This window comes from Pseudomonas sp. LBUM1671 (genome assembly GCF_059695685.1).
In genome coordinates, this window is sequence record NZ_CP166782.1 from 3,884,905 (window position 1) to 4,000,247 (window position 115,343).

The following is a 115,343-nucleotide window of genomic DNA, read 5'->3' on the forward strand; positions in this document are numbered from 1 at the left end:
CACCCTCGGGCACCTGCTGGCGCCGCTGTGCGATCCGCAAGTCGGTGCCTGCGCCGGGCACATGGTGATCCCGGTCACCGGCGGTGGCCTGAGCATCGGCGACAGCCTCTATCGGCATTACGAAGGCTGGCTGCGCCGAGTCGAAAATCGCACCGGCTGCATGGTCTCCGCCGACGGCGCCCTGCTCGCCCTGCGCCGGGAGTTGTTCCAGGACGTGCCGGCCGAGGTCAACGATGACTTCTTCATCAGCACCTGCGCGCCAGTGGCGTTCAAGCGCATTGTCTATGTGCCCGAGGCACAGGTGATCGACCACGGCGTCGATGAAGCGGATAAACAATTCCGTCGTCGTCAGCGGGTCACCGTCGGGGGTCTGCAAAGCCTGGCCCAGCGCAGCGAGCTGCTCAATCCGCTGAAGCATGGCCTGTATTCGATTGCCTTGATCAGCCACAAGTTGATTCGCCGACTGGCGCCGATCCTGTTGCTGCCGCTGCTGCTGAGCAATTTCTGGCTGTGGGAAGAACACGGTTTCTATCGCCTGAGCCTGGTCGCGCAGCTGCTCGGTTACGCCGTGGCCATCGCCGGCCTGCTGGATTCGCAACACCGGTTGCCCAAACCCTTCCGCCTCGCCGCGTTCCTTCTGGTGACCCTGGCCGGGATGAGTATCGGTCTGTGGCAGTTCCTGCGGGGGCAGCGGTACGCCCAGTGGAACCCTGAGCAAAACCGTTGAAAGGACTGAGCCATGGCGATCAAACAACTATTAAAACGTACCAGTGGCTGGCTTTATCTCAACTCGCCGGTGGGCCGCAATCAACTGCAAGGCGCCGGTGTGATCCTGATGCTGCACCGGGTGCTGGCCAGCGACCACGCCGCCGAACTGCCCCATCGCAATGAGCTGTGTGTCGGGCCGAAAGCCTTCGAACACTTGCTGGTGTGGCTGAAAAAACACTTCGACTGCGTGTCGTTGATGGACATTTTGCAACCCGGCAAGGTGAGATCGGATCGCCCGAAAATCACCCTGACCTTCGACGACGGCTGGCGCGACAATGCGCTGAATGCCTTCCCGCTGCTGCAAAAATACCAGGTGCCGGCGAGTATTTTTCTCTCCACCGATTTCATTGGTAGTCGTCAGCGGTTCTGGTGGGAAAGCATCGGCGAAACACTTTGGGGCAGCTACGGTGAACGGGCCCGGATGCAATTGATCGACTGCCTGAAAGAGCTCGGTCGGCCATTGCCGGTGCCCTTTGATGAACTGGATATGGAGCGTCGCAGCCTGGCCTTGCTGCACTTTCTGCAAAGCCTGAAAACCCTCAGCCCTGCTGACCTGAATCGCCTGACCGATGAGTGCCCGGACGAGTCATTGCCCCAGGCGCTGGACTGGCATCAGGTGCGCATGCTGGAAGCCTCGGGACTGGTGCGGTTCGGCCCGCACGGCGCCAGCCATTCGATTCTCACCGGCCTCGACGATCAGCGTTTGCATGAAGAACTGAGCCGTAGCCGAGATGCCTTGCACAACGGCTGCAACCGGCCTCTGCCGGTTTACTGCTACCCCAACGGCGACAACGATGCGCGGGTGCGTGAACACGTGGCCGACCACGACTTCCCGTTTGCCCTGGGCACGGGCACCGGCATTTATCGGGGCAGCGACGATCCCTTGAACTTGCCACGCTTCGGCGTCAGTCAACGGGTGGCGCGTAATCCGCAGCTGCTTTCGTGGCGCCTGTACCGAGGGGCACGCGCATGAGCCGCAGCCATTACCTCAAGCATCTGGCCCTGAGCATGGGCACCAAACTGGCAATGATCGGTTTGCGGCTGATGCGCAACGTGTTGCTCGCACGAATCCTCGGGCCGAGCGAACGGGGCTTGTTTGCCCTGCTCAGCACCCTGCCCGACCTGATCAGCGCCGCCACCAGCGGCGGGCTGAATTCGGCGGTGGGTTTTCAGGCGGCCAAGCAACGGCCCATGGGGTTGCTGCTGAGTCAGGTGTTGGTGTTCGGTTGTTTGCTGGCCGGTCTTTTGACCTTGCTGGTGGTCGCTCTGGTGCGCGAGTTCGGCACTGAACTCGACATCACCACGCAACTGGGCCTGCTCGCCTGGCTGTTGCTGCTGGCGGTGCCGCTGACGGTGCTCAAGAGCGGACTGCTGACGTTGCACAACGCCTCCGGCGGCGTGGTGGCATTCAACGTGTTGCGCCTGGTGGAATCCCTGGCGCCGCTGCTGCTGTTTCTCGCCTTGTTCTGGATGTGGAAAGACTCGGCGCTGGAAGCGGCGCTGATCAGTTGGCTGGCAGGCATCAGCCTGGTGGTACTGGCGGGCTGGTTCTGGCTCAAACGCGCTCAGCCCCTGAAACTGCAATGGGACCGCGCCAGTCAGAATGAACTGCTGCGCTACAGCGCCCGCAGCCATCCGGACCTGCTGTTCCAGCAAGTGATCCTGCGTTCCGATTACCTGTTCATCGGCGCCTTGCTCGGCAGCACCGCGCTCGGTCATTACGCCATGGCCAGCGCCGCTGCCGAATTGCTGCTGATCGTCCCGGAAGCGGTGACCACACCGTTGATGAAACGCCTGCTGCAACAGGAAGAAGGCATCGACAAAGTGACGCCGCTGGCCCTGCGCCTGACTGCCACGGTGATGCTCGGCGCCTGCGTGACCATGGCCGTGATCGGCGAATGGCTGATTGTGACGCTGTTCGGCGTGGCCTATCAGCCTGCCTACCCCGCCTTGTTGGCGCTGCTGCCGGGCCTGCTGGGACTGTGCTACGCGAGCATCCTGCGCCTGGACCTGCTGGGCAAAAACCGTCCCGGCACGATCTCGCTGTTGATGGGCCTCGGTGCGCTGCTGAACCTGGCGCTGAACCTGGTGTTGATTCCGGCCTACGGGATCGTCGGCGCGGCGGCGGCATCGTCCATCGCCTACGTCGCAGTGACCCTCGCGCTGCTGGTGATGTACTGCCGGTTGAGCGGCGTGCCGGTCTGGCAAACCCTGATCATCCTGCCCAGCGATGTAGCGCCGATGCTGCAGATGCTGCAACGGAAGTCGGCATGAAACGCCTGGCGCTGCTGTTGAGTCTGGGCCTCACGCTGAGCGCCCAGGCGGCGCCCATGCGTTGGGCCGACATTCGCGACGGCAGCCTGTACCTGCAACCGGATCGCCCCGACACCCTGACCATTCGCTGGGCGCCGGCGTGGCAGGCGGATGCCAACGAAGAACGCCTGTACCTGCTTGATGGCCAGGGCAAATTGCAGGGCGAGCGTCTGATCGCCGCCAGTGAATCGCGCGGCAGTCAGAGCTGGCCGTTGACGCCGAGTGCGTCCAGCTATCAACTGGAAATCCCGGGCTACAGTTTCCGTCGCTACCGTGTTGAACACGACGAACACACGGTAGCGTTGTTCGCCCCGGCCAAGGTGCATTTCAGCGCCGAAACCCACAATGGTGATGAGCTGTACTTCAAAGTGGCGCCGGGCGAACACGCGGTGCTCGCCGGCAAGTTCCACGGCGGCGTCAGCGCCTTGCAAGCGCAACGCGTGGGCGACGGCAAACAAGTGGCGCTGGCGCTGAAACCGTATCGAGGCTATTGGCAGTTCGACAAGGTCGAGTTGCCCGTCACCACCGAGCCACAGGTCTGGCGCCTGCGCCTGCAAGGCAGCGGCAAAGTGGCGTTCTGGCTCGACGGCACCGCCAACCTGTTCGCCCAGAACCCGCAGCAGCTCAAGCCCCTGCGCGAGGACGATGGCCAGGTCCGGTTGACGTTGCACAACAAAGTACTGGGGCCGACCCCGAACCTCGGCATCGCTCTGCCCTACGTCAAAGTGCCGGAATCGAGTTATGCAATGCTCGATGCACTCAAGCCACAGGCAGGGACTTACTACAGCTTCGTCGACATCACGGCGAAGAACCCGCATTACGAAGATGATTTCCGCCGGCTGTATCAGGACCGCTTCGGCATCACCCAGGACATCACGCTGTTAGCCGGGAGCCAACGCCAGGCGGACCTGCGTGCCGACACCATGAGCAACGCCGGGCTCGACGCCTGGCTTGCATCGACCCGGGCCCTTGGCGGCAAAGGCACGCACTACATCGGTTTTGCCGATGAGCCGAACCTCAACTACCCGGATTACGCCAACTACCAAAGCATCTTCAACAGCATGGCCCGGCAGGTGCGCAGCAACCCCGCCAATGCCAAGGCCGGCGTGCGCATTGCCATGCCCGCCAGTTCGCGGCTGGTCAACGGCCCGTTTGCCGACAACGCCGCCGACAAGCGCGGCATCGATTGGGCCAAACGCTTGCTGGCCGAGTCCGGCGACAACATCGATGCCCTGGCCTGGCACGAATGGATGATTCGCGACCTGCTGGCGACACGGGTCTACCGTGACAGCGTGCGCCGCGCTGCCGAGCTGGTCGGCCTTGACGCCCAGGGTCGGCCGCGCAAAGCCTTGCTGCTGGACCAGACCAACATGTCCAGCGGTTCCAGCCTCAGTCCTTACGATCAGGAAACACACTTCGCGTCGATGTGGTGGGCGTCGGTCGTCATCAACTCGTCCCAGGACGGTTTGCTGGAAATGCTGAGCTGGTTCCAGGCCGCTGACGAGCCGAACTACCCCAAAGGCATGTTGCGCGTGCTCGGCGCCGATCGCTTTGAGCTCAAGCCTGTGGGCCTGGCTCAGCAGTTCATCCGCGAGCATTGGCTGCACGACGTGATGCTCCTCGATAACGACGCCTTCGAGGTCGACGTGCTGGCCATGGCCGAGGAAAAGAAGCGCAGCCTTCTGGGTGTCAATAAAGCCACGCGCTTGCAGCGTGTGTCCCTGACCGGAGTCCAGTGTCCGCTGGCGAACGGTTCATTACGTTACTTCGGCGCCGACAACCGAGCTCGCGACGCGCCATTCAACTGTCAGGACGGTCGCGTCAGCTTCGAGCTGCCAGGACGGACCCTGTTCAATCTAAGCTGGAGCGCCTCATGAATTGCCAAGTATTGCATTGCGACCCCGGCCATTGGCCGCACCTCGCATCACTCCACTCACGGCACAGACCGTCAGGAGTCAATAACATGAGCGTATTGCAGAAACTCAGCCAACACATCAGACAAAAAGGCTGGCGTGCCACCCTCATTAAAATCTGGAAGCACTACGTGTTTTCCCACCAGGAACTGTTGTGGATGGAGCGCGATCTGGTCAGCCCGGTGCCGCCTTACAAACTCAGGCCCTACCCGCCGCTGCAAGTCGTCGCCATCACCCCGGAGAACGCCGTGGCCTTCACCCGTTACTTCGGTGACCGCGTGGACACCATGGCCGAGCTGGCCCGCGAAGGTTATACCGGGCAGATGCACCTGGATGATAAGGGCGACGCAGTGGCCTTCATCTGGGGCGCGGCACGCAACTATCACGACAAGCACTATTACGGTTGCTGGTTCCCGGTGAAAGAAGGTGAATTCTTCGAATTCGGCGGCGAGCTGACCCGCGCGTATTGGGGCACCGCGCTGTCGATGGACCTGCAAACGGAGTTGTGGAAAGCCATGTTGGCCCAGGGTTGCCACACGGTGGTGGATGTCTGTGAGTTCCACAATACCCCTGCCCTCAAACTGCACATACGTACCGGATACCAGGAACAAGGGCGGATCATGAACGTCTACGAGCTGTTTGGCCGTTGGCGCTTCTACCGCGAAACCCATTACAGCGGCTCACGCCTGGATGCCTTGCGCAAACCGGCGCGTGAACCCGCCACAGCAGCGGTGACCTGACCCTATGGCAGCACGATTCGAATGGCGCACTTCGCTGTGCGCCGCTGACTTCCCGGAAACGGCTTATGAAGCGTTGCGTCTGCGCGTGACGGACCACACGCCGTTCAACACCCTGGCCTGGATGCGCGCGTCCGAACAGGCACTGACCACCGGGCAACGCTTGCACGTGTTGCTCGGCTGGCAGGGTCATGAGCTGGTCTTGTGTTTGCCGTTGGTGGCCTCTGTCGAACGTTTCGCCAGGCTGCCGTTTCGCGTGCTGCATCACCTTGGCTACCCCCTCGCCGACCGTCTCGCGCTTCTTGCGAAAACGGACTCGGAAAATATCCGCAAGGCACTGATCGAGATCCGTCGACAACTGCCTCATGCGCTGCTGCAACTCAACGAATTGACGGAACCGGTCGGCGAAGAAAGCGCGCTGACCGAGTGGATGAGCCACAGTTCGACCGGTGAACGACGCCTCAGCTGCCGGGTGCCGGTGCACGTGATCAGCGACGCGGACCACCAGGAAGTCTCGGGTGACCCGCGCTACAAACTGCGCCGCGCACGCAAACGCATTGCGGCGTGTGGCGCTGTCGTTCGGCGGATCACCCCCGATGCGTCGACCATGGGCCCGTTGTTGCAGGCCATCAGTGAAGTCGAAGCGGTCAGTTGGAAAGGCGATGAAGGCGTCGGGATTTTCGCCGACGAACGCCACCGACAATGGATGGACCGAGCCTTCACTGCCCTCGCCGAACAGGGGCTGGTGCGGGTCGTTGTGCTGGAACTGGACGGGCGCTGCATCAGTTACCGCCTCGGGTTGCTGGAACAGGGCCGGCTGTACGATTACAACCTGGCGTTCCTGCCGCAATATGCCGATCTGGGCAGCGGCCGGGTGCTGCTCGAAGAGTGGATTCGCTGGGGACTGGACGAGCACTGGCGCTGGATCGACGCCTCGCGGGTGAGCCTCGACAACTCCAGTCATCAACTGCACGAACGCATGACCGGGCAACTGGAACACTGGCGCTGGAGTTTCTATTCCTGGCGCCCCAGCGGCCTGGCGTTGGGCCTGGCCTTGAGACTCTGGCAGCGGCTCAAACCCTTGTTGCAGAAACGGCGAGCCAAACGTGAGGCAGCGGCTATTGCCGCCAAACCGAACCCCGTCGCCCCGGTGGTCAAAGCGGCTGCACCAACCGACACAAACAGGGAGATCGACCATGCCTCGCCAAGTCATAGTCAACGCTGACGATTTCGGTCTCAGCCCGTGCGAAAACGCGGTGATCCTCGGTGCTTTCCAGGCCGGGGTGATCAGCTCCGCCACGGCCATGGCTAATATGCCGGCCTTCGAAGCGGCGTGCGTCATGGCCCAGCATCCGTTGCTCAAGGACCGGATCGGCCTGCATTTCAACCTCACGTACGGGCGTCCGTTGAGCCAGTCGATCCTGGGTCGAACGAACTTCTGCGACAGCAACGGGGTATTCGATCTCAACCTGCCCCGCCACCGCTTCTGGCTAAGCCGCCGGGACCGCGATGCGGTGTTGGAGGAGCTCAAGGCGCAATGGCAACGCTGCGTGGACAACGGCGTACGGCCGAGCCACATCGACTCTCATCAGCATGTCCACAACATCTGGCCCATCGGTGAAATCGTCGCCCGCTTCGCCGCCAGCCAAGGTGTGCCCGTGCGCGTTGCGCGCAATCTGGGGCATAACTTGAGCTTGCCCAAGCGTGTGTTCAAGACCTTGCTGAATAATCGTTTGCAGAGCCTGGCGGGTGCGACCGCGGATTATATGTGTAATCCGATGGACCTGCGCAATGAGGTCATGCCGACCGACGGTCTGCTGGAAATCATGGCTCATCCGACTCAATTGGGCGCGGATTTCGGTGATGCCTACTTGCCCGCGGAAGAGTCGCTAACCCTTGTTCTAGAGCGGCACCTGCACGGTGTACCGCGGGTTTCCTACGGCGCTGCAAACCGCCATCTGGTGACGGGTGAAGCCGCCCTCGAATGAGTTACATAAGTTGCAACATATTCCGAGCTGGCGCTTTGATATGAACTTTCAAGCTTGATCTATACACAACAAAAGCGTTTCCACCCACACCCTGGCTTAGGCTAAGGAGAGCGTCATGAGCATCATCGAAAAGCTTCGCGAACGCATAAAACAAAAGGGCTTGAGCCGTACGTTCAACACGCTGTGGAAACGCTACGTGTTCTTCCACTGGGAGCTTTTATGGATGGAACGCGACCTGGTCAGCCCGGTACAGCCGCACAAACTGCGTCCCTATTCGGGCCTGCGCATGGTGACCATCACCCCGGAAAACGCCAGCGCTTTCGGCAAGCATTTTGGTGACCGCGTCGAGACCATGGCCGAACTCGCCACCGAGGGTCACACCGGGCACATGTATCTGGACGAAGAAGGCCACGCGGTTGCGTTCATCTGGGGCAGCATTCGCGACTACCACGACCGTCACTATTACGGCTGCTGGTTCCCGGTCAAACCGGGTGAGTTCTTCGAGTTCGGCGGCGAAATGTCCCGCCCCTACTTCGGCACCAGCCTGTCGGTGGATGCTCAGGTAGACCTCTGGGCGGCAATGGCGGCCAAGGGCTGCAACAAGGTGGTGGACGTCTGCGAAACCCACAACATCCCAGCCCTCAAGCTGCACATCCGCATGGGCTATCACGAACAGGGTCGCGTCACCCACGTCTACGGCCTGTTCGGCCGCTGGCGCTTCTACCGCGAAACCCGCTACACCGGCTCACGGCTTGATCCGCTGCGCAAACCGGGACGGCCAGTGGTGACGGGGGCGGCCAGCGCCTGATTTCTGATAGACAGACCGCGTTGCGGCCTTCGCGGGCAAGCCTCGCTCCTACAGGAGATTTCCGGTGCACACAGAGTTTGTGTACGGCGGGATTCAAAGGTGGGAGCTAGCCTGCTAGCGATGGCGGTGGGTCATTCAGCATTGATGTGCCTGACAGATAGCTATCGCGAGCAGGCTCGCTCCCACAGTAGGTCTTCAGCGCACACGGCATTTGTGTACGGCGGGATTCAAAGGTGGGAGCTAGCCTGCTAGCGATGGCGGTGGGTCATTCAGCATTGATGTGCCTGACAGATAGCTATCGCGAGCAGGCTCGCTTGTATGTTTAGACTTGAAGGGGTGGGTGGGACTACAGACTCGATTCTGACTCTGACCAGTACAGACTGTGGGAGACTTCTCGTCCCGCCCCTTCTACCCAAAGCGCCGATAAGGAATTCATCGGTAAACCGACGATAGAGACAAGCCAGCGCAACGGTAGACCCCAACAAGCACTTAAACCCTAGCTCCGAGGATTCGTCATGACAATCCTTACTTCGCAGACGGTTGTTGGTATCGATATCGCCAAGGCCCAAATTGCTGTCTATCGCACCGACCTGCAAATCATTCAAGACATCAAGAACGATCGAACCGCCCTCAAGCGTTGGCTTAAAACCCTGCCTGCCCAAAGCGCTATCGCCGTTGAAGCCACCAACATCTACCACTTGGACACGGTAGAGCTGGCCCATGAGATGGGTCATCAGGTCTACGTGGTGGATGCTTATCGCGTGAGTCATTACCGCCGTGGCGTTGGCCAACGAGCCAAGAACGATCCCTGCGATGCGCGTTTGCTGGCGCGTTACCTGGAGAATGAACAAAGCAAACTGCGGGTCTGGAGCCCGCCACCCAAGGCCTACAGCTCGCTGAAAAGCCTGCTTCACAGACGTGCAACGCTGATCCAGAACCATGCTGGGCTGATGTTGAGTTGGGCCAATGAACCCTTGTTGAAGAAAGTGCAGGTCGCTCAGCAGAAGGCGTTCAAGCAAGCGGATCAGGCGATTCAGAAACTGCTGCGCAAGGTCAGCAAAGAGGCGGGAATTGAGGCGAATATTGATCGCTGCAAAGCCATCGAAGGCGTTGGGGAACTGACCGCAACCGGGTTGGCGACGACCTTTATGCGGGGCGATTTTGCGAACAGCGATGCGTTCATCGCATTCCTGGGAATGGACTTGGCAGTCGAAGACTCCGGCAAGAAGAATGGGCAGCGGTACCTGACCAAAAAAGGAGATCCGGAGGTTCGTCGTTTGGCGTACAACGCCGCAATGGCGGCGTGTCGCTCGCCTAAATGGAGGCCGTTTTACGAGGCATACCTGGCTAGAGGCTTCTCGAAAACCCAGGCCTTGGTTGCCTTGGCCCGAAAGCTCTGTCGAGTGGCATTTGCCCTGATGAAAAATCAGAGCGAATACCTGTCAGCCTGAGAATTCAGGGTTGCCGGGCAACATAGAATCTCCCACAGTGGATCTCCAGCGCACACGGCATTTGTGTACGGCGGGATTCAAAGGTGGGAGCTAGCCTGCTCGCGATGGCGGTGGGTCATTCAGCATTGATGTGACTGACAGATAGCTATCGCGAGCAGGCTCGCTCCCACAGTGGATCTTCAGCGCACGCAGATTTTGTGTTCGACGACGTTCCGATGTGGGAGCTAGCCTGCTAGCGATGGCCGCGACTCGGTCTCAGCGCTTCACCCCCACCCACGTAAAACACAACGGCAACTGCGCCGTCTGCTTTTCATACCGGTCATAGACTTCCTCACGGTTGGAATGTGGGTATTCCTTGAAGTGGCTGATCTGCAGCCCCGCCTGAATGGCGCCGGTAAAGATGGCTCCCAGGGTGTGGACGAACCAGTAGGACGACGCGGCTTGCTGGTCGACTTTGCCTTCGTAGACGATCGGCTGGTCCTGCACGAATGGCTCGCTGCGAAAGTACGAGCTGTCCAGGCGATAGGGATCGGCGGCCTCGGGGTCGACCATTTCCAGGAACGGATGGGTTTCGTACACCACCAACGCACCGCCGGGCTTGAGGGTCTGCGCGACATGGCGGAAGAATTCGCCGATGTCGGGCATCCAGTTCAAGACGCCGATGGTGATCAGCGCCACGTCGAAGCGGTCATGAAGTTCAGTCGGCAGATGATGAATGTCGGCCTCGATGAACTCGGGCTCGTGCGGTGAGAGGCCAGCCAGTTCTCTCGCCTGATCGAGAAACGCCCCGGACTGATCGACGCCCACCACGCTGCGAGCCCCCAGCGCAAACAGCGAAAGACTTTCCCGCCCGTTGTTGCAGCCCAGTTGCACCACGTCTTTGCCATCGACGCCGACCTGCTCCAGCACACCGCGGAGCGTGTCATCGATGCAGGAAAAATCGCGATGACTGACCGCTTTCACGAGGGCCTGCCAATCGGGGGAATCTTTGTGGTGTCGGGCGGAATCGTTCCAGGCATCGCGGTTGCTGGCGATGGCGTTTTCTTTGGTCGGCATTTCCATTGCACACTCCAGGCGTCGGGGCTTTGTTGACCGGCACGAGTCTAGATCAGGGTTCTGAAAAACCCCATTGAGCGTTTGTTGGAATGTTGTAATCCGGGCATCACGAACGCGTGCCCGTACGGCAGCTATAGTTAATGGCCTTGGGGAAGTGCGGGAAAACCGATTTCGCAGGTGCTGCCATGAAAACAACTGATCTGACCCTGGTATTCGCCCTCAGTCTGACCGCCATTACCGGCGCCCATGCGGACGACTCCCTGACGCCCACCACCGACTACAGCAGTGATTTCAATTATTACGGGGCCGACCAGCCCTTCGCCCACCCGGTGCCGCCCTCCCTGAGCACCGTACCGCCTGGGTCATACATCCCGACAGCCCCTCAGGATTTCATCCCGATCGCCAGCCAGCATGAGTTCCACGACTCTGTATTACCGACCATCGCGGATGCCTCAGTCCGGGTATTCATCCGCTCCTACGATCCGGTACGTGGCGTCTACGTCAACCAGGAAGTCCTCGACCCCACCTGCGTGCTCGAATGCCTGATCCGCCAGGGGGCGACGTTGCAATAAGCCTCACCACTGACGTTTGTCCGGGCGCGCGAGGCCAAGTTTCTCGATCCGGTAACGCAGCATGTCGCGGCTCAGGCCCAGCAACCGTGCGGATTTGGTGACGTTCCAGTCGGTCTTGTCGAGCATCTTGCGCACCATGTCGCGCTCGACTTCCGGCAGGTTCATCGACTCGGTGCCGTTGTAGGCCGGTCGCGGTTCGTGGTGCAGGGGTTCTTGCAGCACGATCGGATCGTCCACCAGGCTCAGGCACACGTTGAGTTGATGGACGGCAATCGTATCGCTCTGCGCCAATAGCACGGTTTGCTCGAGCATGTTACGCAGTTCGCGCACGTTGCCCGGCCAGCTGTAGCTGAGCAGCAAGTCTTCAGCCTGATCGCTGAAATGCAGGTTCGGTTTGCCATAGCGTTTGCCATGGATCGCCAGGAAGTGCCGGGCCAGCAGCAGGATGTCGGCGCCGCGGGCATACAGGCGCGGAACCTTGATTGAGATAATCCTCAAGCGAAAGAACAGGTCTCGACGAAACTTACCCTGTTGCACCATTTGTTCGAGGTTGCAGTTGGTCGCGCTGATCACCCGCAAATCGACTTTGCGCTCCTTCACCGAGCCGACCCGGCGAATGGTCCGGTCTTCCAGCAGCTTCAGCAGTTTGGCTTGCAGCAGCAGGTCCATTTCCCCGACTTCATCGAGAAACAGCGTGCCGCCATCAGCCGCTTCCACCAGGCCGACACGACGGTCCTTGGCGTCGGTGAAGGCGCCCTTCTCGTGGCCGAACAGTTCCGACTCCACCAGATTGGACGGGATCGATGCGCAGTTGAATTCAATGAACGGGCCTTTGGCGCGCGGACCGTCGAAGTGCAGGGCCCGGGCCACCAGTTCCTTGCCGGTCCCGGTCTCGCCTTCCACCAGCACCGGCGGCAGGTCGGTGTTGGCCATGCGCCGCTCGGCGTCGAGCAACTGGGCGATGGTGTTTTTCAAGTATTGCATCGGAGCCGATTCGCCAATCAACGCCTGTACGCCTGACTTCTGCGCCTCGCGTTCCTGATAAAACGACAGCGTGCGCTCCATTCGATCAGTGGCCAGGGCCTTGTCCAGCAACAGCTTGAGCTCCGGCAAAGCCACCGGTTTGGTGACGTAATGGAAAGCGCCCTCTTTCATCGCCACCACGGCATCTTCGACATTGCCGTAGCCGGTCATCATGATCACTTTCAGATCCGGCGCGCTGATGCGCAGCTTCTGGATCAAGTCGTGGCCGCTCATGCCCGGCAGCGAGTTGTCGGTCAATACCACATCAGGGGTGAACGTACCCAGTTTATCCAACGCCTCTTCAGCCGAGTGGCAGACCGTCACCTCGAAGTCTTTGCGCTCCAGGTAGGTCTGAATATTCTCGGCCAGGAGTTCATCATCCTCGACCAGCAGTATGCTGTGCTCCATATTCCCCTCCCGTTGCCACTTTGAAATTGAGACAGACGCGGGTTCCTTCCTGCTCCTGGCTGGTCAGTTCGACCGAGCCTTCAAAACGCTCCATTATTCGTTTGACGAGGGCCAGGCCAACGCCCAGCCCTCCCTGTTTGGTGGTGAAAAACGGCTTGAAGACCATCTGTTGCTGCTGCTGGGTCATGCCTTTGCCGGTATCGCTCAGGGTCATCCGCACCTGACCGGACCTGGGGTGCTCAATATCGATACTGAGCAAGCCGCCCTTGGGCATGGCCTCAAGGGCATTGGCAAACAGGCTATTAAGAATCTGGGTGAGCAGCACTTGTTGGCTGACGACCGGTGGACAGGTCTGCGGCGTGAAGCGCACCTCCACGTTCGAACGTTTGATCAGCGCATCGAAAGCGTTGAGCGTGTCATCGATGGCCAGTACCAGGTCCACGGTTTCGAAGTCGTCATTCATCGGCCGCAACGACACCAGCAACTCCCGGACCCAGCGCGACATGCGATCGACCTGGTTGATGATGTCGCCGATGTTTTTCTGCGCATTCTGGCTGGCGATGTCCTGGGCCAGTTCGGCGCTGGAGCGAATGTTCGCCAGCGGATTGCGCAAGCTGTGGGCGACCGCAGAGGACATTTCCCCCAAAGCGACAAAGGTCTCGTTAGTGATCAGCTGTTTCTGCTGGCTCTGCAGCAACTTGGACGCACGCTGCACGATCCAGAACAGCCCGAGGTAGATCACCAGACCGCCGAGGAAGGTCGCCAGCCAGATTGCCCTGAAGCCGCGCTGTATGCGCGCCACCAGATCCGTCGGTTCCTTGTAGATCTCGACCATGGCGATGACTTTGCTTTTGTCGGCATTGAACATCGGGATGTAGTTCTCGATGAACAGATACTCAGGCTCACGCAGCAGTATCTGTTCAGGACGCTCGTCGTCAACCTCGTGGTAGCTGGTGGACACCAGTTCCTTCATTTCAAAAGATTCGTCCAGTTCTTCATCCCCGTCGATGCGCATGCCGATCATCTGTGGATTGGTCGACCAGACCACCGTGCGATCCAGTGCGTACACCACCGCCAACAGCGTGTCCGGCAAGTGCTCGACATGATCGAGAAACTCTATGCGGGCCGCGGCACGGGAGTCGGGATTTACGTCGGGATAGGCGTTGTCATCGCGCGGATCGAGCATCTCGCCCATGGTTCTTTTGCGGGTGATGCCGGCATGGCGAATTTCCGCATCACCAATGGCCTGAATGAACTGCGCCGTCAGCATCGAATCGCGCTCGATGCTCTCATCGACGACAAAACGCGTGGACACATAACCCAACCCCAGCGCCACGGCGGCGATGATGAGAAAACTGCCCAAGGAAAACCAGCGCAGCAGATTGAACTGTCCGCGCCGGCTTTGTCCCCCTGTTGCCGGCGTGTCCGGCGCAGGAATCTTTTGTTGTTCCAGCGTCTGCATGGGAGTGTCCTGGCTAAGTGCATCAAGCCTTTTCAGCCGTGTCTCGGATCAGTGTAGGTCGCATTGATCGTGGTCGACGGCTTCACTGATAGTATTTCGCCGCTATTGCGACTGCGCCGCTTGCAGCGGTTGTTGGCGATCGGTTTCTTCCTGCAAAAACCCCATAATTGACTGCGCAGCGTTCTCATCCAGACGCAGATTGGGCATCGGGATCTTGTCAAAACGTTCAAACAGCTCCATCGCGATCGGGTCCTTTTCCGCGAGCATGCGGTCCGGTTCACGAATCCAGCGGCTGAGCCAGGCCGGGTCGCGCTGGCGAGTCACGCCAATCAGGTCCGGGCCGATGCTGCGCAAGCCGATGCCCTGCCCGTCCTGCGGCCCCAGGCTGTGGCACGACGCGCAGCGAGTGCGAAACAGTTCTTCGCCAGTGCTTGGCGGGCGAATCTCGGGCGCATTGGCGTAACTTTCGCCAACACTGGCTTTCTTCCAGTTCTGCAAGGTGTTGGCCAACTGATCGGCGAGGATCCACGGGTTCTCGAACGGCGAGGCTTTCATCCAGCGACCGGTGCTCTGGTTGCCGACGATCAGGCTCAGGTTGTGGTCCTTGTTGCGTCCGTTGTCGACGCCTTCGATGAACAGGCCGAGTTTTTTTCGCAGATCGGTGACCGCTTCGAATTCACCGGTCAGGAACTTCCAGCCCGGCCCGACCTTGAAGCGTTGTGCGTAAGCCTTCAGCACCTCGGGCGTGTCGCTGAGCGGGTCGATGCTGATGGAGTAAAAGAAGACGTCCTGGCCGACCCGGTCGCCGAGCAATTTTTGCACCTGACGCAGGCGCGCGGTTTCCAGCGGGCAGGAGTCGCTGCACGTAGTAAATATGAAATTGATCACCACCACCTTGTCCTTGATCAAGTCATCGAAGAACCGCACCTGCCGACCGTCCTGATCGGTCAGCAGGGTGTTTGGGAAGTAATCGCTGCCCCAGGGCGTCGCCGATTCCGTCGGCGACAGCTTCCCTTCGTGAGCGAGCAGCACCTGAAGGGCCAACAGACAGGTGACCACGACCAGAATCAGGTGCATGCCCAAGGCGCGGGAACGCGGCGTATGCACGGGTGTGTCGGCTCTGCTGCGCTTCATTTTTTCACCGCCACTTGTGGGCCGAAGCCATCGCCGTTGCGGAAGGTTGGCAGCGCGGCGGAGTTGACGTAGCTCATGCCATCCCGGCTTGGCGGATCCTGGGCGTCGGTGTTGATGCTGTCGTAACCGGCTAGCTGGATCGGCCAGCGATAGTCGTAATACTGCCCGTGGAAGAAAAAGGCGTTGGCATGGCTGGGGAACGGTTGAGCGCCAAACAGCGGGCTCGGCTTGCCATTGGTGGGGTAGTTGAAACGGGTCTGCACGGCAGGCGGCAGGATGTGGACGGAAGGTTCTGGCTGTCGCTCGTCATCGATCAGGCTTGCACGTAGCGTCGCGGGGCCGAGCGTCATTGTCAGGAGATCGCTCAAAGGTGTCGGGGGATCGAACCACTTGAAGGGACGCCGCGCGATTATGTCCATCACCAGCCGCCTCGAAGATTTGAAGGGGGTAGTGATGGATCTGCAAGGACCTCGCCATACCTGCAACAGCTTTATACAAAATCATTAATGCGTTAAAAAATAACCGCTTATCAAAAAAATTTGCCATGACTGGTAAAAACGATTGGGTCCTGACACCCGCTAGCGGGGAAACTTCGCACCCATTTTCAGGGAATCCGCTTGAACGACAGACGGACACTCGTGCCCTCACCTTCACGACTGCCCAGGCTCACCGCGCCGCCAAAACGCTCCATGATCCGCTTCACCAACACCAGCCCGACACCCAGCCCGCCTTGCTTGGTGGTGAAGAATGGGCGGAACACCATCCGGCGTTGTTCTTCGTTCATGCCTTTGCCGGTGTCGTTCACGACCACGCAAATCCCCCGGGTATCGGTCGGCTCCAGGGTGATGGTCAGCGTGCCGCCCCGGTCCATCGCTTCCACGGCATTGGCCAGCAGACTGTTGAGGATCTGCGTGAGCTGCACCTGTTGGCTCAGCACCATCGGCGTCTCCTGTGGATCGAACACCACCGTCACCCCGGCCTTGGCAATCTGATGCTCGAAAGCCATGAGGCTGTCATGCAGGGCCGCCACCAGGTTCACCGGCTCGGCTTCGTCGTTGAGCGGGCGTAACGACTGCAACAATTCCCTGACCCACTTCGACATGCGGTCCACCTGACCAATGATGTCGTTGATGTTCTTGTGGGCCGGGCCAGTGTCGAACTCCAAGGCCAGTTCGGCACTGGAGCGGATGGTCGCCAACGGGTTGCGCAGGCTGTGGGCAACAGCCGATGACATCTCCCCGAGCGCCACGAACGTTTCGTTGGTGATCAGTTGTTTTTGCTGGGTCGCCAGCAAATTCGCTGCCCGTCGCACGATCCAGTACAGCCCCAGATAAATCAGTCCGCCGCCCAGGGCCGTGGCCAGCCAGATCAGCACCAGGCCACGCTCCATGCGGTCGATCAGGTCCCTGGGCTCCTTGTAGATCTCGACCATCGCCGTCACGGTATTGCCGTCGGCATCGAACAAAGGAATGTAGTTCTCGATAAAGATGTAGTCCGGCGGCGTGACGAACTTTTGCTCCATGCGGCTTTTGTCGACGCTGTGATAACTGGCCGACACCGGGGTCTTGGAAGAGAAGGCCTGGTCGAGGTCTTCGTCAGCATGGATCGTGGTGCCCATCAGCGCCGGGTTGGTGGACCAGATCACCATGCGGTCCGGGGCATAAATGTTGGCCAGGATCACGTCGGGCAAATGCTCGATATGGTCGAGGAATTCCCCACGGGCACTGGCACGGGCCATGGGGTCTACGTCGGGAAAGTCCTTGTCTTTACGCGGGTCAAGCAGCTCGCCCATGGTCCGCACGTTGGGGATCGAGACATGGCGCACCTCGGCCGAGGCAATCGCCTGAATGAACTGGGACGTGAGCAACGCATCGCGCTGCACGCTTTCGGTAATCACGAAGCGCGTCGACACCGCACCCAGCGCCACGGCCACCGTGCCGATCACCGCCATGCTGATAAGCGAGAACCAGCGCAGCAGATTGAACGGCTGTTTGCGCGAGCTCAAGTGGACATCGCCCTCTTCTTTCTGGAGGGCTGTGGTCTGACTGGTCATGGACGTTGTTCCCCGAAAGTCCCTATAGGGTTATAGCCCACTGTCTGGTCTTTGCCCGACATCGGGTTTTGTCCCCCCCACCGATTCCCCGCACACCCCACTGCCCCCACCTACCCCCAATGCTGGGGACAATCGCCCGCTCGCGCCCTCGGCGACGCGAAACCGTTTGCGCGCTACACGCCCTCGCTGCGGGCCTCTCCCGGCCGTTTTCAAAGATTGGTATGGAAGTTGCCGAAGCCCTCTCAACTGACCCATCCCTACGGGGCAGGTACTTCGATAGAGGGAATACTCATGCACCCTTTACTGTCCAAAACGGCGGCCGCTCTGGTCGTCAGCGCTCTCGCCCAAGGTGTTGCCCAGGCAGCGCTGTTTGCCGTAGACCCCGGCCCCTATGTGCCCGCCAACGGCTCGTTCGCCGCCTGGTATCAGGACTCCCATGGTCGAACCCTCGACCTGTGCCTGTCCAAGGCGCTCAGTTCGCGAGTCCCGAGTGCTCCCGGCGCTCCTTCGTACATGTGCTTGTTGGGTGCGACCCCCGGCGTTTTCGACGACACGCAGCCGATCGTTTTCCCGAGCAACTTTCCCGATGAGGCGTTCTGGTTCACCGGCGACGGCTCCATCGTCGATGCCGCACGGGGCATCGACCTGACCTATGTCAGCGCCGTGGAAGCCGCCTTCGCCGCTGAAGAACCGAAAGAAGGTGACCAAGTCAGTTTTGGCCGCATCCGCATTCGGGTGGATGTGCCCACCGCCGGCGTCTACACCATCACCCACCCCTACGGCGTCGATATCTTTGACGTTCCCGCCGGTGGAACTCGTGCCATCAACATGACCCGCGACATCGGCATCGGCACGCCGAAAACCTACGACGGCGCCCTCAAGAGTGACATCGGCCCGTTCCTGCGCAGCGTCAATGGCCCCTACACCGAGACCAACCCGGTCACCGGGTCGGCCGAGCAATTCGTAGGCGATCCGAACCTGGAAGAAGCCTTCACCGGCAGCCCTTTCAATACCAACTACATCCGCATCGAAGGGCCTAACGGTCTGGACTTGCGCACGACGGTCATGGCCATTTCCGGCAAGTTGTCGACGGTGGTTCGCCCCACCCCGATCATTGCCGAGCGCAGCACTTACTCGCGCAAGGCCGGTGAAAGCGCTCCGGTAGCGCAGCAGGACGTATTCGTCATGGCCCCGCCGCCACCGGCCACCGTGACCCTGGACAGCAACAGTCCGGTGCTGAACCTGACCGAAGCCGACACAACCGGCCACTGGTACGCCCAGTCCGCCACCAACCCGACATTGCCGAGCACCTTGCAGGTGACCGCCGACAACCACTTGGCCATCCCCACCAGCACGCCGACCACGATACCCATGGCGCTGACTGACCTGGTGGTGATCTCGCAGGCCCAGTACAGCCTGAGCACCGGACAGATCACGATCGTGGCTTCGACCAGCGATGAGACATCGCCGCCGGTCCTCACGGCCACCTCCGGAACGGGTGTTGCCATCGGCTCTCTCAGCGGCGACGGCGCAGTGAAATCCCTGGCGACCGGCATCTCGCCGATTCCACCGGCCAAGGTTCGAGTGACGTCATCCAATGGCGGCAGCGACACCGAAGAAGTGGTCATCGTGCAATGAACGCACTCATGCCCAGATCCTCATCAGGAGGCATCATGAACAAATTGCCACGCCTGGCGCTCAACGCCCTGGGACTGACTCTATCGCTGTCCGGCAGCGCTTTCGCGCAGCTCAACGCCGTCGACCCCGGCCCCTACACCTTCGCCACCGGGAAATTCCCGATGTGGTATCAGGACAACAATCTGCTGTCGCTGGAACTGTGCCAGTCGCGGGCGACCAGCTCGCGGTCGCCTGGCGCACCGGGCGCGCCTGCCTACATGTGCATCCTCAATCCGGAACCCGGGGTTTTCGACGACACCCTGCCGATGGTGTTTCCGGATAACTGGCCACCGGAAACGTTCTGGTTCCTCGCCGAGACCAGCATCAATGATGTCGGAGGTTATGGCGTGGATGCCTACGTGGCCGGGATTGAAGCGGCATTCGCTGCGGAAAACCCTGTCGACGGCGACCAGGCAAGCTTCGCGCGGATTCGTCTGCGGGTGAACGTGCCTGTCGCCGGGACCTACACCATCACCCACCCGTACGGGGTGGAAACGGTCAACGTCACCACGCCGGGCCGTCGGGCGATCAACATCACCCGCGACATCGGCATTGGCGCACCGGGCAATTTCTCGGGAGCCCTCAACGGGGACGTCGGGCCCTTCCTGCGCAGCGTCAACGGCCCCTACACCGAAGTGAACCCGGACACCGGTGCCATCGAGACGTTCGTCGGCGATCCGAACCTTACCGAAGCGGTCACCGGAAGTCCGTTCAATAACAACTTCCTGCGTGTGCAGGGCCCTGCCGGGACCATCCAGACCACCCTCTTTACCGTGTCCGGTAAAGTCCTCGACAACCGTGCGCAAACCCCGGTGGAAATCGGCCGCGCCACTTACCGCCGCACTTCGTCAGGCCCGGGCACCAGCAGTACCCGGGTAGAAGTGTTTGGCAAATCGACCAACGGCTCGAGCCTGTGCTTCCGCGAAACCGTGGCCCTGGTGGTCGGACCACCGCAGTCGCCCTGCCTGATCAACATGCTCGGCGACAACAATGGCCAGTTCTTCGGCCAGCGGCTGACGGGCTCCACCGTGCCTTCGGTGGTGGTGGTCACCGCCACCAACCCGGCTGGCACTACCCGGCCGACGGCGGTATCGAGCAAGGTCACCGACGTAGTGAAAGTCCAGACCGCTCGCTACAACTGGAGCACTAACAGCCTGCTGATCGAGGCCTCCTCGTCCGACGAAGTGGCGGTGCCAGACATGGTCGTGCAGGGTTACGGACGTCTGTCGAAATCCGGCACCCTGCAACAACTGACCATTGCCGACCTGACTCAGCCACCGGCTACCGTCACGGTCAAATCCGCCTCGGGCGGCAGCGATACCGAGCCTGTCGTGGTGGTCGGGACTGCTCCGGAAAGCGGTGAGAACCAGGCGCCGCTCTCGGTCGCCGACACCGGCAGCACCAGCTTCGGCGTGCCGCTGACCCTCAACCTGCTGGCCAACGACAGTGACCCCGACGGCGACACGCCGCTGAGCATCACTGCGCTGACCCAGCCGGCTGCCGGGCAAGGCACCGTGGCATTGAGCGGCACGACGTCGGTGGTCTACACCCCACCAGCCGTGGTCACTGCACCGCTGACAACGACCTTCACCTACAAGGCTCAAGACGTCAAAGGCCTGGCCTCGACCGCTCCGGCGACCGTGACCATCACCGTGGCGCCTAACCAGTCTCCGGTGGCCGTCGCCGACAGCATCGCGACCCTGGGCGTGGCGATACCGATCAACGTGCTGGCCAACGACACCGATCCGGAAGGCAACGTGCCGCTCGCCGTCGCCAGCCTGACCCAACCGGCAACCAATCGCGGCAGCGTCAGCACCAACGGCACCGTCATCACCTACACCCCACCGGCCACGGTCACTACGGCCTTCACCACGACCTTCACCTACATCGCCCGGGACAGCTTCGGCGCCCTGTCGACTCCGGCGACGGTCACGGTGCAAGTCTCGCCACGGCCTGCTGCGGAAACCTTCACGGTGACCACGGCAGCGGTGTCGGCCCGCTCCAATAACCGCTTCACCTGGGACTTTGCGGGCACCTCATCGGTGATTACCGGCAACACCATCACCGTGCAGGTCACCACCCCGACCGGGCTGGTCACGCTGGGCAGCACCACGGTGCCGGTGACCGGTCGCTGGAGGCTGACGGTGAACAACAGCACCACGGTGATCCCGTCCGCTAATCCGACGGCGACCATCCGCTCATCCCAAGGCACCGTGCGTACCGTGACGGTTATCTCCAACTGAGCCCTCGCCCCACCCGCCGATGTCGGCGGGTGGGGCCAGCCTCTTCCCACAGGACAACGCCATGAAAACGCCGATCGCCGCCCTGCTCTGCCTGCTTCTGCTTTGCAGCAGCGCAGGCGTGCGCGCCGACGATTTGATGGAAAACGACGACCTGGCACCCTCCGCCGACCTCGGCGAGTTGCCTCCACCGGTGGGCCAGCACGCGCTGATCGACCAGAACGGCCAGGCCAACGTGGCGCTGATTCAACAGAACGGCCAATCGTTGCTCGGCACCATCGTCCAGTCGGGCAGTAACCAGGAAGCGTACATCCTGCAACAAGGCAGCGACCTCATGGCAATGATCACCCAGCAAGGTTCCGGCAACGCCGCCTCAATCACACAGAACGGCAGCCATAACCGCGCGCAGATTTCCCAGAACGGTAATAACAACGACGCCAGCATCAACCAGGCCGGTACGGGGCTTTCAAGCGCCGTGACCCAGTCAGGAAACGGCATGAGCGTTTCGGTCAAACAGTATCGCTAAAGCACTGCACCCCTTGGAGGTTTCATCATGTTCAAACTGACGCCCCTCACCGCCGCCATCCTGGTCATGGTCAGTGCCCAGGCGATGGCCGACGACAGCGTTTCCACCCAGTCCCAGGTCGGCACCGCCAACATTGCCGAAGTGAAACAGACCGCGGCCCCTTTCAGTACCGCAGCCCAACAGCAACTGGGTGAGGGTAACGATGCCATGGCGGTACAAGACACCGCCACCGGCACCATCACCCAGGATCAGGTCGGCGACTTCAACGCCGGTTACGGTGAGCAACTGTTCGAGAACGGCAGCACCATCGTCCAGCAACAGGTCGGCAGCCTCAACACCAGCCATGCCAGCCAGTCGATCGGCATGGGCGAAAACCAGGCACTGCAACAACAGACGGGCAGCGGCAACTTCTCGTTCCTCTATCAGGACAGCCAGGAAGCCACCAAAGGCCAGACCTTCCAGTTCGGTGACGCCAACGAGGCCAATATCGAGCAGATCCAACTGGGCATCGCCAACAACGCGACGATCATCCAGTACGGCACCGCCAACTACGGCACCGCCGAACAGATCGCGCACATGGGCGGCGAGATCGGCATCAACCAGGCCGGCGAAGGCAACTATGCCTATGGCGACCAGCGCGACGGCAACGGCGGCGTCATCACCATCAACCAGTTCGGTGATTTCAACGGCAGTGAGGTCTGGCAAGGCGCACAAACCGCGAGCGAGGCCACCGTCAACCAGTACGGGCAAACCAACGAAGCTGTGGTCGACCAGAGCTTCGGCCAAAACAACAACGCCCAGGTCCTGCAAGTCGGCGACGTCAACGCCATCTATGCTGACCAGTTCGACTCCGTCGGCTCGGTGCTCGCGCTGTACCAGCAAGGCACCGGCAACGTGCACTTCACCTATCAGAGCGGCGACAGCCATGTGCTGACCGCCACCTCCGTGGGCACCGAAAACAAGGTCTACGCCAGCAACTGGAAAGGCCCGCAACTGGGCGGCCAATTCGGCAGCAACCAGCGTGCGACCGTCACCCAGGCGGGCAACGGCAACATCGCCAGCTTTAACCAGGATGGCGTCGGCCACATCATGACCACCAACCAGACCGGTAGCGGCAACAAAACCACGGTCAGCCAGGCTGAAAACTACAACGAGCTGTACTTCGACCAGAACGGCAGCGACAACATCCTGATCGCCGACCAGCGCGGCACCACCAACCTGGCCCAAGGCACCACCAACGGCACCGGCAACACCACCGAGTTCGACCAGTCCGGTACCGGCAACCAGGCGTTCACCACACAGCTGTATGGCAGCGACAACATGATCACCGTCAAACAGGCTGACAGCATGAACGTCGCGTACGTGACCCAGGGCGGTACCGGCAACACTGCCAGTGTTGATCAGAGTGGCATGACCCAGATGGCGACGGTTCAACAGATGGGTGCTGACAACCGGGCGACCGTGCTGCAGCAATAATCGCAAGGCATAAAAAACCGCGGCCCTTGGGGGAGGGTCGCGGTTTTTTTTCGGTGAGTCTGTGGCGAACTGGATGCCTGACAAGCCCGCATTCACCGGTTTTACGACGGCTTCGCCGCCGAGCGGGAGCAAGCTCCCTCGCCACAGAAACCCTCCCGCTCCAGACTCAGCGTTTACGCCTGCGGAACGACGTTATCCAGCGCCCGATTCACCGCCAGCTCGCCCAGCATGATGATTTGCTGGAGGGCCAGCATCGTGTTGCGTTGCGGGCCTTCGAGAAACGCGGCGAAGTCGCTGGCCATGACACTGGCTGAAGCCAGGGATTCGCAGGCGTTGACCAACAGGGTTTCGGTGTCGACATCCGGGGCGATGAGGTAAATCGTGCTGGGCTTGCGTGCTGGGATCGCGCTTTTCAGCGGATTGAGATAGTGATCCAGCGCACGGTCGGCGGCTTCGTTCAGCTTTTTTGGATCGAGGGGATCGTAGGGGGAAACGTCGTCGGAGTGCGGGGGATTGGGTGTGGTTTTGAACATGGTGGATCTCCATTTATACCTGTTGGAACCACCAGCACCTGTCGCTAAACAAGTAAGGGTGGCAGCTGTACGCAGGTTAGCGAACCGAGAGGTATAAGACCCGGCAGACCCGAGGGTCTCCCGCGCACAGCCACCATATCGAAACTGCAGACATGCGCCTGCAATAAAGACGGAGCGTTGTTGCGCTTATACCTGATCAGGTCGCTAAACCCGATCGCTGATTGGCAGCGATGCGGAAACGATAAAGATCAGGCACAAAGCGCACAAGCCGGCGGATTCTGGCGCAGTCGTAGGCAACGGCGCAAGGATCTGTAGCTTTCAGGAAGTAACGCTAAACACTTTTAAACATAGCCCTCCAAATCAACACACATTCCCCCTGTGGGAGCGAGCCTGCTCGCGATGGCATTGGGTCAGCCAACATCAAAATTGAATGACACACCCCCATCGCGAGCAGGCTCGCTCCCACAGTGGATGGGTGTATGACTTGAGGATAATGGTCGGCTATCAGGCCGCCATCGCTGGCAAGCCAGCTCCCACAGGGTTCGGTGTACACCTGCAAGAGATTGGTCGGCCGTCAGGCCGCCATCGCTGGCAGGCCAGCTCCCACAGGGGGTCGGGGTGCATCAGCAAGAGATTGGTCGGCTGTCAGGCCGTCTTCGCGGGCAAGCCTCGCTCCTACAAAAACGGATTGGCGTACACCGTTTGCTTCTCACCACTCATCAGGCCGAGCGTTAGCTCGCCTGCAGCTTTTGATCTTGATCTGCCCGCCCCGTCGGGAGGCTGAGTGGAGGTGTTCATCCGGGGAGTGGCGCGTAGCGCCGTTCGACGCAGTCGAACACGCTGCATGTAGGTCGTCGCGAAGCAGACCGGAGGGCAGTGTCCCCGGATGGATACCGGAGCGAAGGAACGCCGAGCCTAAGCGAGGGGCCGGACGTTGGGGCGAAGCCTTTTGGTTCCTTTTTGGCGTTTGAAAAAGGGACTCGCCGTAAGGGCGAAACCATAAGTAGCCGTTACCGCAGCAATGGATATGTACTCAGTCAACAAGAACCAGGTCGGCCCGAAGGCCGCCTAGGCTCACTCTTCCTCACCCTCACCCTCAGGCACAACCTTGGCCTGAGTCAGATAACGATCCAGCGTCGCATTGTTATCAGGCGAAGAGTTATCCCCCGCCACCTGCCACAAACGCCGCTCAATCCCCTGGGCCAAAAGATGCCCGACGGCCGCCTCGATCGCCGACAACACACACAACTGCGCCGGCTCGTTCGTGGTGTACCCGACCTCAGCCTCAAGCAACTTCTTGAACTCGATAAACTTGAACACCCCGGCACTGCGACCCACCGAGTAAATCGTCTTGCTGGTCATCACATTCGCCAGCACCTGCCCACTGCGCACATCCACCGCCCGCAGGTTGACCGTGACCTGATCTATCCGATACTCCCGGGAAATATCGATCCCCAGGTAGCGCGCCCCTTCCCCGCCACTGCGCACATTGGTGTCGTAGGCGATGATCCCGCCTTCGAGCATCATGTTCGCCGCCTGCAGCGGAGGCAGTTCACCCTGGATGTTCACCGGCGTATTGGGCTTCTTCTGCGAGGCGCGGATAATCTTGCGCTCGGTCAGCAGGTTCTGCAGCCCCTCACGTTCCAGCACCACAAACCAGCCACTGGCCTGCAACGCATCCATCAACATGCTCGCCGCGCCCTGGGTCACGCTGGTCGAAAACGAACTGGCCGGGGTCGGTTTGTACTGCCCGGTCTGGTCCCGGAAGCCGTACACCACCGCCATCAACCGGCCCTTGGGTCGTGGCATGTTGATCAAGTCGTAATAGGTCGACGCCCGGGGTGTCAGGGTCGGTGATTCGGTGTCCTGCTCGGCACCCACGTTCTCGCGCAAACTGCACCCTTGCAATGCCGCCAGCATCAGCCCCAGCGCTATTATTTTTTTCATGTCCGTCTCTCCCCATCCGACCCGAATCCCCGTCAAGGGGCGAGGCCATTCACCTGGATTTCCGAAATTTCACCGGTCGCTCGGTCGGTCACTTCAATGGTCAGTGCACCGGAGTCGTCGACGACGTTGACGATAAAAGCGTCGGTGGACAGGCTCCCGGTATTGCCCGTGGAGATGTTGTCCAGCAACTGCCCCAGCAGCCGCGATTGCAACTGGCTGGTGAAGCGTTCGAGGGCCGAAGTCCCGGCCACCGACGTGCGGTTTTTCAGGTCTGGATCGTCGTAATCGTTTTGCGCCTGAGCGTTGTTCAGCAACCAGGTGCCGTTCAACGGGTTACCGCCGAACGAGGGGTTGATGGGCGTGTAAACCAGCTCCGTGGCGTGCACCAGGCTGCAACTGCCCAGCCCGATCAACCAGAGCCCGAGGTTCCGTGAGACAGTTTTCGTTTTCATAATTCGTCCCTCTCAAGGTCCGTAGTGTCTTGCAACAAGGCTTCCAGCTTGCGCTGGACAATCTGTCCGCGAACCCAGTCGGCGGCTTCATAGGCCTCGTCCTTGAGTTCCACGGTGTTCGGCGGCAGGAAGCGCCGATAAACCAGTCGCTGCTGATATTCCACGGTCACCAGGCTGCCCCAGCGTGCCGAAGGTCGTTCGCGAACCACCAGGTTGAAATCCATCGGGCTGGTGGCACGCAGGCGTTCACTGAACGAGTAGTAAAAGTCGTGGCCGATGTGCGAGATCGTGTCATCGACGATAAAACCCTTCATTTCGTCCTCCTCGCTGGCGCTGGCGAACATCGCCACACCGGCAAGGATCAAGGCCGACAGCCACTGGCGGTTCATGGCGTCACCGTCTGCGGCGATCCGGCCTGGTTTTTCACCGGGCCCGAGGCGCCATCGAGGAAGGCTTTCTCGGCCACGAACTGCCAGTCCTTGTAGCTCGCCATGCCGGTGAAGTCCGACCACTGGCTGGGAAAATCCGACTGCTTGAGCGGCAGGTCGGTGGAAGGACTGCTGAGGCCGGTGATGCGCCCGTCGAAGCCGCGCATCAAGGTCCATTCACCGCCGCCAATCGGGTCCGGGTACAGCTGGCGAATGTGATGTTTGGGCGTTGGAAAACGCTCGTCCTGCAACAGGTCCTCAAGCTCTTTGGGGTACTGCGCCAGACCCGGCGAACTGCGGTAATAACTGCGCAATGCCTGGGCATATTGAGTGCCGACCCACAGCAACTGACGTTCGCGATCACGCCGTGAGGCGGTGGACCACAACTCGCCGGCACTGGCCAGGCCCATGCCCATCACCATGATCAGAAACAGCACGCCCAGGTAAGTGAACCCGGCCTCGTCGGCGGGCTTACCACTCGGAATAAAGGCTGCCATCACGCGCCCTCCCTGTGGCACCGCTTTTGATATCGGCCACCCCGCCCGGTACGCCGTCAGGCGGCGCGACCAGCACCCAGAGGTCCTTGCGTTCGGAAATCGGGTCCATCGGCGGGTTGCGCAAGTAACGCTGCTCCACCAGTTGTTCCAGGGAATCGGGATAGCGTCCGGTGTCGCCGTAGTAGTGGTCCAGGGCTTCGCGCATGGCCGACAGGCTCTGGCGCAGCGTGGTTTCTTTAGAGGCCTCAAGGCTGTTGAAATAGCGTGGCAAGGCGATGGTCATCAGGGTTGCGATGATTGCCATGACCACCATCAGTTCCAGCAGGGTAAAACCCTTTTCCCGACGCATGATTCACCACTCCTTGTACGCGATGCCGTTGAGCCCCTTGCCGCGTGCATGGGAGTAAACGTCGAAGACGTCTTCGCCCTCCCGCGGGTTCTGAGCCGTACTGTCGTAAGAGCGCAAGCCCCAGCCACCTTCGTCGTCACGCTTGACCGGCGTCAGCGGGTCATGGGGCACGCGCCGCAGGAAGTAGAACTTGGCCCCCTTGGCGCTGCGCACATCACGCACCCCTTCCACCAGCACTTGCAGGCTCGGTGGATAGCCGCTGCTGTTCAGCGACTTCTCGATGTAACCGGCGTCAAAGGCGCGTTTGTAGGCGTCTATGGCGTCGCGGATCTGGTACAGCGCCGTGCGTAATTCCTGCTCTTTGCCCCGGCGCACCACGGTCTCGGTCAGTGGCGCGGCCATGCCGGCCAGCAGGCCGATCAGGGCCAGCGTCACCACGACTTCGATCAAGGTAAAACCACGTTGCGAGGCGTTCATGATCAAGGCTTCTCGACGACGACAGTGGTGGTATTGGACGCAACCGGCCGGTCGATGTGTTCGTTCTGAATCGGCGCCGGCATCCGACGGTCAGGCGCCTGGATGTGCATGCTGGTTTCGGTGCCGGTGGGGAACTCCATGTCCGACGGGCTCTGGTACGGCAGGTTGCGCACGATGCGCGGAGTGATGGAGAGCACCAGTTCCGACTTGCCGACGGTGTCCTTGTTGCTGCCGAACAACCGGCCAAGACCTGGGATGTCGCCAAGGCCCGGAATCTTGTTGCCCGTGGCGCCATGGTCATCGCGCATCAGGCCGGCCAGCACCTGGGTTTCGCCGTCATGCAGGCGCAGGGTGGTCTGGGCGTTGCGGGTGTCGACCTGCACCGGAATCGTGCCCTGGCGGGTCGGCTCCAGCGGCGTGGCGTTACTGACTTCCAGGGCGATCTTGATCGCCACTTCGTTGTTCAGGTGCACGGTTGGCTGCACTTCGAGCTTCAGACCGACGTCCAGGTAGGTGACGCTTTCGGTGATGACCGGGCCTTGGGTCGACGGCACCGAAGTGGCGCTGATGATCGGCACGCGCTGACCGATGTGGATGCGCGCCTGTTCACGGTTGCTGACGCGGATCACCGGGCTGGCCAGGGTGTTGATGTCGTTGTCCTGGGCGTTGATCTTGGCCTGCGGCGACGGCGAAATGCTGATCCGGCTGGAGTTGATGCCTTTGAGTTGATCGAGCAGGGTCACCGCCGAGCCATCGCTGTTGACCACGCCGAAGGTGTTCGGCCATTGCAGGCCAAGGTCGAGGATGCGTTGGGTGGCGACTTCCATCACTTCCACTTCCAGCACCACTTCCGGGTTGGACTGGTCTTGCGATTGCAGGAGTTTCTCGGCCATGCGCACAGCATCTTCGCTGTCGCGCATGGTCAGGGTGTTGAGGCGTTCATCGACGAACACGTCACGGGTCTTGAGCATGGTCTTGATCATGTTCAGCGCGGTGTTGGCATCGATGCTGGTCAGGTAGAAGGTGCGCATCACCAGCTCTTGATAATCCTTGAGTTTCTGCGGCGAGTCCGGGTAGATCAGCAAGGTGTTTTCGTTCACCACTTTCTGGTGCAGCTGGTTCTGTTGCAGCAGCAGTTCCACGGCGTCTTCGATGCGCACGTCACGCACGAAGATGGTGGCTTTCATGTCGGGGCGCAGGTCTTTGTCGAAGATGAAGTTCAAACCGGCGACCTGGGACAGCACCTCGAAGATGGTTTTCAGGTTGGCGTCGCGAAATTCCAGGGTCACCGGCCGGTCGAGACGGGTGCGCAATTGTGGGTAAGGAATGACGTTGCGGCTTTGCACCAGACGGATATTGCTTTGCAGCTCCAGGGCGCCTTCATTTTTGGGGTCCAGTTCGAGGATCTGTTTGACCTGGCGATCGGCACCGTAGATGTCGCCGCGACGCAGGTCGCCCCGGGCCAGTTCGAGTTTGTCATCGAGGCTGCGCATGTGTTCGAGTTGGCGCAGGGAATCCTGGGCACGGCGGTTGTTCGGTTCGAGGGTCAACACCCGGCTATACGCCATGCGTGCCGACGCGAAATCACGCTGGGCGCGATCCATGTCGCCCTGGGCCAACAACGCCGTCACCGCACGAGCGCGGCCGCTGGTCAGGGCGATGTGCAACTCAGTGTCGCGAGGGTTTTCCTTGAGCCCTTCCTCGATACGGGCCAGGCCTGCTTCGTACTGCCCCGACTCCATCAGGTCGGTCCCCTCCTCTTTGGCAACCTGCGCCGAGCTGCACGCGGCCAGCCCAACGCAAACGCAAAGGCTCATCATCAAACGGGATCTGTTCATTGCGTGCTCCCCACAGACAAGGTCTGGGACAAATGCAGAGGCAGGTAGACAAAGCTGAGTTCCACATCGGAAATCCCCTCGATCCGCCAGGTGTCGTCGATCACATCCCCTTTGCGTACGACGTATATTTTTTCGCCGTTCTGCAAAAACACTTGCAGGTCGGAACGGTCATGGAGCTTGCCGACGAACTGGAAAGGCATCGGCGGTACGCTGGGGACTGGCACCACCGGGGTCTGGTTGACGGGTTGTTCGGTGACGCTGGCCAGCGTGGGTGCAGCCTTCCAGCTGCGGGCGGCGAACAGGTCGCCGGACGGGCTCAGGTCCTTGATCACCGCTGGTTTGCCGCTGACTGAAGCAGCCGGCAGCGTGCCGCGGGTTTTGCTTTTGATCGGTTTAGTCGTGGTCGCAACCGACGCCTCGCCTTCGTCCGACGGCATGAAGTAATCAGGCCCCCAGGTCAGCGCCGCGGCCACACCGAAGAACGCCACCCAACCCACTACGCGTTTGGTATTCATCATGACCTCGACAGGTAAAGGGTCATGCGGATCCGCCCGGTCAGGTCGGTGTCGGCGATCTTTTTACGCTGGAACTCCACGTCCTCCACCACCACGGCCGGCAACTGGCCAAGCAACGCGTGCAGGAAGCGCCGCAGTTGCGGGTAGCTGCCACGCACCGGCAACAGAATCTGATAACGCGCCAGATGGGTCTTGGGGTCGATGCCCAGTGAATATTCGCCGCGGGCCAGGGTGATGTGCTCCTGAGCCGCCAGCGCGTAAATCTTGTCGATGGCCACGGTGGCTTGGGGCTGCGACGGCAACTTGCTGCGGAAGTCGTCGAGCTGACGTTGCGGGATCACCGGGGCGGCGACACTGCCGTCCTCGACCTTGGCCAGGTACTCGCCGGCTTCGCGGGTCTGCTGGCTGAGGGTTTGCAGCGAGTTCCAGTCCGGCATCAAGCCACCCAGGGCCCAGACCAGCGCCAGCAGCAACATCGCCAGCCCTGCCAGCCCCGGCACGCCCAGGCCTTGCAGGTATTCGTGGACGATCAATCTAGAGATTCGCATCGCCGATCTCCCAGCTAGCCGACAGGTTGAATTGCACCGGTTGTTCCGGCGATTTCACGACGATTTCGTGGCTGAGCAGCGACACATCGGAGAGCTCGTCGCTGGCTTCGAGGCGGCGGTGGAAGTCGAGCATAGCTTCCAGGTCCCGTGCCTCGGCGCTGATGCGCACCTGGCCTTTGCGGGCATCCGGGGTCAGGGTCAGCAAGGCGACGTTGTCGCGCGGCATGGCTTCGAGCATGGCGAACAAGCGTTCCCAGGGCCGGCGCAGTTGCTGCGAGACCTTGCGCATTTCCGCCAGGTTCTGCGCCTGCTCGCGGGTTTCGGCCGGGCTCAGGGTGACTTTGCTGCCGGTGTCGCCGGTGAGTTCGCGCTGAGCGTTTTGCAGATGGCCTTGCTGTTGCGAGGCCTGTTCGGCGACGTGCTGCTGGGCGACAAAACAGGTCACCACCAGCACCACGCCGCCCGCCAACAGGCTCCAGCCCAATGGGCCGGAGCGGCGGCGTGGCTGGAAGTCGAGCGTCAGGGCGCGCATGTCAGGCCACCGCCCGGGACATCACGTACAAACAATCGCGTACGCCAGTCCGGTCCTCTTCGAGGGTGCGCAACTGCACACCGGGTAAGTCGGGTTGCACATCGATGCGAGCTGGTGCGTGCAGGTAAACGTTCAGCGGCCGGTCGCTGGTGGAAGCCTGCAACTGGTTTTCCCGGCCGATCAGCGCGGTCAGTGCGGCATCGCTGTCGCTGCTGCCTACCGAACGCACCGAGGTCCAGCGCCCTTCCCTCGCCAGCAGCAAGACACTGCGCACAGGCTCGGCGACCACGAACAGGAAGTCGCCGCCATCAAGACTTTTATCGAAGTGATTGAACGCCGCCATCAGGTACGGCTGCACCGAACGCAGGCGCAGGCCACGACCGCTGACCAGGCTGCGCAGACGCGCCAGCAAGTCTTGCGGCAGCGCAGTGGCGATCCGGTCGTAACCTGCAGGTTCGGCCGACAGCACCATGTTCCAGGGTTGGGTCGGTACGCCGTAGAGGTCTTCGAAACACAGTTGGGCATACCCGAGCAATTCGTCAGGGCTGGTGATTTGTTCGCTCCAGGGCACCAGGCAGAAGCGGCTGAAGTGACCGGAAACCACCACGCTCAATTCCGCACCGGCGGGGGCGTGTTCGCCCAGCAAACGGTCGAGGGTTTCAAGGGCGACGGCCCAGGCGTGGAAGCCTTCGTCGATAAAACCGACGCTGCCCAGCCACAGGGTGTCGCCACCCTTGCGCTGGCCCAGGCCGACACCACTGGCGCCGAGCACGGCGATATAACGATCACGAGACAAAAGTGACACGATTGATCTCCTCGAGCGTGGTCCGCCCCTCAGCAACCAGTTCCAGGGCTGACTCGCGCAACAAGCGCAAGCCACGTTTGCAAGCGTGTGCCTTGATCTTCGAAACCGGTTGGCGCTCGACGATCATTTGCCGCAGTTCGTCGTCCAGGTGCAGCAGCTCGGCAATCGCAGTCCGCCCGCGATAACCGGTGCCGCGGCAATGGCCGCAGCCTTTGCCATGGACGAAGTGGTAGTGATCGACCTTTTGCGGATCGAGCCCGGAGAGGCGCAGTTCTTCATCGGTCGGGTTGCTCGGCGCGCTGCAACTGGCGCACACCAGGCGGATCAGCCGCTGGGCGAGCACGGCGTTGAGGGCGGATACGAGGCTGTAGGGGTCGATTTCCATCTGGGTGAAGCGGCCGATCACGTCGAACACGTTGTTGGCGTGAATGGTGGTGAACACCAGGTGCCCGGTGAGGGCCGATTGCACGGCGATCTGGGCGGTGTCGGGGTCGCGGATTTCACCGACCATGATTTTGTCCGGATCATGGCGCAGGATCGAGCGCAGGCCACGGGCAAAGGTCAGGCCTTTCTTTTCATTGACCGGGATCTGCAGCACGCCCGGCAGTTGGTATTCCACCGGGTCTTCAATGGTGATGATCTTGTCCACGCCGTGGTTGATCTCGGTGATCATCGCGTAGAGGGTGGTGGTCTTGCCGCTGCCGGTCGGGCCGGTCACCAGCACCATGCCGTAAGGTTCGGCGGCCAGCCGGCGCAACTGGCGCAGGGTGTCTTCTTCAAAGCCCAGGGCCTGCAATTGCACGCCGCTGACCTTGTCCGCCAGGTCTTGTTTATCAAGCACCCGCAGCACCGCGTCTTCGCCAAAAATGCTCGGCATGATCGACACCCGGAAGTCGATCTGGCGGCCGCTGATGCCGATCTTGAAGCGACCGTCCTGGGGCACGCGTTTTTCGCCGATGTCCAGTTCGGCCATGACTTTGACCCGCGAGATCACCTGCTCGGCGAACTCGCTGCCCTGGATTTTGCTGATGTTGTTCAGCACGCCGTCGATCCGGTACTTGATCACCAGGCCGCTGCCGGTGGTGCCCAGGTGGATGTCGCTGGCGTGCATTTTCAGCGCATCGTAGAGGGTCGAGTTGACCAGTTTGACGACGACGCTGGCGTCTTCGCTGATGCTGGTCAGGGACAGGCTTTGCAGGGTATCGATTTCGACATTGGCGTCGGCCTGGGCGTTGAGCGATTCCACCGCGTGGAAGCTCTCTTCGTGACGCGCCAGATAGGCTTTCAGGTCGTCGGCATGCACCAGGTACAGCGGCGCGCCGTGCAGGCAGTCATCGATCCAGGCCAGGCGCGAGGTGTCGAACGGGTCGGCAAACACGCCGATGACCGCATCGTCGTGACGCAGCAGGATGAATTCGCGCTTGAGGCATTGGGCCAGGGTGACCCGGTCGAACACCGGGGTGGCTTGAAACAGGGTGTCGGTGTCGAGCACCGGATAATGCAAGGTAGCGCCGAGGCTCTGGATGAAGGGCATGGGGGCCAGTTCGCACAACACCCCGAGGGCCTCCAGAACCCGCTCGCCGGAACTGGTTGCCCGGGCCCGGGCCTGGGCCAGTTGTTCACTGGAAAAGCGAGACGGTACACCTTCCAACTGCGCCGGTTCTACGGCAAGGGATAGACGGTCCATGGCATGCTCTCCAACGCCGGGGGCTTTGAGCCCTGTCGACGCGGCGAGCAATTACGGCATGTACCGGAACGGCTTGTCGCGCCACTACTCCCCGGTGAGCAATTGTTCGTCGTCTGGTGCCTTGGAGGTCGATGAACTTCGTCGACGATCTGCCAGCACCCAACTACCGTCGTACAGCTGCAGCGGGAAGCTTTCGGTCCTGCTCTGGCGTCGTTCGACGAATCCTTCGGATGGGCTCGCGCCTGTTCGGTTTTCCCGCTCCATCCCTAAAAGGTCACAGACTGCACGGGCCAATTCCGCCAACGGAAACGGTTTGAACAGGATATGGCTGACTCCCAGTTGCCGGGCCCGCTCACAGACTTCAGCGGTTGGGTGCCCGGTAATCAGCACAAAATGGCAATTCCTGTTCTGGCGGACGGCATCGAGCACCTGAAAGCCTTCCATATCGGGCAAGCGGTAATCGAACACCATCACATCGGGTGCAAAACTCTTGGCTACGCCAATCGCTGCTTCACCGTTGTGAGCTATCCGGACTTCCAGCGCTTGCGCCTGCAGGTAACCCTGGAGGTTTTCCGCCAGCAGCTGTTCGTCTTCAACAACCAGTACTTTGTTTAACAAGGTGGACTCCTTGAAACCGCAGGTCCGATATTCGTGCCTGGGAGTACGCGCCTTAATTAGGCTAACGCACACTTCATGCCAGACTGAGCGCCGGTTTTCGACCGCTTCATCTCTATGATTTTCATGAAAAAATCTTTTCGTTCAGGAACCCCGTCCCCCAAAGGCGGGGAAGCGCTCGGAATTGCCCCTGAAGCTTTCCCCACATTTGGGGGGGACGCTTCAATCATCGTCAATCCGTTCGATACGATTGCTTGATCGCAGCTGCGCCAGAACCTGAAGACGCGCCTGATCCTTTTGCTGTCGGGCAAGGTAAGCCCGAACCATTTCAAGCCCCTGAGATTCTGAGACATCGGCGGCCTCCTGGTGGTTCTGCACGTCAATCAAATGCCAGCCCAACGGCGTGCGCACCGGTGCGCTGACCGCCCCCGGTGCCAAGGCAAACGCCGCCGCTTCGAACTCCGGCATCATGCGCCCACGAGGAAAATAGCCCAGATCCCCGCCTTCGGTAGCGGAAGCATCTTCGGAGCCGGCCCGGGCCACGCTGGCAAAGTCCTCGCCCTGGCTGATTTTCACCCGCATCTCTTCTAAGCGTAGCCGGGCTGCTTCAACTGTAGCGGCCTCGGCGCCCTGCGGCACTTTGACCAGGATGTGCCGCGCCTGGATTTGCTCCGGTGTGCTCATTTCGGCGCGATGTTCCTCGTAGAACGCACGGACCTGTTTTTCGTCCGGCTCAGCCGCCTGGACCAGCTCGGCAAACACCTTTTGTGCCGCGAGCTCACGGCGCGTGTACTCGATATAAGTGGCTTCGTCGAAACCGGCGTCTTCGAGCCGGCGGGCGAACACCTCGGCACCACCGATCGCTTGCCGCGTCTGCTCGACCTGGCTTTGCACCACTTCATCGCTGATCACCACCCCGCGCTTGCGCGACTCCTGCCACAACAACTCCTTGTCGATCAGGGCATCCAGCGCTTTCTGGCGCAATTGTTTGTAGGCCTTGGGGTTGCGAATGCTGCCCACGGCGCGACCCTGGTCCTCCAGGAATTCGGCGAAATAACGCTCCAGGCGGAACTCCGAAATTTCCTCGCCGTTGACGCGCGCGGCGGCCGGGCCATTGCTGGCGAACGCCATGTGGCCCCACAGCGTCAGCAGGATCAGCAGCGTCTTGAATTTCATCATGAGGCCTCCCGTCAGGGTGTCGCAGCAATGGGTTTGTACGGTGCGACCAGATAAAAGCGCTGGTCCTGCAAATCTACGGTGACAATGTGGGCACCGCTCAAGCCCAGGCGGCGGCCGGGACCGAAGCTGAGCAGCGGGGTCAGTCCGGTGTCGAAATCGTGCAGGCCTTCCAGGGCGCTGATGAACTTGTCGCGGCTGGCGTCGCGCCCCGCCTGCTTCATGCCTTCGCTCAACAGCAGCATCGAACTGTAGGCGCCGACTTGCAGCACCGCGTGCTCACCGCCCAGTCCCTGGTTCTGACGCAATTGGGTCAAGGCCAGGCGTCCGGCCTGCGTCCAGTCACTGGGCACAAACGGATACGCCAGAAACACCCGTCGGGAAAAATCACTGGGCACTTGAAACAGGTCTCCGGCCACCTGATTCGACGCGGCGAACAGGTAAGGCACCTGCCCCGCCGTTTGCAAACGCTCGGCGAGGCGACTGAAACCGCCGCCGCTGCCCAGGTAAAACACCGATCGCGAGCCCAGCGGTAATTCGTCCTGCGCCGAGGTGTAGGTCTGCAGCCGCACTTGCTGCCAGGCGTGATCCTGCAGGTGCTGGCCAAGGGTCTGCGCCGCCAGCCGTTGGCTCGGCTCATCCGGGTAGACAATCAGCGTCGGCCCCTGGAGCAAGCGCAAATGGGCAGCGCCGTAATCGGCCAGGGCAATCAGTTGCTCGCGAAGCCCGGACAGCGGCTCGAATATCTGCCGACTGGCCGGGGCCATGCCCTGCAGCGAGAGCGGCCCGATCAGCGGAACACCGGCGCGTTCCAGCCGCATGACCAGTTCGGTGTCGAGCGCGGGTGCCAGCGGCGCGATCAGGGCGAACACCTGCTCCTGTTCGATCAAGCGGTCCAGCGCCTGTTCGGCACTGGCGCGATCCGGGCCCGGATCGAGAATGGTCAGGCGTAGTTGCCGGCCATGAATCCCGCCCGCCTGGTTGATCCGCGCCACGCTGCCCTTGAGCACCGCTGCCACGGTGGCGCCCTCCGCGCTCAACGGTCCCTGCCTCGGCAACAAGGTGCCCAGGTGCAGGCTGTCGGCGGTCAACCCCGGATCGCGGTCTTCGGCCACGCGCTTGAGGTAGGCCGTGAGGTTGCGCTGATCATTCATCGACATCACGAACCGTGGCATCGCCGGGTCCAGCCGATTGTTCGCCGAATCACGCCCTTCCTGGATCGCGCGGGCCAGCGCGCCCTCGGTGTAGGCCGGGTAATTGCGGCCGTTGACCTGTTGCTGGCCGTAACTGCTGGAGAGGCGCGACCAACTGATGTCTGGCGGCCGTACCCCGCCCTCGGGTCGTCCCTGAGCATCGGCGCCATGGCAATTGGCGCAGGGCAGACTGGTGGCCGGCAGCAGCATGCCGGCCGCGCCCACCCGGGCCATGATCGGTTCACCGCTTGCGGACACGCCCTCGCGATACAGCCGTTTACCGGCGCTTTCGCTGGTGCTCAGCGGCAACGCATTAGCGGTGAAGCTGATGCCGCCAATCAGTAGCAGGCCGAGGACGAGGGCAATTTTCATGGCGCGTGCTCAACGACCGGCCACGGGCATTGTCAGCAACTGCAAGCGCTGGGCAATGGCGGCGGCCGGTGCGTCGGGACGGATCTTGCTCCAGCGCTTGTTGGCCACGTCACCGACAATCAGCTGCGTCGAGTGCTGCTCGGGGGTCGGCACAATCTGGCCGATGCGCCCCAGCACAAGGTCCATTTGCGCCTTGTCGCCGGTGAGAAAAAGCCAGTGGGGGCCATCGACGCCCTGCTTCAAGGTGTAAGCCTTGAGTACCGCCGGCGTATCGCGCAGCGGATCACTGGTAAGGGAAATAAAGGTGATGCCATCGGCCTTGTCGCCCAGCACCTCACGGACTTCCTTGAGCTTGCGAGTGATCAGCGGGCAGGCATCGTTGCAACTGGTGAAAATCACGTTCAGCAGCACCACGCGGTTTTGCAGCGCATCACTGTAGAAGCGCAGCGTGTTGCCGTTCTGGTCCAGCAACGGCGTGTCGGTGAACCAGGTTTTCGCATCCCGGGTGCCGCTGGCCGGTTGCTCGGCGGCGACCGCCGGCGAGGGCTCGTGATGCTCCTCGTGGGAAAACGCCATAAAACTGATCACGCAAAAACTCATCGTCAGGAAGATCAAAACGAGGGCTTTCATGGCTGATGCTCCATCGCAATGGCAGTGTGTTTGGCGTGGACGTTACGCTGGCCGCTGAGTTTCTCGACTTCACGTATGAGCACCGCCGGGTCGGTAAAACCGTAATAGCGCGTCCAGTGGCGGCTGTTGCCGTCACCGACGAGGATCAGCGGCTGATGACTTTTGAAGTCACCGCTGAAAGAGCCGAGGCCCTTGAGGGTTTCGTTGATCGACTGCGAGCTGCCGGTCAGCCAGCTCCAGCCCGGCCCCTTCTGGAAGCTGCGGGCGTAATCGTTGAGGCGCTTGGCGTCATCGCGCTGGGGGTCAATGCTGATCGACACCAGTTGCACTTCTTCACCGACCCGGGCGCCGAGTTGCTTCTGCACCTTGCCCATGATCGAGGACACCACCGGGCACACCGTGGTGCAACTGGTGTAGATGAAGCTCATGACCACGATCTTGTTGGTCACCAGATCCTTTTCCAGACGCACCGGTTTGCCGTTCTGGTCCACCAGCGCGACGTCGGCGAATTTGACCTGGGCGCTCTCCGAACTGGCGCTTTTGGCCGGCATGTCGTGCCCGGCGTGTTCATCCGCCGAGTGCGCCAGGGCCTGGCCGATGCCGACAGCCAACAGGCAGAGCGTCAGCAGTCCACGGTGTGCGAATCGATTCATGTCGGTTTCCTCTTCAGTGGGCATCGCCGGGCAACACCCGAACGCTGGCAAAGGTCTTGTCATCGAAACTCGCGCCAAGGGACGCCGCGCGAACGTGCAGGTACCAGGCGCCGTTCTGGTCGAGGGTCACCGGGGCTTCGTAGATGCCGTTGCCCACTTCAAGGGCAGCGACGTATTGGGCCCGGGAAGTCGGGGCGCGGAAGTAGCGCACCTGAACGTCCTTGACCCCGCTGCGCTGTGCCTTCTGCTGGCCCTGAACGATGCGAAACCGCACGGTGTAAGGGCTGCCGAGGGCCGCGGTGGACTTGTCGAGCATGAACTCGACTTTTGGCACGCCAGGAAGTTTTGCGAGGTTCTTGTCCGGTTCAACCAGCGCCGTGAAGCAATGGATGATGTTCGGTTGGTTGAGCAGGAACGCCACGTCGAAACGCCCGGCGACTGGCAGCTTGATCCGCGAACTGTAGAGCCCGGGCTCGACCTCGCGCAGGCTGCGGTCGATGACCATTGCGGCCCGCGCCACTTGCCCGCGATTGGGGTAGCCGGACATCGGTGCGTTCATGCCTTCGGCGTAGAAGTAGGTGGTGTTGTCCACCGGGTTGACCACGAACACTGCGTTATCGTCCCGCGACACCGCCAGGCTCGAGGCCAGCGGCAAATCACCGGCCAGCCGTGGTGCCTGAGGCCCGGCTTCGAAGCCCTGGCTGATCGGCGTACGGCCTGCGCCCAACGACGAGAGGTTGATCATCGTGACCTTGGCCGAAGCCAGACCGCGGATGTAGGCATAGGCCTTGGTGAACACCACTTGGTAGGGTTCAGCGGACACGTCCAGTTCATGGATCAACGAATCGGTGGCCGCGTCGATCACCGCAGCCTGGTTTTCCAGGGTGTTGAGGGCGATGCCGAAACGTCCGTCGGCGCTGAACCCCATCGGGCCCAGGCCCTGTTTCATCTTGATCACTCGCCGCACGGCGAGACTGCTGGTGTCGACCACGGTCACGGTGCCGTCCTTGCCGTCGGCGACATACACCGCCTGGGACAGCGGCGAGTACGCCACCGACAGCGGGTGCGAACCGGTCTTGAGTTGCTTGCTGATGGTCAGGCTGGCGATGTCGATGATGCTCAGCGTGCCGTCGTCGCGATTGCTGACGAAGGCGTAACGGCTGTCTTTGCTGAAGGCGATTTCGTGGTGCCCAGGGCCGGTGGCCAAGTGTTTGAGAGGCTTGAGGCTGCGGGTGTCGATCACCGTGACGCCGGACTGTTCCGGCGTTTTCGCATTGTTGCCGACCCACAGCAGGCGTTCATCCGGTTGCAAGGCTACGCGCACCGGGTTGCTGCCAGCGGCGACCGAGTCGACCAGTTTGAATTGCTCGCTGTCGATCACCGCCACCGCATCGGCGGTCGGCATGGAGACGAACACCCGTTTGTTGTCCTTGGGCGTGGTCCAGTCCATCGGCGGTTGCTTGATGTCGATCCGCGCCATGGTGCTGGTGATGCCGCCCACCGACACCGACGGATCGACCACCGAGACACTGGCGTCGCGGTTCATCACCAACAGGAAGTAGCTGTTCAGATCGAGCATCGGCCGTGCGCCGATGCTGGATTTCAGGAAGACGCCGACCCGGGATTTGCAACTTTGCTCGCGGCCCTGGGCCTTGTCGGCGGCGACGGTTTCCGGATCGAGCCAGGCACCGGGATTGATGCCCGATAATGGCTGGCCCGAGGCACTGTCGCTGACGCGGAACTGCACGTCGGCAAACTCGCCTTCACGCAACACGCCATCCTCGGCCAACGCCTTGACCTCAAGCGCCACCGAAATCCCGTCACGGGAGAGGTCCTGACTGCTCCAGGTGTCGGGCAGTGCGACCTGACTCAGCAGGTTGGGCGGCGCGGTGCGCCAGACGCCGACACTGATCAGCGCGACCCCGACAGCCAGCACGCAAACGGCGAATCCGATAGTCCTGTTCATTACACTCTCCCCTTACAGATCTGTGCCTGCCTTCGAACACTGCCCCTGTGGCGAGGGAGCTTGCTCACTCGCCACAGATCACTCATCGCACGTTCTTTCTCTTTACTGGCCAGTGCCCCTACGGTGCCGGTGCCGGCTCAGGTTCGTTGGTCACCCGCAGCAATCCCCAAAGCCCGGCGGTGTTGCCGTAGGCGCCGTAGTCGCGGTACAGGTAATCGCCTGGTATCGCGTTGCTGCCCCCGGCGCTCGGGTGCATGAAGCTGAAGTGCGCCGCCGGCAGGATGCTTTCACGCGCGCCGATGTACATCGACATCGGGTTGTAGCCGAACCGCACCGACCCCACCCCAGGCGTGGCCATCGGATAACCACCGACATCGCTCTTCTCCGACTGGAACGGGTTGACCGACCAGACGTGACCGTCCAGTTGGAAGGTCGTGCCGCGACTGCCACCGCTCGGCATCATGATGTGGGTGCGGAACGGTTGACCCGGTTTCACATACAGCACCGGTGTCTGCGGATCGCCCCCGATCAGCGCATTGCTATAGGCCATATGCGCGTTCGGCACGTCACCGTAACCGGCACCGTTGGCATGCCCGAACGGTGCATCCGGCGCCAACCCGAAGCGGAACCAGATCGGCTCGGCCTTGTAGTTGATGGCCATGCTCGAGTTGTCCTGTGGATCGGTCGGTACACCGAAGCCTTCGGCGGCAATGCCTTCCACTGGCCGACCATTGGCCCAGCGGATGTTCAACGCTTTCTGCCAGACCATCGCAAAGTCGCGGTAAGTGGTCTGCCCTGGTGCCGTGACCGTTGCGTTGGTTTTCCGTGCATCCTCAACCCAGGTTGCGCCGACCGGCAGGATAGTCATCGCCCCGCCCAAGCCTTTCTGCGGTTGTTTGATGAGGTCCGCCGGGGTGATATTCAGGCCGCCGAACTCCACCCCCGTGGCGATGATGTTGTCGACACTGCGGCCCAGTTGCGTGACCGGTTTGCCTTCACGTTCCAGGTGCCCGGCGTAGTACTGATAAGTACGGGTCGGGTACGCGCCGCTGTTGCCGATGCGCGGTGGCACGGTCTGGGTCGGGTTGGCGCCGACGTTAGTGCCGTCAGATTTGGTGATGTCGTACGCCAGCAGTTGCGCGTGCAGACCCACGTGGCTCGACGGCCGCAGCAGGTTGTTGGTGAAGATGGTCGAACCCTGGCCATTGTTCCGGTCACGCTTGACCAGCCCTTGCATCACGGCCGTCTGAGTCAGGTCGGGCATGACCACAGGCAAGCGGTTTTCCAGGGTGATGTTGATGCAATCGCCCGCCGTTGCGCGCAATACCAGCGGTTCGACAGGCACGCCGGCTTTCAGCTTGCCGGTGGCCGGATCGAGGTCGGATTTGCGCACATACAGGATCGCAGTCGGATCATGCAACGGGCCGCTTTGCCCGCCGACGGTGATGGTTTCACCATCCTCAGGATCGACCACGGTGACCTGCGGGATATTCACCGGCCGCGAGTTGAACACCAGGGTGCCACCCGCCGGATTCAACGGCCCGCCCACGTGTTGCCCGATGCCGGCCGGATCGCCGATGGTCAGGTTCAACGGATTGAGCAGGATGTCGTTGGCCAACGCCGCAACCACTTCATAGTTGCGTTGCACGGTCGGCCGGGTGCCGATGCCGTTGGGGTTGGCACTGATCCGTGGGCAGGAGCCATTGAATGCCACGGTGTTGCGCATGCCCGCAGGTTTGGGGTTGTTTGGCACGGCGAACAGGTCGCTGCGCTGGGCCGTGTAGTTGCGCATCACGCCCCAGATACCGTTCCAGTAACCTTCAATGGAAGCGTCCATCGAGTACAGGTAATCCCCCGTGGTCGCCGCTGAACTGGAAAGCATCGAGACCGGTGCATTGAAGCCCATCTGTTCGGAGATACCGACCATCTGCGACGCGCGCCAGCCGGAGTTGGAGCTGTTGCCGAAGCCGGAACCGCTTTGCAGCCATTTCACGCCGTGCAGGGTCACGTTGTGCTCTTCTTCGTGACCGCCGGCATGCACCCGCAGCCGCACGTTGTCACCGGTGTAGGTGCGCAACATCGGGGTGAACGGGTCGCCCGGCTCCGCGCCGCCACGGTTGACGTGCGGCGGGAACAGCGTGGTACCGCCGGTTGGACCAGTGGCCGAGGTGACCAGGTTCGGTGCCAGGTTCATCGCCGGGATGGCGCGGTCGGTACGGCTTTGCATGGCGTACGCCAGGTCACCGCCGAGGCCGTCGGCCTGCATGCCGCGCTTGCCGTCCGGGCCGACCTTGTTCGGGTCGTACACCCGTAGGGCCAGCGGTTCGTTGCGGTAGTTGACCACGAACATGCCGGGGTCATCGACCGAGATCGCCTGTGGGCATGGCCGAGTCGGACAACCCGGCACCATGCCGCCTTGCACTTCGATGATGCCGTCGAGCAAGGTGCTGGCGTTGTTGCGCACCGGCGGGTTGATCGCGTAGCGGAAGCTGTCGGCGGTGGCCGGAAAGGCTTGCGGATCAGGCACGCCGTTAGGACCCGCGCCCACATACACACCGGCTTCATAGGCGTGCTGGAAGTCACTGTATTCGAGGAAGAACTCACGGAAGCTGTCGTTCTTGCCGTCGCCGTCGATGTCACCGGTGGACACCACCGCTTGCCACGAAGTCGGCCCGCCGTCCTGGCGCGCGCCGCTGTACAACGGCTCGCCGGTTTCAGCGTGGAACCAAGTGGAACCGGCCGGTTCAGCCAGCACGGTGGCGTACAGGCCAATCTGTTGGTGAGTCGATGGGCCGAGGTGGTCGTGGGTGAAAATGGTCCCCAGGCCACGGTCGACACCTTTGGCGTTTACCACCGGATCGACGAACCAGCGCTGCATTGCCGTGCGCGCCCCGACCCAATCCGCCCGGCCAAATTGACCGAAGTACGGGTGATTCTTGGCTTTCGGACAGGCCGGTGTGCCGTCACGTGGATCGGTGCCTGTGCACTGGTTGAACTCGCGAATGGCGTGGATACGTTCTTGCACGGCCCCCGGGGAAAGAACGCCGTCTTCGTAGTTCCAGCCGTTGGCCGAACCGTCGGCCGCCGTCAGGTCCCATTTCGGCAGGTGAATGTGCTGACCGATCACGTCGGTCGGCGTGCGCACCTGATAATCGTCCATTTCATAGACGGCCGGCACCAGGTTGGTTTGCTGGTATTGCACGCAGTCGAAAGTGTTCATGCGCATTACCAGCGGCTCTGGCGGACGCTGTTTGGTGATGACCGGCCAGGCGTCTTCCCACAGCGCCAGGATGCGCGCTTGCGGGAAGTGGTAGCCGACTTTGTTGTACACCGCGTCGAACTGGATGTTCGCCGCTTTGTAGACCCGTGGACGGTCGGCGGTGAAGGCCGAGGAGCCGGTGTAGGACATGCCGTCGATGCGCTCGCCGCTGGCAAATTCGCCGGTGCCGGCGCTGCTGGTCAGGCGTTTTTGCCGGTCGTCCATGCACGGTTCGTAGTATGGCGCGCCGGCAATCGGCAAGGCACCGTTGGTGCGGAAGGCCTTCGCCACGATTTGATTACCCGGCAGCACGGCAAAGCTTGGGTGGTCCTTTTTGGCGTGGAAGGCCATGGCCGCCTGTTCGACTTCGGTACCCTCTTCCGGCATGTAGATCGGTTTGGCGCGGGTCACTTCCTTGGAGAAATCCAGCGACGTGGTAATGGTGTTCGCCACGCCACCGGCGGAGAAACCGTCCAGGGAGTGACGCCCCAGGCCGCCGTCCCAACCGCCGGACTGCACCGGGTCGAGGTTGGCCCACAAGGCGTTCCCGCTGCTTTTCAAGGACTGGGCCTTGGCTGCATCAAGCATGTCCAGCGGTGGAGTCGGTGGACGTTGGCCGACGGAGGTTTCCATGCCGCCGATCCAGAACGGATAGCCAGGGTTTTTCAGGCTGCCGTCGGCATTGCGGTTGGCTTCGCTGCGATCCACCAAGGCCAGGGAACCAATGGCCTGTGCACCACCGCTGCCGCCGTGATGTTCGCCGTCGTCATCTTCTTCGTCATCGTCGTCATCATCACCAGCGACCAGTATCTCGCCGATTTTCGGCACCACCGCGACCTTGCCTGGCATCGGCGCCATGGCTTTGCCCGGCAGCGGCACGACCGCAGGAATCGGAGTACCGGCAATGATTTCGCCATCGGGCAAGGCCCGGGCGCCCGCCGCCGGTTTGCCGCTGCGCAATGCGTAAGGTTCGTTGTGGAAACCGTCGGTGCCTTGTTGGGAGACTTCGAGTTTGGTGCCTTCTTCAAACACATCGTGCACCCGCCACATGCTCCACATGCCCTGGGCAAAGTGTGGGTAGAAGTGGCAGTGGTAGATCGCATCACCGGCGACGCGGTTGCGGTTGCCCGAACCGCCGTTGGCGATTTCATAGGTGTAGCCGGCGCCCGGGCCGATGCCCTGGGCATCCACATAGTCGGAGTTGTCGTCGTTGGGGTTGAACAGCCACTGATGGCCGTGCAAGTGAAAGATGTGCTGCTCGTGGCCGTTGTGGGTGTTGCGGAATTTGACGAAGTCGCCGATGTAGCTGTGGTTGACGTTGGACGGCTCGGACGGATACAGCGCCATGGTGGCCTTGACGCCAATCTGATCGGCGCGCGGAACCTGCCCTGGAAGAATGCCTTCCAGGCCGGCGTTGGCCGGTACGTCCACCAGCATCGCCACGTCGCCGACGGTGTGCGAACTAAGGAAAAATTCTTCATAGGCGCAAGACAGGCAATCGTGCATCGGCCCGACGCCCAAGCGGTTGGCCACCACCTCGGCGCCCATGCCGCCGGAGCCATAGTTGATCATGAACGAATCGCGGGTCGGCTCCAGCACGTGGGCCATTACCGGGTCTGCCCAATACGCGGGGAACGCCTGGGTCGCGGCGGTTTCATCCTGGAACTGTGAGGCGAAATCGCGGAACGGCTCCAGCCGATTCGGAATCGCCGGGTTGCGTTTGCCCACGGCTTCCAGCGGATAGGTGGATGGAGGGAAGCTGCCGTCGGCATTGCCGCCCATCACAATCGCGTCGCTTTCACTGGAGATGATTTCATTGCCGTCGACCATGTTGATGATCGGCGTGCCGGCCTTGCCTTCACGGATCCACGGTTCGCGCTGCGGGTAGCGCGCCTGGTAATCGACGATCGGTTGACCGGCCGGGGTGCGGCCGCTGCTGGCCAGGCGCATCTCTTCTTCGGTCACGGTGTTGCGATAGCTGCGGCCGCCCTTGGGCACCACTACCACCTGGCCGAACAGGCCGTTGGCAACGTTGCCCGCATCGCCCTCACCACCGAAGGTCGCACCACGGCTGCTGGCAGCGAATGCACCTTCGCGCTCAGCGAACAACGTGTAGGAACGGGTGCCGCCCGGGGCGACCAGCGAATTGCCGTTGCGCCCGGTGTACGAGGCGATGTCGTCGATGCTGTTGACCGCTTGCATGCCGTTGACCTGGAAGCCGACATGGCGATCAGCGACCTGCTCATCGACTTTGAACTGATCGACGTTACCGATTTCGACCTCACCCTCAATCTCACCCTCTTCCCCGTTTTCGTGGCTTCCGGGGTTGGCCTGGTACGCCAGCAGGTTCTGCAGGTTGATGGTCAGGCAGTCACCGGCCGCCACGCGCAACACCAAGGGGCGCGGACGCTTGTCGGGACGCAGCGAGACTTTGCCCGGCACCGCCGCGCCGCCCTGGGCCAGGGACACGTTATGGTCGTCGACCACATCGCGGCGCAGGGCGAACATCATGCCATTGATGTTTTGCGCGCCGAGGCGGTTGAACATCAGCGGCTGATCCAGCGCCACGACGTTCGCCACCAGGTTGCGCTCGCAGCGCAAGGCTGCCTCGGCCAGCTCGATGCCGAACATCGACACCACCAACAGCGCACATTTGAACAAGGACGAAGCGTTCGGTATGCCGGTCATGATCACGGGCCTCGCTGTGGGTGCTCACAGGGAATAATTCTCGACAAATCCCCTTGAGCAATCCGCATGCCATAAAAAATTCAGTTAGTTTTCAGACACTTGAAGCAACGATTTAATAACCCGGGGGATATTCCCCACTTATTCCCCCCTTTTCCGGGTGGATGACAACCTCCACCCCAAAACTCAAATCCCGTAGCAGCTGTCGAGCTTGCGAGGCTGCGTTCGGCGGCGAATGCGGTCTTCGGTCAGTGGTACAGATCGGGTTGCCCCACATGTGGGGGATTGCCCCAATCACAGCGGTGCGTCCATGGCCAGGCCCTGCAAGCGCCGGTACTGGCGCAAGACATTGGGCACATAACGCTGGGTTTCAGCGAACGGCGGGATCACCCCGCCACGGCTCAGGACCGCTTGTGGTCCGGCGTTGTAGGCCGCCACGGCGAGGGTGATGTCGTTGTCGAACAAGGTCAGCAGGCGCTTGAGGTATTTGGCGCCGCCCTGGATATTGGCTTTCGGGTCATAGACGTTTTTCACCCCCATCTCCCGCGCGGTATCGGGCATCAATTGCATCAGCCCGCCAGCGCCTTTTGGGGACGTTGCATCCGAGTTGTAGCGCGACTCTTCGCGGATCACCGCGTGCAACAACGCCGCCGGCAATTCATTGGCCGTGGCGGCCGCCGACACCAGCTCTGCATAAGGTTGTCTGGCAATCATCTGGGGCTGCTGATCAAGACCGACCAGCGAGGATTGGGGTTCGTGAATGACTCGTTCATAGGTGCGGCCGGGACGGTGAACATTGGACAGCACGTAGCTGCCCTTGGCGTCCACGGAAACGAACACATCGGCCTGTACGACGCTCGTCAGCAGCAAGCAGCCGAGCAGTCCTGTGGTGAGTGTTTTCATTATTTTGCCTCCCCTGCCCGGCCCCGAAAAATGGGGGTAATGCCCCAATGGCCGGTAGTAAACCAGCCATACGCAAGCACTGTGCCGAAAGCGCAAAGGCCCGGAATACAGGGGTTTCGCAAGGATGACCGGGGGTGAGCATGGCAATTGCATACGCCTTCAAGGCGACCCTTCTGCCGACTGTGTGAGGTCATCATGAATCAGCGTTTGCGTTCCGCCCCGCGTACTCAAAGCGGGTTCACCCTGCTCGAACTGTTGGTGGTGCTGGTGGTGCTCGGGCTGTTGGCCGGTATCGTCGCGCCGAAGTATTTCGCCCAACTGGGCCGCTCCGAAGTGAAGGTGGCCAAGGCGCAAATCGAAGGCCTGGGCAAAGCGCTCGACCTGTACCGACTGGAGGTCGGCCATTACCCATCGACCGAACAGGGATTGCAGGCGCTGGTCACTGCGCCGAGCGATGAAACCAAATGGACCGGTCCGTATTTGCAGAAAAAACTGCCGCAGGATCCATGGGGCCGTAACTACAACTACCGCTACCCCGGCGAAAACGGCGAATACGATCTGCTGTCCATGGGCAAGGACGGCCAACCCGGCGGCGAAGGCGAAAACGCCGAAGTCACCAGTTGGCAATGACGGGGAGTGGCGACCATGCGCTTTCATCTCAAGGCAGTGGGCAAGGCCGGCGTGGTCTCGATGACCGTCGAGGCGCCCGGCCACAGCGAAGCCCGGCGCATCGTCGAAGACCAGGGCTTGCGGGTGGTCAGCCTGCACGTCGAGCGGCACTGGCGCGCGCTGCGCCTTCGACAGCGCGAGACTTTCAACCTGGTGTTGTTCAGCCAGGAGCTGACCACCTTGCTCAATGCCGGCCTGCCTTTGATCGATGCGCTGGAAAGCCTGGCGGAAAAAGAGAACGCGCCGCAGGCCCGTAAAACCCTGAGTGAACTGGTGCGCCTGCTTTATGAAGGCAAATCGTTCTCCCAGGCTTTGGCCCAGTTGTCGGCGGTGTTCCCTCCGCTCTACGTTGCGCTGGTGCAGTCCAGCGAGAAGACCGGCGCCGTGGGCGATGCCCTGGGCCGCTATGTCAGCTATCGCCAGCGCATGGACGAGGTCCGGCAAAAAATCGTCAGTGCTTCGATCTACCCCCTGCTGTTGCTGGTGGTGGGCGGTGGCGTGGTGTTGTTCTTGATGGGTTACGTGGTGCCGCGCTTCAGCCTGGTGTTCGAAGGGCTGGGGTCGAACCTGCCGTGGCTGTCACAAGTGCTGATGAGCTGCGGGATGTTCCTTCACGCCCACCAGGGTGAGTTCTTCGGGGGCTTGGCGGCGATCGTCGTCGCCCTCGGTTTCCTCCAGCGCCAACCGGCCTTTCGTCGGGGCGTCGATCGGGTGATCGAAAAACTCCCGGCGGTCCATCAACGCATCTTCATGTACGAACTGGCGCGCTTCTATCGCTCCCTGGGCATCCTGCTGCAGGGCGGCATCCCCCTCGTCACCGCCATGGGCATGGTCCGCGGCCTGCTCACCCCCGCCTCCCGCGTGCGCCTGGACCAGGCCTGCGAACGGGTGCGCGAGGGGCAATCGCTGTCGGCCGCCCTGGAACTCAATCATCTGGTGACCCCGGTGTCCCTGCGCTTGCTGCGAGCAGGCGAACAGTCCGGCAACCTCGGGCAGATGATGGAACGCAGCGCCGACTTCTACGACGAAGAAATCAGCCGCTGGATCGAATGGTTTGTGCGCCTGTTCGAACCGTTGCTCATGACCTTCATCGGCCTGCTGATCGGGGTCATCGTGATCCTGATGTACATCCCGATCTTCGAACTGGCTTCGAGTATTCACTGACCCTCCGGAACGGGGTCGAGTGGAACGGGGTCGAGTCGTACCGTTCATCGCTCATCCACGTTGCAAATGAATTAATCGGCGCGCTGCGGTGTTCACCGTTTGAATCGAGCAGCACGTTGCATTGTTCATCAACGTTCCAACCTGAATAAGAAGACGGAGAACGACATGCACATCAACAAGCTTTTACTGGCAGTTGCGATTGGCGCAGTTCTGTCGGCGTCTACCGTATTGATTCCGGACAGTTTGTCCGGGGTGTCGAGTGCCCAGGCCAAGGACGGTGGTAGTGGTGGCGGTGGGTCTGGTGGTGGTGGCGGTCACGGTGGTGGGTCTGGTGGCGGTGGCGGCGGTCACGGCGGTGGTGGGTCTGGCGGTGGCGGCGGCGGTCACGGCGGCGGTGGGTCTGGCGGTGGCGGCGGCGGTCACGGCGGCGGTGGGTCGGGTGGCGGCGGAAGCGGCGGCAATGGTGGCGGCCACAGTGGAAACGGCAGCGGTGGCAACAGCGGCAGCGGTCACAGCAGCAGCGACCATGGGTCGGGGCACTCCGGCAACACAGCCTCATCCTCCTCCGGGCGCAGCGGCACTCACGCCGAACCGGGTGACGATCATGGCGTTCATCGCTCCGGCGAAATCGGCGACGACCATGGCGTTCATCGTTCCGGCGAAATCGGCGATGACCACGGCGTCCATCGCTCCGGCGAAATCGGTGATGACCGCGGCGTGCATGTCGGTGGCGAGCCTGGCGATGACAAAAGGACCTGACAGTCACTGACCTTCAAAACGCCACAAATCCCCTGTAGGAGCGAGGCTTGCCCGCGAATGCGTCGTATCAGTCAACGCTTGTTTTGACTGTCACGATGCCTTCGCGGGCAAGCCTCGCTCCTACAAGGAATTGTGTGATCCGGCGCCCTACAACCCACCCTCAACCCGATCCAGCCGCTCGCGCAGAAACTCAATCAACGCCTGCACCGGCCGTGAACTCTGGCGATGCTGCGGATACACCGCTGACAACGTCAGCGGCTTCGGACGAAACTCATCCAGCACCGGCACCAGCCGCCCCTCCTTCAGCGCCGAGCCGACAATGAACGTCGGCAAGTACGTAATCCCCATCCCCGCCACCGCCGCATCCTTGAGCAACTCGCCGTTGTTGACCCGCATCCTGCCCGTCACGTTGACGGTCAGCGGCTTGCCCTGCCCTTCAAACCGCCATTGCACCTGACGCCCGTGGCCGTAAGGCAGGCAGTCATGGCTGTGCAAATCTTCGGGTCTGAGCGGCGTACCACGCTCGGCCAGGTAAGCCGGGCTGGCGCAGTACACGCGTTCGATGGAGGCGATACGGCGGGCGATCAGGGTCGAATCTTCCAAAATGCCGATACGCAACGCCAGGTCGTAACCCTCGCTGAGCAAGTCCACCGGACGATCGCTCAGGTCCACTTCCACCGTGACATCGCGATAGCGCTGCAAAAACAACGGCAGCAGACACCCCAGATGCGCCAACGCAAACGACAACGGCGCGCTCACCCGAATCGTGCCGCGCGGCTCGGTGGTCTGGCCTGCGATGCCCTGCTCCACCTGCTCGACTTCACCGAGCAGGCGTAACGCCGACTCGTAGTAACTCTGGCCCAGCGGCGTGACATCCAGCCGTCGCGTGGAGCGATTGAGCAAACGCACGCCCAGGCGCTCTTCAAGTTGCATCAGACGACGGCTGACGAACTGCTTGGACAGGCCCAATTGATCGGCTGCCGAGGTGAAGCTGCCGGAGTCCATGACCTGGCAAAAAATACGCATATCTTCGAACGGGTTCATTGTCACGCCTTGGTTGACAGTCAAACACTTTATAGCCGCTTTTTCCCTTTTGGGCGACCTATTAATCTGTGTTCCAACCCAACACCTGTAGGAGCTGTCGAGTGAAACGAGGCTGCGATCTTTTGACTTTGATTTTTTAAAAACAAGATCAAAAGATCGCAGCCTCGTTTCACTCGACAGCTCCTACAGGGACCGACAGACAATTAAAAAGGATTTGCCCCATGAACATCGTCAACAAAACCCTGACCGCCTCCCTCCTCGCCCTTTCCATCGGCAACGCATTCGCCGCCGGCAGCCCGGGTGTCGAACACAACACCCAAGCGTTCCTCGAAGCCCTCGCTGCCGGGGGTGGCAAGCCGCTTGAGCAGTTGAGCCCGAAGGAGGCTCGTGCGGTGCTGACCGGTGCGCAAAATTCGGTGAAGGTTGACCTGTCGGGTGTGGACGTCAGCGACCGTGCGATCAAGGTCGATGGGCAAACCATCAATCTGAAAATCGTTCGGCCGGCCAAGGTCGAAGGTGAATTGCCGGTGTTCATGTTCTTCCACGGTGGCGGCTGGGTGCTGGGCGATTACCCGACTCACCAGCGTCTGATCCATGACCTGGTGGTGGGCTCCGGCGCGGTCGCGGTGTATGTCGACTACACGCCATCGCCGGAAGCTCACTACCCGACCGCAATCAACCAGGCCTACGCCGCGACCCGTTGGGTGGCCGAGCATGGCAAGGACATCGGGGTCGATGGCAAACGCCTGGCGGTGGCCGGCAACAGCGTCGGCGGCAACATGGCGGCGGTCGTGGCGTTGATGGCCAAGGAACAGAAAACCCCGGCGCTGCGCTTCCAGCTGTTGATGTGGCCGGTGACCAACGCGCAGTTCGACAGCGGCTCGTACCAGCAATTTGCCGAAGGCCACTTCCTGACCAAGGGCATGATGAACTGGTTCTGGGACAGCTACACCACGGACCAGGCCGAGCGTGCGCAGATCCATGCCTCGCCGTTGCAAGCCAGTGCCGAACAGCTCAAAGGCCTGCCCGCCGCCCTGGTGCAAACCGCCGAGTTCGATGTGTTGCGTGACGAAGGCGAAGCCTACGCCCGCCACCTCGACGCGGCCGGTGTGCCGGTCACGGCGGTGCGCTACAACGGCATGATCCACGACTTCGGCCTGCTCAACCCGCTGAGCCAGATTCCGGAAGTCAAGGCGGCGGTTCGTCAGGCGGCATTGGAACTCAAGACTCACCTGAACTGAGACCACCTCGCCTCGCCACACTGCAATGTGTGGCGAAGCTGATTGCCCTTGTAGCAGCTGTCGAACTGTGGCGAGGGGATTTATCCCCGTTCGGCTGCGCAGCAGTCGTGAAGCCTGAATGCAAGGTCGTTCTGACACACCGAATCGCCTGATTTCACGACTGCTTCGCAGCCGAACGGGGATAAATCCCCTCGCCACCGTGCTGGGGCTCGACAGCTGCTACATGTATCGAAAGCGTTCTTTTAGTCGGAGTTTCCCCATGTCCTTTATCCTCGCCCATCTGCTGTCCTGGAGTGCCCTGTTGCTGGTGATCGACGCCGTGCTCTGGCACCTCGCGCCGTTCAAGCATCGCGTCACGCGGGTTGGCGTGCGGCTGGCGCTGTTCGTGATGTTCAGCGCGCTGGTGATCAATGCCGGCGTGAGCCCGTTGCAGGCGCCGCTGTTGGCCGAGGATCGTGTCGCGCAACTGGGTGCCACGGCATTGGGGATTCTCTGGTGGCTGTACGCCGCGCGGGTGCTCACCGAAGTCATCGGCCTGGTGCTGATGCGTCGCATCGGTCACAGCGGTCGCTTGTTGCAGGACGTCATCGGTGCACTGGTGTTTCTGATCGCCATCGTCGCGGCAGCCGGTTACGTGCTGGAGCTGCCGGTGAAAGGCTTGCTGGCGACGTCCGGCGTCGTGGCCATCGTCGTCGGCCTGGCATTGCAAAGCACTTTGAGCGACGTGTTTTCCGGGATCGTGCTCAACACCACCAAGCCGTATCAGGTGGACGACTGGATCATGATCGATGGCGTTGAGGGTAAGGTGCTCGACATCGACTGGCGCGCCACGCATCTGCTGACCAGCGCCGGCAGCACTGCGGTGGTACCGAACTCGGTGGCGGCCAAGGCGAAGATCGTCAATCTGAGCCGGCCTAATAACATGCACGGCGTGTCGATCAGCATCCAGGTGCCCAACCACATTCGCCCGCGCCGGGTGCTGGATGCCCTCGAGCGCACGCTTCAAGGCAGCAGCAGTTTGCTGCTTAACCCGGCGCCGAAAGCGGTGCTCAAAGAGGCTGGGGAAACCATGTCCGAATACGTGGCCAGCGGATTTATCACCGAGCTTGGCAAGAAAAGCGAAGTGCGTAATCAGCTGTTCGACCTGGCACATCGGCACCTCGAAGCGGCGGGGATTTCCCGGCAGATCGATGGCGTGATTGAACCGACAACCCGCGCTCGGGCATTGCTCGATGAAGTGAAGGTCTTCCGTTCCTTGAGCGAGGACGAGCGTGATCAATTGGCTCAGTCGATGGTCCCGCAGCAGTACGCGGCAGGCCAGGTGGTGCTGGCATTGGGTGAAGTGCCGGACAGCCTGATGGTGATCGCCACGGGCGTCGTCAGCGCTACAGTTCCGGACGGCACCGGTCAAACCGAAGCAGGTCGCATGGGGCCGAGTGAGGTGATGGGTGAACAGAGCATCCTCACCGACACACCGTCCCAGGCCACCTTCACCACCTTGACCTCGTGCATCATTTACCGGATCGACAAATCCCTGACCCGTAGCTGCATGGAACAACGGGTTGAAGTGGGTCGGGCGTTGAACAAGCTGCAGGCGGTGCGGCAGCAGAACAGCCGGTTGGCGTTGATGGCCAAGCCGGTGCAAATCAAGAAAAGCGGCTTCCTCAGCTGGCTGCAAAAACGCCAACAGGCGTAACGGATCACACGGTTTCATGTAGCAGCTGTCGAGCTTGCGAGGCTGCGTTCGGCTGCGCAGCAGTCGTGAGTCCAACCAACGCGGTGTGTCAGAAAAAACTCGCACTCAGATTTTACGACTGCTGCGCAGCCGAACGCAGCCTCGCAAGCTCGACAGCTGCTACAGAAAGCTCGTTCGTCAGACAAAAAAATGCCCGCACGGTCGCGGGCATTTTTATGGATCGCCGGGCTTACTTCGACGTCAGCACCGCGTAGCTGTTCATCAAATTGCGATAGTTCGGAATGCGCGTCGACAGCAGGTTCGCCAGGCCTTCCATGTCGTTGCGCCAGTCGCCCTGCAGCTCGCAGGCCACCGAGAACCAGTTCACCAGTTGTGCACCGGCCGCGGTCATGCGTGCCCACGCGGCTTGCTGCACGGTTTCGTTGAAGGTGCCCGAAGCGTCGGTGACCACAAACACTTCAAAGCCTTCCGCCAGCGCCGACAGCGTCGGGAAGGTGACGCACACGTCAGTCACCACACCGGCGATGATCAGTTGCTTGCGGCCGGATGCTTTAACGGCCTTGACGAAATCTTCGTTGTCCCAGGCATTGATCTGGCCTGGACGCGGGATGTACGGCGCGTCCGGGAACAGTTCCTTGAGCTCAGGCACGATCGGGCCGTTCGGGCCGCTTTCGAAACTGGTGGTGAGGATGGTCGGCAGTTTGAAGAACTTGGCCAGGTCCGCGAGGGCCAGCACATTGTTCTTGAATTCGTTCGGCGAGAAATCCTGGACCAGCGAGATCAGGCCAGTCTGGTGGTCGACCAACAGGACAACAGCATCGTCTTTGTTCAGGCGTTTGTACGGAACGTTGCTCATGTGAATCTCCTCGATGGATGGGTATTACGCATGGCGCCGACGTGCTGCATCGGCGCTGATTGTGATCGTCAGAACGCGAAGCACGAGCAGCCGAACGCGCCCCAGAAACCCGCAAAATCACTGACCGGCGCGTTCGACAACCGCGCCTTCTCATGGCTGTGGGCATGCACGCCACACGGCCCGCTGCAATGGTGAACCTGCGCCTGCATCGGCGACGTCGGACGCCAATGCCCCGGCACCTTGACCACCGGCGACCAGTCCGGCAGCACCGGCACGCTGGCCGGTCCGAGTTTTTCGAAATCACCGGCGGCGTACACCACCTTGCCGCCGACCACGGTCAACACCGACTCGATCCACTTGATCGCTTCTTCATCGACGCTGAAAAAGTCCGCACTCAAGGCCGCCAAGTCAGCCAGTTGGCCGACCTTGATCATGCCTTTCTTGCCCTGCTCGGAAGAGAACCAGGCGCTGCCGTGGGTGAACAGTTCCAGTGCCGTTTGTCGCGAAAGCCCCTCGGCGTGCAGCTCCAGGCCACCGACGGTGCGGCCGCTGACCATCCAGTACAACGAAGTCCATGGATTGTAGCTGGACACTCGCGTGGCATCGGTGCCGGCGCCGACCGGCACCCCTTCGGCCAACATGCGTTTGATCGGCGGCGTGGCTTCAGCCGCTTTGGCGCCGTAACGCTCGACAAAATATTCGCCCTGAAACGCCATGCGATCCTGAATCGCAATCCCGCCACCCAACGCCCTCACCCGCTCGATGTTCTGCGGCGTGATAGTTTCAGCGTGGTCAAAAAACCACGGCAAACCGTTGAACGGAATGTCACGGTTGACCTTCTCGAACACGTCGAGCATGCGGCTGATGGATTCGTTGTACGTGGCATGCAAACGGAACGGCCAGCGCTGCTCGACGAGGTGGCGAACCACCGGTTCCAGCTCGTCTTCCATGGTTTGCGGCAGGTCGGGACGCGGTTCAAGGAAGTCCTCGAAATCGGCCGCCGAGAACACCAGCATTTCCCCGGCGCCGTTGTGTCGCAGGTAATCGTCGCCCTGATGCAAGGTCACGCTCGACGTCCAGTTCTTGAAGTCGGTCAGCTCTTCTTTCGGCTTCTGCGTGAACAGGTTGTAGGCGATACGAATGGTCAGTTGCTGGTCCTTGGCCAACTGCTCGATCACCTGGTAATCGTCCGGATAATTCTGGAAACCACCGCCGGCATCGATGGCGCTGGTCAGGCCGAGGCGGTTGAGTTCACGCATGAACTGGCGGGTCGAGTTGACCTGATATTCCAGCGGCAACTTCGGCCCTTTGGCCAGCGTCGAGTACAAAATCATTGCATTGGGACGCGCGACCAGCATGCCAGTCGGCTCACCGTTGCTATCGCGCACAATCTCACCACCCGGTGGGTTCGGCGTGTTGCGGGTATAACCGGCCACGCGCAATGCAGCGCGGTTGAGCAAGGCGCGGTCGTACAAATGCAGGACAAACACCGGGGTGTCCGGCGCGGCCTGGTTGAGCTCTTCGAGGGTCGGCATGCGCTTTTCGGCGAACTGGAATTCGTTCCAGCCACCGACCACGCGCACCCATTGCGGCGTTGGCGTGCGATCGGCTTGATCCTTGAGCATGCGCAAGGCATCGACCACCGACGGCACGCCTTCCCAGCGCAGTTCGAGGTTGTAGTTCAAACCACCACGGATCAGGTGCAGGTGTGAGTCGTTAAGGCCGGGAATGACGCAACGGCCCTTGAGGTCGATGACCTGGGTGCCCGACCCCCGCAGGGCCATGGCGTCGGCATCGGTGCCGACCGCAACGAAGCGGCCTTCGCTGATCGCCACCGCACTGGCGCGCGGGTTTTCACGGTCAACGGTATGAAATTGGCCATTGAATAAAATCAGATCGGCGTTCATCGCGTTTCCTTGGACTGAGGGGAATGGGACAGCCACGGCGCGAACAGACGCGTCGCCATCGGCATGAACAGGTACACCACCGAAACGACGATGGTCAGCGTGATCAGGAACGTCGCGACCACGTAATTGGATAGGATGGCGTTGAGTTGCAGCAGCGGGCCCCAGAGCAGCGGCACCAGCAAGGTGTGCGGCAGAATCACCAGCAGCGTCACCACGGCCTGCTTCCAGCGCGGCGGCGGTGGCGAAGCGGCGTCGGCTTGCGTCGCGAACCAGAACTCATTGACCGGGTTGACCTCGGTCTGGTCGCCATCGGCGAGCATTGGCGTGGCTTCGTTGACCAACTCCAGACGCTGCGGCGAATCGAGCCAGCTTTGCATCGCGTCGGTGGAGCAAAAGCGCAGCACGCAGGTGTACATGTCGAGGCCGGCGTTTTTACCGCGCATCACGTCAACGCCCAAGTGCCCTTCCTGCTGCCCGGCGATGCTGACAATGTTGCGCAACCAGGCTTCATAGGGCACTTCAAAACCGGCCTTGACCCGGTGCTTGATCACCAGGGTCACGACTTCCTCGAAACGATTGGATTCAGGCATAACGCAACGCTCCGGCAAATCGGACATTGAGCGCCAGCCGTCCCGGCCCAGCGATAAAAAGGCTGGTGAACACAATCAACAGCAGCCAACCGAACTGCCCTTCCTCGACACTCCATTGCGCATGCACCACCAGCAGCGCGATCAGCAACACCGCCAAAATCGGCAGGCACGCCAGACGCACCAACACCCCGGCGATGATCAGCAACGGGCACAGCACCTCGGCAAAAATCGCCAGCATCAGCGTGATGTTCGCGCCCAAGTGAAAAGGGTCTTCGATGACTTGCAGTTGAGCGCCGTAGTTAAGCAACTTCGGCAAGCCGTGCACCCACAGCAGAAACACACCGCCACTGACCCGCAAAAACAGCAGTCCGAAATCCTGCGCCCGTTCATCCCATCGCGACATATTCATGGGCTACCTGCTCAAATGAAAAACCACCGGCAACGATGCGCCGGGACATCTTTCGATAGTGCCGGTGTGGGTGCCGGAAAAATTGGATGTGTGTGCTCTTTTTGCCAATGAGCCGGATCTACAACCGACGAAGCTCCCACAGGGGAATCTTCATTGCTGGAAGCTTTCTGCCAGGCACAAAAAACGGCCTCTACCGAGACCGTTTTTTTTCGCATCAAAACCACAGGCGTGACGCTCGCCCTGCTCAAGGAGTGGCCCGAACGATATATTCACGGACATCAAAGGGCTGCACCGTCGCGGGATCCGGGACCTGATCCATATTGACCCTGAAGCGAATGGACAATGTGCTGCCGACAGCCAATAGCCTCAAATAGCTGTACGCAATCGTAATGCTGTGGCCATTGGTCGTAACCCAATTTCGATGAACCGAATTGCGGGCACCCGTCCATACAATGAGATTGTGACTGCCACCGCTGGCGTTCTCGCCTTCCAGATCCAGCCAGATCCGCTGTCCAATGGCGATATGCGGCCAGCCACCAAACGTGAGAGTCGCCCCGGCCATGACGTCTTTCAGATCCAGTTCGTCTGTACCGTTCGCCTGGGTAATCACCGGAGCAATCAGCGCGGTTGACGGGATCGCCAGCACGTTAAGGGGAAACGGTTGTGAGGTCACCGGAGGCGATGCTCCGCGTGTGTAAGTAAAGGTAATCTGGGCTTTTTTACCGACGCTAAACGCCACCAATGACTCGGGCAGCGAAATATCCAATGGGCGAGTAGCGCCAGCGATAACCGGGTTTGTCGTGTGCGTACCCGCTGAGGGCGTACCCGAGGCGGCTGTCCACGTCACCGTGACACTGTCGCCGGCTTCCAGGTCATCCACGACAGCGGTCAAACTGCCTGTAGCCGCCAGCGGATCCAGGTTGAGATTATCGGGCGCTTCTTTGATCGATAGGGGTCGATCCTGCAACTTCACGTTGATCGTCCATCGATTGGACTTCTCTCCATCACCGTCAACAACAATAGCCGTCAACACGTTTTGACCATCAATCAGCCCGTTCACTTGGTGCTGCCAACTACCGGCAACGACATTGGCCGTGCCTTGGGGAATTTCCCCGTTAAAGATTTCCACTTCTTCACCGTTCGCACTGCCATGTACCGTCACAGTGGAGTACTCGGTGTCCCCACCATTGGCAATGTCCTGACCGAGCGGATTTTTCACCGACAAGATCTTCGGTGGTTCGGGCGTTATCGACGCGGTTGTTCTGACGATGTAGTTTCGATGCGCAAACTTCTGGGCAAGGGCCTCATCCTGGCTTCCTTGCAGGCCTGTCTTTAACTCCAGGGTCAGCGTGCTGCGATCCTTGAGCCCCTTCAGCCGGACAGCGGGGTAGTTTTGCGCATAGAAACCCTTGCTGAATGACTGGCCGACAACGTTGTCCGGCGGACGCCAGTACACCTCATTGAAATCGCTACCGTCGGCATTGACGCCTCTGAGACGCAACCAGAAATACTGGTCTCGGGTTTGCAGAGCCCATGAGTTTATCCGCAAGGTAAATTCAGTCAGGGCCCTCACATCAAGGGCCAAGCCTTCGCCAAAGTCCTGCGCCTGCGTAATGAAAGGTCTGGGCAAATCGTTTTGCGTGACAGGCAGCACGTACAAAATCAGCGGCTGCGAAGTGACAGGTTCCGAAGTGCCTCGCATCACGGTGTAGCTCAGCGCCACCGTCATTCCCTGATTAAAGATCACCAGCAACGCGCCGCCAATCCCGACCTCCAACGGCCGCAACCCATCCACCGGGAAAAACCCCGAGGTATATGACCCGGCCCCCGGCGCGCCTGCCCAAGTCACGCGGACCCTGTCACCGGGTTCCATCGGGTACTCCATGACAACCCTGCAGCTATACCTGACCGCCACTGAATTCAGTTGGTCGGAGTCCGGGCTTTCCCGAATGTACGGAGGCGGCAAGTCGTCGGTGACCAACTCGGCAGGCTGACTATTCATCATTCGTTCCCTGTGCGTGATTGATCTGATTCCTTGGGCACGGGGTATCACACACCGGATCGTGAAGAACCGCTACTGTCAGAACTTACAGGTCAAGGGCGCTTACAGACGAACGGTCGATAGCGTTGAGGGATCGAGGGGATCGAAAGGGGAAACGTTGTCGGTTTCCGGGGAATTGGGTGTGGCTTTGCATGTGGTGAATCGCCGGTATACCTGGAACCACCAACACCTGTCGCTAAACAAGTAAGGCTGGCGGCTGTACGCAGGTTAGCGAACCGAGAGGCAAGTAACGCTAAACACCTTTAAACACAGCCCTAAAATCAACATACATTCCCCTCTGATAGCGGGCTTGCTCGCGATGGCATTGGGTCAGCCGACATCAATGTTGAATGACACACCCCCATCGCGAGCAGGCTCGCTCCTATAGTGAATGGGTGTATGACTTGAGGATAATGGTCGGCTGTCAGGCCGCCTTCGCGGGCAAGCCTCGCTCCTACAATGGATCGGTGCACACCGTACGCTTTTCACCACTCAACAGGCCGAGCGTTAGCTCGCCTGCAGCTTTTGATCTTGATCTGCCCGCCCCGTCGGGAGGCCGAGTGGAGGCGTTCATCTGGGGGTGGGCGCGTAGCGCCGTGCGGCGAAGCCGCACACATCGAGAGGAGGTCGAAGCGAAGCCGACCGGAGGCGATGCCCCCAGATGAATGCCGGAGCGAGGGTACGCCGAGCCCAGGCGAGGGGCCGGACGCTGGGGCGAAGCCTTTTGGTTCCTTTTTGGCGTTTGAAAAAGGGACTCGCTGTAAGAGCGAAACCATAAGTGGCCGTTACCGCAGGAACGGATATGTACACCCAGGAAGAGATAGGTCGGCTATCAGGCCGCCTTCGCGAGCAAGCCCGCTCCCACAGTTGGATGGCGTACATCAAGGGGAACCTGGTCGGCCCGGAGGCCGCCACGTTCAAGCCGAAATCGGCAAAGGCCTCGACATGAACTCGCTGATCCGCGACCGCAACCACCGCTCCGCCGGATCGTTGTCATGCACCCCGCTCCAGGCCATCGACAACTGCGCCGCATCAATGGGAAACGGCGGATCCTCCGCCCGCAATGCACACCCCTCAACCAACGCACACGCCGCATAATCCGGCACAGTCGCAATCATCTCAGTCCCGGCCAGCAACGCCCGCAACCCGCTGAACTGCGGCACGCCCAATACCACACGGCGGCTGCGACCAACCTTGGCCAGATCCAGATCGATATTGCCACTCAGATCGCCCGAGAACGACACCATGGCATGCGGTCGTTCGCAGTATTCATCGAGCGTCAGCGTCCCCGGTCGCTTGTCCCCACGCAGCACCTTGCAGGGGATGTCCCGCAACTTCTTGCACTTGGCATTCGCCGGCAAATCCGTGGTGTAGCTCACCCCCACGGAAATTTCCCCCGAGGCCAGCAGTGCCGGCATCAGCAGATAGTTGGCACGACGCACCACCACGACGATCCCCGGAGCCTCTTCCTGCAGTTGCCGCAACAACGGCGGAAACAAACCGAATTCTGCGTCGTCCGACAAACCAATGCGGAACACATCATTACTGGTTGTCGGATCAAATTCCTTCGCTCGGCTGACCGCCCCGGAAATCACATCCATCGCCGGTTGCAGTTCCTTGAGAATCGCCAGCGCCCGCGCCGTCGGCTCCATGCCGCGACCGTTGCGCAGCAACAACGGATCGTCGAACAGGTCCCGTAACCGCCCCAGCGCCGCACTTACCGCCGGTTGCCCCATGAACAGCTTTTCGGCCACACGGGTGAGGTTCTTCTCGAACATCAACGCTTCGAAAATCACCAGCAGGTTCATGTCGACGCGACGCAGATCGTTACGGTTCATAGGCACGGTTTCCTTGTGTGTTCAGCCAGGCAAGAAGCGTTGCGACTTTACTCGATCAGCGGCACTTTCGCCGCACGTTTGTAAGGCCCGTATTCCACCGGCACCCACTGGAAATGCTTGCCCTCTGCGGCGATGTGGCCGATGCCAGGAAACGGCAAGTGCGCCGCCGTCACCCAGGTCTTGCTCGCCGCCGCCTCACTGAACACCTTGGCGCGACTCTTGATGGCCTGCTGACTGTTGACGTCAAAACCGATCGACACTTGCGGGTGTTCAAACTGCACAGCGAGGTTATGCACCAGGTCACCCATGAACAGAATGCTCTGCCCCTGGGAGGTGAAGCGGTAAGTGGTGCTGCCCGGCGTGTGCCCGCTTTCCAGCTCGGCCTCGACCACGCCCGGCACCGGCGACTGGCCGGTGGCGAAGGTTTTGAAACGGCCTTCGGCCGCATACGGCGCGGTCGAGTCCTGGGCGATTTTGAAGTACGGCTTGGCACCCTCCGGGGCCTTGGCGAGTGCCTGCGGATCAAGCCAGTAATCGGCCTCTGCTTTCGCCGCAAACACCGTGGCATTGGCAAAAACCGGTTTCTGCTGGCCGTCGACCAGCCCGCAGACGTGGTCCAGGTGCAGGTGCGTCAACAGGATGGTGTCGACTTGCGCAGGCTCGTAACCGGCCGCTTTGATATTGTCCGAGAGCATGCCGGCCGTTTCGCCGATGCACTGGCCAGCGCCGGTGTCTACCAGGATCAGCTGCTTGCCGGTGTTGATCAGAAACGCGTTGAACGCAGTCTGCACGCCTGGCGTTTCAATCGAGCGACGGGCCAGCAGCGCGCGGATCTGGCTCTGGGGCAGGCCCTTGAGCAGTTTGGGCGACAGGTCGTTGTAGCCATCGAACAGCGCCGTCACCTCGTAATCGCCCACCGCCAGACGGAAGTAACCCGGTACTTGCGTGCCAACCTGTGCCGGTGCCTGAGCCGAGGCAATACCGGACGCCAGCGCAACCGCGAGCCCCAGCGCGCAAACCAGAGAATGTTTCATGCCTTCACCCTTGATCGAGTCAGAAAAGCGGCAAGGTATACGCCGCCGGATTGGGGGCGATTTTGCACGGGGCGAGCCCGAAGAAATTGCAGCAATGTGCTGAGTTAGCGCTGTTGTTCATTCCTGAGCACCGACGGAATTAACAACGTTTAACTCGCCTGTCAGCGCCCTGCGACCAAGAATGAAGCTCACCGACACGGACATTTGTCATGGCCCATTCTCAGCAAAACGTCGCCCGCGCGACTGTCACTGAAGCGCGCAAGAAAACCACCGGCGGCCTGACCCCGTGGCGCGAAAGCCTGGTCAAGCAACTGATCCTCGAACGCCTGGGTGAAACCGTTGAAGTGACCGAACTGGCCCGCGCCTGCGCCCTGTCGCGCAGTCATTTCTCTCGCGCGTTCAAGTGCAGCACCGGGCTCTCGCCGCAGGACTGGATCCGCCACCAGCGCATCGCCCGGGCCAAGCAATTGATCCAGAGCACCGACCTGACACTGACCCAGATCAGCCTCGAATGCGGCTTCTGCGATCAGGCGCATTTCTGCCACATCTTCACCCGCAGCGAAGGGATCAATCCATTTGCGTGGCGATGCCGTGCGGTGCGCACCCTCCCCCAGCGCCCCGCGTACACCGCTCAAACTCACGCGCAATAAAGCTCGACCCGCACGCGCTGTAGCAGCTGTCGAGCTTGTGAGGCTGCGTTCGGCTGCGCAGCAGTCGTGAAACCTGAGTACGCGGTTTTCCTGAAACACCGCGTTGGCTGATTTCACGACTGCTTCGCAGCCGAACGCAGCCTCGCAGGCTCGACAGCTGCTACAGACGTGGGTTGCGTTAGCCCAAGGGGGACAGGCGCTCCAACGCCTCGGACACGCCAAACCCGTACGCCGGATCAGCTCGGGTGCAGTTGTCGATATGGCGCTGACGAATCGCCTGCGGCACGCCGTTCATGGCCCGTGCGGTGTTGTCGAACAGCAACTGTTTGCACACCGGGTCCAGCAACCGGAACAGGTTGCCCGGTTGCTCGTAATGGTCCTCTTCGAGCCGATGATCGTAGTGCTGAGCAAAGCCTTCCACCGGCAGCGGCGGCTCGGCCAGTTCCGGCGAATCCTGCCACTCGCCCACGCTGTTCGGGAAGTAGCTGGCGGTGCCGCCGAGGTTGCCGTCGGTGCGCATCGCGCCGTCGCGGTGATAGCTGTGGGCCGGGCAGCGCGGTGCGTTGACCGGGATGTGATTGAAGTTCACCCCCAGGCGATAGCGCTGGGCATCGCCATAGGAAAACAGCCGCGCCTGCAGCATGCGGTCCGGCGAAAAGCTCACGCCCGGCACCACGTTGGCCGGCGAGAACGCCGCTTGCTCGATTTCGGCGAAGTGGTTTTCGGCATTGCGATTGAGCTCCATGATGCCGACCTCGATCAGCGGAAATTCGCCATGCGGCCAGACTTTGGTCAGGTCAAAGGGGTTATGCCGATAGTTGGTCGCCTGCTCTTCTTCCATCACCTGGATGCACAGCTTCCAGCGCGGGAAGTTGCCCTGCTCGATGACTTCATACAGGTCGCGCAGGTTGCTTTCGCGGTCCTTGCCGACCACCGCTGCCGCCTCGGCGTCCGATAGGTTTTCGATGCCTTGCTGGCAGACAAAGTGAAACTTCACCCACACCCGCTGATTATCACTGTTGATCAGGCTGAAGGTGTGGCTGCCGAAGCCGTGCATGTGGCGGAAGCTGGTGGGAATCCCGCGATCGCTCATGACGATGGTCACCTGGTGCAGCGCCTCGGGCAGCAAGGTCCAGAAATCCCAGTTGCTGGTGGCGTTGCGCAGGCCGGTGCGCGGGTCGCGCTTGACCACGTGGTTGAGGTCGGAGAAACGCAGCGGGTCACGGAAGAAAAACACCGGCGTGTTGTTGCCGACAATGTCCCAGTTGCCTTCGTCGGTGTAGAACTTCACCGCGAAACCGCGGATATCGCGCTCGGCATCCGCCGCGCCGCGTTCGCCGGCCACCGAGGAAAAGCGCACGAACAGCGGTGTTTCCTTGCCCACTGAACTGAAGATATTGGCTTTGGTGTAACGCGTGATGTCATTGGTGACGGTGAAGGTGCCGTAGGCGCCCGCGCCCTTGGCGTGCATGCGCCGCTCGGGGATCAGTTCGCGGTCGAAATGGGCGAGTTTTTCCAGCAGCCAGATGTCTTGCAAGAGCGCCGGCCCACGAGGGCCGGCGGTCTGGATATTAAGGTTATCGACCACCGGGGCGCCGGTGGCGTTTGTGAGCTTTTTCATGAACGTGATCTCGATGGTTGTCTGCTCTCATCAGGAGCGAAAACCGGCGCGGATCTACGCCCGCGCCGGGGTACATCAACCCTTGAGGAACGCCAGCAGGTCAGCGTTGAGCTGATCCTTGTGGGTATCAGTCAAGCCGTGGGGCGCGCCGGGGTAGACCAACAGCTGCGAACCTTTCACCAGTTTTGCTGAGGCGATACCCGCCGCTTCGATCGGCACCACCTGGTCCGCGTCGCCGTGCACCACCAGCGTGGGGATGTCGAATTTTTTCAGGTCTTCGGTGAAGTCGGTTTCCGAGAACGCCTTGATGCAGTCGTAGGCGTTCTTGTGGCCAGCCGTCATGCCTTGCATCCAGAACCAGTCGATCATGCCCTGGGACGGCTTGGCGCCCGGTTTGTTGAAGCCGAAGAACGGCCCGCTGGCGAGGTCGATGTACAGTTGCGAACGGTCGGCCAGGGATGCCTGGCGAATGCCGTCAAACACTTCGATCGGCAGGCCGCCGGGGTTGGCTTCGGTCTTGAGCATCAGCGGTGGCACTGAGGAAATCAGCCCGGCCTTGGCCACGCGACTGGTGCCGTGGCGACCGATGTAGCGCGCCACTTCGCCGCCGCCGGTGGAGAAGCCGAACAGCACGGCGTCCTTGAGGTCGAGCAACTCGATCAACTGCGCCAGGTCATCGGCGTAGGTGTCCATGTCGTTGCCGGTCCACGGCTGGCTGGAACGGCCGTGACCACGGCGGTCGTGGGCGATTACCCGGTAGCCTTTGGAGGCCAGGAAGATCATCTGCGATTCCCAGCTGTCGGCGTTCAACGGCCAGCCGTGGCTGAAAACGATGGGTTGGCCGGTGCCCCAGTCCTTGTAGTAAATCTCGGTGCCGTCTCGGGTGGTGAACGTACTCATGCGATATCTCCTTTTGCGAGTGTTGGGGTGGATCAAATCGGTGGAGGGGCCATGCGTTCGGCCAGACGCGCCACCCGCTCGCCCAGATGAGCGGCGGTGCTGCGGTCTTCGGCAGGCGGCGCGAGGTCGGGGGACTGTTCGACATTCGACTGGGCCATGGCGCCGAGCGAGCTGCCGAGGCGATTCATTTGCCCGTCGAACGCGCCGGTGCTGGAGCGCGCCGGCAGCAGGTCGAGGCCGACCCAGATCATCGAATGCTGCGCGGCAAATACCGCCATCTGCAGCAAGGTGTTGAGTTTGTCGCCGCACAGGCAACCGGAATTGGTGAAGCCGGCGGCCAGCTTGTCGCGCCACGGCTGGGCGAGGTAGAACGCCGCCGTGGACTCCATGAAACTTTTGAACGGTGCCGACGCGCTGCCCATGTAGGTCGGGGCGCCGAAGATGATGGCGTCGGCGCTGTGCAGCCGGTCCCAGTGCTGCTCAACTTCGTCGACCGGAATCAGCAGGCAGGTGCTGCCCAAGTGGCGCTGCACCCCCTGGGCCACGGCTTCGGCCATGACCCGGGTGTGCCCGTAGCCACTGTGATAGACCACCACCACATTGCTCATCCCGGTGTCCTCATGACAAGTTGATCCCTTTGCAACACCACCGCCCTCTGTAGGAGCGACCCGTGGTGAGGGGATTTAGCGAAACGTCGCACCGCCCCGTTCGGCTGCGAAGCAGTCGTAAAACCATCGAGTGCGGTGTATCTGACATACCGCAGATTTCGATTTCGGGGCCGCTTCGCGACCCAACGGGGATAAATCCCCTCGCCACACAGGCTCGCTCCTACAAGACCAGCGGGTGTTGAAGCAGCAGAGTTTTGGGCGTAGACCAGACGCAGGACGAGTTAAACGTTGTTAATTTTCATTGGCGCGCCAAATGCCTCAACACCTGCTTTGCTGCGGTTGCACCCAATAAACACGGCGTCTGCCAGTGGCGCCGGGGGCCGGGCGGTCGCCGCGAACCCGCAACCGTCAGAAGAACCCTCGTTGCGTTGCCGGAAAAACCTGAGGAATATGCTCGAAAACCGCGTACTAGACGGATGCAAGCAGGAGCCACACGTTGACCCTTTCCCCCGAGCAGGCCATCCATTTCGGCCCCTACCGGATCTATCCCGGACAACGCCTGGTGCTGGAGGCCGACCAGCCCCTGCGCCTGGGCCGGCGCGCCATGGATATTCTGTTGATCCTGCTGGAGCACGCCGGAAAGGTGGTCAGCAAACAGCAACTGATTGCCGGGGTCTGGCCCAATAGCGTAGTCGAAGACATCAACCTGCGCGTGCACATGGCCGCACTGCGCAAAGCCCTCGGCGATGGCCAGGCCGGCCAGCGCTATATCGTCACCGTCGCCCAGCGCGGCTACAGTTTTGTCGCGCCGTTCTCGCTGGAACCGATCGAGCAACCACTCGCCAGTCAAGGGATCGAACCAAGCACCCATAACCTGCCCATCCGTCGCACGCGGATGATCGGTCGTCAATTGCTGGTCGAGAGCCTGGTCACGCAACTGTCACGCCAGCGCTTCATCACCCTCGTCGGCCCTGGCGGCATCGGCAAGACCACGGTAGCGCTGCGCGTCGCCGAACTGTTGATCGGTCGTTATCAGGACGGCATTCGCCTGCTGGACCTGGCGCCGATCAATGACCCGACGCTGATCACTACCCATCTGGCCACCCTGCTGGATTTGTCACTGCATGGCGCAGAACCGATGAGCAGCCTCGCAGCGTGCCTGCGCGAGCGGCAGATGCTGCTGGTGATCGACAACTGCGAGCACCTGCTCGACGCCGTCGCGCTGCTCTGCGAAAGCATCCTGCGCGCCGCTCCACACGTGCATATCCTGGCCACCAGCCGCGAAAGCCTGCGGGCCGAAGGTGAGTTCGTCCAGCGTCTCGAATCCCTCGACTGCCCACCGCCCATCGCGGTGCTGGACCGCGCCCAGGCGCTGACCTTTTCCGCGCTGCAACTGTTCGTCGAGCGGGCCATGGCCAGCCACGACAGCTTCGAGCTGAGCGATGACGACCTGCCGCTGTTGATTGAAATCTGCCACCGCCTGGACGGCATTCCGCTGGCCATTGAACTGGCGGCGGCGCAAGTCGGCACCTTTGGTCTGAGCGGATTGCTGACGCAGCTGCAAGGCAGTTTTCGCCTGTTGACCCAAGGCTGTCCGTCGACGCTGGGCCGACACCAGACCCTGCGCGCCACGCTCGACTGGAGTTTCGAACTGCTGAACGCCTGCGAGCAAACCTGCCTGCGCCGGTTGGGGGTATTCAGGGGCGGTTTTACGCTGGAATCGGCCGCGGCGGTGATTGTCGGCGAACACATCGAGCCCGGCGAGGTGTTCGGTTCGATCACGCAACTGGTGGCCAAGTCGTTGCTGAACGTGGAAGTGGGCGACGAAGAAGTGTTCTACCGTTTGCTCGACACCACCCGCAGCTACGCCCTGGAAAAACTCGACCAGACCGCCGATTTGCCCGATACGAAAAAGCGCCACGCCGAGCGCTGCCTGGCCTTGATGCGTCAGGCTCAAACTGACTGGGAACTGATCGCCACCGACCTGTGGATCGAGCGTTACGCCCGCAGCCTGGATGACGTGCGTTCGGCCCTCGACTGGGGCTTGAACGCTCAAGGTCCGCAGGCACTGGCGATCCGTTTGACTGCGACCTCGACGCCACTCTGGCAGGAACTGTCACTGCTCAAGGAACACGGCGTTTACGTCCGCAAGGCGCTGGCCTTGCTTGAGTTGGCACCCGAGCCCTGCCCTCATCTGGAAATCCCCCTCAAGCTGGCCCTCGGCAGCTCCTGCTATCACACCCAGGGCGGCACGGCCGAGACCATCGCCGCGTTCGTCAGCGCCAGAACCCTGGCCAAACACAACAACGATGTGGCCGGCCAACTGCGGGCGGTGTCCGGGCACATGGCAGTCAACCTCAGTTGCGGCCATTACCAAATGGCGCTGGAACAGAGCCTGCTCTTCGACCGCTTGGGCGCGCAAGGCGACGCCGTGTTGTCGCTGAGCATGCACCGCTTGCGCGTGCTGGCCCTGCACTTTGCCGGGAACCAGGGGCTGGCCCGGGTGAACGCCGAACAGGTCATCCAACGCATGGCCCAGAGCGGGAACCTCAACCGCTTCACCCACGGTTTCGGCGTGCAATACGACCAGAGCGTGGCCGCCCTGACGATTCTGGCGCGCATCCTCTGGTTGCAGGGGCAACCGGAACAAGCCTGGCGCACCGCCCGTCAAGCATTGGACATCGCGATCCAAATCAACCATGGCACCTCCATTTGCTACACCCTCGCGCTGGCCGGTTGCCTGATCGCGCACTACAACGGCGATAACCGTAAGGCTCGTGAACTCTTGCGCCTGCTGCTGGAGCAATCACAGAAACACTCGGTGCTGCTGTTCTACACCTGGGCCCGGCACTATGCGCAGGTGATCGACCGCGCCGAGGCGCACTTGCCGCTTCAACCGGGCGTGGGGTTGATCAAGGACATCATGGTCACACTCGATAGCGGTTTCGTTGATGACGCCCTGTTGCATCGGGCCGACACCGGTACGGCCGGCTGGAGCACGGCGGAGATATTGCGCGCCAGGGCTGATGCATTGTTGGCGGAGAATAATCAGCCGGAGATGGATTGCCTGGGCGGACGCTATCGCGAGCACGCTCGCTCCCACACGGTCGTCGCAGCCGAGGAGATATTGGTTCGGGCGTTGAATGTGGCCAGGCATCAGGGCGCTCTGGCCTGGGAACTGCGCAGCGCCACCTCGCTGGCGCAACTGTGGCAGCGTCAGGGTCGGTATCAGCAAGCCCATGAACTGCTGGCGCCGATCTACAACCGCTTCACCGAAGGTTTTGCCACGCCGGACCTGAGCAAAGTCCGGCGCCTACTAGACGAGCTCCATAGGCAACTGCACGCCTGAAACCCAGCGTGCACGGCTGATGTAATGCGAGTAACGCTGCTCGAACGTGCGCAGGTGGCCACTGAGCTCGAGCTTCTCCAACGCATAGGTGCGCGTGGTGTTGAGAAAGCGATATCGCGTTGTGCCGTTGACCTGATCCATCGAGAGCAACGACTTGGCCACCAGGCGCTGCATCAGCGCCGCCAGTTGATTGGGCTTGAGCACCTCGCAACTGCTCACACCAATCGCGGCATCGAGGGTGAAGGACATCTTGAAGACCGAGAGGCGCTGCAACAGGGTTTGCTCCCACTGGTTCAGCCGCTCATAGCTCCAGTCCAGCGCGGCCTTGAGGGTCTGATGCCGGGGCACAGCGGTGCGTCGCCCCTGGGTCAGCAACTGAAAACAGTTATCCAACTGAGCTTGCACACCGACCAACGCCAGCGCATCGATCTGCGCCGCGGCCAGTTCGATGGCCAGTGGCAAACCGTCGAGCCGCCGACAGATTTCCCGCACCGCCTCGAGGTCCTGTTCGCGCAAGGCAAACCCTTGTTGTCGGGCTCGGGCGCGACTGACGAATAACTGCACCGCCGAATAGCCCATGGCCTCGGCCACGCCATGCAACGCCGACGCGGGTGGCACCGCCAGGGACGGCAAGCGCTGCACCGTTTCCCCCACCGCCATCAGCGGTTCACGACTGGTGACGAGAATCGACAGCCGAGGCGCCGACGCCAGCAAGTCCTCGACCAAGGTCCGACAGCGTTCCAGCAGGTGTTCGCAGTTGTCGAACACCAGCAACGTGTGCCGTTGCGCCAACACGTCCAGTGTCGTGCCGACCTCCAGCTCAAGGGTTTGCGTCAGATGATCGACCACGCGCGCGGGGTCATCGAGCGCCGCGAAATCCACCAGCCACACGCCATCCTCATAATGCTGCAACAGCAGTTCGGCCACGCGCAGCGCCACGGTGGTCTTGCCGATACCACCGGGGCCGACCAAGGTCAGAAGACGCCGAAGCGGCAACTGCCGGACCAGACTGCCGACAATCGAATCCCGACCGATCATCGGCGTGAGCCGCGCAGGCAGGTTGTGTTGATGCTTTTGCACGGTCTCGATCAAGACCAAGGTACCCGCAGGCACCCGCTCCACCGGCGCAATAAAGCTGTAGCCACGCTGGGGAATGTTGACGATGTAGCGCTGGCCATCCTGCCTGTCGCCGAGGGCCCGGCGCAGGGCCGCAATGTGCACGCGCAGGTTGATTCCTTCGACCACCGACGTCGGCCAGACGTGGGCAATCAATTCGTCCTTGCTGACGACGTTACCGGCGCGCTCCACCAGTACCTGGAGGATATCCAGGGCGCGACCGCCCATGCGCAACGGCCGATCACCGTCCAGGATCAGCCGTTGCCGCTGGTGAAAGGCGTAGGGGCCGAACCGCAGCACCGTATCGCTGTTTAAATCTCTGAGGCTGTTCATGCACGTTTGCGTGCTGAAACCTGGCCCGGCTCACAGTGCTGAACTGTCCATCGCACCCGCCTTCCAGGCTCCCGCACCTCCATTGCAAAGAGTTCAGGTTTATCTTGGCAGGCCTCCGTGACGGTACAACTGCTACGGTGGGAGCGTCACGGCCATTGCGGTGCGCACAACGGCCAAGAACGCTCTAGCTGAACTGCTCGCGGTATTGCGTCGGGGTCAGGCCGAGCTTTTCGGCGAACAGAAAGCGCATATGCCGCACGCTGCCAAAGCCACTTTTGAAGGCCACGGTCTTGAGCGGCAAGTCGCTGGTTTCCAGCAGGTTTCTCGCGCAGTCGATGCGCGCGCTTTGCAGAAACTCCATGGGCGTCATGTTCACGTCCCGGGCAAACATCCGGGCGAAATGCCGCGTGCTCATGTTGGCCAGGCTGGCCATGCGTTCAATGCTGAAGGCTTCGTCGAGGTGTTCCAGCACATGGTTCTGCACGCGGGTGATCGGCGTTTCCTGTGGTGCGACGGTGGCCATCAACGGGCTGAACTGCGCTTGCCCGCCCTGGCGTTTCATCACCACCAGCAACACCTTGGCCACGTCCTGGGCGACTTTCTTGCCGTGGTCTTCGGCGACCACCGACAGGGCCAGGTCGATGCCGGCGGTGACGCCGCCGGAGGTGATGAGGTTGCGGTCCTGCACGAAAATCTGATCGGTCTCCACCGTTGCCTTGGGGAAGCCTTTGATCAGCCGCTCGGTGTAATGCCAGTGGGTGGTGACACGATAACCGTCCAGCAGACCGGCATGCCCCAGCACGAACGCGCCGGTGCAGATCGAGCCGTAGCGCTCGGCGCGATGCACAGCGTCTTTGAGCCAGCACAGTAACGGTGGATGTTTTTCGTTATACGCGCCCGGGCCGCCCGGCACGAGCAACAGGTCATACGCTTGATCGGCCTGATCGATGTGCAGATCGGTGTGCACGCTGACGCCGTTGGAAGCGCGCAGTGCGCCATGTTCGGTGCCGATGGTCGACAGCTCATAACGGTCCTCCGCTGCCAGGTATCGATTGGCGATGGAAAACACTTCCATGGGCCCGGCCATGTCGAGCAGCAGAAAGTCCGGAAACAACACCATAGCCACGGTTTTCATGGGTTAAACATCACTGAAGTCAAAGAAGGTCTATCGACCGGACTCAATTCCTGTGGGAGCGGGCTTGCCCGCGATAGCGGTGTGTCTGTCATCCACACTGTTGGATGTGATGCCGCCTTCGCGGGCAAGCCCGCTCCCACAGGGTTTGATGTTCGGCAGAAAGGGATGCTGTGCATTATGGCCAATGTACGGCGTCAGCGTCGGAGGAAAATACCTGATTGCCCGTCCACCACTGTCAACCTCAAAGCGACAGTATTTCAATTTCCATCTACTTATTGCACCGCACAGTAACCATTAACCTTCTCCTCACTCGGACGAATCAACGTCCCCACAGGAGATTTCATCATGCTGACCCTTCGCAAAGCCTCCGATCGCGGCGCCGCCAATCACGGTTGGTTGAAGTCGTTCCACACCTTTTCCTTCGCCAACTACCGCAACCCGAAAGAGCAGGGTTTTTCCGACCTGCTGGTGATCAACGATGACCGCGTGGCGGCCGGTAAAGGTTTTGGCCAACACCCGCACCGCGACATGGAGATTTTCTCCTACGTGCTCGAAGGTGCGCTGGAACACAAGGACACCCTGGGCACCGGTTCGGTGATCCGCCCCGGCGACGTGCAATTGATGAGCGCCGGCAGCGGCGTGGCCCATAGCGAGTACAACCATTCGGCCACGCGGCCGGTGCACTTCCTGCAAATATGGATCGTGCCGGAAGTCAGCGGCGCCAAACCGCGTTATCAGCAAGAGCACTTCAGCTCCCAGAAAAAACGCGGGCGCCTGCAACTGATCATCTCCCCCGACGGGGCCAAGGGTTCGCTGAAGGTGCGTCAGGACGCACGGGTGTATGCCGCGCTGATCGACGGCAAGGAAAGCGCCACCCTGGAACTGGCCGCCAACCGCTACGCCTATGTGCACGTGGCCCGAGGCAGCGTCGAACTCAACGGCGTGCAGCTGCAGGAAGGCGATGGGGTGCGGGTTCGTGATGAGCAGGTACTCGCGTTGAGCAACGGTATGGATGCCGAGGTGCTGGTGTTCGACTTGCGCCCGCAAGAACTGCCGCAAATGCCATGACCGTGAATGACCTGGGGGGCTTCTGCCCCCAGGTTTTTACCAGCCAGCCACAGGGGTTGTGTTAGTCCTTCGACTAGCGATGACTCACTCACCGGTACCGGTAAACACCGCGACAATTTCATCGATGACCGCACGAACCCTGGCGGTATGCCGCAAGTCCGCGTGGGTCACCAGCCAGACGTCATACGGCACCGGTCGCGTGCGCTCCGGCCACAGCCTGACCAGCCCGTCCCTCTCCCCCATGTACACCGGAATTTCCCCGACCCCGAGTCCCGCCGCCAGGGATCGACGCACCAGCAAACTGGAACTCAGACTGGCCACAATCCGCCCGCGCCCCAGCGGTTCCGAGACCAGGGTCATGTCTTTGTTGCCCTGCAGATACGGCTGATACACCACCAGATCATGCCCCTCGAACGCCGAACCCGGCGCCGGCACGCCATGGGCATCGACATACTCCTGAGAAGCAAACAGGCCCACCGGCCAACGCGCGATGCGGCGGGCGATCAGGTCCGGGTTGTCCGGCCGGGTGTTGCGCACGGCGATGTCAGCTTCGCGTTTGGCCAGGCTGAGAATCTGCGTGGAGGCGTCCAGTTGCACCCGCACGTCGGGGTGTTGTTCGTGCAAGTTAGCAATGGCCGGGATCAGGAAATCGATGGCCAGTGAGTCGGTGGTGCTGACCCGCACCAGCCCGGTCAGTCGATCGTCGAGCCCTTGAATCTGGCGCTCCAGCTCCAGCGCCGAATGCTCCATTTTCTCCACGGCCGCCAGCGCCGCCTCCCCCACCGCTGTCAGCGCATAACCTTCAGAAGTGCGCAGGAACAGCGTCGCACTCAATGACTTTTCCAGTGCCGTGATCCGTCGGCCGACCGTCGCCTGATCGACCCCCAGCACCCGCGCCGCGCCCCGGAGCGTCGACTCGCGGCACACCGCCAGAAACACCCGTGCGTCATCCCAATTCATGCCGTTCCCCTGCCGATGCATAATCGCATCACCATAACGCAAAATCGCTGCGTTATTGCATCAGTCGTTCGGGATAGTCTGGGGGCCAAGCGTAAAACCTCACAGGACGTTTCCCATGCACAGCGCATCGACCACCCCGCGCAGCGCGATCTGGCTGCCGATCTTCGCCGGCCTCGCCGCCAGCCTGGTCAGCATCGGTCTGGCGCGGTTTGCCTACACACCGCTGATTCCCTCATTGATCCAGGCGCACTGGTTTTCGGCGAGCGACGTGGTGTACCTCGGCGCGGCCAACCTTGTGGGTTACCTGATCGGTGCACTGATCGGACGCCCACTGGCCAACCGCACGTCGAACAAAACCGCGTTGCGCCTGATGATGCTGGCCGTGACCTTGTCGTTTTTCGCCTGTGGTTTTCCGTTGTCGGTGAGCTGGTTCTTCGGCTGGCGCCTGCTGTCGGGCGTTGCCGGCGGCGCGATCATGGTGCTGGTGGCCGCAACGGTGTTGCCGCATGTGCCAGCGTCGCGCCGAGGTCTGGCCAGCGGCGCGATCTTCCTCGGCATCGGCTTGGGCATTGCCGGCTCGGGGACGATTGTTCCGCCGCTGCTAAGCCTTGGCTTGCAGCAAACCTGGTTTGGCCTGGGCCTGCTGTCACTGGTTCTGACGGCCGCGAGTTGGTTCGGCTGGCCGAAAGAGGCGCATCATCAAGCGGTTGAAGTGTCGATCGAGAAGACCGCAACACCTACCGATCCAGGGGTTTACCTGTTGTTCGCCCAATACGCATTCATGGCCGCCGGGCTGGTGCCGGCGATGGTGTTTTTGGTGGATTACGTGGCCCGCGGGCTCGGTGCCGGGCCGCATGTCGGCGCGTTGATCTGGGTGATGTACGGACTGGGCGCGATCATCGGGCCGGTGAGTTACGGCTTCCTGGCCGATCAACTGGGTGCGAAGCTAAGCATCCGGCTGGTGCTGGTGGTGCAGGCGATTGCCGTCGGCCTGCTGTCGATTTCCAGCTCATTCACAGCGCTGGCCGTGTTGGCCGTGATCCTCGGTTCGTTCCCGCCGGGCATCGTTCCACTGGCACTGGCGCGGGTTCATGAGCTGATCCCGAACCATCACCAGCAGCAGATTGCCTGGAGCCGCGCGACGGTGTCGTTTGCCACGTTTCAGGCGATTGCAGGGTTTGCGTATTCGGCGTTGTTCAATGCCAGTGGTGGGCAGCATGGGTTGCTGTTTGTGATGGCGGCGGGCGCGATTGTGGTTGCGTTGTTGCTGGAACAGGCCATGCGTTTGCTGAACAGACCAAACCCTGTGGGAGCGGACTTGCTCGCGAAGACGGCGTCACATTCAACACATTAGGTGACTGATGCACCGCTTTCGCGAGCAAGCCCGCTCCCACAAGGGATTGGTGGTTTGGACTGAATTATTGGTTCACTGATGCGATCCCATTTACAGACGACTTTCTCGACAGGACTCCCACATGACGTTGCCGCAAACCATGACCCTGATTGAAATCACCGAGCCCGGCGGCCCCGAGGTGTTGAAGCCGCGCCAGGAACCGGTGCCCACGGCCGGCGCAGGCGAAGTGCTGATTCGCGTGCACGCTGCCGGGGTCAACCGTCCCGATGTGATTCAACGCGCCGGCAAGTACCCGATGAAACCCGGCATGAGCCCGATTCCCGGGCTGGAAGTGGCCGGTGAAGTGGTGGCGATCGGTACGGGCGTCAGCGAATTCATCGTCGGCGACAACGTCTGTGCGCTGACCAATGGCGGCGGCTACGCACAATATTGCGTCGCACCGGCCAGCCAGACGCTGCCGATTCCAGAAGGCATGGATTGGGTCCACGCCGCGGCGGTCCCGGAAACCTTCTTCACGGTCTGGGCCAATCTGTTCGACATGGGCGGCGCCAGCAAGGGCCAGCGCGCGTTGATTCACGGCGGCACCAGCGGCATCGGCACCACCGCGCTGATGCTCTGCCGCGAATTCGGTGTCAAGGCGTTCGCCACGGCGGGCAGTGAGGAAAAGTGTGCAGCGATCCGCAAGCTGGGCGCCGAGGCGATCAACTACCGCGACCAGGAGTTCGTCCAGGTCATCCAGGAAAAAACCGCCGGCAAAGGCGTCAACGTGATCCTCGACATCATGGGCGGCTCGTACCTGAATCAGAACATCGCGGCACTGGGCATGGAAGGTCGCCTGGTGATGCTCGGCTTCCTCGGCGGCGCCCGCGCCAACGATGTCGACCTGATGGCGATCATGGGCAAACGCGCGACGATCACCGGCTCGCTGATGCGCTCGCGCACCCGTGAAGAAAAAGCCTCGATCGCCGAACAGTTGCGCGAATACGTGTGGCCGGTACTCGCCGCCGGGCGTTGCCTGCCGATGATCGACAAGGTTTACCCGTACACCGACGCGGCGCAGGCCCATGCGCGGATGGAAGCCGGCGATCACATCGGCAAGATCGTGTTGCAGGTGGACTGATCAGTAGCCCTCGCCTGCCGATTTTGCGCCGCTGATGATCGCAATGCCCGAGCTGGTGCCCAGTCGCGTGGCGCCGGCTTCGATCATCGCCAGTGCGGTCGGGTAATCGCGCACACCACCGGAGGCCTTGACGCCGATGTCGGGCCCGACGGTACGGCGCATCAGCGCGACGTCTTCTACGGTGGCGCCGCTGCGGCTGAACCCGGTGGAGGTCTTGACGAACGCGACGTTCAGTTCACGGCAGATCTCGCAGGCCTTCACCTTTTCCGCATCGGTGAGCAGGCAGTTTTCCAGGATGACTTTCAACGGCACCTTGCCGCACGCCTCCAACACCTGGGCGATGTCGTCGCGCACCTGATCGAACAAGCCGTCCTTCAACCAGCCGATGTTCAACACCATGTCGACTTCCCCGGCGCCGGCAGCAATCGCCCGCTCGGCTTCGAAGGCCTTGGTGTCGCTCAGCCCGGCGCCCAGCGGGAAGCCGACCACCGCGCAGATTTTCACGCGTTGCCCTGCCAGGCACTGCGCAGCATGGGGCACCTGCCCCGAGTTCACGCACACCGAATAGAAGCCGTGTTCGGCAGCTTCGCGGCACAATGCGGCGATTTGCTCGCGGGAGGCATCGGGCGCCAGCAAGGTATGATCGATGTACTGCGCCAGCGCTTGGGGTTCGAGGTGTGCCATGGCAAAAACTCCTGTTTGTATATTCAAATGCCCCTGCGCCACAATCGAGGGTGATTCGCGCAAAAACGTTACAAAACTCACAAATAATGCTACTTAAATAACACCAACAATCAACCCCGGAATGCCTGTGGACAGTAAAAAAGCCGAGCGTCTCAAGCTGATTCAACAAGCCCTGCAAGACCAGAGCGCCATCCATCTGCGCGAGATGGCGGCATTGCTGGACGTGTCCGAGATGACCCTGCGCCGCGACCTCAGCAAGTACACCGACCACCTGCGGCTGCTCGGTGGCTATATCACCAAGATCCACGATGGCAACGAGCCCGGCGATTACCGTGTGGCCGAACAGGACACCCGCCACGTCGAGGAAAAACGCCGCATCGGCAAACTCGCCGCCGGGTTTATCCAGCCGGGTGACACCGTGTTCTTCGACTGCGGCACCACCACGCCTTTCGTGGTCGATTTCATCCCCGACGAGCTCGAATTCACCGCCGTGTGCAACTCCCTGAACGTGCTGCTCAAACTCTCGCAAAAACCCAACTGCCATATCGTGGTCTGTGGCGGCACGTTCCACCGCAAGAACCAGGTGTTCGAGAACACCACCGAGAGCGGCATCCTCGACAGCGTGCGCCTGACCTGGGCCTTCGTTTCCGCTGCCGGCATCAGCCAGGACTTCGGCGTGACCTGCTTCAATTTCAATGAAGTGGAGGTCAAGCAGAAGGTCCTGCGCCAGGCGCAACAGCGGCTGCTGCTGGCCGACCACAGCAAGTTCGACACGGTGCGCACCGCGCATTTCGCCGACCTTGGGGATTTCCAGTTCGTGGTCAGCGACAAGAAAATCCCCAAGGCCTACCGCGACGCCATTACCGCCAGCGGCGCGCAGTTGATCATCTGATCAAGGCCTGTTGCTCACCCGCGCTGAGGTAACCGGTGGTGACGCTGAAATCCGCCGTCGCCCCCGCCGCCAGTGAGCGCACATGGCCCTTGGCGGACTCGGCGCGGTAGCCCTCCGGTTCGCAGGTGGACGGCAGCACGAACGCTGCCACTTGCTGATCGGCGTTATGCAGGATCCACCGCGCAGCGTGGTCGAATTGATCCGGACGGTAGCGGGTGTAGAACGCCGCGCCGTCGGGATGACTCAGCAGAAAATGCGCATGGCCGCTGTCGTCCGCCCGCACGCCGTCGAAGAAAAACACGATCTCGGGATCGTAGAGATGTGGCTGATCCAGACGGTTGAATTGCTGCGGATCTTGCGCCAACGCTTGCATGTATTCGGTCCAGACCGGCGTCGGTTTCACGTGGGCCGGCACGCTGCTGCGCAAGCGCACCCGTTCGAAACCCAAGGGTTCGATGAAACGAGCACCGTCGACATAGGCGTAATTCATGTGCGCCATGTACATCAGGTCCATTGGCTTGCCTGCCAGATTGGTCACTTGCATGGCGATGTCGAACAGTCCTGAATCAGCGCGCAACGTCACGCTTGGCGTGGCCAGGTATCGGTCACCAAACCCCTGCGCATATTCGTACTCGCCAGCCAATCGAAGGTAGCCGCCAGCGCTGTCCTCACCGACCTCCAGCCAGGCGCGATCCATCGCCGCGCACGGCATCTCGCCGTGCAGCGGATGATCGTCCTCGGGGCTCGGGCAACCGTTGCGCAGCAGGCCGCTGTGAAACATGAAACAACCGTAAGTGCCGATCACCGTCGGGCTCGGCCGGGGCTGGCTGAACAGGTTGCTCATGGTCAGGTCGCAACCATCGAACACGGCGGACCAGATCATCTGCCCCTGATACGGCAACACCACCAGACGGCCGCGGCTGTTGGCCAATTCCAGCGCCAGCACGCCACTGGGATACACCCAGGAACTGACGGTGAACGCCTCCGATTCCAGCAAGGTTTTGCGCGCCTCGCCAAACTGCGACGGCTGAAGGTTGATCCGCGTGTTCATGAAGTCACCACCGCACCCACCGGCGCTCGTTCGCTGTCGGAATGACGCAGGCAACGCACCGCGTACAGCACGATCACGATGAAGCACAGCAACGGCACGCTGTAGGCCAGTTGCATGTTGCCGCCGCTGAAATCGGACAGCAGGCCCTGGAAGATCGGGATCACCCCGCCACCGACGATGCTCATCACCAGCAGCGATCCGCCGACGCCGGTGTCTTCGCCGAGGCCGTCAATGGTCAAGCCGTAAATGGTCGGCCAGCACGGACCGAGGAATACGCTCACACCCACCGCCGCATAAACCGCGGTGATGTTTGGCACCAGAATCGTATAAGCCAGAAACACGATGCACAGCACGCCATACACCGCCAACACCTTGGCCGGGTGCAGTTTGCGCATCAGCACGTTGGCGATCAGCTTGCCGACAAAGTACGCGGCAAACGTGGTCAGCAAAAACCACGACGCGCTGCGCTCGTTCATGCCGCCCAACTGCATCGCCAAACGAATGGTGAAACTCCACACACCGACCTGGGCGCCCACGTAGAGAAACTGCGCCAACACACCAAAGGTGAAGCGCTTGTTGCGCCACAGTCGCGACAGGCTCTGGCCGAGACTGGCGGTTTTGGTGCTGCTCGGCTGATTGCCCTTGCACTTCGGAAACCGGGTTATCGCGATCAAGATGAACATCAGCACCAGCACCGCGATCATCCATTTGTATGGCAGCAAGGTGGACTGGATCATTTGCAGCTGCTGGACCGCCGCGTCCGAGGCGCTCATTTGCGTGAGCTGCTCGCGGGTCGCGTCGGTGTCCTTGAACATCACGAAGCTGCCGACATAGACCCCGGCCATTGCGCCGAACGGGTGGAAGGTCTGGGAAATATTCAGGCGACGGGTGCCGGTTTCACGTGGGCCCATCAGCGTCGAATAGGTGTTGCACGCGGTTTCGAGAAACGACAGGCCCGCCGCAATCACAAACAGCGCCAGCAGGAACATGCCGTACTTGGCGGTCGACGCCGCCGGGAAAAACAGCAGGCAACCGAACATGTACAGCATCAGACCGATGAGGATGGTGGTCTTGTAGCTGAAACGGCGAACCACCAGCGCGGCCGGAATCGCCACGAAGAAATAACCCAGGTAAAACGCCGACTGCACGAACGCCGTCTGGAAGTCGCTGAGCAGAAAGGCCTTCTTGAAATGCGCGATGAGCACGTCGTTCATACTCGCGGCCGCCGCCCACAGCGCGAAGATACTGCACAGCAAAATGAAGGCGAACCAGGGCGTGCGGTTCAGGTAGAAACCATCGGCCGTCTGTTGGAGCGGAGGCTTTGTCATTGTTGTTCTCCGTGGTGAGTGTCGAGGGGTGAATCAGCTCGATTTCAAGCGCCGAGTTGGCGCTGGAATTCAGCGAATGTTGGGGCGTCCGGGTAGGAGGTCTGGGTGCCGAGGCCGGTGACCGAGCAGGCGGAATACGCCACGGCGTGGGTCATGGCGGCGCGGATGTCGCGGTCGCGGCTCCAGTGATGAATGAAGCAACCGATGAAGGCGTCGCCTGCCCCGGTGGTGTCGCGCGCGGCAACCGACAGGCCGGGAATCTGGAACTCGCCCTCCTCGCCCACGTACAACGCGCCTTGCTGGCCGAGGGTCACGATCACGTGGCGAATGCCGCTGGCGACCAGTGTCTGGGCGGCTTTGTGCGCCGACTCCGGGGAGTCCACGGTCTGGTCGGTGATCAGCGCCAGCTCGGATTCGTTGGGCACCAGGAAATCCAGGTGCGCCAAATGCTCACGGCTCAGGCCCGACAAGGCTGGCGCGGGGTTGAGCAAGACTGGAATGTTGTGCGCGCGGCCGAACTCGATGGCGTGGTAAACGGTGTCGACGTTGATTTCCAGTTGCAGGACGATCAGCGAGCACTCGCGCAATGCGTGGGCCGCCGCGTCGATATCCGCCGGAAGCAGATGCGCGTTGGCGCCTTTGACGATGAGGATGCTGTTGTGCGAGTCGGCCTGGACGAAGATCGGCGCCACGCCGCTGGACACACCGGGCACGCGCTGCACGTAACGGGTGTCGATGCCGAAGCGCTGGAAATTGGCCAGGGTGTTGTCGGCGAACATGTCATCGCCAACCTTGGTGAGCATCAGCACATCCGCCCCAAGCTTCGCCGCAGCGACCGCCTGATTGGCGCCCTTGCCGCCACAGCCGAGGGCAAACCCCGGCGCTTCGAGCGTCTCGCCCTGGGCCGGCATGCGGTCGATGTAGGTAATCAGATCCACCATGTTGCTGCCGATGACTGCGATCTTGCTCATTGCTATCCCACCTTGATCCGGCTTGCCAGACTGATGCTGGACGTTGTTGTTTTGTTATTTAAATAACATCTTGTGTGATTATTCAATCTTTTTGTTGCGTGGGGTTTGAGGCAAAGACGAATGGCTTTGCGCATGGCTTTAAAGATGTGTGGGCAGGAATGGCCTCATCGCGAGCAGGCTCACTCCCACATTGGAATGCGTTCCCCTGTGGAGCGAGCCTGCTCGCGATGGGGCCCTTAGCATCACCGACTGATCCGGCCCTTTCTACGACTGTCGAATTTATCCCCACCTCCCCCCACGCATCTGTTAAAACCCGAACTTTCCTTTTCATCCTCCGGACCTTTGCATGTTTTCAAACCTGATGAGCCGCATTAGCCGACGCTGGCTACCCTGGCTGTGCATGGCCGCGCTGGTCGTCGGCTTGCCTGTGGGTTGCGGCGTACTCAAATACAAGGAGCGCGAACTGCTGTTCCGCATCGAGCCGGGTACCGCCGGCTGGTATCGCGGTTTGCCCAAGGACGTTCAGGAGTTCGATATCAAGCCTGCCAGCTTCAAGGCCGGGCAAAACCTGCATGCCTGGTGGTGGCCGGCCGCGCGGCGCGATGCGCCATCAATCCTGTATTTGCACGGCGTGCGCTGGAACCTGACCGGCCAGGCGTTCCGCATCGAGCAACTGCGCGCGATGGGCTATTCGGTGCTGGCCATCGATTACCGCGGCTTTGGCCAGAGCAAGGGTGATCTGCCATCGGAAGCCAGCGTCTACGAGGACGCCCGCGTCGCCTGGGAGCGCTTCAAGGCGATGCAACCGGACGCCAACAAGCGTCTGATCTACGGCCACTCCCTGGGCGGCGCGGTGGCCATCGACCTCGCCGCAGACCTGGCGGCGCAGGCGAAAAAGGACCGTAGCGCAATACCGGTGCGCGGTCTGGTGATCGAGTCCACCTTCACCTCGCTGGGCGATGCCGTCGCCCAAGTGGCCGACAGCAACCTGCCGGTGAAATGGTTGCCGGTGCGCTGGCTGCTGTCGCAGAAATTCGATTCCATCGACAAGATCGTCGACATCGACATGCCGCTGCTGGTGGTGCATGGCCTGGCCGACCCGTTCATGCCCTCGCGGTTCAGCCAGCAGCTGTTCAATGCCGCCAGCGAACCCAAACGCCTGCTGTTGATCCCCGGCGGCACGCACAACAACAGCATGAGCCGGGGTGGCAGCCAATACCGCCAGGCACTCGAAGGTCTGATGAAAGCAAAACCACCGCAGATCGCCGGGCCTAGCGATAACCACGGGCTTGCAGGTTGAACAACTGCGCATAACGCCCGCCCACCGCCACCAGGCTGTCGTGATCGCCGCGCTCCAGGATCGCCCCCTGATCCAGCACGATGATGTGATCGGCATTGCGCACGCTGGAAAACCGGTGCGAGATCAGCAACGTCATGCGGCCCTCGGTGTGTTCGCTAAAATGCTCGAACACCGCCGCTTCCGCCGCAGGGTCGAGTGCTGAGGTCGGCTCGTCCAGAATCAGGATATCGGCGTTGCGGCGCATGTAAGCACGGGACAAGGCGATCTTCTGCCACTGCCCACCCGACAACTCCTGGCCACCGGCAAACCAGCGGCCCAACTGCGTGGCGTAGCCTCGATCCAGTCCCTCGATAAACGGCGCGGCCATGCCTTCGGTGGCCGCGGCTTTCCAGCGTTGTTCATCGTTGAACGCCAGCGTATCGCCGACGCCGATGTTCTCGCCGACGGAGAACTGGTAACGGATGTAATCCTGAAAAATCACCCCGATGCGCCGACGCAGCGCGTCTTCTTCCCACACCTGCAAATCGCTGCCGTCGAGCAGGATGCGCCCGTGATCGGGGCGATACAGACGAGTCAGCAACTTGATCAGCGTGGTCTTGCCCGAACCGTTCTCCCCCACCAGTGCCAGACTGCGACCCGGCACCAGGTGCAAGTCGATGCCTTCAAGCGCCGCGCGACTCGCCCCCGGATAACGGAAACCAACGTTTTCGAACCGCAAACCATCGCCGGGCACCGCGCCCACCGTGAGATGCCCGGCATCGGCCACCACCGGTTCGGCGAGGTATTCGTAAAGGCTCGACAGGTACAAACCATCCTCGTAGAGACCGCTGATGGCGCTCAAACTGCTGCTCACCGCCGTCTGCCCCTGCTTGAACAGCACCAGGTACATGGTCATCTGCCCGAGGGTGATCTGGCCGTGGACGGTATCGACCACCACCCACGCATAAGCCAGGTAAAACGCGGCGGTGCCGAGCAGGCCAAGGACAAATCCCCAGCCATCCCGGCGCAACGTCAACCGCCGGTCCTCGGCATACAGACGGGCAAACGTCTCGCGATAACGCTTCAACAGCAACGGCGCGAAGCCGAACAACTTGACCTCTTTGATGTAGCCCTCGTGGGAGAGCAGCGTCTCGATGTAATTCTGCTGCCGACTCTCCGGCGCCCGCCGCGTGAACAGCCTGAACGCGTCCCCGGAAAAATGCGCTTCCGCGAAAAACACCGGCAGCGCCCCTACCACCAACAGCACCAGCGCCCACGGCGAAAAATGCACCAGCAACACGCCAAAGCTGATCAACACAATCAGGTTCTGGATCAACCCCAACGACTTCATCACCAACGCCAAGGGCCGCGTTGACGCTTCGCGCCGTACCCGCACCAGCTTGTCGTAAAACTCGGAATTCTCGAACTGCACCAGCGACAACGTCTGGGCCTTCTCCAGAATCATCGTGTTGACCTTCTGCCCCAACTGCACCCGCAACAACGACTGCTGAACCGACAGCGCCCGCTGCGTCCCGGACAGCAACGCCAATACACCCGCTTCAAACAACACATAACGCACCACCGGCCACAACGGCGCACTGCCCTGCTGCGCATGTAACTGCATGGCGAAAACCACTGCGTCGACAATGCGCTGGCCGAGCCAGGCGGCCAGGGCCGGGAGGACACCGGCAATCAGGGTGGCCAGGACCAGGCCAAGGAACAGCCCGCGAGAAGTGCCCCAGACCAGGAGCAAGGCTCGTCGGGCCTGGTCGAGTAGTGAGGTGAAACGGGAAAGTGCCGCAGGCATGGATTGGTGAACTCGGCAGAGGAAGTCGCTGAACACAACAAAGACGTCATGGTACTTCAGCCAGAAATCCCACAGGCGAGAAACCCTGTGGTGAGGGGATTTATCCCCGTTGGGCTGCGCAGCAGCCCCAAAAACAGCACCACTGCACAGCTCGACGGATTACCAACTACCTGGGCAAATCAATCTTATCCAACACCCGGTTCGCCGTGATCTCCGCCATCATGATGCTGTTGGAAATCCCCAACAGCGCATAACGCGACTCACCTTCCAAATGATCCACCAACTGGTGAACCATCACATCGACCGAGGCCAGCGTCTCAACCAGATACACCGCCAAGGTTTCCGCCGTGGCCTCGGGGTCCACAGAAAACAGCGTGCTGCGTGTTCGCGGAGTGGCTTTGATGTCGGCATTCGACGGAAAGTGGAAGTCGAGCGCGCGCTCGGCGGCTTCGTTGAGCTTCTTTGAATCGGGTTCGTACGGGGAGACTGGATCGGTGTCCGGTGGATTGGGTGTGACTTTGAACATGGCAAAACTCCTAGAGAAATGGAGCTGCCACCATTCGCTGCGAAACGACAAAGAGGTGGCAACTGTACGCGGGTTCGCAGACCAGGACTCTAGGAACCCGGCAGACCCGAAGGTCTCCCACGCACAGCCGCCATGACATGAATGACAGACTATGAATCGTCTGTTCACGAGCGGTAGACGTTGTGCGTCTAGAGTTTACCCGGGCTGCGAAACCCGATCACTGAAGGGCAGTGACGGGAATCAAGTTACCGAGCGACCCCAAGGCGCACAAGCCGGCGGATTCTGGCGCAGCCGTAGGCAACGGCGCAAGGTCTTGTAGCTTTCAGGACGTAACCTCGAGGGCGCTTAAACAAGCTTTAAACAGTCGAGCAGGGCTTCCCACAAAGTGCCCGCTCAAAACCCTTACTGAGAATCCTGAAACCGCGCCCGATAACGCCCCGGACTCTCCCCCGTCCACTTCTTGAACGCCCGATGAAACGCGCTCGGTTCCTGAAACCCCAACTGTTCAGCAATGTCACTGATACTCGCCCGGCTCTCACGCAACTGCTCAAACGCCACCCCACGCCGCACCTCATCCTTGATCTCCTGATACGAACACCCTTCCCGCTCCAGCTTGCGGCGGAAGGTGCTGGGGCTCAGGTGTTGTTCCAGGGCGAAGGCCTGCAACGTCGGCCAATGGCTGTAATGGCTGTTGCGCAGGCGCTGATGCACCTGCGACGCCAAGCCGTGCTGGTTGCGAAAGCGGATCACCAGCCATTGTGGTGCCGTGCGCAGGAACACTTTCAGCGAAGCCAGGTCCTGGACCACCGGCAGGCGCAGGTAGTGGCTGGCGAATTCGATTTCGGTGCGTTCGGCGCCGAAGGTCAGGTTGGGGCCCCAGAGCAATCGGTCGTCGCTGAGGGACACACGCTCATGGCGAAAGTCCGCGCGGTCGATGGGGATGCGCCGTCCGCCGAGCCAGCACAGCAGGCTGATCATCAACACCAGGAACGTCTCTTCACCGAAACGGCTGGCGTCTTCGTTTTGCGCGTGGGTGTCCAGGCTAATGATCGCGCGTTTGCCGCGCACGGTCAGCGTGCCGCGAAAGTCGCGCAGGAACAGGGCGAAGTTGGCCAGGCATTGGCGCATGGCTTTGTGCAGGTCGGGTTCCTGGATCAAGCCGCGGCAGATCAGTGCGAAGCTGCCGGGCGGCATGCCGTGGGAATCGAGGCGGAAGAATTCATCGTTCAATTCTCGGATCTGAATCAGCCACAGCGCAGCAAACGCGCTCGCCGGCACGCGTGCGGTCGGCTGCTCGATCAACGCCGGGTCGATGCCCGCCTCTTCCAACGCAGCGCGCGAGCGCTGCGGAGTGAGCCCTTGCCCATGGATCATCGCCTGCACGAAGTAGGCCGCCACCGAGTCCTTTTCCCGCATTTGAACGCTTCTCTCCCCTCGCCCGAATGGCAAAAAACACCAGCACCGTTGAACAGTTGCGGCATAGGACAACCGCCCTGCCGGTTCTAGACTCGCGGCCAATAGTACGCCTTCGGCCGTTGCGGCGGCCAAGGTATCGCAGGGTTTGATCGGAAGGACGGAACATGAATCTGCAAAACATTGGCGTGATCGGCGCGGGCACCATGGGCAACGGCATTGCGCAAGTCTGCGCGCTGGCCGGCTTCAACGTGACCTTGATCGACATCTCCGACAGCGCTCTGCAAAAGGCGCTGGCCACCGTCGGCAAGAACCTTGACCGGCAGATTGCCAAGGAAACCCTGACCGAGTCGCAAAAGCTCGACGCCCTCGCCAGGATCCGCACCAGCACCGATTACAGCAGCCTGCAGAACGTGCAGATGGTGATCGAAGCCGCCACCGAAAACCTCGACCTGAAACTGCGCGTGCTGCAACAGATCGCCGCGCAGGTCAGCGCCGAGTGCGTGATTGCTTCCAACACTTCGTCACTGTCAATTACGCAACTCGCCGCCAGCGTCAGCCAGCCTGAGCGTTTCATCGGCCTGCACTTCTTCAACCCGGTGCCAGTGATGGGCCTGATCGAAGTAATCCGCGGCCTGCAAACCAGCGACGCGACCCACGCCCTGGCATTGGACATGGCCACCACCCTTGGTAAAACCGCGATCACCGCCGGCAACCGCCCGGGCTTTGTGGTGAATCGGATTCTGGTGCCGATGATCAACGAAGCGATCCTGGTGTTCCAGGAAGGCCTGGCCAGCGCCGACGACATCGACGCCGGCATGCGCCTGGGCTGCAATCAGCCAATCGGCCCGCTGGCGTTGGCCGACCTGATCGGTCTGGACACCGTGCTGGCGATTCTCGAAGCCTTCTACGACGGCTTCAACGACAGCAAATACCGCCCCGCTCCACTGCTCAAGGAAATGGTCGCCGCCGGCTACCTGGGACGCAAGACAGGACGTGGCTTCCATGCCTATGCCTGAGCGTTGCTCGCGCTTCGCCGAGTACCGGGACAAAGTGCTGGAGTTGTTCGCCAGCAAGGGGTTCGGGCAGGTTGGCATGCGTGAGCTGGCAACGTGCCTGGGACTGTCCCCGGGCTCGTTGTATCACCATTACCCGAGCAAGCAGCATTTGCTGCTCGACCTGATCGAAGAGTTCTACGAAGAACTGCTGTCGACCCTGGGGCGCATCGATCAAAAAGCCTCGGCCAAACGCGACAAACTGCCCAACCTGATCCGCGCTCATCTGAATCTGCACCGGGAAATGCCCTGGCATTTTCGTCTGGCGGAACGCGATAGCGGCTGCCTGAACGACGAGCAACAAGCGCGTGTTCGCCAGTTGCGCGAGCAATACGAGCGCAAGCTGTTGAAGATGCTCGGCGCCCCGCCCCGTCTCGGCGAACAGGGGTTGATCGCCGCCGGACACGCCATCGCCAACTTGCTCAACAGCGCGCCCGGTTGGCTCGGGCAACATCCGTTGGATGAAGCGCAGCGCGATGAGTTGCTGGAAAACATGGTGATCGGTGCAGTCGAGCGCTTGCTGCGCCCGTCTTCCAGCGTGCGCGCGGTGGCTTAAAGTTTTCAGGCAATAAGCTTCTGCGCTTACATAGAAAAAACGTCTAAACAAACCCGGCACAACCCCGCATCTAACGCTTTGCTACTTGGAGTCGATTCAAAGGTTAATGTGGGTCTCCAGCCCCACGGTTACCGGGAGCAAAACATGAAAATCAATCCCTACCTCATTTTCAACGGCGACTGCAAAGCCGCTTTCACCTTCTATGAGCAAGCCCTGCCAGGCCAGATCGAAATGATGATGACCTTCGGCGAAAGCCCGGCGCGCGAACACTTTCCGGCGGACCTGCACAACCTGATCATCCATACCCGACTGGCAGTGGGCGATCAGGCGATCATGGGGTCGGACACCACACCGGATCGCCCGACGGATGACATGAGCGGGTGTTCGGTGTCGCTGAATGTCGACAGCATTGCCGAAGCCGAGCGTGTCTTCGGCGCCTTGGCGGAAGACGGCAACGTGCAAATGCCACTGGAAAAGACTTTCTGGGCGGCGCGTTTCGGGATGCTGGTAGACCGGTTTGGTGTGTCGTGGATGGTGAACTGCGAAAAGGATCAGTGACTGTTCAGGCCTGAAAAAGCCCGACCTGAAAGGGTTGGGCTGACGCAGAGTGTCTATCCCTTCACACACACCACCTGCCGCAAGGTGTGCAGCACTTCCACCAGTTCCCGCTGGGCGTGCATGACGTGGTCGATGTCTTTGTAGGCCATCGGTATTTCATCGATCACCGACGCATCCTTGCGGCACTCGACATGGGCGGTTGCGCGGATCTGGTCGGCGACGGTGAACAGACTTTTCGCCTTGGTGCGGCTCATGACGCGACCGGCGCCGTGGCTGCAGGAACAGAATGACTGCTCGTTACCGAGCCCGCGAACGATGAAACTCTTAGCGCCCATCGATCCCGGAATGATCCCCAACTCGCCCTTCTGCGCCGACACCGCGCCCTTGCGGGTGACCAGAATCTCCTGACCGAAGTGCCGCTCTTTCTGCACGTAGTTGTGGTGGCAGTTCACCGCTTCCAGGGCGACTTCGAACGGTTTGCTGATCACTTTGCGAGTTGCCTGAATCACCGCGTGCATCATCAATGCCCGGTTCTGTCTGGCGAAATCCTGGGCCCAACCGACAGCTTCGACGTAATCGTCAAAATGCCGGCTGCCTTCCTCGAAATACGCCAGGTCGCGGTCTGGAAGATTGGCAATGTGCTGGCGCATGTCGGCCTGAGCCAATTGAATGAACAGGTTGCCAATGGCGTTGCCGACACCGCGTGAGCCGCTGTGCAGCATGAACCAGACCCGGTTGGTTTCATCCAGGCATACCTCGATGAAGTGATTGCCACTGCCCAGCGTACCTAGATGCCCTCGATTGTTGGTGTTGGCGAGTTTCGGGTATTTGTCGGTGATCGCCTTGAACCGTGGGTTCAGCGCAGCCCACGCCTGATCGGCCTGTTTCGGAATGCTGTCCCAGGCCCCTTTGTCCCGCATGCCACGACCGACGGTGCGGCCGTGGGGCACGGCTTTTTCTATCGCACAGCGCAGACCGTGCAGGTTGTCCGGCAAATCCGCGGCGGTTAGCGACGTGCGCGCGGCGATCATGCCGCAGCCGATGTCCACGCCGACGGCGGCCGGAATGATCGCGCCCACGGTCGGAATCACGCTGCCAATGGTCGAGCCCTTGCCCAGGTGCACGTCGGGCATCACCGCCAGGTGTTTGAAGATGAACGGCATCTTCGCGGTGTTGATCAATTGCTGCCTGGCTTCGCTTTCTACCGGGACGCCTTCGGTCCAGAGCTTGATCGGTTTGCCGTGGGCGACTTCCAGCAGTTGGTAGCTCTGCTTTTGCATGATGTCCGGTCTTTTCTCAACTGCCTGCACCGCCATGTGCTTCCTCAAAGAAGTAATCTTTCCAGCTGTCAGCCTTGTTTTTCAGCACGCCTAGCGCTTGCAGCTGCTCGGCGTTGATAAAGGTGCGCTGTGGCACCACGGTAAAGTCGATTTCGGGGTCTGCGACAATTTTCTCTACCAATGGCAAGGATAGTTTCGATTGCTCCACGCGGATATAGGTCTGCCCAGATGTTGATTTTCGAACGGGCTCATCAGAGCTTGGCGATGGCGTGGCGTGGCGTGGCGTGGTGTATGTGCGCATCCATGTCTGGACCAGCCAAGAACTCCGCGGCAACCATTCGTCGCCTATGAAATCCGGCGCACAAAAGGCGACCCTGTCTGGCTTAGCGATTGCACAAGCCGTTCCTTGGCAGCCCCAGAACGACGTAATTCTGACGCGGCAGCAATCTAATCAATGCTTGGTCAGTCCCCCCGGAGATGTAACGTGTCAACTCTTAATGAAATCGCAGCGAACCACGCGAGAAAAATGGCTATGGCAAAGGCAGAAGAGTCGACCGGGCTGAGTGAGCGACACCTTCAAATCGTCGGTAGTGTCGAAATCCGCACCAGTGATGAGCAACCGCACGTTCCACTGCACTTCATCACCGTGGTGCAGGACAGCCACCTCGCCCAAGTGGCCGGCTACTAACACTGCGCCTGATGATAAAAACCCGGCGCAATGCCGGGTTTTTCTTTGATTCCTTTTCATCAACCCGACGTCCTGTCACTAAACCTTGCCCACGATTTGCGACGGCGCGGCCTAAACTCAACTGACCACGAGCTCGCCGGCGATTGGCGGATGAGGCAGGGTCATGTTCGAAATATCAGAGGTGACGCGGGTTAAGCGCTTCGCCGCAAACACGGTTGGCCAAGATTTTGCCGTCGGCGACATACATGGCCACTTCACTCGGTTGCAGGCTGCTCTGGATGCAGCCAGGTTCAACCCCTCGGTTGATCGCCTGTTCAGCGTTGGCGACCTTATAGACCGCGGGCCCGAGTGCTGTGACGCGCTCGATTGGCTGGACAAGCCGTGGTTCCACCCCGTGTGCGGCAACCACGACGACTATGTGGTTCACTTCGATACCTGTGACGTCGATAGCTGGATCTTCAACGGCGGCTTATGGTTTACGGGCCTGTCGCTGTCCGAGAAGAAAGAGTTCGCCACGAAGTTTGCCGAGTTGCCTATCGCAATTGAAGTCGAAACAGCACAAGGCCTGATTGGGATCGTGCATGCCGATTGTCCGTTTCCATCATGGGGGCAGTTGGTCGGTGAACTGGAATTGCCAGAGAGCAGCCAGCGCCTGTTGCAGGTGCAGAACCGTTGCATGTGGTCACGAAACCGGCTCGAGCAGAAAGAAACGCAGGGCGTTGAGGGATTGCGTGCGCTGATTGTCGGGCATACGCCAATACGTAAACCGGTCAGGCTTGGCAATGTGATGCATATCGACACGGCTGGCTGGAAGCCGGATGCAGGCTATTTCACCCTTTTGGATCTCGATACGCTCGAAGCTGCGGCTTGACGTTTTTTTGTCAGTTCAGGTGTCGCGCCCTTGTACCGCTCGTCCTGGCGTCAGCACGTTCACCGTCCGCGCACTTCAAATGCATACATCCACTCGCACGGCAGGCGCAAACCATGAACAGCAAAATTGCCGCTATTACACTCGCTGGCCTCCTGTCGGCCTGCTCGCTTTACACGCTCGCGGCCGAGACGGTGACGGAGGACGCCACTATTCCACCAAGTGCTCTTCCGGGGCTTAACCAGGGGGGCGAGTCCAACAAGGAAAAGGCGGACAAAAAGGGTGAGGAAGCTGCGGGGTCTAATTCTGGTGCGGAGTCGCAGGAGATCGAAAAAGATGCGGCTAGCTCGAGTGGCTCGGGCGATGAGCAAACAAAGCCGAAGCAGTAACCGGTGAGCCCCTGGTCCGTATTAATGGAGCGTCGCAACCCTGCGACTTTCGCCAATCCTGATTCGGTCCAGTGCCCGGTTTAGCGAATTCAAGGCATCGAGGAGGGCTTTCGCCTCAACTTCCCGGCCTTCACCCCAAAGGCGTTCTGCCATTTTGTTCAGGGCCTGGATGGAGCGCTCGATTTCAGCAGCAGTCGCTGCTTTGTTTTCCGGCTGTTTTTTCAACATTGAGTAACCCTTTGCTTCAATTGCCAGCTCAAGCGTATCGGCCACTGGAATACATTGATCTGATCCGTTGAGGCTATAACGCCAGCCACGGTTGTCTTTCCGCTCTGGTGCAGCTTATCGCGATCATACGCTGGTAGAGGGCTATGGCCCTCGAAGGCTCCCGAGACTGAAACAGTGACGAAACCCCCATCGAATCGCCAGAGCCCAGCAACTCGAAAAGATACAGGTTGCTGAGGTTCTTGCACTGCTCCAGGCGGTCAGCCTCGGTTGTGGGCATTGGCACCGCATCGACCTGCTTCTCACATTCAGTCTTTTCCTTTGGGGCACTGCTACAACCCAAGAGAAACGTCGCCAGCAAGAGATTCGCAATGTGAGGTGTGCATATCTTCAATTCCATTTGAGTCCGGCGCCGATGTAGAAATCTGGAAGCCCGATAACCAATAATACGGCCGAGCGCGTCCGAGAAGGTCCGGGCGAGAGCTCGGCTCTGATCAGGTTTTCAGCATGACTTCAACAATCCCCCTCCCCAACCATCAATGACTGAGCATCTCCAACGGACAACTACGGATGATCGATTCGACTCGCTCGGCACTCATCTCAAATTCCTTGAACCATTGCCCGCTCATCTCCAACCACGGACGGATGTCTGGCTGGCTGGTTTGGCCCAAGTCCGAACTGTAGATCACTCGGGGTACGTCGCGCAGCACTTTGGAAAAGTCTTCCTTGCTCTGATAGCCGAGCAGGTAGGTCAGTGCGGTCTGCTCGATGTACAGAGAAGGCAGGCTGCCCAAGTCCAGAAGGTCTTGCGCGTTCAGGCCAGTCAGTGGGTTGGCGGGCTGGTTGAGCATCAGGCGTGGCACTTGCAGTCGATCGGCCGCTTCCACCAGACGCAGAACCTCTTCGCGGTTGGCATGTCCGGTGGAGATCACCACCGGATAGTCGCGGCTCATGCGCAGCAGCTCCAGCGTGGCGAGGTTCAGCTGACCGCTGCTATCGCTGACGGTCAGCGGTTTGATCGGTCGCTCAGTCAGGATTGAGTGACTGAGTGAGCGGGCCAGCCGACTGGTATGCGAACGGCCGGTCACGGTGGGCAGGTGCACGACAAAACGCAGGTCGACGGCACCGTGCTGGCACAGCGAACGTTCAACCACCCGCCAATCAAGGCCGCCGGCGATTTCATTGAGCACGATTGAACCGGACACCGGCAGTCCTTGCTCGCGGGCCTCCCAGGCTTGGGCGGCGGTGCAGCCCAGGTGATTTTTGAGCACCACCCAACCGTCCAGCGCCTGGTAATGGTGACCGGCCTGCAGCGCGCTATGGCGACGCAAATATGCATCAGGGCCGGCGTGGTAATGAACATCAATAAAGCGTGCGCGGGAGGCCGGGGCGGCGGCGGTCGAAGCACTCATGCATGAGCCTCCAGATCGATTCCCAGGTGTGCTCGCACACTGGCGCGCACTCGCGCAAGGTCATCGAGCAACGGTCGCATCCCGGCACCGGGAACGCTGACGGCCAGATGCTGCGCGGAGGTCTTGAAGCTGACATTGGTGGCCCTGACCAATTGGGAGTCCGCGCCGAAGATGCTCAACAGGCGCCCCGGCCAGGCCGCCACTTGAGACTCCACGTTGAGTTCGCTCAACAAACGAAAGCCTTGATCCAGACGTCGCCCGGCCTGTTCGTCGGCGCTCGCCAGCGCATCGGGTTGGCGCACTGGCGGCTTCACATGAGCCGGCAGCACCCATTGATCGAGCAGCATCAGCGCGGTGTCGACATCACCGGCGCTGGCCAGCTCGGCCATCGTCCCCAGTCGGCGATCCAGGACTTTGTCGGCCTTGGTCGGTGAAGAGATCAGCAACGCCCGCGCCACTTGCTGGCCCACGGTGGTAGCGAGCAACCCCTGAACCACTGCCCCGCCCAGCGCCGAACCGGCGATCAGGGCAATGGGCCCAAGCGGCTCGAGCACCGCGGCCCAGCGCTGGGTGAAGCTGACAAAATCCTCCTGCTCTTCGGCCAGTAGCGAGAGCGTGTCAAAGATGATGACCCGATAGCCTTTGTCGACCAGCGACTGGGTCAATGGAGCAAAAAACTGTCCCTGGTCCCAGGCGGGCATGACCGGCGACATCACCACGACCAGTTCCGGGCCCAGACCAAACTGCACATGTACGGGGGCATTGCTGTTCATATCGATTCCTTTCCAGAAGAACACGCGCAGATCGCGTCAATCAAACAGTTTGCGGGCGCCACGCAGGGCCTGTTCCGCGCCGCGCAAGGTCTGTTCGACGATGGTGGCAGCGGGCAAGACATCATTGACCAGGTCGGCGACTTCTCCCGCCCAGATCGCGCGGACTTGCGTGTTGTCTTCGCGCAGCGCCTGGGCGTAGTCCTCGCCGACACTGGCCGGGGCCTTCACCAGTTCGTGCTCGAAACCCAGCCAGCGGGCAGTGAAGTCGTTGGCCAGCGCTCGACCGCTGTACTGCTCTGGCCACTCAATACCCCGCACAAGGTCAAACGCGCGAGTGCGCACGGTATCGCCAGCGGTGGCCCGGACCAGCCGTTGCTTGAGTTTGTTGGATGGCAGCGCCTCTTCACTGGCCAGAAACCGCGTGCCCATCATCACCCCATCGGCGCCAAGCAACAGGGCAGCGGCCAGACCTCGGCCATCGGCAATACCGCCGGCGGCGATCAGTACCACGTCGTCGCCCACCGCATCGCGCACGGCCGGGATCAATGGAAACGATGCCCGTCGCAGACTGTGCCCGCCGGCTTCGGCGCCTTGCACGATCAGCGCATCGGCACCGGCCTCCAGGGCCGCCAGCGCCTGATCGACGTCATGCACCTGAACGATGGCCAGCGCCCCGCTCTGCTTGATCGGAGCGATAAAAGGCCGGGCATCGCCAAACGACAAGGCGACCACGCTGGGCCGATAAGACAGGGCCAGCTCCAGCAGTTCGAAGCGCTTGGCCACGGTGAACATCACCAAGCCAACGCCCCAAGGTTCCTTGACGTCTTTCATCAGCTCCAGTTCGGTTTTCATCCAGTCCGGATCGCCATAGCTGGCGCCCACCAGACCGAGCCCGCCGGCCCGTGAAACCGCAGCGGCCAGTCGTCCGCCGGCAGCACCGCCCATGGGCGCCAGGACCACCGGGTTGGCGGTTTTAAGCAGTCGAGTCAGCGCAGAGTCGAAATTGCTCACGGTGTATCTCCTTGATGTACCGATAAAAGAATTCGCCGAGCGGCAAGCCCGCGACGCGCAACGTGCGCGGGCCTGCACCTCGCTTAAACGAGCGCCGCGGCTACCGGGGCGTAGGCTGCCGGGATGTAATCGTTGACCTTGTACAAGTGGAACTCCCAGGTACCGGTCTCTTTCAATCGGTTGTAGCGGCTCAGGAATTGCTCATCGGAAAACAGCGAGTCGAACTCTTCTTTGCTGCTCCATTGCGCCTGGTTGATCACCGTCTTGCCGTCGATGCTTTTGAACAGGCGGCTCCACTGGAACGACGGATAAGCCTGCGCCACGTAGCTCACTGCCGAGCGCAGTACATCGAGGGCGGCGTCCTGTTGGCCTTCGAAGACATGCACGACGTTAACCAGAAAAATCGCATCGCTCTCGTCGGGTGTCGGTGCTTCGAATTTAGTCAGGTTGTTCATGGTTGCCTCCTGGCAAACGTAGGATAAAAAGTTGTCGCGACTCAGTGAGTCAGCGCGCAAGACTGTGCCGGTTTACCGTCCTGCCAGAGCAGCGGTGAAATGCGTTCGGTGACCAGTGAGCGCTCGACCCGACCGACAATCACCTCGTGGGTGGCGTAGGTCAGTCGGGCATCCACGCTGCAAAACAGCGTGGCTTGCGCGTCAGGCAGATACGGCAAGTCGTCGAACGCTGCCCAGTCACCATGTTCGAAACGCGCATGTCCCTTAAGCTGGCCGGCAAATACGCCGACCAGTTGGCTTTGCGCCGCATCGAGCAGATTCACGCTGAACCGTTGATTGGTCAGCAACGGCTCACACAGACTGGCCGAGCGGTTGATGCAGATCAGCAGCGAAGGCGGATCGGTACACAATGAGCTGACCGCCGTGGCGACCATGCCGCTACGTGCATCGCCAACGCCGGTGGCGATGATCGAAACCGTGCTGGTCAGGCGCCGCATGGCCCGCTTGAAGTCCTCGGCCGGCTCCGGATCCAACGGTTCGACGGCCAGCGCCAAAGCGCTTCGGGCGCTCATGCCACCGCTCCAATGATCCGCCGAGCGCTGTTGTGGGGCTGGCGCAGACCGGCGTCTTCCATGCGTGGCAAGACATCTTCGAGAAACTCGTCGAGGCCACTTTTGTAGTCGAGCCAAGTCAGGCAGATACCGTCAATGCCCAAGTCGCTGTAACGCTGGAACTGCTCGGCGATCATTTCGGCGGTGCCCACCAATGGCACCCCGGCGAAACCGGCCTTGAAGTGGAAGCGGAAGCGCTCGGCGTCTTCGGTGCTGGCGAACATCCCGCTCTGGATACCAATCTCCGACGTGACGTTATCCAGTGCGACTTCATCGCCATGCTGATTCACGTAGTAGTCGAGGTACTTCTCGGCTTCCTCCAGCGTGTCTTTCTGCACGACATAGGAGTAGACCCAGATCTGGATCTCGCGGCCATACTCCAGGCGCGCCAGGTCGCGGTAGGCCTTGATCTGCGCGCGAATGGTGTCGTCGTCATCTTCGTGCTTGAGGATCAGGAACGCGGCGTCGCAATGCTCGGCACAAAACCGGCGACCGCGCTCGGAACCACCGGCATTCATCAGGAACGGCTGGTTGAGCGGTTTGGGTTGGGCGAAACCTTGGGCAATGTTGAAGAAGTCGCCCTTGAAGTCGAAATTGGCCGGCTCGTTCCAGGCCATCCGGGCGACGTTCAGCCACTCATCGGCATGGTCGTAGCGCCGGTCATGTTCCAGCTGCACGCCGCCGTTGAACATGCCCATTTCTTTACCGTACCACCCGCAGATCATGTTCAGACCGAAGCGGCCACCGCTGATATGGTCGATGGTCGCGGCCTGCTTGGCCGCGAACAACGGGTGCACGGTCGATAGGTGCGAGGTGGTAAACAGGGCGATCTGTTCGGTCACCGACGCCAGCCCCGCGGCCCAGGTGTAGGTTTCGAAAGACACGCCCATCGGGTCGCTCGCGCCACCCCAGCCGCGCCAGCGCCCTACTGGCAGCAGCAACTCAAGGCCGGCCTTGTCGGCTTTTTTGGCGATTTCCAGGTTGCCACTCCAGTCGCTGGCGTTTAAGCGCTCCGGGACGGTGGTCAGGGTGCAACCCCCTTCGATATTGAGCGCGAACACCCCCAGCTTGATTTTGTTGGTGCTGCTGCGCATCGGATTGGTCTTTACCAAATGGTTCGAAGTCATCTCTCTTCTCCTTTAGTGAGCGTCATGTGCCGTTTCGCCTGACGCCTCTTCATCGCACGCAGGTAGGCCGCTCAGGCGGCGCTCGGGGTCTTGGCCTCAGCTGCAAGCCACGGTTGGTCATAGCGGTGCAGGCGTCGCGCCTCGGCCAGCGACAGGCCTTGCGCCACCGACTCGATGATGTCGCGCTCGGTCTTTTCCACCGACTGGGCGCGCTTGATGACTTCCTCGGCCTTGTCGATGGGGATCACCAGGCAGCCGCTGCCATCGCCGACAATCAAATCCCCCGGATTGACCGTCACCGCACCAATCTGCACCGGCACCTGGGTGGCCTTGAGTTGCACGCGGTTCTTTCCCGATTGCATGAACCGACCACGGCTGAACAGCGGGTAACCGAGTCGGGTCACGGTGTCGATGTCGCGGGCAGCACCGTCGATCACCGTGCCGCGAATGTTCCGGCTCAAGGCCACGTGGGTGAGGATGTCGCCCCAAACGGTAGCGTCCAGGCGCCCGGCATTGCTGGATACCACCACGGAGCCCGGGGGGACGTCGTCTATGTAGTTGGCGGCGTTCTTGAACCCGTCGTTCTGGTTGACCGGCTCGTAGAGCACGGTGAAGGCAAAGCCTGAACAACGGGTGCCCGGGACTTGTTGGGCGATACCTTGCAACCCGGCATCAATGCCGAGGCTGTCGAGGGCATCACTCAGTGACGCCGTATCCAGAGCAGCGCATTGCTCCAACAGGGCGCGTTGTTGCACCGAGAGTGAAAGGTGGCTCATGCATGGCTCCTTGCGGGCAAAGCCCGGCCGTTTTCGGTTTGCGGGTTGAGTGGAGATAGGTTGAGCACGCTTCTTTCGATGATGGCCTCGGCGCATTGCCGGGTGGTTGCCTGACCACCGCTGTCGTAGGTCTGGCAGTCATGCTTGACCACCTGCGCCACCGCCTGCTCGATGGCCAGTGCCTGGGCGTGGTAGCCCAGGTGTTCGAGCAGCAATGCCAGAGACAGAAACATCGCGCTGGGGTTGGCCTTGTTCTGGCCGACATGCGCCGGGGCGCTGCCGTGTACCGGTTCGAAGTAGGCCCCGGCATCACCAATGTTCGCGCTGGGTGCGAAACCGAGGCCGCCCATCACCCCGGCACCGAGATCAGAAAGGATGTCGCCGAACATGTTCTCCGCGACGATCACGCCAAAGCGCTCCGGACGACGAATCATCCACAGGGCGACGGCGTCCACGTTGTCGATGTTGTAGGCGATGTCCGGGTAGTCCGTGGCAACGCTTTCGAGGATGCCCTTGGCAAACGCGCCGCTGTAACGCAACACGTTGGGCTTGTCCGCCAGGGTCACACGCGGGTAGCCGTGCTTGCGGGCGTAGTCGAAGGCGTAGCGAAACAGTCGGGTCAAACCGGCCCGGGTCTGCAATCGCACCGTCATCGTTGCATCCTCAGGCGAGTCGCGGTGCCAGGGCGCCCCAGCCAGTTCCCGCGCCTTGAGCACCGGTTCGAACTCGGCGGGTATCGCGGCAAAGTCCAGCCCGGCGTAGAGCCCTTCGGTGTTTTCGCGGATCACAGTGAAGCGAAACCGGCCTTCACCCAGGACATCGGTGACTGGCCGCACATTGGCGTACAGACTCAGACGCTGACGCAGCTGAATCACCGGCGAGACGTAAACCCGCGAGGTGTTGCGCAAGTGCTCCGGCAGCTCGGCCTCGGCTTCCTGTAAAGCTTTGCTGGTGATGGCGCCGAGCAACGTGGCGTCGGCGGCGGCGATTTTTACCCAGGTCTCGGCTGGCACCGGGTCACCGCCGGTTCGCCAGCACTCCCAGCCGATTTGGCCGAAATCCAGGTCGATGGGCAACGCCAGTGCCTCGAAAATCGGCAGGACTGCCTCGACCACTTCCACCCCGACGCCGTCGCCGGGCAGCACACAAACTCGATGACGCGCCGGCTGGCCCGGCAACGCCGATGAATGAAGTGCCGTCATCACATTTTTCCTTCCGCGGAAAGGCGAACAGGGAAACTGGCTCGGGAAATCACCGTCGGCCGTGCAGCGTGCCGCGCAAACAGGTCCTGTTCGTGCATCGCTCTGAGCGCCTGGAATGTCGAGTTGATCTGCAACCGGGACATGGTGTCCTCCAGCCGTTGCGACACATCGAACGGCAGGTTGTAAGCGCCCAGCATCACGTCCATGAGCGGGGCTGGCAGACTGCTCAGAGGCACACTTTCAGCGGTGTATTCGGACAATTGCAGCGCCTTGACCAGGTCATAGCCATTGGCACTGCCAATGCGTTCCAGATAGGCGATGAACATGCCCAGGTGCAAGTTGCCCGCCCCTTTGCCCATGCCGCAAATCGAGGTATCGATGTATTCGGCGCCGGCATCGATGGCAGCGATGGAGTTGGAAAGTGCCAGGGAAAGATTGTTGTGCGCATGAAAGCCCAACGGCGCATGCACTCTTCTGGAGATCCGGCTGATCAGCAGTTCGACATCATCGGGAATCATGTTGCCGTTGGAGTCGGCAAAATAAATGATATCGGCCCCAGCCCCCTCCGCACGCAACGCAATGTCGGTTACAGCACCCGGCGTTTGCGTGGTGATATGGGTGATGTTGGCACTGGCCAGAAAGTTGAATGACTTGGCCAACTTGATGGTGTCCAGCCCTTGTTCAAGTTGATCGGCACGCAGGCATACCCGAATCATTCCGACGCCATGTTCGGCCAGCATTTCAAAGTCTTCGCTGACCACATTACGCGGGTGAACCATGACACACAGCCCTAGTTGGCCGTGTGCGGCGCGGCGTAATGAATCCAGATATTCCGGGTTGACCGAACTGCTCAGGCCATGTTCTTTTTTGCGAATGAAAGAACCATTGCAATAGCCCACTTCAGCGTGAACTACGCCTACATCAGTCAAGTGCCCAACTGCATTGGCGGCATAATCGGCACTGAACTCAAAATTATTACGATAACCACCATCACGGAGCGTTACATCAATAATTTTTACTTTGCTCATGATCCAATTCCTTCTGTGGGTTCTCTTAAAACTCTGGACACGCACGCAAGTACGCTCCGGTTTTATCCAGTAGTAACGAGGCCGTAATACAGGAATACTCCTGACAGGTTTTTACGAGGCATGAGTCGAGGGCCGCGAAGGCCGAATACAAAAGTCAAACATGTTTTTTCAGCGTCAGATGCCGCCATCGAACATGTTCAATGGGCAAATGGAATCATGGCTGTTTTTTTATTATGGGGGTGTCCGCAATCGGAGAGGCGCGCGCCGTGTCCGGTGAGATGGACTCTTGAAAACCCTGGCACAGGTTTTCAATCGTCGAAGGAAGCGTGTTTCTTATTCTTGGACTGATACTGGAATCTGCCCGCTTGTTTGTAAACTCCCCGTATTCACCCTAGGGGGTTAAAAAATTCACCTTGTGTTAATTCAATAGTGAACTACCCCCTCTCAAAAAAACGTCTCAGAAATAATGCTCAGTCGGAAAACAACTGACCAGGAAGTCCATTAGCGAACGAATAGGGGCTTCCTTGCGTAAATCTTCATGCACCACCAGCCAGATATCGATCATCAGATCCGAATTATGGAACTGGGCCTTTTCCAGCGCCGGGTCTTTCAGGCCATAAAAATTGGGCAACAGCGCGATACCGACACCGGCACGTGCTGCCGAGGCCTGGACTTCAAGGCTCCTGGCGCGCAATACCACAGGGCGCTCCGCAGCTACCTCGCGCAGCCACACCTGTTGTCGGGAGTGTTCCATGCTGTCGTCATAGATGATGTACTCGTACTGTTCGCTGGTGTGCTCTGTCAGATAATGCTCGCTGCCGTAAAGCCCAAACGACACAGTGCCGATCTTGCGCGCCACCAGGTCCATCTGGGTCGGACGGCACAAACGAATCATCAGGTCCGGTTCGGGGTTACACAGGGTGCCGATATCGTCCTGCATCAGCAGGCTGACGTTGATCGAGGGGTGTTCACGACGCAAGCGTCCCAGGTGCGGGGCAATGAACTCGGAGGTCAGCAGGGGCGGCGCACTGACCGAGAGGTCGGCGACCATTTCCGTTTGCACCGAAAGCGCCACCTTGGAAATCGCCTTGGCGTCTTTCTGCATTCGCCCGGCAATTTCGGCGATGCGATGACCAAACGGCGTCATTTCATAGTTGCGTTTGCGTCGGTCGACAAGTTTGAGGTTCAGTGATGATTCCAGCGCCGCGATCCGTCGCGCGACGGTGGCATGTTCCACGCCCAGCTCCCTCGCCGCGCTGCTGAGCGACTGCGTGCGGGCGAAGGTGACGTAATGGCGCAAGTTCTCCCAGTCGAACTTGCTCATGTCGCGCGATTCCAGACCCACGGGCCAGTTGCAAGAAGCATTGTGTACAGGTAACGAGTTCATGTGGCCTCGATCGATTCTCAATGGAATGACAATCCAGGCGGTCGACCCAAAGGCTTCCTTCCTGGAGATCCTTGTTTGGGAAAAACATTCGATGGCGGCCACGCACTGACGAAAATACAACCCCCATCCGTGCGGGCTACGATGCATCGTTCAACTCAGTCTGCGGCGATCTGCGCTCCTCCCTTGCGCGGCTCGGCACTGAAAAACAGGACTTTGACCACGATGACCAATACGGCCAACGCGGCAAATAGAAAACCACTGTAAAGGGTGCCCTGCAAGCCCATGCGTGCCAGGAACCATCCGCCAGTTGTCGACCCGATGGTCACGCCCAGATTGATGAACGAGATGTAAATGCCCGTGGCGAACTCCGGCGCTTCCGGCGCTTCGGAGGTCAGCCATATTTGCGTGACGATCAGCCCACTGGTATGGGTCGCGCCCCAGATCACCACGATTACCAGCATGGTCATCAGTGACGGGCCGGCGAACAGGTACAACAGCCCATAGGCACCGGCCAGCAGGATCGGGTGCAGGATGGTTGTCCGAACCATGTTCTGCCCGATCAGTTTGCCGGCATACAGATTGCCCGCGACGCCGCCAATACCGAAGATCACCAGCAGGATGCTGATCATCTGCGCGCTCATGCCCGCTTCCTTGGCCAGGTACTCGGCGGAGTAGCTGTACACGGAAAACATCGCGGCAAAAATCAAAGTCGAGGCGGTAATGTTCAGCCAGAGCGGGAACTTGCGCAGAATGGCCAGTTGCTCTTTATAGGAAATGCGGGTTTTGTCGGGCGCGTCCGGCAGCCGGGCAATGATCCCGAGGCCAGCAATGCAGTTGACCACGGCGCAGAACAGAAACGAGGCTTCATAGGAGAACTGCGCCGCGATCAGCGTCGTCAACGGCACCCCCAGCACCATGCCCATGCTGGTGCCGACAAAGGCTTTGGCGGCGGCGCGGGTAGACTCCTGCGGTGGGTACAGTGAAACCGCCGCGACAAAGGCCAGGGAAAAGTACACGGGGTGAAACAGCGCCGGGATGATGCGCAGCACCATCAGCGATTCAAAGTTGGGTGCGTAGGCCGACAGCACGCTGGTGCCGGCAAAAATGAACAACGCAATCGTCAGGATCTTCTTGCGATTGAAGCGCGACAATAGCAACACCATGATCGGGCCGAAGACCGCAATGATCAGCGCGAACAGCCCCACCAACAGACCGGCCTGGGACGCACTGATCGCGAAGCGCTCGATAATTACCGGAAGAATCCCGACTACACCAAACTCAATGGTGTAAACGCCAAACAGGCCTAGTGCGAGAAAGTAGATCGGATGGAGCATTTTCATGAGTCGGACTCCAGCGTGACCACGACTTTGCCGAACTGCTCGCCCGCTTCCAGATACTGATGGGCGGCAACGATCTGTTCAAAGTCGAAGGTTTTGGCTATGACCGGACGCAACGTCCCCTCCTCCAGACCGGCGATGACATACGCCTTGGCGGCCTCAAGCAAGGCTGGCCGGGAGGTGATTTCGTGCAGCAGATAGCCGCGCAACGCCAGGCTTTTGCCCAGCACCTTGAACAGCGGGAAAGGCGCGGGCTCGGGGCTCAGAGCGCCATACACGAGAACGATCCCGCCAGTAGCGGCAACGTCGACCAAATGCTCCAGAAACGGCCCACCCACCGGATCGAAGATCACCCGGGCGCCCTTGCCCGCAGTGAACCGTTCAATCTGTTGATTGAAATCCGCCGACTCGCTGGCCACCACATGCGCGGCGCCGGCAGACAGCAACTGCTCGCGCTTGGCCAGAGTGCGGCTGACGGCGATCGGGATGGCGCCAACCTGATTGGCAATCTGAATCGCCGCCAGGCCGACACTGCTTGAGGCAGCCGTAATCAGAACGAATTCGCCGGGCTGCAATGCCGCGACATGAATCAACGCGCCCCACGCCGTGATGTACTGCATCCATACCGCCGAGGCTTCAGCGAATGACAGGGTGGCGGGATGCTTGACCAGCATCGCCGCCGGCACGACGGCCAGTTCGGCATAGGTGCCCCACTGCGCAATGGAGGCCGGAGGAATCAGGCTGACGATGTCACCGACCGTAAACTGGCCGGCGCGTGCGCCGACGGCCTCGACGATACCCGCCGCTTCATACCCGAGACGGGAAGGAAACTGTGCCTCTTCCAGATACTGGCCGGAGCGGAACATGGATTCTGCCCGGTTCAGACCAATCGCTTTGACGGTGATCCGTACTTCATCAGGCCCCGGTTCAGGCACGTCGATGTCATCGATCCTGAGCACTTCCGGACCACCATATTGGCTAAACCGCACGACGCGCGTCATTGACTGTCTCCTTGTTTCGTTGATTGGCGGTAACTGTAAAGTGAGTGCGAATACTGAAAAACAAGCTGCTGTTCCATTCTTAGCGGACAGTTATGTCCGCAACCGATGGCGCAAAGTCGTCCGCCACCGAGCGTGATCGCCGTGTCGCAAGCAGCCGCAGCGCGACATAGAACACCGGGGTGAATAACAGGCCGAACAAGGTCACCCCGAGCATGCCGAAGAACACCGCGACGCCCATGGCGTGACGCATTTCGGCACCGGCACCGGTAGAGAGCACGAGGGGTACGACCCCCATGATGAAAGCGATCGAGGTCATCAGAATCGGGCGCAAACGCAACTGACTGGCTTCAATGGCAGCGCGCACGATACTGTGTCCCTGCTGTTCGAGCTCACGGGCGAACTCGACAATCAGAATCGCGTTCTTGCTGGCCAGCCCCACCAGCACCATCAGGCCGATCTGGGTAAAGATGTTGTTATCGCCCTGGGTCAGCCACACCCCGAGCAGCGCCGACATGATGCTCATGGGCACGATGAGCAAGATGACAACCGGCAGCAGCAGACTTTCATAGAGGGCGGCCAGCACCAAATACACCAGCAGCATGCAAATCAGCAGGATCCACAACGTGGAGTCGCCGGAAATGATTTGCTGGTAGGTCAACTCGGTCCATTCGAACTTGATGCCCTTGGGCAGCGTCTCGGCCGCGATTCGCTCCACCGCGGCCTGGGCCTGACCAGATGAATAACCCGGCGCGGGGCCGCCATTCAGGTCGGCGGCGGTGTAGCCGTTGTAGCGCACGACCATTTCCGGCCCATAGGTGGGTTGTACCTCCACCAGGCTGGCCAGTGGAACCATGTTGCCGTCGGCATTGCGGGTCTTCAGTTGCCCGATGTCATCGGCGTGGGCGCGGAACGGCGCATCGGCTTGCACCCGGACCTGATAGACCCGGCCCAGCAAGTTGAAGTCGTTGACATACAAGGAGCCCAGATAGATCTGTAACGTATCGAAGACATCGGTCATGGCAACCTGCGACTGCTTGGCCTTGACCCGGTCAAGATCGACCTTCAATTGCGGCACATCGATCTGGTAGCTGGAAAAGCTTGGCCCCAGCTCAGGTGCCAGCGCGGCTTGCTTGAGGAAGGCGCGAACCGCTTCATCAAGTTTTTCAAACCCCAGCGCGCCACGATCTTCGAACTGCAACTTGAACCCGCCCAAAGTACCCAACCCCAACACCGGAGGCGGCGGGAACACCCCGGTAAAAGCTTCCTTGATCGTGGAAAACTGCTGGTTCAGCGCCGAGGCGATGGCCCCGGCACTCATGTCCGAACCATGCCGGTTGGCGAACGGTTCGAGGATCACGAAGATGATGCCGGCACTCGATGAGTTCATCAGGCCGTTGACCGACATGCCCGGAAACTCCAGGGTGTGGGCCACGCCAGGTTGCTTGAGGGCGATGTCGTTCATGCGCTGGATGACTTGCTCGGTGCGCTCCAGCGAGGCGCCATTGGGCAGTTGCGCCAGGCCGACCAGAAACTCTTTGTCCTGGGCCGGCACAAAACCACCAGGCAACGAATGGCCAAGCCAGGCCGTGAACCCCAGCAACAGTGCGTAAAAGCCCAGGGTCATGCCTTTGCGCTGAATCACCCGGCCCAGATTGCTGCCGTAGGCCTGCTCGCCCCGCGCCGAGAGTCGGTTGAAACGGCTAAACAATGGCCCCAACAACCGATCGATAGCCCGACTGAGGCGATCTCGCGGTGCGTCGTGGGACTTGAGCAACAGTGCACAAAGCGCCGGTGACAAGGTCAGGGAGTTGAACGCCGAAATGATGGTGGAGATGGCGATGGTCAATGCGAACTGCTGATAAAACTGTCCGGTCAGCCCGGGCATGAACGCCAGGGGTACAAACACACTCGCCAGCGTCAGGGTGATGGCGATGATGGGCTTGCTGACTTCCTCCATCGCCTTGTAGGAGGCATCCTTGGGACTCAGGCCGCGAGCAATGTTGCGCTCGACGTTCTCGACCACCACGATCGCATCGTCGACGACGATACCAATGGCCAGAACCATGCCGAACAACGACAGGGCATTGATCGAAAAACCACACGCGAGCATCAGTGAGAGCGTGCCGATGATCGACACCGGCATCGCCAGCAGCGGAATGATCGAGGCGCGCCAGGTTTGCAGGAACAGGATGACCACCAGCACGACCAACAGCGTCGATTCGAGCAGGGTCTGGATCACCGCCAGAATGCTCGAGCGGACAAACTGGGTCGGGTCGAACACAATCGTGTAGTCGACCCCGGCCGGCATGTCTTGCTTGGCCTGGCGCATGATGTCGCGCGCCTGATCGGAAATTGCCAGGGCGTTACCGCCGGCCATCTGGAACACGCCGAAACCCACGACAGGCTTGCCGTCGACCAGTGAGCGCAAACCGTAGTCCGACGCCGCCAGTTCGACACGGGCAACGTCGCGCAAGAAAGTCACCGCCCCGCCCGGCAAACTCTTGAGGATGATGTCGCCGAATTCCTTTTCCGTTTTCAGCCGACCCTGAGTGTTGACCGACAGCTGTTGGGCCACGTCCGTACGCATGGGCTGACCGCCGATGACGCCGGCCGCGACCTGCACGTTTTGCTCACGGATCGCCGCCACCACATCGTTGGCGCTCAAACCGCGCTGAGCTACTTTTTGCGGGTCGAGCCAGATGCGCATCGCATAGTCGCCGCCGCCCCAGATCCGCACTTCACCGACGCCCGGGATGCGCTCCAACTGGTTCTTGATGTTGAGAATGCCGTAGTTGCGCAGGTAGGTGGCGTTGTACTGGTCATCGGGCGAGACCAGGTGAATCGCCAGGGTCTGGGTCGACGATGACTTCATCGTCACCACCCCCAGCCGCCGCACGTCTTCCGGCAGACGCGGCAAGGCTTGCGAGACACGGTTTTGCACCAACTGCTGGGCCTTGTCCGGATCGGTACCGACCTTGAACGTGACACTGAGCGTGAGGTTGCCATCGCTGTTGGCCTGGGACTGCATGTACAGCATGTCCTCGACGCCGTTGATCTGCTCCTCCAGCGGCGCCGCGACAGTCTGCGCCACCACCGCCGGGTTGGCGCCGGGGTACTGGGCGTTGACCACGATCAGCGGCGGGACCACATCGGGGTATTCCGAGACCGGCAAGCGAAACAGCGAGATGATCCCGGCCAGCAAAATCAGGGTCGAAAGGGCTCCGGCGAAGATGGGGCGGTCAATGAAGAAGCGCGAAAAGTTCATTGCCCTTCCCTCGCATCGACGTGTTGGGCGAGCAAGGGTCTGACGGTATCGCCCGGCCGCGCCCGATGCAGGCCATTGATCACCACCCGCTCGCCGGCTTGCAGGCCGGAATCGATGATTCGCAAGTCGCCCACCAGGTTGCCGGGGCTGATGCGCCGATACTCAACCTGATCATTAGCGGTCACCACCAACACAAACTTCTTGTCCTGGTCCGTGCCGATTGCGCTGTCGTCGATCAGCACGGCCTGACGCGGCGGGCCGCCGCCGAGTTTGATCCGGGCCAGCATGCCGGGCCTGAGCAGGCCGTCGGCATTGTCGAAACTGGCGCGCACCCGCAGCGTAGCCGACTGCACGTCGAGCTGATTGTCCATCGATGCCAGTTTGCCCCCGCGCGAATAGTCCGTTTCATTGGACAGCCCGAGCATGACCGGCACTTCACTGCCCTTAGCACTGCCGTGATTGAGGTAGCGCAGGAACGTTTGCTCATCGACGTCGAAAGCGGCATAGATCGGCGAGAGCGATACCAGGGTGCTCAACGGCGCGGCATTTTCACCGGCGCTGACGATATTGCCCGCGGTCACCAGGGCACGGGACATGCGTCCGCTGACCGGCGCCGTGATGCGAGTGTGGGCCAAATCCAACCGGGAACTGTCGAGTATCGCCTGGGCCTGCCGGACATTGGCTTGTGCTTCGCTGGCGGCGTTCTGTTTCTCGTCCAGATCGCGCATGGCGATGGCATTGGAGTTGATCAGCCGTTGGGCCCGGCCCAGATCGGTGGCGGTGTACAGACTTCGCGACTTCGCCGCCGCCAGACTGGCCTGGGCCTGTTCGACCCGGGCGGTATACGGCCTGGCGTCGATTTCGAAGAGCAAGTCGCCTTCCTTGACGATCGCGCCATCCTTGAAATGCACAGCAACAATCGTCCCGGACACCAACGGCCGGATGACTACTTTTTCGACCGCCTCCAGACGTCCGGAATAGTTCTGCCAGTCGGTCACTGGCCTGGACAGCGCCATGGCCACATCGACTTCGGCGGCCGCTGGCGCGACGCTGGCCTTGGCGATAGTGGACGGTTCCCCGCGTAGCACGATCACCAGGGCAACGACGATAGCGCAAGCAAGACTGGCGCGGAGCATGAGCGCACTGCCCGAACGTTTGGGTCGGATCGAGTCCATAAACAACTTCCCTGTTATTAAGCGACGTGTGTCGAAGCAATCTGTCGAGGATGGATCAAGGTGCGGTTTCGGGGGTGCCCAGGCTGCTGCCCAGCGCCTTGGCTTTCCCGGTTCGCCCCCAGCGCTGCATGACCGGTCGCTCGATAAAGTTGAACAACAGCCAACCACCGAAGATGGAGAGCGCAAAGTTGGCCGCGACGATCAACGTGGCCGTCCAGTTATCGAACAGTCGGCCGCCGAGCAGTTGTGTCGCGCAGGTCATGATCAGCAGATGGATCATGTAGAAACCAAAGGAGATTTCGCCCAGCCAGACCATCCAGCGACTGTTGAGCAACCCCTTGCGATCCTGCAGGTCACTGGCGGCAATCGCCGTGATCAGCGCTGCAATCGGCACCAGCGTTACCAGGTTCAGGCTGTACTGGAACGGCACCCACATGGCCGCCAGGTAACCGCCGACCATCAGCGCGAAAGCCCAGGGCACGCTCAATTCGATCCAGCGCCCAGCCATGAGAATGCGGGCCATGAGCATGCCCAGCACGAACTCGAACATGCGCGCGGGCGGGAAGTAGTAAGACCACCACCATTGGCTCAGGGAAATCGGGTACTCATTGATAAACGGCGTGGCAGGTGCCAGCAAACGTATCGCCACTTGCGTCAGGGCCAGGCCGGCGACCATCGCCCAGGCCCAGTGCCACAGGCGTTCCTCGGAAATTTTCCAGATCAGCTTGAGTGCCAGCGGAAACAGCAAATAGAAGAACAACTCGCAGCACAGCGACCAGGACGGCCCGTTGACGCTGAGGAAGGTGTCCATCCGTGGAATCCAGGAATGCACCAGCAACAGGTTGGGCAACCAGATCGCCACGCTGGCGGCAGGCACCGCAAACAGCGCCATCGCCAACACCCAGGTGGCGATATGGTTAGGGTAGATTTTCAACAAACGGCGTTTCCAGAAGCCTGTCACGCTGTCGCCTTTGCGAGCCGACCAAGTGATCACGAAGCCACTGAGCACAAAAAAGAACGACACCCCGAGCCAGCCACCACCGCTGAAGATCCGTTGAAAGGCATCGATCACATTGGTGTCGGCATAGGGGTTGAAACCGATGATCCGGGTCAGCGAGGCGTGAAACATGAACACCATCGCCGCCGCCAGAAAACGGATCCCGGTGAGTGAGTCGAGCTTGCTGTGGAAATGCGAATGATAGAACTCTGCGTTTTTCATTTCCGATCCCCAAATAGTCATGGCACGCCCCAAAACACCTGCGTGTGCAGGCGTGCTCCCTGTAAAAAAATCTCACGACAATCTCAGCGGCGTTGCGAGCATTGCAGGCAATGTTGCGAGGGTCCGTTGACCCCAGGGGTACGGCTAGATGCAGACATTTTTAGCGGCGGAACGCTGCTTTTTTGTGCTTGCGGCCGGTCCCCGGGCTGGGACCGGCGCGAAGGTCATTCCCCGTAAACGGCGTTGCACAGGTCGACGGTAAATTGCCCGAACATGCCTTCGAAGGCTGTATTGGTGAAGGCGACGACCGTCAATTGCTCGGCCGGGTCGACGAACCAGGAGTGTCCATAGGCACCACCCAATCGCCAACTACCGACCGACTCGACCGTCTGGGCGGCGGCCGGGTCCTTGAGCACGGTAAAGCCCAGGCCGAAGCCGCGACCGGGCCAGTTTTCCAGTTCGAGCTCGCCGGTCTGGTTGGTGGTCATTTCATCGACCAGCGCTTTAGGTAACAACGGCGCGCCGCCTTTGCGCAGGGTTTCGAGCAGATGGAGGAACTCACCAGCGCTGCCGATCAAGCCCGAACCACCGGAGTTGAAAGCCTGTGGGTCCAGGGCCCGGCTCGGCTCCAGCTTGATGCCGGCGGTGCCTTCGAAAACCGGCACCACTTCCAGCTCTTTCATGCGCCGCGGCTGTGGTTGATCGTTCAGGTACGCCGGGGTCAGGCGGCTGGCGTCGGACACACCGAAACCGACATCGCGCAAGCCCAGTGGCTTGGCGATCAATGCCTCGATTGCAGCGGCCAGCGAGGTGCCGGTGACTGCAGCAATCACGCCGCCCAGGACATCGGTCGCAATTGAATAGCCCCACGAACTGCCAGGTTTGTACAGCAAGGGCGCGTGACTGAGGCTGCGCAGGTTTTCTTCCAGCGTCACGTTGCTGCGCTCCATGCCATCGGACACACCGGCATCACGATAAGGACCACCCTGATCGCTTTCCAGAAAACCATAAGTGAGGCCGGCGGTATGGCTCAGCAACTGACGCACCGTGATCGTCGCTGGCTGGCCGTCACTCAGGGTCGGCTTGAAGTAAGGCAGCCAGCGGGTGATGTCGTCATCCAGGTTGAGTTTGCCCTGATCGATCAGCGCCAGTGCAGCCACCGAAACAATCGGCTTGGATACCGAAGACAGCCGAAACAAGGCATCCTCGCGCATCGGCAACTGCGCCTCACGGTCGGCCAATCCGGCCGCGCGCTGGTAAATGAGCTTGCCGCGGTGAGCCACCAGCACCACTGCGCCTACCAGGCGCTGATCGTGCAAGGTCTGCTCCAGCACCGCGTCGATGCGCGAAGCCAGCTCGACGAGTTCAAACGAGCGTAGAGACTGTAATGAGCGAAGCGGTTCGTTGACTGACATTGGCGGACCTGAATAGTTGGATGAATAAGTCGATGTCTCGATGGTAGAGGGGGCCGTTGTCGGGAAACAGAGGTTACTATTCCGAGGTCCACGGACCTTTTTGTCCGCAATCAAAGGAGTGAGTGTTGGATAAGCTCAATGGCATCACGGTGTTTGTGCAGGTTGCCGAAAGCCGCAGTTTTGTTGGGGCCGGCCGTTTGTTGGGGATCTCCGCCTCGGCGGTGGGTAAGAGCATCGCGCGCATGGAAGAGAAACTCGGCGCACGCCTGTTCCATCGCAATACCCGCAGCATCAACCTGACCAGCGAAGGTTCGTTGTTTCTGGAGCGCTGCCGCCGGGTGCTCAACGAACTGGAAGCCGCCGAGCAGGAACTCTCCAGCTCCAGCGAGACACCACGAGGTAAACTGCGCATCAGCCTGCCGCTGCTGGGCAATGTCCTGTTCATGCAGCTCTCACGATTCATGCAGCACTATCCAGAAATCCAGCTGGAACTGGACTTCACCGATCGGCTGGTGGACGTGGTCGAGGAAGGTTTCGACGCCGTGCTGCGCACCGGCCAGTTGCACGACTCTCGGTTAATGGCCAGGAAACTCGACAGCTTCGGCTTCTACCTCGTCGGCGCCCCCAGCTACTTTGCGAGCCACGACTACCCGCAGAATGTCGAGCAACTGCAGGAACACCACTGCCTGCATTACAAACTGCCCTCCACGGGCAAACTGGAAAAATGGCCACTGTCGGGGCTTGCCGAAGGCACCGAGTTGAAAGTACCGGCCACGATGGTCTGCAATAACCTTGATATGCTGATCCACATGGCCCGACAAGGACTGGGCATCGCCTGCGTTCCCGAGTTTGCGGTGCGCGAGGCACTGGCGGCCGGAGAGCTGGTGTCGATACTGCCTGACAAAGTGTTGCGCACGCTGAACATTCAGGTGGTATGGCCGTCGAGCCGCTACCTGACGCCGAAGTTGCGAGCGTTTATTGATTTTGTTTGTGATGGGGGTGTTCGAGACTAAGGACCAACTTGCCGCCATTCTGGTCGACAAACAAAAAGGCATGAAAGTGGCGCGCACTTACCGCCAGGCGTTCACCTCCCCACTGGTGATCAAGCTGTGGTGCATGCGCTATGGAGCATCGGCGTGTACGGCTTCATCATGTGGTTACCGTCGATCATCAAACCAGCCTCAGCGTCTGATATCGTCACCACCGGCTGGTTGAGTTCCGTGCCCTATGTGGCAGCGGTAGTGACGATGCTGGCGGTGTCCTGGGCCTTCGGACAAAACCGGCCAACGCAAACTGTTCGTCTGGTCCTACCATTGCGCGCGAGTGAAATGCTCGCATCAAGGCAGCGACATCCAAAAAAGTCTTGGCAGATGGGGCGTCGAAGAAGAGGCAAAAAAATGGACTTAAAACCACCGGATGCTGCTGGAACGCAGCGGATTTCAGCGGGATACCGCACAAATGAAAAAAGGACCCGAAGGTCCTTTTTTCTTTCTCTATGGAATTCAGCAGAACCCCATGGAGCTGGAGCCGGAAACGAGACTCGTATCTAGCCTCCGACCCATTGAAATCTAAGGGGTTTCTTTTCTTGCCGAAGCAGGAAAAGACGTGGGTCCTTAGCAGCCTGTCGCGACCGGCAGCTATCGGCCAATTGTGCCGGTAACGTGCGACAGGGATGAACCTAAAAACCGTCGTCAACTCACTTATCAAGCGGCGGCTAAAGCCCACGGGACAATTTCCGACCTTGGAATCACAGCCGAAGATTCCACCCAGAGCCAGTCGTTTTGTAGGGGTAAAAACGACCAAAAATAAAAAAGGGTCGCGAGATAAAATCTCGCAACCCTTTGAATTATATGGTCGGGACGGAGTGATTCGAACACTCGACCCCTAGCACCCCATGCTGGGGACTGTAGCGACCCAAGCAATTGTTTTATAAGGATAAAACCCCCTTTCCAGGGTAGCAAAAAATCCGCTTTTTTGTGCTTATGCAAACGGAAACACGCGGCCTCTAGAGGAGGTTTTGCGCACAAACTTCCCAGAGAAATGTCATTTCCCTGCAGTGAATGCATCAGCGTCTTGCATCACGTCTGCAACAGTGGCGACTTCAGAAATTATTGTGGCGAGCTCGGCATATGACAGTTCTGCTTTTCTAGTTATGAGCCCGCCATTAGCAAGCCAAAGGGGAACCGTATCCCCCTCCTCGTGTCTGCCGGCAGAAATATCTCCCCCCCAATGCTTAATAGTGTTGGCGATGGCATATGCTCGTTGCTCCGGTGTCCCGTCTCCATCCTGGAACACTGGCTCGTCCTGAAAGTCCCTCTTCATTTTATTCATCACGTCGATGAAGATTTGTAGATTCAGCAAGCAAGATTCCCAACGAGCGAGAGCTCGGAAGTAAATTCTACTGGCTGGGTTATCTGGTTTACCCTTCGATAGAAACTCTAAAGTGAGACAGCGGGCCTCATGGTAGTCCGCGAACAATACCTGTGCTCTATAGATCTGGTTGATCGCGTACTGGCGGTATTTATTCCTGTAGCCCGAGCGAAATAGAGAGTTCAAAAAATGATTGTCTAGCCAGTGTGAAGCCTCAGGGTAGCTGTCCGTTAGATCAACCGCATCACAGGCAGTGAAATCAGAAATTCCCGGAGCTAGAAACCTACCCAAATATTCGGGGTGGTATTGAATAGCCATGTGGTCCCTACCTTGAAGCCAAGAGAGATGCTTTTCACCTTAAGCGCTGAGTAAACTGACAGCAATGAAGCTTCCAGCCCACCACCATGTCAAGGTGACCGGGAGCCCTGTGTAACCTGTTGATATTAAAGGGAAATATGGTGGTTTCCACTACTCTCAAAACCTGCACATAGACCTATAAGAATCAATAAGTTAGCGTCGTATATTCCTACAGTAGTTCCCCTTCCCCGGCGTCCTGCCAACCCTACATGCGCCAATTCACGAAGGTAGTGATGGTGCAAAGATCACCCACCGCTTATGAATGCTTGAAGCGCCAATCGGCAGCCCTCGTAGAATTGCCAAAAAGAACCTAGAACCAGAAGAACTGTAACCCAACGTAGCCACTCCCCAACCTTTTCACTGTGCTTACCAAGGTCCCCACCAAAGGCTGCTTGGCAAAAATATGCCACGCCCGCACCTACCCCCGTGAACATGACTCCCATAACGAAATGCTCAAGAGACGAAGCCAAAAGCCCCTTGACCGTTGCGCCACTGAATCGCGACCAAGCTGTCCCAAGGAATGCCAAGAATGCGACAGCAGCTCCACCGTTAATGAGTAAGGCGCTCTTGATAGCTAAATGGGACGTCGCGATAGTCGCCCGTAACATCTCCAGCCGACTTTCATGATCACGCTGATTGTCATTTTGCCAATCCACCAAGCTAGACTTGAATTGCTCAATGCGCGCCTGTGCGTGCTCAATATTTTCTGGCGTTCGTTGTGACTC

101 protein-coding genes and 2 pseudogenes (2 of these 103 only partly in view) are annotated in these 115,343 nt (G+C 60.7%); 34 read left to right on the forward strand and 69 right to left on the reverse strand.

The window, feature by feature from the left end; all coding sequences use genetic code 11:
• The 9 genes from ACA060_RS17845 to ACA060_RS17885 all read left to right on the forward strand — a co-directional run.
• A protein-coding gene (locus tag ACA060_RS17845) for a glycosyltransferase (protein WP_497312158.1) crosses the window boundary here: on the forward strand, window positions 1-727 show its 3' portion. Its footprint begins 410 nt before the window's first position; only the last 727 of its 1,137 coding nucleotides appear in the window; its start codon lies off the left edge, out of view; it ends in the stop codon at window positions 725-727.
• A 12-nt stretch (window positions 728-739) separates the two neighbouring features.
• Window positions 740-1,741: a polysaccharide deacetylase family protein gene (locus ACA060_RS17850; RefSeq protein WP_109632899.1), complete on the forward strand. Its 1,002-nt coding sequence runs from the start codon at window positions 740-742 to the stop codon at window positions 1,739-1,741.
• Window positions 1,738-3,042, forward strand: a complete 1,305-nt coding sequence (locus tag ACA060_RS17855; protein ID WP_497312160.1) for a lipopolysaccharide biosynthesis protein — start codon at window positions 1,738-1,740, stop codon at window positions 3,040-3,042. The genes ACA060_RS17850 and ACA060_RS17855 overlap by 4 nt, the downstream gene beginning before the upstream one ends.
• A complete protein-coding gene (locus ACA060_RS17860; RefSeq protein WP_497312162.1) occupies window positions 3,039-4,958 on the forward strand; it encodes a hypothetical protein in 1,920 nt (639 codons plus the stop codon). Before ACA060_RS17855 ends, ACA060_RS17860 begins: the two co-directional genes overlap by 4 nt.
• Before the next feature lie 86 nt (window positions 4,959-5,044).
• Window positions 5,045-5,734, forward strand: a complete 690-nt coding sequence (locus ACA060_RS17865) for an N-acetyltransferase (protein WP_497312164.1) — start codon at window positions 5,045-5,047, stop codon at window positions 5,732-5,734.
• Between the two features lie 4 nt (window positions 5,735-5,738).
• Window positions 5,739-6,956 (forward strand): GNAT family N-acetyltransferase, encoded by a 1,218-nt coding sequence (locus tag ACA060_RS17870; RefSeq protein ID WP_497312166.1) that lies wholly within the window; start codon window positions 5,739-5,741, stop codon window positions 6,954-6,956.
• Window positions 6,928-7,719, forward strand: coding sequence for a ChbG/HpnK family deacetylase (locus ACA060_RS17875; RefSeq protein WP_497312168.1), 792 nt, complete (start codon window positions 6,928-6,930; stop codon window positions 7,717-7,719). Before ACA060_RS17870 ends, ACA060_RS17875 begins: the two co-directional genes overlap by 29 nt.
• 115 nt (window positions 7,720-7,834) lie before the next feature.
• Entirely contained in the window at window positions 7,835-8,527 is a 693-nt protein-coding gene (locus ACA060_RS17880) for an N-acetyltransferase (protein WP_497312170.1), read from the forward strand.
• A 515-nt stretch (window positions 8,528-9,042) separates the two neighbouring features.
• Window positions 9,043-9,978: an IS110 family transposase gene (locus ACA060_RS17885; protein ID WP_497312172.1), complete on the forward strand. Its 936-nt coding sequence runs from the start codon at window positions 9,043-9,045 to the stop codon at window positions 9,976-9,978.
• 255 nt (window positions 9,979-10,233) lie between these two features.
• Here the strand turns inward: ACA060_RS17885 and ACA060_RS17890 are convergent, their stop codons facing one another.
• Window positions 10,234-11,040 (reverse strand): class I SAM-dependent methyltransferase, encoded by an 807-nt coding sequence (locus ACA060_RS17890; RefSeq protein ID WP_497312174.1) that lies wholly within the window; start codon window positions 11,038-11,040, stop codon window positions 10,234-10,236.
• 179 nt (window positions 11,041-11,219) lie between these two features.
• Between ACA060_RS17890 and ACA060_RS17895 the strand changes: the two genes are divergently transcribed.
• Window positions 11,220-11,606, forward strand: a complete 387-nt coding sequence (locus tag ACA060_RS17895; protein WP_497312176.1) for a hypothetical protein — start codon at window positions 11,220-11,222, stop codon at window positions 11,604-11,606.
• 3 nt (window positions 11,607-11,609) lie between these two features.
• Here ACA060_RS17895 and ACA060_RS17900 read toward each other — a convergent pair whose 3' ends face one another.
• From ACA060_RS17900 to ACA060_RS17920, 5 genes are all read right to left on the reverse strand, one after another.
• Window positions 11,610-13,037, reverse strand: coding sequence for a sigma-54-dependent transcriptional regulator (locus tag ACA060_RS17900; RefSeq protein ID WP_497312178.1), 1,428 nt, complete (start codon window positions 13,035-13,037; stop codon window positions 11,610-11,612).
• A complete protein-coding gene (locus tag ACA060_RS17905) occupies window positions 13,006-14,499 on the reverse strand; it encodes a sensor histidine kinase (RefSeq protein ID WP_497312180.1) in 1,494 nt (497 codons plus the stop codon). Before ACA060_RS17905 ends, ACA060_RS17900 begins: the two co-directional genes overlap by 32 nt.
• Window positions 14,500-14,601: 102 nt before the next feature.
• Complete coding sequence (locus ACA060_RS17910; protein ID WP_109632917.1) at window positions 14,602-15,633, reverse strand: SCO family protein; 1,032 nt, start codon at window positions 15,631-15,633, stop codon at window positions 14,602-14,604.
• On the reverse strand, window positions 15,630-15,983 hold the full coding sequence (locus ACA060_RS17915; protein ID WP_371922092.1) for a hypothetical protein: 354 nt from the start codon (window positions 15,981-15,983) through the stop codon (window positions 15,630-15,632). The genes ACA060_RS17910 and ACA060_RS17915 overlap by 4 nt, the downstream gene beginning before the upstream one ends.
• Window positions 15,984-16,237: 254 nt before the next feature.
• Window positions 16,238-17,686 carry an ATP-binding protein gene (locus tag ACA060_RS17920; protein ID WP_497312182.1) on the reverse strand — a complete coding sequence of 483 codons (1,449 nt, stop codon included), beginning with the start codon at window positions 17,684-17,686 and terminating at the stop codon, window positions 16,238-16,240.
• 291 nt (window positions 17,687-17,977) lie between these two features.
• Here ACA060_RS17920 and ACA060_RS17925 point away from each other — a divergent pair, with 291 nt between their 5' ends.
• From ACA060_RS17925 to ACA060_RS17940, 4 genes are all read left to right on the forward strand, one after another.
• Complete coding sequence (locus tag ACA060_RS17925) at window positions 17,978-19,324, forward strand: hypothetical protein (RefSeq protein ID WP_497312184.1); 1,347 nt, start codon at window positions 17,978-17,980, stop codon at window positions 19,322-19,324.
• A gap of 35 nt (window positions 19,325-19,359) precedes the next feature.
• The gene (locus ACA060_RS17930) at window positions 19,360-21,606 is read left to right on the forward strand and encodes an Ig-like domain-containing protein (protein WP_497312186.1); all 2,247 of its coding nucleotides are present in this window, start codon (window positions 19,360-19,362) and stop codon (window positions 21,604-21,606) included.
• 61 nt (window positions 21,607-21,667) lie between these two features.
• Window positions 21,668-22,129 carry a curlin gene (locus ACA060_RS17935; RefSeq protein WP_497312188.1) on the forward strand — a complete coding sequence of 154 codons (462 nt, stop codon included), beginning with the start codon at window positions 21,668-21,670 and terminating at the stop codon, window positions 22,127-22,129.
• 27 nt (window positions 22,130-22,156) lie between these two features.
• The gene (locus tag ACA060_RS17940; protein WP_497312189.1) at window positions 22,157-23,605 is read left to right on the forward strand and encodes a curlin; all 1,449 of its coding nucleotides are present in this window, start codon (window positions 22,157-22,159) and stop codon (window positions 23,603-23,605) included.
• Window positions 23,606-23,778: 173 nt separating this feature from the next.
• Here ACA060_RS17940 and ACA060_RS17945 read toward each other — a convergent pair whose 3' ends face one another.
• The 21 genes from ACA060_RS17945 to ACA060_RS18045 form a co-directional block, all read right to left on the reverse strand.
• A complete protein-coding gene (locus tag ACA060_RS17945) occupies window positions 23,779-24,138 on the reverse strand; it encodes a DUF6124 family protein (RefSeq protein WP_497312191.1) in 360 nt (119 codons plus the stop codon).
• 1,074 nt (window positions 24,139-25,212) lie between these two features.
• Window positions 25,213-26,085, reverse strand: a complete 873-nt coding sequence (locus tag ACA060_RS17950; protein ID WP_109632929.1) for a CsgG/HfaB family protein — start codon at window positions 26,083-26,085, stop codon at window positions 25,213-25,215.
• A gap of 32 nt (window positions 26,086-26,117) precedes the next feature.
• Window positions 26,118-26,537, reverse strand: a complete 420-nt coding sequence (locus ACA060_RS17955; protein WP_109632931.1) for a curli assembly protein CsgF — start codon at window positions 26,535-26,537, stop codon at window positions 26,118-26,120.
• Window positions 26,534-26,926: a curli production assembly/transport protein CsgE gene (gene csgE / locus ACA060_RS17960; protein ID WP_109632933.1), complete on the reverse strand. Its 393-nt coding sequence runs from the start codon at window positions 26,924-26,926 to the stop codon at window positions 26,534-26,536. Before csgE ends, ACA060_RS17955 begins: the two co-directional genes overlap by 4 nt.
• The gene (locus ACA060_RS17965; RefSeq protein WP_497312194.1) at window positions 26,923-27,462 is read right to left on the reverse strand and encodes a type II secretion system protein; all 540 of its coding nucleotides are present in this window, start codon (window positions 27,460-27,462) and stop codon (window positions 26,923-26,925) included. Before ACA060_RS17965 ends, csgE begins: the two co-directional genes overlap by 4 nt.
• A complete protein-coding gene (locus ACA060_RS17970) occupies window positions 27,437-27,811 on the reverse strand; it encodes a type II secretion system protein (RefSeq protein ID WP_042932745.1) in 375 nt (124 codons plus the stop codon). Before ACA060_RS17970 ends, ACA060_RS17965 begins: the two co-directional genes overlap by 26 nt.
• A 3-nt stretch (window positions 27,812-27,814) precedes the next feature.
• Window positions 27,815-28,288 carry a type II secretion system protein gene (locus ACA060_RS17975; RefSeq protein WP_497312196.1) on the reverse strand — a complete coding sequence of 158 codons (474 nt, stop codon included), beginning with the start codon at window positions 28,286-28,288 and terminating at the stop codon, window positions 27,815-27,817.
• A 2-nt stretch (window positions 28,289-28,290) separates the two neighbouring features.
• Entirely contained in the window at window positions 28,291-30,126 is a 1,836-nt protein-coding gene (locus ACA060_RS17980) for a secretin GspD/PilQ domain-containing protein (protein ID WP_497312198.1), read from the reverse strand.
• On the reverse strand, window positions 30,123-30,641 hold the full coding sequence (locus ACA060_RS17985; RefSeq protein ID WP_497312200.1) for a hypothetical protein: 519 nt from the start codon (window positions 30,639-30,641) through the stop codon (window positions 30,123-30,125). Before ACA060_RS17985 ends, ACA060_RS17980 begins: the two co-directional genes overlap by 4 nt.
• Complete coding sequence (locus ACA060_RS17990) at window positions 30,641-31,189, reverse strand: GspMb/PilO family protein (RefSeq protein ID WP_109632942.1); 549 nt, start codon at window positions 31,187-31,189, stop codon at window positions 30,641-30,643. Before ACA060_RS17990 ends, ACA060_RS17985 begins: the two co-directional genes overlap by 1 nt.
• The gene (locus tag ACA060_RS17995) at window positions 31,176-31,721 is read right to left on the reverse strand and encodes a PilN domain-containing protein (protein ID WP_162556228.1); all 546 of its coding nucleotides are present in this window, start codon (window positions 31,719-31,721) and stop codon (window positions 31,176-31,178) included. The genes ACA060_RS17990 and ACA060_RS17995 overlap by 14 nt, the downstream gene beginning before the upstream one ends.
• A 1-nt stretch (window position 31,722) precedes the next feature.
• Window positions 31,723-32,526 carry a hypothetical protein gene (locus ACA060_RS18000; RefSeq protein WP_109632943.1) on the reverse strand — a complete coding sequence of 268 codons (804 nt, stop codon included), beginning with the start codon at window positions 32,524-32,526 and terminating at the stop codon, window positions 31,723-31,725.
• A complete protein-coding gene (locus ACA060_RS18005; protein WP_109632945.1) occupies window positions 32,507-34,213 on the reverse strand; it encodes a GspE/PulE family protein in 1,707 nt (568 codons plus the stop codon). The genes ACA060_RS18000 and ACA060_RS18005 overlap by 20 nt, the downstream gene beginning before the upstream one ends.
• An 84-nt stretch (window positions 34,214-34,297) precedes the next feature.
• A complete protein-coding gene (locus ACA060_RS18010) occupies window positions 34,298-34,831 on the reverse strand; it encodes a response regulator (RefSeq protein ID WP_497312203.1) in 534 nt (177 codons plus the stop codon).
• Between the two features lie 219 nt (window positions 34,832-35,050).
• Entirely contained in the window at window positions 35,051-36,004 is a 954-nt protein-coding gene (locus tag ACA060_RS18015; protein WP_497312205.1) for a peptidylprolyl isomerase, read from the reverse strand.
• A gap of 14 nt (window positions 36,005-36,018) precedes the next feature.
• The gene (locus tag ACA060_RS18020) at window positions 36,019-37,569 is read right to left on the reverse strand and encodes a cytochrome c/ABC transporter substrate-binding protein (RefSeq protein WP_497312207.1); all 1,551 of its coding nucleotides are present in this window, start codon (window positions 37,567-37,569) and stop codon (window positions 36,019-36,021) included.
• A gap of 9 nt (window positions 37,570-37,578) precedes the next feature.
• Window positions 37,579-38,199, reverse strand: a complete 621-nt coding sequence (locus ACA060_RS18025) for an SCO family protein (RefSeq protein WP_497312209.1) — start codon at window positions 38,197-38,199, stop codon at window positions 37,579-37,581.
• The gene (locus tag ACA060_RS18030) at window positions 38,196-38,852 is read right to left on the reverse strand and encodes an SCO family protein (RefSeq protein ID WP_109632953.1); all 657 of its coding nucleotides are present in this window, start codon (window positions 38,850-38,852) and stop codon (window positions 38,196-38,198) included. Before ACA060_RS18030 ends, ACA060_RS18025 begins: the two co-directional genes overlap by 4 nt.
• Before the next feature lie 13 nt (window positions 38,853-38,865).
• A complete protein-coding gene (locus ACA060_RS18035; protein WP_497312211.1) occupies window positions 38,866-40,818 on the reverse strand; it encodes a YncE family protein in 1,953 nt (650 codons plus the stop codon).
• Window positions 40,819-40,936: 118 nt separating this feature from the next.
• Window positions 40,937-46,765, reverse strand: coding sequence for a manganese-oxidizing multicopper oxidase MnxG (gene mnxG, locus ACA060_RS18040; RefSeq protein WP_497312213.1), 5,829 nt, complete (start codon window positions 46,763-46,765; stop codon window positions 40,937-40,939).
• 291 nt (window positions 46,766-47,056) lie between these two features.
• Complete coding sequence (locus ACA060_RS18045; RefSeq protein WP_109632958.1) at window positions 47,057-47,665, reverse strand: lytic transglycosylase domain-containing protein; 609 nt, start codon at window positions 47,663-47,665, stop codon at window positions 47,057-47,059.
• A gap of 195 nt (window positions 47,666-47,860) precedes the next feature.
• Between ACA060_RS18045 and gspG the strand changes: the two genes are divergently transcribed.
• From gspG to ACA060_RS18060, 3 genes are all read left to right on the forward strand, one after another.
• A complete protein-coding gene (gene gspG, locus ACA060_RS18050; protein ID WP_094471703.1) occupies window positions 47,861-48,295 on the forward strand; it encodes a type II secretion system major pseudopilin GspG in 435 nt (144 codons plus the stop codon).
• Between the two features lie 15 nt (window positions 48,296-48,310).
• Window positions 48,311-49,498 carry a type II secretion system F family protein gene (locus ACA060_RS18055; RefSeq protein ID WP_109632960.1) on the forward strand — a complete coding sequence of 396 codons (1,188 nt, stop codon included), beginning with the start codon at window positions 48,311-48,313 and terminating at the stop codon, window positions 49,496-49,498.
• 165 nt (window positions 49,499-49,663) lie between these two features.
• On the forward strand, window positions 49,664-50,257 hold the full coding sequence (locus ACA060_RS18060) for a hypothetical protein (RefSeq protein ID WP_497312215.1): 594 nt from the start codon (window positions 49,664-49,666) through the stop codon (window positions 50,255-50,257).
• A 147-nt stretch (window positions 50,258-50,404) separates the two neighbouring features.
• Here the strand turns inward: ACA060_RS18060 and ACA060_RS18065 are convergent, their stop codons facing one another.
• Complete coding sequence (locus ACA060_RS18065; RefSeq protein WP_497312217.1) at window positions 50,405-51,301, reverse strand: LysR family transcriptional regulator; 897 nt, start codon at window positions 51,299-51,301, stop codon at window positions 50,405-50,407.
• 221 nt (window positions 51,302-51,522) lie between these two features.
• Between ACA060_RS18065 and ACA060_RS18070 the strand changes: the two genes are divergently transcribed.
• Window positions 51,523-52,542 carry an alpha/beta hydrolase gene (locus tag ACA060_RS18070; RefSeq protein WP_497312218.1) on the forward strand — a complete coding sequence of 340 codons (1,020 nt, stop codon included), beginning with the start codon at window positions 51,523-51,525 and terminating at the stop codon, window positions 52,540-52,542.
• Between the two features lie 259 nt (window positions 52,543-52,801).
• The gene (locus ACA060_RS18075; protein ID WP_497312220.1) at window positions 52,802-54,238 is read left to right on the forward strand and encodes a mechanosensitive ion channel domain-containing protein; all 1,437 of its coding nucleotides are present in this window, start codon (window positions 52,802-52,804) and stop codon (window positions 54,236-54,238) included.
• Between the two features lie 229 nt (window positions 54,239-54,467).
• Here ACA060_RS18075 and ycaC read toward each other — a convergent pair whose 3' ends face one another.
• The 7 genes from ycaC to ACA060_RS18110 form a co-directional block, all read right to left on the reverse strand.
• Window positions 54,468-55,094 carry an isochorismate family cysteine hydrolase YcaC gene (gene ycaC, locus ACA060_RS18080; RefSeq protein WP_497312222.1) on the reverse strand — a complete coding sequence of 209 codons (627 nt, stop codon included), beginning with the start codon at window positions 55,092-55,094 and terminating at the stop codon, window positions 54,468-54,470.
• Between the two features lie 68 nt (window positions 55,095-55,162).
• Window positions 55,163-57,001: an amidohydrolase gene (locus tag ACA060_RS18085; RefSeq protein ID WP_497312224.1), complete on the reverse strand. Its 1,839-nt coding sequence runs from the start codon at window positions 56,999-57,001 to the stop codon at window positions 55,163-55,165.
• The gene (locus ACA060_RS18090; RefSeq protein ID WP_497312226.1) at window positions 56,998-57,591 is read right to left on the reverse strand and encodes an antibiotic biosynthesis monooxygenase; all 594 of its coding nucleotides are present in this window, start codon (window positions 57,589-57,591) and stop codon (window positions 56,998-57,000) included. The genes ACA060_RS18085 and ACA060_RS18090 overlap by 4 nt, the downstream gene beginning before the upstream one ends.
• The gene (locus tag ACA060_RS18095; protein WP_497312228.1) at window positions 57,584-58,000 is read right to left on the reverse strand and encodes a DoxX family protein; all 417 of its coding nucleotides are present in this window, start codon (window positions 57,998-58,000) and stop codon (window positions 57,584-57,586) included. Before ACA060_RS18095 ends, ACA060_RS18090 begins: the two co-directional genes overlap by 8 nt.
• A gap of 244 nt (window positions 58,001-58,244) precedes the next feature.
• Window positions 58,245-59,873: a hypothetical protein gene (locus ACA060_RS18100; RefSeq protein WP_497312230.1), complete on the reverse strand. Its 1,629-nt coding sequence runs from the start codon at window positions 59,871-59,873 to the stop codon at window positions 58,245-58,247.
• A gap of 1,085 nt (window positions 59,874-60,958) precedes the next feature.
• Window positions 60,959-61,879, reverse strand: a complete 921-nt coding sequence (locus tag ACA060_RS18105) for a LysR family transcriptional regulator (RefSeq protein WP_109632979.1) — start codon at window positions 61,877-61,879, stop codon at window positions 60,959-60,961.
• A gap of 47 nt (window positions 61,880-61,926) precedes the next feature.
• Window positions 61,927-62,913 carry an MBL fold metallo-hydrolase gene (locus ACA060_RS18110; protein ID WP_497312232.1) on the reverse strand — a complete coding sequence of 329 codons (987 nt, stop codon included), beginning with the start codon at window positions 62,911-62,913 and terminating at the stop codon, window positions 61,927-61,929.
• Between the two features lie 209 nt (window positions 62,914-63,122).
• Here ACA060_RS18110 and ACA060_RS18115 point away from each other — a divergent pair, with 209 nt between their 5' ends.
• Window positions 63,123-63,563, forward strand: coding sequence for a helix-turn-helix domain-containing protein (locus tag ACA060_RS18115; protein ID WP_109632982.1), 441 nt, complete (start codon window positions 63,123-63,125; stop codon window positions 63,561-63,563).
• A 178-nt stretch (window positions 63,564-63,741) separates the two neighbouring features.
• Here the strand turns inward: ACA060_RS18115 and ACA060_RS18120 are convergent, their stop codons facing one another.
• The 3 genes from ACA060_RS18120 to ACA060_RS18130 all read right to left on the reverse strand — a co-directional run bounded on the left by ACA060_RS18120 (window position 63,742) and on the right by ACA060_RS18130 (window position 66,692).
• A complete protein-coding gene (locus ACA060_RS18120) occupies window positions 63,742-65,184 on the reverse strand; it encodes a catalase (protein ID WP_497312233.1) in 1,443 nt (480 codons plus the stop codon).
• A 75-nt stretch (window positions 65,185-65,259) separates the two neighbouring features.
• Window positions 65,260-66,084 (reverse strand): alpha/beta fold hydrolase, encoded by an 825-nt coding sequence (locus ACA060_RS18125; protein ID WP_497312235.1) that lies wholly within the window; start codon window positions 66,082-66,084, stop codon window positions 65,260-65,262.
• Window positions 66,085-66,116: 32 nt separating this feature from the next.
• The gene (locus tag ACA060_RS18130) at window positions 66,117-66,692 is read right to left on the reverse strand and encodes a flavodoxin family protein (RefSeq protein WP_497312237.1); all 576 of its coding nucleotides are present in this window, start codon (window positions 66,690-66,692) and stop codon (window positions 66,117-66,119) included.
• A 496-nt stretch (window positions 66,693-67,188) separates the two neighbouring features.
• Between ACA060_RS18130 and ACA060_RS18135 the strand changes: the two genes are divergently transcribed.
• Window positions 67,189-70,041: an ATP-binding protein gene (locus ACA060_RS18135; protein ID WP_497312239.1), complete on the forward strand. Its 2,853-nt coding sequence runs from the start codon at window positions 67,189-67,191 to the stop codon at window positions 70,039-70,041.
• On the opposite strand, the gene ACA060_RS18140 is transcribed toward ACA060_RS18135, so the two are convergent.
• Entirely contained in the window at window positions 70,009-71,490 is a 1,482-nt protein-coding gene (locus ACA060_RS18140) for an ATP-binding protein (protein ID WP_497312241.1), read from the reverse strand. The two genes, ACA060_RS18135 and ACA060_RS18140, sit on opposite strands and share 33 nt — an antisense overlap.
• A 184-nt stretch (window positions 71,491-71,674) precedes the next feature.
• Window positions 71,675-72,625, reverse strand: coding sequence for a GlxA family transcriptional regulator (locus ACA060_RS18145; protein ID WP_109632993.1), 951 nt, complete (start codon window positions 72,623-72,625; stop codon window positions 71,675-71,677).
• A 345-nt stretch (window positions 72,626-72,970) separates the two neighbouring features.
• Between ACA060_RS18145 and ACA060_RS18150 the strand changes: the two genes are divergently transcribed.
• Window positions 72,971-73,693 (forward strand): pirin family protein, encoded by a 723-nt coding sequence (locus ACA060_RS18150; RefSeq protein WP_497312243.1) that lies wholly within the window; start codon window positions 72,971-72,973, stop codon window positions 73,691-73,693.
• Window positions 73,694-73,777: 84 nt separating this feature from the next.
• Here ACA060_RS18150 and ACA060_RS18155 read toward each other — a convergent pair whose 3' ends face one another.
• Complete coding sequence (locus tag ACA060_RS18155; protein WP_497312245.1) at window positions 73,778-74,653, reverse strand: LysR family transcriptional regulator; 876 nt, start codon at window positions 74,651-74,653, stop codon at window positions 73,778-73,780.
• A gap of 115 nt (window positions 74,654-74,768) precedes the next feature.
• On the opposite strand from ACA060_RS18155, the gene ACA060_RS18160 reads away from it, so the two are divergent.
• Both ACA060_RS18160 and ACA060_RS18165 read left to right on the forward strand, forming a co-directional pair.
• Window positions 74,769-76,007 carry a YbfB/YjiJ family MFS transporter gene (locus ACA060_RS18160; RefSeq protein ID WP_497312247.1) on the forward strand — a complete coding sequence of 413 codons (1,239 nt, stop codon included), beginning with the start codon at window positions 74,769-74,771 and terminating at the stop codon, window positions 76,005-76,007.
• 121 nt (window positions 76,008-76,128) lie between these two features.
• Window positions 76,129-77,127, forward strand: a complete 999-nt coding sequence (locus tag ACA060_RS18165; RefSeq protein WP_497312249.1) for an NAD(P)H-quinone oxidoreductase — start codon at window positions 76,129-76,131, stop codon at window positions 77,125-77,127.
• Here ACA060_RS18165 and deoC read toward each other — a convergent pair whose 3' ends face one another.
• Entirely contained in the window at window positions 77,128-77,811 is a 684-nt protein-coding gene (gene deoC, locus ACA060_RS18170; protein ID WP_497312251.1) for a deoxyribose-phosphate aldolase, read from the reverse strand.
• Between the two features lie 127 nt (window positions 77,812-77,938).
• Here deoC and deoR point away from each other — a divergent pair, with 127 nt between their 5' ends.
• Window positions 77,939-78,703: a DNA-binding transcriptional repressor DeoR gene (gene deoR / locus ACA060_RS18175; protein ID WP_109633005.1), complete on the forward strand. Its 765-nt coding sequence runs from the start codon at window positions 77,939-77,941 to the stop codon at window positions 78,701-78,703.
• Here the strand turns inward: deoR and ACA060_RS18180 are convergent.
• From ACA060_RS18180 to rbsK, 3 genes are read right to left on the reverse strand one after another with little or no spacing between them, the layout of a single operon-like run.
• A complete protein-coding gene (locus ACA060_RS18180) occupies window positions 78,696-79,754 on the reverse strand; it encodes an aldose 1-epimerase family protein (protein ID WP_109633006.1) in 1,059 nt (352 codons plus the stop codon). The two genes, deoR and ACA060_RS18180, sit on opposite strands and share 8 nt — an antisense overlap.
• Complete coding sequence (gene fucP / locus ACA060_RS18185) at window positions 79,751-81,082, reverse strand: L-fucose:H+ symporter permease (RefSeq protein WP_497312252.1); 1,332 nt, start codon at window positions 81,080-81,082, stop codon at window positions 79,751-79,753. The genes ACA060_RS18180 and fucP overlap by 4 nt, the downstream gene beginning before the upstream one ends.
• Before the next feature lie 44 nt (window positions 81,083-81,126).
• Window positions 81,127-82,053 carry a ribokinase gene (gene rbsK / locus ACA060_RS18190; RefSeq protein WP_497312254.1) on the reverse strand — a complete coding sequence of 309 codons (927 nt, stop codon included), beginning with the start codon at window positions 82,051-82,053 and terminating at the stop codon, window positions 81,127-81,129.
• Window positions 82,054-82,399: 346 nt separating this feature from the next.
• On the opposite strand from rbsK, the gene ACA060_RS18195 reads away from it, so the two are divergent.
• The gene (locus tag ACA060_RS18195; RefSeq protein WP_497312256.1) at window positions 82,400-83,353 is read left to right on the forward strand and encodes an alpha/beta hydrolase; all 954 of its coding nucleotides are present in this window, start codon (window positions 82,400-82,402) and stop codon (window positions 83,351-83,353) included.
• On the opposite strand, the gene ACA060_RS18200 is transcribed toward ACA060_RS18195, so the two are convergent.
• From ACA060_RS18200 to ACA060_RS18210, 3 genes are all read right to left on the reverse strand, one after another.
• On the reverse strand, window positions 83,325-85,139 hold the full coding sequence (locus tag ACA060_RS18200; RefSeq protein ID WP_497312258.1) for an ABC transporter ATP-binding protein: 1,815 nt from the start codon (window positions 85,137-85,139) through the stop codon (window positions 83,325-83,327). The two genes, ACA060_RS18195 and ACA060_RS18200, sit on opposite strands and share 29 nt — an antisense overlap.
• A 166-nt stretch (window positions 85,140-85,305) precedes the next feature.
• The gene (locus tag ACA060_RS18205; protein WP_109633014.1) at window positions 85,306-85,665 is read right to left on the reverse strand and encodes a DUF6124 family protein; all 360 of its coding nucleotides are present in this window, start codon (window positions 85,663-85,665) and stop codon (window positions 85,306-85,308) included.
• Between the two features lie 402 nt (window positions 85,666-86,067).
• Window positions 86,068-87,081 carry an AraC family transcriptional regulator gene (locus ACA060_RS18210; protein ID WP_497312260.1) on the reverse strand — a complete coding sequence of 338 codons (1,014 nt, stop codon included), beginning with the start codon at window positions 87,079-87,081 and terminating at the stop codon, window positions 86,068-86,070.
• A gap of 164 nt (window positions 87,082-87,245) precedes the next feature.
• Between ACA060_RS18210 and ACA060_RS18215 the strand changes: the two genes are divergently transcribed.
• The 3 genes from ACA060_RS18215 (at window position 87,246) to ACA060_RS18225 (ending at window position 89,247) form a co-directional block, all read left to right on the forward strand.
• Window positions 87,246-88,097, forward strand: coding sequence for a 3-hydroxybutyryl-CoA dehydrogenase (locus tag ACA060_RS18215; protein WP_497312262.1), 852 nt, complete (start codon window positions 87,246-87,248; stop codon window positions 88,095-88,097).
• A complete protein-coding gene (locus ACA060_RS18220; RefSeq protein ID WP_109633019.1) occupies window positions 88,084-88,689 on the forward strand; it encodes a TetR/AcrR family transcriptional regulator in 606 nt (201 codons plus the stop codon). Before ACA060_RS18215 ends, ACA060_RS18220 begins: the two co-directional genes overlap by 14 nt.
• Before the next feature lie 144 nt (window positions 88,690-88,833).
• Window positions 88,834-89,247 (forward strand): VOC family protein, encoded by a 414-nt coding sequence (locus tag ACA060_RS18225; RefSeq protein ID WP_497312264.1) that lies wholly within the window; start codon window positions 88,834-88,836, stop codon window positions 89,245-89,247.
• Between the two features lie 53 nt (window positions 89,248-89,300).
• Here ACA060_RS18225 and ACA060_RS18230 read toward each other — a convergent pair whose 3' ends face one another.
• Both ACA060_RS18230 and ACA060_RS18235 read right to left on the reverse strand, forming a co-directional pair.
• A complete protein-coding gene (locus ACA060_RS18230) occupies window positions 89,301-90,527 on the reverse strand; it encodes an RtcB family protein (protein WP_497312266.1) in 1,227 nt (408 codons plus the stop codon).
• 16 nt (window positions 90,528-90,543) lie between these two features.
• Window positions 90,544-90,750 (reverse strand): annotated as a pseudogene (locus tag ACA060_RS18235) (ABC transporter substrate-binding protein); the annotation flags it as partial.
• 261 nt (window positions 90,751-91,011) lie between these two features.
• Here ACA060_RS18235 and ACA060_RS18240 point away from each other — a divergent pair.
• From ACA060_RS18240 to ACA060_RS18250, 3 genes are all read left to right on the forward strand, one after another.
• A complete protein-coding gene (locus tag ACA060_RS18240; RefSeq protein ID WP_497312268.1) occupies window positions 91,012-91,215 on the forward strand; it encodes a hypothetical protein in 204 nt (67 codons plus the stop codon).
• Window positions 91,216-91,378: 163 nt separating this feature from the next.
• Window positions 91,379-92,086, forward strand: coding sequence for a metallophosphoesterase (locus ACA060_RS18245; protein WP_497312270.1), 708 nt, complete (start codon window positions 91,379-91,381; stop codon window positions 92,084-92,086).
• 113 nt (window positions 92,087-92,199) lie between these two features.
• Entirely contained in the window at window positions 92,200-92,472 is a 273-nt protein-coding gene (locus ACA060_RS18250) for a hypothetical protein (RefSeq protein ID WP_497312272.1), read from the forward strand.
• A gap of 21 nt (window positions 92,473-92,493) precedes the next feature.
• Here the strand turns inward: ACA060_RS18250 and ACA060_RS18255 are convergent, their stop codons facing one another.
• The 17 genes from ACA060_RS18255 to ACA060_RS18335 all read right to left on the reverse strand — a co-directional run bounded on the left by ACA060_RS18255 (window position 92,494) and on the right by ACA060_RS18335 (window position 111,891).
• Window positions 92,494-92,700 carry a hypothetical protein gene (locus ACA060_RS18255; protein WP_109636152.1) on the reverse strand — a complete coding sequence of 69 codons (207 nt, stop codon included), beginning with the start codon at window positions 92,698-92,700 and terminating at the stop codon, window positions 92,494-92,496.
• A gap of 533 nt (window positions 92,701-93,233) precedes the next feature.
• Window positions 93,234-94,109, reverse strand: coding sequence for a DUF6282 family protein (locus ACA060_RS18260; RefSeq protein ID WP_109633031.1), 876 nt, complete (start codon window positions 94,107-94,109; stop codon window positions 93,234-93,236).
• Entirely contained in the window at window positions 94,106-94,882 is a 777-nt protein-coding gene (locus ACA060_RS18265; protein WP_109633033.1) for an alpha/beta fold hydrolase, read from the reverse strand. Before ACA060_RS18265 ends, ACA060_RS18260 begins: the two co-directional genes overlap by 4 nt.
• A 36-nt stretch (window positions 94,883-94,918) precedes the next feature.
• Window positions 94,919-95,893: an NAD(P)H-dependent flavin oxidoreductase gene (locus ACA060_RS18270; RefSeq protein ID WP_109633034.1), complete on the reverse strand. Its 975-nt coding sequence runs from the start codon at window positions 95,891-95,893 to the stop codon at window positions 94,919-94,921.
• Window positions 95,894-95,976: 83 nt separating this feature from the next.
• The gene (locus ACA060_RS18275; RefSeq protein ID WP_109633036.1) at window positions 95,977-96,348 is read right to left on the reverse strand and encodes an antibiotic biosynthesis monooxygenase; all 372 of its coding nucleotides are present in this window, start codon (window positions 96,346-96,348) and stop codon (window positions 95,977-95,979) included.
• 41 nt (window positions 96,349-96,389) lie between these two features.
• The gene (locus ACA060_RS18280) at window positions 96,390-96,920 is read right to left on the reverse strand and encodes a flavin reductase family protein (RefSeq protein ID WP_497312275.1); all 531 of its coding nucleotides are present in this window, start codon (window positions 96,918-96,920) and stop codon (window positions 96,390-96,392) included.
• A complete protein-coding gene (locus ACA060_RS18285) occupies window positions 96,917-98,086 on the reverse strand; it encodes an LLM class flavin-dependent oxidoreductase (RefSeq protein WP_109633040.1) in 1,170 nt (389 codons plus the stop codon). Before ACA060_RS18285 ends, ACA060_RS18280 begins: the two co-directional genes overlap by 4 nt.
• Window positions 98,087-98,157: 71 nt before the next feature.
• Window positions 98,158-98,862 (reverse strand): RraA family protein, encoded by a 705-nt coding sequence (locus tag ACA060_RS18290; protein ID WP_109633042.1) that lies wholly within the window; start codon window positions 98,860-98,862, stop codon window positions 98,158-98,160.
• On the reverse strand, window positions 98,859-100,064 hold the full coding sequence (locus ACA060_RS18295) for an isocitrate/isopropylmalate dehydrogenase family protein (RefSeq protein WP_497312278.1): 1,206 nt from the start codon (window positions 100,062-100,064) through the stop codon (window positions 98,859-98,861). Before ACA060_RS18295 ends, ACA060_RS18290 begins: the two co-directional genes overlap by 4 nt.
• Window positions 100,064-101,092, reverse strand: coding sequence for a hydroxymethylglutaryl-CoA lyase-like TIM-barrel protein (locus ACA060_RS18300; RefSeq protein WP_497312280.1), 1,029 nt, complete (start codon window positions 101,090-101,092; stop codon window positions 100,064-100,066). The genes ACA060_RS18295 and ACA060_RS18300 overlap by 1 nt, the downstream gene beginning before the upstream one ends.
• Before the next feature lie 457 nt (window positions 101,093-101,549).
• Window positions 101,550-102,416 (reverse strand): LysR family transcriptional regulator, encoded by an 867-nt coding sequence (locus ACA060_RS18305; RefSeq protein ID WP_218277762.1) that lies wholly within the window; start codon window positions 102,414-102,416, stop codon window positions 101,550-101,552.
• Window positions 102,417-102,634: 218 nt separating this feature from the next.
• Complete coding sequence (locus ACA060_RS18310; RefSeq protein WP_497312282.1) at window positions 102,635-103,819, reverse strand: MFS transporter; 1,185 nt, start codon at window positions 103,817-103,819, stop codon at window positions 102,635-102,637.
• Complete coding sequence (locus tag ACA060_RS18315; RefSeq protein WP_497312284.1) at window positions 103,816-104,817, reverse strand: zinc-dependent alcohol dehydrogenase family protein; 1,002 nt, start codon at window positions 104,815-104,817, stop codon at window positions 103,816-103,818. The genes ACA060_RS18310 and ACA060_RS18315 overlap by 4 nt, the downstream gene beginning before the upstream one ends.
• A gap of 79 nt (window positions 104,818-104,896) precedes the next feature.
• The gene (locus ACA060_RS18320; protein ID WP_497312286.1) at window positions 104,897-108,082 is read right to left on the reverse strand and encodes an efflux RND transporter permease subunit; all 3,186 of its coding nucleotides are present in this window, start codon (window positions 108,080-108,082) and stop codon (window positions 104,897-104,899) included.
• Window positions 108,079-109,257, reverse strand: coding sequence for an efflux RND transporter periplasmic adaptor subunit (locus tag ACA060_RS18325; RefSeq protein ID WP_497312288.1), 1,179 nt, complete (start codon window positions 109,255-109,257; stop codon window positions 108,079-108,081). The genes ACA060_RS18320 and ACA060_RS18325 overlap by 4 nt, the downstream gene beginning before the upstream one ends.
• 55 nt (window positions 109,258-109,312) lie before the next feature.
• Entirely contained in the window at window positions 109,313-110,476 is a 1,164-nt protein-coding gene (locus tag ACA060_RS18330) for an acyltransferase family protein (protein WP_497312290.1), read from the reverse strand.
• A 224-nt stretch (window positions 110,477-110,700) separates the two neighbouring features.
• Window positions 110,701-111,891, reverse strand: a complete 1,191-nt coding sequence (locus ACA060_RS18335; RefSeq protein WP_497312292.1) for a serine hydrolase domain-containing protein — start codon at window positions 111,889-111,891, stop codon at window positions 110,701-110,703.
• Between the two features lie 125 nt (window positions 111,892-112,016).
• Between ACA060_RS18335 and ACA060_RS18340 the strand changes: the two genes are divergently transcribed.
• Both ACA060_RS18340 and ACA060_RS18345 read left to right on the forward strand, forming a co-directional pair.
• The gene (locus ACA060_RS18340) at window positions 112,017-112,904 is read left to right on the forward strand and encodes a LysR family transcriptional regulator (protein WP_497312294.1); all 888 of its coding nucleotides are present in this window, start codon (window positions 112,017-112,019) and stop codon (window positions 112,902-112,904) included.
• A pseudogene (locus ACA060_RS18345) lies at window positions 112,897-113,196 on the forward strand (MFS transporter); the annotation flags it as partial. The gene ACA060_RS18340 and the pseudogene ACA060_RS18345, both read left to right, overlap by 8 nt.
• A 738-nt stretch (window positions 113,197-113,934) precedes the next feature.
• On the opposite strand, the gene ACA060_RS18350 reads toward ACA060_RS18345, so the two are convergent.
• Window positions 113,935-114,579: a hypothetical protein gene (locus tag ACA060_RS18350; protein ID WP_497312296.1), complete on the reverse strand. Its 645-nt coding sequence runs from the start codon at window positions 114,577-114,579 to the stop codon at window positions 113,935-113,937.
• Window positions 114,580-114,863: 284 nt separating this feature from the next.
• Window positions 114,864-115,343, reverse strand: partial view of a hypothetical protein gene (locus ACA060_RS18355; RefSeq protein WP_497312298.1) — the 3' portion only. It continues 117 nt past the right edge of the window; the window shows 480 of its 597 coding nt (coding positions 118-597); its start codon lies off the right edge, out of view; it ends in the stop codon at window positions 114,864-114,866.

Bases quoted from the DNA above. Each gene is read 5' to 3' on its own strand.
- ACA060_RS17850 (WP_109632899.1), top strand. From the start codon at position 740: ATGGCGATCAAACAACTATTAAAACGTACCAGTGGCTGGCTTTATCTC.
- ACA060_RS17855 (WP_497312160.1), top strand. From the start codon at position 1,738: ATGAGCCGCAGCCATTACCTCAAGCATCTGGCCCTGAGCATGGGCACC.
- ACA060_RS17860 (WP_497312162.1), top strand. From the start codon at position 3,039: ATGAAACGCCTGGCGCTGCTGTTGAGTCTGGGCCTCACGCTGAGCGCC.
- ACA060_RS17865 (WP_497312164.1), top strand. From the start codon at position 5,045: ATGAGCGTATTGCAGAAACTCAGCCAACACATCAGACAAAAAGGCTGG.
- ACA060_RS17870 (WP_497312166.1), top strand. From the start codon at position 5,739: ATGGCAGCACGATTCGAATGGCGCACTTCGCTGTGCGCCGCTGACTTC.
- ACA060_RS17875 (WP_497312168.1), top strand. From the start codon at position 6,928: ATGCCTCGCCAAGTCATAGTCAACGCTGACGATTTCGGTCTCAGCCCG.
- ACA060_RS17880 (WP_497312170.1), top strand. From the start codon at position 7,835: ATGAGCATCATCGAAAAGCTTCGCGAACGCATAAAACAAAAGGGCTTG.
- ACA060_RS17885 (WP_497312172.1), top strand. From the start codon at position 9,043: ATGACAATCCTTACTTCGCAGACGGTTGTTGGTATCGATATCGCCAAG.
- ACA060_RS17890 (WP_497312174.1), bottom strand. From the start codon at position 11,040: ATGGAAATGCCGACCAAAGAAAACGCCATCGCCAGCAACCGCGATGCC.
- ACA060_RS17895 (WP_497312176.1), top strand. From the start codon at position 11,220: ATGAAAACAACTGATCTGACCCTGGTATTCGCCCTCAGTCTGACCGCC.
- ACA060_RS17900 (WP_497312178.1), bottom strand. From the start codon at position 13,037: ATGGAGCACAGCATACTGCTGGTCGAGGATGATGAACTCCTGGCCGAG.
- ACA060_RS17905 (WP_497312180.1), bottom strand. From the start codon at position 14,499: ATGCAGACGCTGGAACAACAAAAGATTCCTGCGCCGGACACGCCGGCA.
- ACA060_RS17910 (WP_109632917.1), bottom strand. From the start codon at position 15,633: ATGAAGCGCAGCAGAGCCGACACACCCGTGCATACGCCGCGTTCCCGC.
- ACA060_RS17915 (WP_371922092.1), bottom strand. From the start codon at position 15,983: ATGACGCTCGGCCCCGCGACGCTACGTGCAAGCCTGATCGATGACGAG.
- ACA060_RS17920 (WP_497312182.1), bottom strand. From the start codon at position 17,686: ATGACCAGTCAGACCACAGCCCTCCAGAAAGAAGAGGGCGATGTCCAC.
- ACA060_RS17925 (WP_497312184.1), top strand. From the start codon at position 17,978: ATGCACCCTTTACTGTCCAAAACGGCGGCCGCTCTGGTCGTCAGCGCT.
- ACA060_RS17930 (WP_497312186.1), top strand. From the start codon at position 19,360: ATGAACAAATTGCCACGCCTGGCGCTCAACGCCCTGGGACTGACTCTA.
- ACA060_RS17935 (WP_497312188.1), top strand. From the start codon at position 21,668: ATGAAAACGCCGATCGCCGCCCTGCTCTGCCTGCTTCTGCTTTGCAGC.
- ACA060_RS17940 (WP_497312189.1), top strand. From the start codon at position 22,157: ATGTTCAAACTGACGCCCCTCACCGCCGCCATCCTGGTCATGGTCAGT.
- ACA060_RS17945 (WP_497312191.1), bottom strand. From the start codon at position 24,138: ATGTTCAAAACCACACCCAATCCCCCGCACTCCGACGACGTTTCCCCC.
- ACA060_RS17950 (WP_109632929.1), bottom strand. From the start codon at position 26,085: ATGAAAAAAATAATAGCGCTGGGGCTGATGCTGGCGGCATTGCAAGGG.
- ACA060_RS17955 (WP_109632931.1), bottom strand. From the start codon at position 26,537: ATGAAAACGAAAACTGTCTCACGGAACCTCGGGCTCTGGTTGATCGGG.
- csgE (WP_109632933.1), bottom strand. From the start codon at position 26,926: ATGAACCGCCAGTGGCTGTCGGCCTTGATCCTTGCCGGTGTGGCGATG.
- ACA060_RS17965 (WP_497312194.1), bottom strand. From the start codon at position 27,462: ATGGCAGCCTTTATTCCGAGTGGTAAGCCCGCCGACGAGGCCGGGTTC.
- ACA060_RS17970 (WP_042932745.1), bottom strand. From the start codon at position 27,811: ATGCGTCGGGAAAAGGGTTTTACCCTGCTGGAACTGATGGTGGTCATG.
- ACA060_RS17975 (WP_497312196.1), bottom strand. From the start codon at position 28,288: ATGAACGCCTCGCAACGTGGTTTTACCTTGATCGAAGTCGTGGTGACG.
- ACA060_RS17980 (WP_497312198.1), bottom strand. From the start codon at position 30,126: ATGAACAGATCCCGTTTGATGATGAGCCTTTGCGTTTGCGTTGGGCTG.
- ACA060_RS17985 (WP_497312200.1), bottom strand. From the start codon at position 30,641: ATGAATACCAAACGCGTAGTGGGTTGGGTGGCGTTCTTCGGTGTGGCC.
- ACA060_RS17990 (WP_109632942.1), bottom strand. From the start codon at position 31,189: ATGCGAATCTCTAGATTGATCGTCCACGAATACCTGCAAGGCCTGGGC.
- ACA060_RS17995 (WP_162556228.1), bottom strand. From the start codon at position 31,721: ATGCGCGCCCTGACGCTCGACTTCCAGCCACGCCGCCGCTCCGGCCCA.
- ACA060_RS18005 (WP_109632945.1), bottom strand. From the start codon at position 34,213: ATGGACCGTCTATCCCTTGCCGTAGAACCGGCGCAGTTGGAAGGTGTA.
- ACA060_RS18015 (WP_497312205.1), bottom strand. From the start codon at position 36,004: ATGAAATTCAAGACGCTGCTGATCCTGCTGACGCTGTGGGGCCACATG.
- ACA060_RS18020 (WP_497312207.1), bottom strand. From the start codon at position 37,569: ATGAAAATTGCCCTCGTCCTCGGCCTGCTACTGATTGGCGGCATCAGC.
- ACA060_RS18025 (WP_497312209.1), bottom strand. From the start codon at position 38,199: ATGAAAGCCCTCGTTTTGATCTTCCTGACGATGAGTTTTTGCGTGATC.
- ACA060_RS18030 (WP_109632953.1), bottom strand. From the start codon at position 38,852: ATGAATCGATTCGCACACCGTGGACTGCTGACGCTCTGCCTGTTGGCT.
- ACA060_RS18035 (WP_497312211.1), bottom strand. From the start codon at position 40,818: ATGAACAGGACTATCGGATTCGCCGTTTGCGTGCTGGCTGTCGGGGTC.
- mnxG (WP_497312213.1), bottom strand. From the start codon at position 46,765: ATGACCGGCATACCGAACGCTTCGTCCTTGTTCAAATGTGCGCTGTTG.
- ACA060_RS18045 (WP_109632958.1), bottom strand. From the start codon at position 47,665: ATGAAAACACTCACCACAGGACTGCTCGGCTGCTTGCTGCTGACGAGC.
- gspG (WP_094471703.1), top strand. From the start codon at position 47,861: ATGAATCAGCGTTTGCGTTCCGCCCCGCGTACTCAAAGCGGGTTCACC.
- ACA060_RS18055 (WP_109632960.1), top strand. From the start codon at position 48,311: ATGCGCTTTCATCTCAAGGCAGTGGGCAAGGCCGGCGTGGTCTCGATG.
- ACA060_RS18060 (WP_497312215.1), top strand. From the start codon at position 49,664: ATGCACATCAACAAGCTTTTACTGGCAGTTGCGATTGGCGCAGTTCTG.
- ACA060_RS18065 (WP_497312217.1), bottom strand. From the start codon at position 51,301: ATGAACCCGTTCGAAGATATGCGTATTTTTTGCCAGGTCATGGACTCC.
- ACA060_RS18070 (WP_497312218.1), top strand. From the start codon at position 51,523: ATGAACATCGTCAACAAAACCCTGACCGCCTCCCTCCTCGCCCTTTCC.
- ACA060_RS18075 (WP_497312220.1), top strand. From the start codon at position 52,802: ATGTCCTTTATCCTCGCCCATCTGCTGTCCTGGAGTGCCCTGTTGCTG.
- ycaC (WP_497312222.1), bottom strand. From the start codon at position 55,094: ATGAGCAACGTTCCGTACAAACGCCTGAACAAAGACGATGCTGTTGTC.
- ACA060_RS18085 (WP_497312224.1), bottom strand. From the start codon at position 57,001: ATGAACGCCGATCTGATTTTATTCAATGGCCAATTTCATACCGTTGAC.
- ACA060_RS18090 (WP_497312226.1), bottom strand. From the start codon at position 57,591: ATGCCTGAATCCAATCGTTTCGAGGAAGTCGTGACCCTGGTGATCAAG.
- ACA060_RS18095 (WP_497312228.1), bottom strand. From the start codon at position 58,000: ATGAATATGTCGCGATGGGATGAACGGGCGCAGGATTTCGGACTGCTG.
- ACA060_RS18100 (WP_497312230.1), bottom strand. From the start codon at position 59,873: ATGGAACCCGGTGACAGGGTCCGCGTGACTTGGGCAGGCGCGCCGGGG.
- ACA060_RS18105 (WP_109632979.1), bottom strand. From the start codon at position 61,879: ATGAACCGTAACGATCTGCGTCGCGTCGACATGAACCTGCTGGTGATT.
- ACA060_RS18110 (WP_497312232.1), bottom strand. From the start codon at position 62,913: ATGAAACATTCTCTGGTTTGCGCGCTGGGGCTCGCGGTTGCGCTGGCG.
- ACA060_RS18115 (WP_109632982.1), top strand. From the start codon at position 63,123: ATGGCCCATTCTCAGCAAAACGTCGCCCGCGCGACTGTCACTGAAGCG.
- ACA060_RS18120 (WP_497312233.1), bottom strand. From the start codon at position 65,184: ATGAAAAAGCTCACAAACGCCACCGGCGCCCCGGTGGTCGATAACCTT.
- ACA060_RS18125 (WP_497312235.1), bottom strand. From the start codon at position 66,084: ATGAGTACGTTCACCACCCGAGACGGCACCGAGATTTACTACAAGGAC.
- ACA060_RS18130 (WP_497312237.1), bottom strand. From the start codon at position 66,692: ATGAGCAATGTGGTGGTGGTCTATCACAGTGGCTACGGGCACACCCGG.
- ACA060_RS18140 (WP_497312241.1), bottom strand. From the start codon at position 71,490: ATGAACAGCCTCAGAGATTTAAACAGCGATACGGTGCTGCGGTTCGGC.
- ACA060_RS18145 (WP_109632993.1), bottom strand. From the start codon at position 72,625: ATGAAAACCGTGGCTATGGTGTTGTTTCCGGACTTTCTGCTGCTCGAC.
- ACA060_RS18150 (WP_497312243.1), top strand. From the start codon at position 72,971: ATGCTGACCCTTCGCAAAGCCTCCGATCGCGGCGCCGCCAATCACGGT.
- ACA060_RS18155 (WP_497312245.1), bottom strand. From the start codon at position 74,653: ATGAATTGGGATGACGCACGGGTGTTTCTGGCGGTGTGCCGCGAGTCG.
- ACA060_RS18160 (WP_497312247.1), top strand. From the start codon at position 74,769: ATGCACAGCGCATCGACCACCCCGCGCAGCGCGATCTGGCTGCCGATC.
- ACA060_RS18165 (WP_497312249.1), top strand. From the start codon at position 76,129: ATGACGTTGCCGCAAACCATGACCCTGATTGAAATCACCGAGCCCGGC.
- deoC (WP_497312251.1), bottom strand. From the start codon at position 77,811: ATGGCACACCTCGAACCCCAAGCGCTGGCGCAGTACATCGATCATACC.
- ACA060_RS18180 (WP_109633006.1), bottom strand. From the start codon at position 79,754: ATGAACACGCGGATCAACCTTCAGCCGTCGCAGTTTGGCGAGGCGCGC.
- fucP (WP_497312252.1), bottom strand. From the start codon at position 81,082: ATGACAAAGCCTCCGCTCCAACAGACGGCCGATGGTTTCTACCTGAAC.
- rbsK (WP_497312254.1), bottom strand. From the start codon at position 82,053: ATGAGCAAGATCGCAGTCATCGGCAGCAACATGGTGGATCTGATTACC.
- ACA060_RS18195 (WP_497312256.1), top strand. From the start codon at position 82,400: ATGTTTTCAAACCTGATGAGCCGCATTAGCCGACGCTGGCTACCCTGG.
- ACA060_RS18200 (WP_497312258.1), bottom strand. From the start codon at position 85,139: ATGCCTGCGGCACTTTCCCGTTTCACCTCACTACTCGACCAGGCCCGA.
- ACA060_RS18205 (WP_109633014.1), bottom strand. From the start codon at position 85,665: ATGTTCAAAGTCACACCCAATCCACCGGACACCGATCCAGTCTCCCCG.
- ACA060_RS18210 (WP_497312260.1), bottom strand. From the start codon at position 87,081: ATGCGGGAAAAGGACTCGGTGGCGGCCTACTTCGTGCAGGCGATGATC.
- ACA060_RS18215 (WP_497312262.1), top strand. From the start codon at position 87,246: ATGAATCTGCAAAACATTGGCGTGATCGGCGCGGGCACCATGGGCAAC.
- ACA060_RS18220 (WP_109633019.1), top strand. From the start codon at position 88,084: ATGCCTATGCCTGAGCGTTGCTCGCGCTTCGCCGAGTACCGGGACAAA.
- ACA060_RS18225 (WP_497312264.1), top strand. From the start codon at position 88,834: ATGAAAATCAATCCCTACCTCATTTTCAACGGCGACTGCAAAGCCGCT.
- ACA060_RS18230 (WP_497312266.1), bottom strand. From the start codon at position 90,527: ATGCAAAAGCAGAGCTACCAACTGCTGGAAGTCGCCCACGGCAAACCG.
- ACA060_RS18245 (WP_497312270.1), top strand. From the start codon at position 91,379: ATGTTCGAAATATCAGAGGTGACGCGGGTTAAGCGCTTCGCCGCAAAC.
- ACA060_RS18250 (WP_497312272.1), top strand. From the start codon at position 92,200: ATGAACAGCAAAATTGCCGCTATTACACTCGCTGGCCTCCTGTCGGCC.
- ACA060_RS18255 (WP_109636152.1), bottom strand. From the start codon at position 92,700: ATGTTGAAAAAACAGCCGGAAAACAAAGCAGCGACTGCTGCTGAAATC.
- ACA060_RS18260 (WP_109633031.1), bottom strand. From the start codon at position 94,109: ATGAGTGCTTCGACCGCCGCCGCCCCGGCCTCCCGCGCACGCTTTATT.
- ACA060_RS18265 (WP_109633033.1), bottom strand. From the start codon at position 94,882: ATGAACAGCAATGCCCCCGTACATGTGCAGTTTGGTCTGGGCCCGGAA.
- ACA060_RS18275 (WP_109633036.1), bottom strand. From the start codon at position 96,348: ATGAACAACCTGACTAAATTCGAAGCACCGACACCCGACGAGAGCGAT.
- ACA060_RS18280 (WP_497312275.1), bottom strand. From the start codon at position 96,920: ATGAGCGCCCGAAGCGCTTTGGCGCTGGCCGTCGAACCGTTGGATCCG.
- ACA060_RS18285 (WP_109633040.1), bottom strand. From the start codon at position 98,086: ATGACTTCGAACCATTTGGTAAAGACCAATCCGATGCGCAGCAGCACC.
- ACA060_RS18290 (WP_109633042.1), bottom strand. From the start codon at position 98,862: ATGAGCCACCTTTCACTCTCGGTGCAACAACGCGCCCTGTTGGAGCAA.
- ACA060_RS18295 (WP_497312278.1), bottom strand. From the start codon at position 100,064: ATGACGGCACTTCATTCATCGGCGTTGCCGGGCCAGCCGGCGCGTCAT.
- ACA060_RS18300 (WP_497312280.1), bottom strand. From the start codon at position 101,092: ATGAGCAAAGTAAAAATTATTGATGTAACGCTCCGTGATGGTGGTTAT.
- ACA060_RS18305 (WP_218277762.1), bottom strand. From the start codon at position 102,416: ATGAGCAAGTTCGACTGGGAGAACTTGCGCCATTACGTCACCTTCGCC.
- ACA060_RS18310 (WP_497312282.1), bottom strand. From the start codon at position 103,819: ATGAAAATGCTCCATCCGATCTACTTTCTCGCACTAGGCCTGTTTGGC.
- ACA060_RS18315 (WP_497312284.1), bottom strand. From the start codon at position 104,817: ATGACGCGCGTCGTGCGGTTTAGCCAATATGGTGGTCCGGAAGTGCTC.
- ACA060_RS18320 (WP_497312286.1), bottom strand. From the start codon at position 108,082: ATGAACTTTTCGCGCTTCTTCATTGACCGCCCCATCTTCGCCGGAGCC.
- ACA060_RS18325 (WP_497312288.1), bottom strand. From the start codon at position 109,257: ATGGACTCGATCCGACCCAAACGTTCGGGCAGTGCGCTCATGCTCCGC.
- ACA060_RS18330 (WP_497312290.1), bottom strand. From the start codon at position 110,476: ATGAAAAACGCAGAGTTCTATCATTCGCATTTCCACAGCAAGCTCGAC.
- ACA060_RS18335 (WP_497312292.1), bottom strand. From the start codon at position 111,891: ATGTCAGTCAACGAACCGCTTCGCTCATTACAGTCTCTACGCTCGTTT.
- ACA060_RS18350 (WP_497312296.1), bottom strand. From the start codon at position 114,579: ATGGCTATTCAATACCACCCCGAATATTTGGGTAGGTTTCTAGCTCCG.